This window comes from Paenibacillus sp. J22R56 (assembly GCF_056269375.1).
In genome coordinates, this window is record NZ_JBWDNV010000002.1 from 1 (window position 1) to 115343 (window position 115343).

Here is a 115343-nt window from a genome sequence, read left to right on the forward strand (position 1 = left end):
TCAGCTGTATGTCTTCACCTAATCTTCTGCCTCCCATATTGGATCATCTCCCTTGTCCTAAGTTTAATTTATTGGAAGGGAGTACTCCAGTTTAATTAGGGGGCCTAAGAGTTTCCTCCAATTTATTGAACCTGATAAGCCTACTCCGGGTTGTAAGGTGCCGATTATGCTGTATCATATCCAATGTAGCTGAGATAAAGTCGAACTAAAGTACGATCTTGCTGGATAAAATACAACCTGATTCATTAAGACAAAAAAAGTAGCCCACATCTGGGATGTGGGCCAAAAGACAAGCTATATCAAATAGGGAGTATGGTTAATTATGTTCTCCCAATATTAAACAAAGCTGAAAAGAACGTTAGTTTCACATAAAAAAATGCGGGCATATCGCGGCACAGCTAAGGTATAATGTTCACTATATTATGAGCGAGTCAATTATCGGCGATGAGGGAGACTTTTATATGGAAAATATTAATTTTTGTCTCGCATGCGGGGATAAATTAGAAGTTCGGAACATTGGCGGAGAGGACCGCAAGGCATGTCCAAGCTGCAGCTTTGTTCATTGGGGTAACTACAGCATTGGGGTAGGTGCTTGTGTTGTAAAAGATAATAAAGTACTGCTCGTTCGCCGCGCCCAAGAACCAGGTAAAGGTTATTGGACAACGCCAGGTGGTTATATTGAACAGCTGGAGCATATTAGAGGCTCGATTGCCCGTGAAGTTTGGGAAGAGACAGGCGTTCGTGCGATTGTTACCAAAATTATTGGCCTGCGTGACCGGCCTCATACCGTTCATGATGTCTATATCACCTTCGAGATGGAGTACATAGACGGCGAGCCACGTCCTGACGATGTGGAGGTAGACGGAGCAGGCTTCTTCAGCCTTGAGGAGATGGAGTCGATGAACGTCGCTGATCTGACAGCATGGCAGGTCGATATCGCCCTGAACGGCGGCGAAGGCGGCTTGCATGAAGATACCCATCCAATCCGCGAAAGCCTCAAGAAATACGGGTTGTACCGGACGAAGTAAACTCCAAATGACGCTTCAAACTGAGAACAGTTTGAAGCGTCATTTTTTATGTAAGTAGGAAAGGAAACAAAACGAGTATGTCGAATTAGGGAAATATGTAAATATTATCAAATTTTAATTTGAAGAGAGGCTTGCTATGAATAACTGGACTACAATTATCTTTCTCACTATAACGAGTCTTATTATCGTATCGAACACATTAGCTTCAAAAGAGAGTCGTGTAAATAAGGTTTCCTTCTTTATCTGGAAGATTAATCAAAGAACATTTCTCTACGTGTTGTTGGCCTTTCAGGCACTTGCATTAACCTCGCTTCTAGTTACGACACTTAGTTAGGAGATAGAGGGTAAACTGAATCAAAGCTAAGAGAGCCCCGGAACTATGTCCGGGGCTCTCTTATTTTTCCCTGTCCCTCCCCTGGATAAACAGGGGGAGGGACGAAGCATTTGTTAGGAAGAGGGTGCGGAAGGAAAGTATCGTTTGAAGGAGCGCAGCGTTTGCCTTTGGGAGTCTTGAAATCACATTTAAAATTCTAATCGAATTTCAAGATCCCAACGCAACCGAAGATGATACTTTCCTGCAGCACTTAACTAACTTCCTTACATCTGCTTCGTCTTAAACAACGTGTTTATCGACCCGCCGTTATTAATAATCTTCAAAGCCGTAGCAAGCAGCTCCGCCATAGGCAGCACAATAAACTTCTCCGAATGGTTCGGATCAATTGCAATCGTATCCGTAATAACGACCTCTTTAATGTAGGGATGCGACAGCTTCTCGAGTGCATTTTCCGAGAATAAGCCATGCGTAGCACAGATATAAGCGTCATTAGCGCCACGTTTGTGCAAAGCTTCAACAACATTGACAATTGTACCGCCTGTATCGATCAAATCCTCAATAATTATCGGCGTCATGCCTTCGACTTCACCGATAATATGCGTAATTTTTGTCTTGTTGTGAGCTGGACGATTCTTGATCATAATCGCAAACGGACAGTTCATATAGTTGGCAAGCTTCTCAGCAGTTGTTGCACGTCCGGCATCCGGGGAAACAACGACTGGATTCTTAATATTCTTTGCCTTCAAATAATCGGTAATAAGATCAAGAGCTGTAATATGATCAACCGGAATTTCGAAAAAGCCTTGGATCGCATCGGCATGAAGATCCACGGTAATAATGCGGTCGGCGCCTACCGTTGTAAGCACATCCGCAACCAGCTTCGCGGAAATAGGTTCACGCGGGGCTGCTTTACGTTCCTGTCGAGCATAGCCGTAATAGGGCATAACGATATTAATCGTCTTTGCGGAAGCCCGCTTTGCTGCATCTATCATGATCATGAGTTCGACTAAATTCTCATTTACCGGGTGAGACAAGGATTGAACGATATAGACATGGGCAGAACGAATCGATTCGATATATCTTAAGCTGATTTCTCCACTTTGCAGCCTGGAAATCTCAATGTCCCCAAGCGGAACGTTAAGCTGCCGGCATAGCTCTTCTGCTAGCGGGCGGTTCGATGAACCGGAAAAAATTTTTACATTTTGCATCCGCTTGAATCCTCCTGAAAAGAAAATGATAAATATTTTTGTGGTAACTCTTGCTTTGTAAAACCTTTATCTTGCGATATACAGTTAGTCCCATTATAGCCTTTCTGTTTGCAAATTCAAAATGACCTGTGTCCGAAAAAGAAGAGCGGTCTTGAAAAGTCCGCTTGAGACCTTTCAAAACCGCCCTAATCCTCTTATTTGCTTACGATATCTTGGATTGCTTTCTCGAGCTTGTCGAGGAGCTGATCTTTATCAATTGATCCGCCTTGGTATTCTTGCATTGCAGCACCCCAGCCTTGTGGTACGCCGTCTGGATAATGGCCCCACAACCAGCCGCCTGCAGTTGCCGCTTGCTCGGATACAGCTACACCCATTTGGCCGATTTCATCAGCTGTAGGTTTGATCGAAGTAAGGGCAGGGATGAATTTGAATTCTTTCGTCAAGTACGATTTGCCTGTGTCGGATGTAACCATCCAGTTCAGGAACGCTTTTGCTTCTTCTGCATTTTTGGATTTGCTGTTTACGATCCAGAAGTTTGCAGGTCCTGTGTAGATGTGTGCATTGCCGCTGTCGTCAATTGGAATAGGGAGAAGGCCAACATTCAGCTTAGCAACTTTATCAACGTCACCTTGGATCCAGTTACCTTGTTGAATCATCGCTGTTTTACCCGAAGCGAAGTTTGCAACTTGTGTAGCATAGTCAGTGGTCAGCTTGTCTTTTTGGCTGTATTTGAAAACAACGTCAACGTAGTTAATCCATTTTTTGAATACATCATTATCTTTGAAGTTTGCGCTGCCATCTTTTGTTCCATTGATGAAAGCAAGTGGATCTGGCTGCTCAGCAAGGGCAACGTTGATCGTGTGGTGACCGATCGACCACCATTCGTTGGTTGTCGAGAATGGCGTAATGCCTGCTGCTTGAAGTTGTTTTGCTGCTGCTTCAAGCTCTGTCAACGTTTTAGGAAGAGCTGTGATGCCAGCTTTTTCAAACAGGTCTTTGTTATAGAAGATACCGTAGCCTTCGATGTTCATCGGCATACCAAGCAATTTGCCATCTACTTGTGCAGGAGCAGCAGCTGCTGGGATAACATCCTTCGCCCATCCTTCGCCGGACAAGTCTGTTGCACGGTCATAGTAAGCTTCAAGAGCAGCATTGCCTTCGGAGTTAAAGATCTCTGGTTCAGAGCCGGAAGCGATTTCAGCTTTCAGCAGGGCATTGTAATCTTCGCCGCCGCCATGAGTTTCAACTTCTACTTTAACACCAGTTTCTTTCTCATATTGTTCAGCCATACGGTTGAGTGCATCGGCAATCTCAACTTTGAATTGGAATACCTTGATTGTTACGTTCTTTTTCGGAGTAGTAGTAGCTTCTGTTGTTGCATTGGCCGATTCAGCAGGCTTGTTCGTTGCTTCAGAACCTGTGTTATTGTTGTTGCTGTTGTTACCACAGCCGGCAGCCGTCAAAGTCAGGATTGCTGCAGCGAGAAGAATAGAAAGCTTTTTCATTTCGTTAACCTCCCCATGAATGTGAAGCAGTTGTCAATCTGTTCTCTTTACAAGTTTGATTATATGGAAGCTTAAAGCCAAGAAACACAGACGTTTTTGTCGTGAAAAGTGCAAAATATTGATTTTACCCTTTAAGCGATCCGGAAGAGATGCCTTCGATAATATGTTTTTGAAGCATGAGGAACATGATAATGATTGGTGTAATCCCCATGGTCAGACCGGCCAACGCGAGATCCCATTGCTTCGTATATTGCCCAAAGAAGCGGGTAATCGCAAGTGGAATGGTCGTCAAATCCTTGTTGGAGCCAATAATAAGAACAGGCAGCAGATAGTCATTCCAAATCCATAAGCCGTTCAAAATAATGACCGTAACGATAATAGGACGAAGCAGCGGGAATACGATCCGCCAAAATACGCCGTAAGGCGAGCATCCGTCAACAACAGCAGCCTCTTCAATCTCAAGAGGAACACTCTTGATAAAGCCATGGAACAGGAATACCGACAGAGACAATCCAAATCCGAGATAACAGACGACAATACCAAACAAGTTAGCGCGAAGCTCCAGGAAGCTTGTCACGCGTACCAGCTGAAGCATAACCGATTGGAACGGAATGATCATCGCCGAGATGAAGCAGGTAAATAGGATTTTATTAAAAACGGTAGGCTTCCGAACAATCCGATAGCCGGTCATCGCACTAATGATGACGATGCCTGTTACGCTGATGCCGGTAATCAGAATGGAATTCCACAGCGCTTTCGGAAATTTAATAATATCCCAAACCTTCGAGTAATTCGAGAAAAGATACTTGTCCGGGAGCGATGCGGCGTCCACCATAATTTCGCCTAAAGCTTTAAGCGAATTGACGAGTACAAAGTAAAAAGGTGCAATGAAAATAAGAGCAAGCAAGATGGCCGCAGCTGCAATAGCCCAGTGCCTGGAACGGGAAGCTGTCATTTAAGCTTCGACCTCCTTCCGTTTGGTCAGCCATACTTGTGTGACGGCAATAATCGATACTGCGAAGAAGAAGAGCATCGCTTTGGCAGTACCTAATCCGTAGCGGTTGTTAACCAGCGCCTCGGCATAAATGTTATAAGCAAGCGATTGGGTAGAAGTACCCGGACCACCTTTGGTCAAGGACAAGTTTAGATCGAACATTTTGAAAGCACCAGAAGTGGTTAGGAATAAACATACTGTAATGGCAGGCATGACGAGCGGCATAATCACTTTACGAACCGTCTGCAAGTAACTAGCGCCATCAATTGTTGCTGCTTCCATCAAGTCCTTTGGTACTCCAACAATTGCAGCGATGTAAATAACCATCATGTAGCCGGTAGTCTGCCAGACGAAGACGATCACGAGTCCCCAGAAGCCGGTCTCAGGAGTGCCAAGCCAAGGAAGCTCGAAGAAGTGCCAGCCTGTCATTTCGCCAATTGTTTTGAAGCCCTTGGTGAAAATGAACTGCCAGATGTAACCAAGCAGAATGCCGCCAATCATGTTTGGCAGGAAGAAAATCGTCCGGAGCGTATTCCGGCCACGCATTGGTCGGGTTAACAAAAGCCCGAGGAGAAGTGCCAATATATTCGTCACAACAACCGTAACGACCGTAAACTTCAGTGTGAATTTAAAAGCTGCCCAGAACTTATCGTCATTCGTAAAGATCCGGTGGATGTTATCCATACCGATCCATTTGGCCTTATCCAGATCGAGGCCGTTCCATTCTGTGAACGAGAAGTAGAAGCCAAGCAGGAACGGAATAAGTACGATAATCGTGAAGACGATCATACCAGGTCCGACAAATACAAGCTGCTGCATCCATTCGTTTGATTTTTTTCGTAAGTTCACTTTTGATCCCCCTTGAAAATGTGACTTCAATGTCGATGTGTATAGCTAGACTATAAACAGTTATTGAAATTTGAACCACCGATAGATATGATGGGTTTGGTGTAATATATTGACCTTGGGGGTAGGACGTCATGTTTGCATTCGCAACAAGTATTAACCGAAAATTGATGGCGCTCTTGCTTGCCGTTACGATTATTCCGATCACCGTATCCATGATTATCTCGAATTATTACATCAAGGATAAGGTTACGGAGCAGTCGATTCACGAGAATCAAAATCTGCTTGCATTAGGCAAAAACAATATATTAGGCTATATGGACAAGATCAACGAAAATTCGCTTGATGTGTATTTGAATATCAATAAGTCCAACTCGCTCTATGCCTTGATCGAGAGAGGCGAGTCGCCAAATGTGAATGTGCCGATGTTCGATGAGAAGAACAATTTGCAGATTTACACCCATATGCTGAACATCTATCAATCAACGAATGGGATTCTGCAAATCCAGCTGCAAATTGGGGATGGCAAACTTACGTATCTGATGGCGCGTGGATTTTTCCGGAGAGGCATCAATCAGCAGCTGGAATGGCCGGCAGGCCATGGGACAAGCCCTAAACCGTTTGTTGAAGCGACACATACGAGTGGTCATTATAATTTGGATTGGAGTCATGCTGTCAAAGAGGAAAGCGTTTTCACTCTGCGCAGGCCGATCATCAGGACACCTAGTGATGAAGTCATTGGTTACCTCTCGATGGATGTTAAGTCAGCTGACCTCAATCAGATTTGCAAGCAGCTTACGATGTCGTCTGAGGAACAGCTTTATCTTATCGACCGAAGCCGAAATTTTGTATGCTCAGTGAATGGTCAGGAGGACCAATCACAGCTGAAATGGACCGATCAAGTGCTGGCCTCTGACCAGGAAAACGGCGTCATTAAGTGGAAAGATCAGTTATTTTCCGGTATTGTGATCTATGATACACTGAGTACCAATTATATGGATTGGGTTGTTGTGAAGCAGCTGCCTTACTCGTATTTATACGAAAGTGCAACGACGATCCGGACGATTAATACATCCGTAATCGCGATCTTTATGGTGCTTGCGGTCATTGCCAGCTTCTTAGTTACCTATCAGTTTACGAAGCCAATCAAGCGGCTGATTGGCCATATCAATCAGGTTCAATCCGGTAATTTCAATGTTGTAGTTCCGGTGCAGCGGAAGGACGAAATTGGTATTTTGGCAAGGCGATTTAATACGATGATTCATACGATCCGGGACTTGATTAACAGCGAATATCGGCTTGAGATCGCGAACAAGACGAATCAGCTGAGGGCGATGCAGGCCCAGATTAACCCGCATTTTCTGTATAATGCCTTGCAATCCATTGGAACGCTTGCTCTTCATGCGGGAGCACCAAAGGTCTATACACTAATCACTGCTATTGCAAAAATGATGCGTTACAACATGAATACAAGTGAATCCGTTGTTCCATTTGCGATGGAGCTTAATCATGCGAAAGCTTATCTCGAGCTTCAGCAGCAGAGATTTAATGAGCAGCTGACCGTTCATTATGAGATTGATCCGGCGTCATTGCATGTGCAGGTACCTAAGATGCTGCTGCAGCCGTTGATTGAGAACTATTTCAAGCATGGTTATGAGACATCCGGCCGAAACGGCATCCTGCAGCTGTTCTCTGAGGTAACAGATGAAGGCAGATGGCTGACGGTGCGGATCGAGGATAATGGCAGCGGGATGGACCCGGATAAGCTGCGGGAGCTACAGCAGCTATTGTTCCGTTCAACAGGAGCGCTGCTGGAGGAACAGAAGAGTATCGGCATCAGCAATGTATGGATGCGTCTGAAGCTCTATTACAACGAAGAAGCGGAGATGAGTATTGAATCGGCGCCCTCGGGCGGGTTCATGGTCACGTTGAGATTACCTGTACAAGAGCTGGAGGAACGAGCATGAATATACTCATAGTGGATGATGAACAGCATGTACGCGAAGCCATTAAGCTGCTGATCGATTGGGAACAGCTAGGCATTCATCAAATTTTTGAAGCAGATAACGGTGATTCTGCCATTGAGCTGCTTGGAAAGATTCAACCTGAAATTGTGATAACAGATATGCGGATGCCAAACCGGGATGGCGTGGAGCTGCTAGCCTGGATGAAAGAGCATGGTCGTAAGAGTAAATCAATCGTCATCAGCGGTTATGATGATTTCCATCTGGTGCGAAGCTCTATGAAATATGGCGGTCAGGATTATCTGCTTAAGCCGATTGATCCCGAGCAGCTAACAGAAGCTCTTCAGAAAGCGAAGCTTAGCTGGGAACAGGAGGATCAAGCACGTAGACTTGATCAGCAGCGTAGTATCGAGATCAATCAGATTAAGCCGGTGTACCGGGATAAGCTGTTCTCGACCATGATTAGTGAAGCTGGATCAGGCGTTCAGGTGACTGTGCCGGCGGTACTGAAAGAAGAGTTTGGGCTTGAAAATGTGGAGCAGTGCCAGGTCATTATTCTTAGCACGGGAATGCTGGAACCACAAATTTCCCGCAAATTTAACGGTAATCGGGATTTGCTTACTTTTTGCCTGATTAATGTGTGTAACGAGATATTAAAGCAGAAAAATAGCGGCTTTGCTTTCCGGCATTGGAACAGCGATCATGAGATTATTATTTTGCTATGGCATCGGCTCACGGAATGGGAAGCTTTATTGGCTCTCATAACAGAAGGTATCCTAAATTCGATCCATGGAAAATTCCATTATGGAGTAGGACAGGCGCAGCCTTTTCCAAACGGATTGTTCTTATCGTATCAGGCTGCCCGCTCAGCATTGAAACAACGGAATTTGCTTGCGGAGAGCAGCTATATTCATCGAAGTGAACAAGGCTTTACAACAGGTGTCTATTCCTTAAGTATCGCATCTTATGAGGAACGTTTCCGGCTTGCGGTTTGGAGCGGCAAAGAGAAAGATATTGAGACGGCGGTGGAAAGTTTCCTGGATGCTGCCCGGGATCTGCCGGCTATTAGTCAGGAACAGGTTGAACTATGGCGCTTTGAATATGAGTCTATGCTGAGTCGCTGGCGGCAGGATCTTGCAGCGAAACAGGAGGTACAGACAAGTTCTGAGCCACCTCCAGGTCTGCCATTATTCTTATTACTGGATGAACAAGGAAGACTTTCATTGGAATTATGCAGACGTGAGCTTATTAACGGACTTACTGTTTTTGCGGCACTAACCGGTGCTGGTGGTAACAAAGAGCACAGCATCATGCGCGATATTGCGAAATATATGGAGCAGCATTATAACCGTGAGGTTACGCTCCAAGATATATCCGAGCGTTTTTATTTGAGCAGGGAATACATTTCACGCCGATTCAAGCAAGAGATGGGAGAGAACGTATTCGACTATCTGGGGCGTATTCGGGTGGAAAAAGCCAAGCTGCTGCTGCAAAATCCGAATCTGAAAATCGCTCAGATCGCCGAGATGGTCGGCTATGATGATGATAAATATTTCAGCAAGGTGTTTAAGAAGTTTGAGGGGCAGTCGCCTAACCAGTACCGGAAGTTATGATGCGCACAATTTAACTGAAGGTTCAAGCGATAAACTACGAATTCGAATGTTCTTCCGACCGCTGTTGCTCTGGGATTCCTTGATTAGAGTGGTTCATGTGGGAATCCCAGAGCAAAGGCGGGCGCTGCGCTTCTTCAGAATCATTCGAGCTTCTTCGTTTTCGTTTAACCTTCTTAAAAAGTGCTATCATAAGGGAAAAAGCAAAAGGAAAGGAGCTCGCCATATGGCAGCTCCTTTTTGGTTAGCATGAAGATCAGGTTACTCGATCATATTTTTAGTTGCCTCGTACATGTTTGCTGCGTATTTGTCGATATCATCACGAGACATACGGAGGCGGTCTACGGAGGTGCCGTAGCCGATTTCGCTTTTGCCTTCTTCGAGCCCTTGGAATATGCCGTCTGCGAAGGCGTCGAGAGGTTCGCCATGCACATGAAGACCTGCTCCGCCTAGGTTGGTGTTTACTGCCGGAGGTGCAACCTCAATGACTTCAACCGATGTATCCGAAAGCTGGAGTCTAAGCCCCATTGTGAAGGAATGGAGAGCCGCTTTTGTAGCGGAATAGATCGGTGCAATTGCAAATGGTGTGAAGGCTAGTCCGGATGTAACGTTGATAATCGCCGCATTTTCTTTAGCTGCAAAGAAGGGAGCAAACAGCATTGAAAGATGGAAAGGCGCTTCGATGTTAGTTGTAATCTCTTTGGCAAAATAACTCCAGTCATTCTTTACATCCGCATTGAGCACGCTGAAACGCTGCTGGATCCCTGCGTTATTAACCAGCACATTGACTTCTGGATAATTTGACGTAACCCAATCATACAAAGCAATACGTTCAGCTTCACTATCCAGATCACTGACACGAGTAATGAGGCCAGGTGTTTTTTCTTGTGCCTCTTGCAGGACATTCTCACGTCGTCCAGTAACAATGACGGTGTTGCCGGCTTTTAAGAAGCGTTCTGCAAAAGCTAATCCGATTCCTGAACTTCCGCCTGTAATGAGTATTGTATTTCCTGTAAGTTTCATAATAACGCCTCCTGAATGCGATTAGTGTAACGTGTGATTTTCTCTTCAATCCCTTTCAGGGATTCATTCATTAACGAAATTTCAGCAAGCACATCTTGCTTATGTTTGTTCATCATCTCTAGTCGCAGCTCGATCGTGCTGTCCCCTTCGATTATCCAATCGATATATTGCTTGATTTCACTTATTGACATATGGGTGTTTTTCAAACAGCCAACCGTTACAAGCAGTGAAATCTGATCCTCTGAAAATAACCGTCTGCCAGCTTCATCACGCTCAATTAACGGCAGTAATCCTTTCTTTTCATAAAAACGTAAGGTTGATTCCGGAATGTTTAATCGGGCAGCAGCTTCGCCAATGGAATAATACTTCATCTGGAGTCCTCCAATTTATTGTCGACGGGAATATCATACGACTTAAACCTTGGTTTAAGTCAAGAAGAAAGCATAAAGAAATATTTTTCTAAAAGGTATCCACAGATTAAGAAAGGTTGAGCAGGAGATCTTGAAAAATTTGTTGAACTATTTTGGGAATGAAAATAAAAAATAGTGAGGTAGAAGCATGGGAAGTGATTATCAAATCCCTATACTGCTTAAACGACTAATTAGCTGGGAACGAGGGTTTTCACACGAGGTCGAGTACTTAGAGACTCCAACAGGACTTTTCTTAGGAATCGATTTTAAAGAAAAGGAAGGATATTTCTGTACACCAGTGGATTCATTTCCATTCGCACGTACAGGAGTTGATGGTATACAGAGAAAAAGCAATTGTACAAAACTCAATTTCTGAAACGTTTAACATATCTCCAATATTGAACCCTATTATATATGCAGGAGAGTCGGCTTGAACGTAGTCTGCAAGTATCAACCTTAACAAAGGATCCTTTAGGTATAGTGTTATCAAAAGAATTATCAGGTGAGATTGAGGTTCTGATAGCTTCCGTTCGGGATTTTCAGTATTCAGCTTGTTTTGACAGAGCTATCATTGAGTCTCTCGCTAAGGTGCTTATTCAATTGGGATTCATCCATGAGGCACAGTCTTTACTTGCTCGAATGCTGCAATAACCCGATCAAAAAACCGCCACAGGAATGATCCTGTGGCGGTTTTTATAACTTTAGCTCGCTTTACACTCGTCCGAACAATGTCCTTCATGCTCTGCTTCACATTCCTCGCAGCAGATATGGCGCTGGTCGCATGTGACATTCTTGCAGTTGACGTAACGGTCTTCCGGCTTGCCGCAATGATGGCATTTGGCAATGATAACATCCTCATCCGTCCGGTTAATTGGCACGGAGATACGGTCATCAAAGACATAACATTTGCCGTCCCAGAGACGACCTTTTACTTCTTCGTCTTTGCCGTACGTCACGATGCCGCCTTCCAGTTGGGCAACATTGGAGAAGCCTTCTTCTAGAAGAACAGCTGTCAGCGTCTCGCAGCGAATACCACCCGTGCAATACGTTAAGATTGGCTTATTCTTCGCGTCTTCAGGCAGATTCTTGCGAATCCATTCCGGAAATTCACGGAACGACTCGACGGTAGGGCGAATCGCACCACGGAAGTGGCCGATATCATATTCGTAATCATTCCGTCCGTCAACGACAATCACATCTTCATGCTGCAGCTGATCGTAGAACTCCTTGGGTGACAAGCGTTTGCCAGTCTTCACATTCGGATCAAGCTTCTTGTCGTAACGCAGGGTTACTAACTCTTTCTTATGACGGACGAACAGCTTCTTGAATACGTGGCCGTCCGAATCATCAATCTTATAGGTAATGTCTTTAAAGAGCGGATGCTCATTCATATACGCCATATAAGCATCGGTTTGCTCAATTGTCCCGGAGCAAGTACCATTAATTCCTTGCTCAGAGATGAGAATGCGGCCCTTCACGCCAAGCTGCTTGCAGAAGCGAAGATGCTCAGCGGTCAATTGCTCAGGGTTTTCCACATGCACGTATTTATAATAGAGCAGAATACGGTAAGATTTATTTTCGATAGTATCGGTCATTGGCTTACTCTCCAAAAAACTGTTTGATTTCCTCTTGCACAGCTTCTTCTACCTGCTTGAGACATTCTTCCTTCGTATCTGCATAGATACGGTTCTCATTCACCATGGCATACGGTCTTGCCCGGCACAAATTACACATATTCAAGCAATCCGTGCGCATAACTGCAGCTTCCGGGAATTTATCTTCAATCTCCTCAAGAGGCAGCAGTGCCATCTCGTTACGGGTACATACCTCGACGACAACAAGCCCTAGTCCCATCGTTTATCACCGACCTGATAAAACTTTTAATTGACGTTTTGGTTCGTCATTCACTTTGCACTCTGGCGAGCAGTAGCTCTCATGCTCAGCTTCACACTCAGGGCAGCAAATATGCTTACGGTGGCAAAGATCGTCCGCACAGTTGATGTAGCGGTCTTCTGCTTTGCCGCAATGATAGCATTTGCCGACGATAATATCTTCGTCCGTCCGGTTGATCGGTACGGAAATACGCTCATCAAACACATAACATTTGCCGTCCCAAAGATGGCCTTTTACTTCTTCATCTTTACCATAAGTGACAATGCCGCCATCCAATTGAGCAACATCAGAGAAGCCTTCTTCAAGAAGTACGGCTGTCAAAGTCTCACAGCGGATACCGCCTGTACAATAGGTCAGGACGGTTTTGTCCTTTGCATCTTCAGGCAGGTTTTTGCGAAGCCATTCCGGAAACTCACGGAACGATTCAACCGTAGGACGGATAGCACCACGGAAATGGCCAATATCATATTCATAATCGTTGCGGCCGTCGATAATAATAACGTCATCACGTTGCAACTGGTCATGGAATTCCTTCGGCGATAGGTGTTTACCTGTACGTACGTTAGGATCAAGCTTCTTATCATAACGAAGGGTAACAAGCTCCTTCTTATGACGAACGAAGATTTTTTTAAACACATGGCCTTCGGATTCATCAATCTTGTAGACCATGTCTGCGAACAGCGGATTGCTGCGCATATGCGCGATGTAAGCATCTGTCTGTTCAATTGTACCGGAGCAAGTGCCGTTAATGCCCTGCTCGGAGATAAGAATGCGGCCTTTTACACCAAGATCTTTACAGAATTGAAGATGCTCGGCAGTAAGCTCTTCAGGGTTGTCTATATGCACGTACTTATAGTACAAAAGAATACGATAAGGTTTGTTTTCGCTCATGTCTAACGCTCCATTATTTAAGATTATCATTATATGTTAAAACTCTTAAATCACTTAGTCAACAACGAACAAGCGATACTTCTTGTCTAAATCAAGGTATTTATTGGGTCATTACCTCTTTCAGGAAAATAGAGGAACTGGCTGGCAATGTTGCATCTTTCCTTGTGACGACACCAATGGCACGTGTAGGCAGCGCCTCAAGCAATTGAACCTCAAATAACGTACCGTTATCCAGCTCCTGCTGTGCAAATCTACGGGTAATAAAAGCAGTCCCATAACCTCGCTGCGTGAACTCGATAATCATCTCCGTACTAGTCAGTTCAATGTCCGGCTCCTTATAAATGCCATGAGCAGCAAGCCAATGCTCGACAAACAAACGCGTACTGCTGCCTGCCGTGGGTAATAATAAAGGAAGCTTAAGCAGCTCCCGAACGGAAATTGGTTCAGAGGCAAGCTCGCGGTAGGCTTGACCAACTAAGAAACAATCTTGAATAGCCATTAGGGGCTGAATAGCAAGCTCTTGATCGTCAAATGGCAGATGCACGAAGCCAAGATCAATATTTTCTTCCTTTAACTGCTTGGATATTTCATTTGTCTTGCTTTGCTGTAGACGGATCCGAACCTGCGGATGCTCAGCATGAAATTTATCAATATAAGGCAGAAGAATATGTTTAATAATTGGACCACTTGCGCCTATACGAAGTTCACCGCCATGCAGATTTGCAAGCTCGAGCAGCTTACGTTCGCCACGCTCAATAAGCTGGAATGACTGCTCGATATAATCGAATAGTGCTTTGCCTTCAATAGTAAGCTTGACTCCTTTAGAGCCGCGGTCAAATAATTTGACGCCAAGTGAATCCTCAAGCTGCTTAATGGCATAGCTAACTGACGGCTGAGTAACGTGAAGAATTTGAGCCGCCTTTGTGAAGTTGCCTGTTCTTGCCGTATACAAAAAAATACGGTAGCTCTCCAAGTTATTTAATCCGTTTGGCATAAACCCTCTCTATCGCAAGGCTATTGTATTGTGATTTCATTTATTGCTCTTTTGAAATTATAATGAATTTAATCGAGATAGTCAAAAGAGAAAGGTTGGTTTTTAATATGTCAGGAAGCAGCTTTGGCACTCATTTCAAAATGACCACGTTTGGTGAATCGCATGGCGAGGCAGTAGGCGTTATTATTGACGGTGTTACTCCAGGAGTTGAACTTACAGAAGCGGATATTCAAGTACAAATGGACCGCCGTAAGCCAGGTCAATCCTCGGTTACTACACCACGTAAGGAATATGATATTATCCGTATTTTGTCTGGTGTATTCGAAGGCAAAACAACAGGTGCGCCGCTTGCTGTTATGCTGAACAACACCGATATGAAATCGAAGGATTATGAGTCGAATCGTCGTTTGTTCCGTCCCGGGCATGCGGATTTCACATATGTACAAAAATATGGCCACCGCGACCATCGTGGAAGTGGACGTGCATCGGGCCGGGAAACGGCTGGTCGTGTGGCAGCTGGTGCGATTGCACGCAAACTGCTGGAAAGACGCGGCGTATCCATCGTTGCTTACACGAAAGAAGCTGGTGGTATTAAATGTGAGACACTTGATGAATCCATCATTGAAAAAAATCCAATGCGTGCAGGTGATCTGAATGCGGCGGAGAGAATGGTCAAACGCGTGGAAGAGCTGGCGGCAGCAGGCAACAGCTGCGGCGGTGTTGTAGAATGTATTATTCGCGGTGTGAAACCGGGCATTGGCGAGCCGGCATTTGATAAGCTGGATGCAGAACTGGCGAAAGCGATGCTGTCCATTGGTGCGGTTAAGGGCATCGAATTTGGCGCAGGCTTTGCAGCTACAACGATGCTTGGCAGCGAACATAATGATGAAATGGACGCAAATGGCTTCTTGACTAACAATGCTGGCGGTATTGTTGGCGGGATCAGCACGGGTCAAGATATCGTTTTCCGTATCGCGGTTAAACCAACCTCTTCGATCTCGCTGCCGCAGCAAACGGTTGACGAAGAAGGTACGGAGCATACAATTGAAACGATTGGCCGTCATGATCCGTGTATCTGCCCTCGTGTTGTGCCAGTAGTGGAAGCGATGGCCTGCATGGTTGTTGAAGATTTGTACAAGCGGAACACCGCTCTTCATGATTAATTATCAATAATTATTACAACCCTTGTGAAAAATAAACTATAATGATTGTTATTATGGTTTATCTTGCAAGAAAGAAGGGGAATTGGACTTGACGCCGTTTGAATTTTTAACTACTTTGCTGTCCATTGTATTTATTGATCTTATTCTGGCTGGCGATAATGCGATTGTTATCGGTATGGCAGCGAAGAGGCTGCCGAAAGAGCAGCAAAAGAAAGCGATCCTGTATGGTACATTTGGGGCGATATTGCTTCGAATTGTTGCAACATTACTTGTTGTTTATTTACTCGATATTCCTTGGCTGCTTGCTGCAGGGGGAATCGTACTTCTATGGATCGCATACAAGCTGCTTGTACAGGAAGAGGACCATGGCAACATTAAAGCAGGCAACACGCTATGGGCTTCTGTGTGGACGATCGTCATTGCAGATGCCGCAATGGGACTTGATAACGTTATTGCAGTAGCGGGAGCCGCAGGTGGTCATAAGCTGCTTGTGATCATCGGTCTCTTGATCAGTATTCCTATCGTGGTATGGGGAAGCACCTTGTTTATTAAGCTTCTGAGCAAGTTCCCTTGGATCATCTATGCGGGCTCGGCTGTGCTGGCTTACACCGCTTCGAAGATGATCACCCATGAGCCAGCTTGGAAAGATTGGTTCGACGATAATCAGGTTATCAGATGGCTTATTATCGCCATTGCAGTTGTCGCTGTGCTTGGAGCCGGCTTATGGACGAACGAATGGAAGAAGAAGCATCCAACAACAGCACATGAATAAAAAATAAAGGGCTGTCCTAAGAGCAGATTTACTGCTTTTGGGACAGCTTTTTTTTTATGCTTGTTCGTGCAACTTTGCTTCAAATGAAGCGTCTGGGATATAGAAAAGGAAAAAAAAGGGAGGTAAACGCTTTTGAAATTAAAAATAGCAGCGCTTATCATCATTCTAATTATGATGAGTGGATGTACGGAGGATAAGAAGGAACAAGTTGTAATTGGTAATCAACTACATATTGCTTATCTGAAGGATTACGGGTGGAGTATTCATCGATTTGGCTCAGAAATCAAATACGCAGCGGGAACTTTACGTGATTATAAAGAGCATCTGGATACCATACGAACTCAGGGGCAAATAGATTTGACTCCATTTCTTAACCAGGAAGTTATAGAAACCGGCTATATATTGAATGAGAAAACAAATCAATATAATCAGATCGTAGGTTACATTTTAGAATCACACGGAGAGATTATAGGTGGTTATTTGGAATTTAATAACGAGGTCGAACAAGCGGATGGAACCATTCGAATTGAGCTGGGTAAAATAACGCCGATGCAAATGCACTGATTTTTAAAGGTTTAGTACTGAAATTTGAGTAGAGATTTCCAAGTAAATCCCCTATGATAGGGCTGGTCCAACAATCAACGAGAAGAAAGTGCATAGTTAAGTTCATGTAACAGGTATCAGACATCGGATAAGAAAGGAGGAGCTTGACTAGGATCCCCATCTTTACCTATGGCAGTTACAATGAATGGAGGCTGAATTTGATGCATTTTTCACGGAAAAGATCGGCTTATTCCAAGCTGTTAGTAGCTTTAATGGTCTTTACTTTATTAGTCCCTTTGAATATCGCTCCTGCTTATGCGGCAGATGCGGCTGTTGTGAATGAGGATTTCTCTACATATCCATTAGGTCCGCTCACAATTGGAAGCGGTAACAATTGGACGAGGGAAGGAACTGCACCTGTTGTTGAGGTCAAGAATGATCAGCCAACAGAACGCACCTATGCCGCTATCAGCCATGATCTGACGGGTTCCTCTTATTTCGGTCAGCGATTTGCTCCTCAGACCGGTGGTATGATTCTACAATTCGATATCAATATGCCAACAAACAAAGGCGGAACCTTCTGGGTAATGGAAGGGAAAGTAAATGCAACTAATGCAGCGGTTACTCGCTTCCAGATGGATGCGGGGATCTTCAAACGATATAATGGTCCAACCCTCGTCACCTACGACTCCACGCACTGGTATCGTTTTACGATGATCTACAATATACCCAAAAAGAAATACGCCTTGAACATCGTAGATTTGAATACGGGTGAAACCGTGAGCTCGAATGAAGATTTCTACAGTGCACGGGAAAGAATAAGCAGCTTTGGCTTCTTCACTAACGCTGGCGGCGGACGTTACAATCTGGCTAACGTAAAAGTGACTTCGCTTGATCTTGCTCTATCGGATCTGCAGCTTAGCGCTGACGACTTTGTTCCTTCCTTCTCTTTTGACCCAACGAATGAGAATTACAGCTTTGATGTGCCGTACTCCTCGAATGAACTGACGGTTACTCCAACAGCAAGCAACGCTGATGGTGTCAATCTGAAAGTAGGGGATTCAAGTGTAGCAAGTGGTGATCCCATTACCTTACCTTTAACGGAACCTTCAACAACGATAGACGTAACGGTGACCTCAAATGACTATACGGATTTATCCCGTACGTATACTCTGCAAGTTAATAAGCTGGACAGGGCCCCTGTTGTAACGGATGTTTCAGCCGAAGGGCATGATGGTAAAGTACAAATCGGCTGGAAAGCACCTCTTGATCCTGCCTATAAAGCTGCGAATATCTACGTTGTGAACTCGGATGGTTCAGAACAGCTTGCCGCTACTGTTCCTAAAGGCGAGTACATTGCTTCTATTAACGGACTGGAGAACGAATCGGTCTATACCTTTAAAGTAACAGGTGTGTATGCCTATGACGGTGAAGGCGATACGGAGTCTGCAGCGGTAAGTATAAGCGAGACGCCTAAGCAGGTTCCAGCTAGACAAATGGAGGATTTGGGAAGAGGACTCGTAGCGATTGAAGAAGATGGTCATGTCTTTGTTTCCTGGCGTCTGCTGGGTACTGAACCGGACAATCTCGGATTCAATCTGTATCGTAATGGCGCCCAAATCAACACTGCTCCCATTCAAACCAGCACCAACTATGTTGATGAGAATGGAACTTCGGATTCTTCTTACTACGTCCGTGCAGTGCTGAACGGTACGGAGCAGGAGCCTTCTGAGACAGTAACACCTTGGAATACCAACTACCTCACCGTACCTATTCAAAAGCCTGCCGATGGCGTAACAAGTGTTGGTGAGGCATATACTTACCGCGCGAATGATGCTTCCGTAGGTGATCTGGATGGAGACGGAACTTACGAAATCGTATTGAAATGGGATCCAAGCAACTCGAAAGATAACTCCCAATCGGGTATAACAGGCAATACGTATTTGGACGCTTACAAAATGGACGGCACACGTCTATGGCGAGTCGACATGGGTCCAAACATTCGCTCTGGTGCACATTATTTGCAGCCAATGGTTTATGACCTGGATGGAGACGGCAAAGCAGAGGTTGCAGCTCGGACAGCTGACGGAACGATTGATGGTACCGGGACCGTAATTGGCGATGCCGCTGCGGATTACCGGAATTCTGGCGGGTATGTGCTGGATGGTCCGGAATATTTCTCGATATTCGAAGGATCAACCGGCAAAGCACTTGCTACGGAAGATTATGATCCGCCAAGAGGCAATATCGGAGACTGGGGAGATACGTACGGTAACCGAATTGACCGGTTTGGCGCAGCGATTGCCTATTTGGATGGACAGCGTCCAAGCCTTATTTTGCAACGTGGTTACTATACTAGAATGGTGCTCGTCGCTTACAACTGGAGAGATGGTGAGCTGAGCAAAGTATGGAAATATGATTCTCCGAATCCTGGATACGGGCAGGGGAACCATCAGCTTAGTGTTGGTGATGTAGATGCTGACGGCAAGGATGAGATCATTACCGGCAATACAGCTGTAGATGATGACGGCACTTTACTTTGGAGTACTAAGCTCGGTCATGGCGATGCCATGCATCTAGGCGACTTGATTCCTTCGCATCTTGGCCTTGAGTTGTGGACGGTGCAGGAGGAGACAGGCAGTCCTTACTCGGCAACGATGATTGATGCACGGACAGGTACACCGTTATATGGACAGCCTCAGGTTGGCGCGGATACGGGCAGGGGCTTGTCGGCTGATGTAGACCCAAGATATGAAGGTGAAGAATCATGGGCCATTGATGCAATGAAGTCGGCAGCTACGGAAAGCAACCTGAACGGCTTCATGTACAATGCTGAAGGTACGAAGATTTCAACCGAAATTCCGACTTCTAACTTTGCTATCTGGTGGGACGGCGATTTGAGCCGTGAGCTTCTAGATCATGATTGGAATGCTGCTACAGGCAATGGTGTTCCGAGGATTGATAAATGGGATTATGAGAATAATCAGCTCGATCGTATTGAGACTTTTAGCGGTACATTTTCCAATAACGGGACAAAAGGCAACCCCTCTCTGCAAGCAGATCTTCTAGGCGACTGGAGAGAAGAGGTTGTTGTTAGAACGGAAGATAGCAGTGCGCTTCGAATCTATTCCACAACAGCTGTTACGGATCAGAAGATACGTACGTTGATGCACGATCCGATATACAGGCTGGGTATCGCGTGGCAGAACACAGGCTATAATCAGCCGCCGCATACAAGCTTCTATCTGGGCAACGGAATGGATATGCCAGCAGCACCTAATATTTATCTTGTAGATACAACGGCGCCATCAACATCCGATAATGCTCCTAATGGATGGGTCAACCATGATGTAACCGTTAACTTAACGTCTAGTGACAGTGTTTCCGGCGTTGCAGCTACTTACTATACACTGGATGGAGGTTCGAAACAGGAGGGGACGTCGCTTCAAGTTACCGAAGATGGCGAGCATACGCTTGTCTACTGGAGCGAGGATCACGAAGGCAATGTAGAGTCTTCGCATTCAGTTAGTATTCAAATCGATAAGACAGCACCTGCATTGAAGGTGACGCTCGATAAAACAGAACTGTGGCCGGCGAATCATAAGCTGTTTAATGTAAATGCTGTCGTAGAAGGAACAGATTCTACTTCGGGGATTGCTTCCGTTGTATTGACCTCCATCACCAGCAATGAGACGCTGGCAGCAGGGAAGGATGCGGATATTCAAAGCGCTGATTACGGCACATTGGATCAGTCGTTCAGCTTGCGTGCAGAACGTTCCGGCGGTGTGGATGGACGTACTTACACAATTACGTACACAGTAACCGACAAAGCCGGTAATGTAACGAATAAATCTGTTACCGTTATTGTCCCTCATGATCAATCGGTTAAGAAAGATTAGCAGGGTATAAAAAAAGGTGAGCCGCGAAGGCTCACCTTTTTCTTATTAAGAATGAATTAGTTCTGAATCATTTGGCGCAGTACAGTTTGCAGGATACCGCCGTTACGGTAGTAGTCAACGTCCACAAGGGAGTCGAGGCGTACGATAACTTTGAATTCCAGTTGCGAACCGTCTTCGCGAGTAGCGATTACGGAAACCAGGTCACCAGGTTGAACATCGTTCGTCAGACCAACGATATCGAATGTTTCAAAGCCTGTCAGACCAAGCGCCTGCCAGCCTTGGCCAGCTTGGAATTGAAGCGGAAGAACACCCATACCAACCAGGTTGGAACGGTGGATACGTTCGAAGCTTTCTGTAATAACGGCTTTAACACCCAGAAGGAACGTACCTTTTGCTGCCCAGTCACGGGAGCTGCCTGTACCGTACTCTTTACCGCCAAGTACAACCAGGTTTGTTTTGTCTGCTTGGTATTTCATCGATGCTTCGTATACGGAAGTTACTTCGCCAGTAGGCTGGTAAGTCGAGAAGCCGCCTTCAGTACCTGGAGCCATGTGGTTACGAATACGGATGTTCGCGAATGTACCACGAACCATCACTTCGTGATGACCACGACGGGAACCATAGGAGTTGAAGTCTTTCTTCTCAACGCCGTTAGCGATCAGATATTTACCGCCCGGAGCATCTGGACGGATGCTGCCTGCAGGCGAGATATGGTCAGTTGTAACCGAGTCGCCAAGAGCAAGCAACGTTTTTGCTGCTTTGATGTCTTCAACGTCACGGATGCCGTCAGCAAGGCTGTCGAAGAACGGCGGGTTAGCGATGTAAGTGGATTTTGGATCCCACTCGTACAGTTCGCCTTCTGGTACTGGAATAGCGTTCCAACGTTCGTTTTGCGTGTATACATTCTCGTATTTCGCACGGAACATTTCTGGGGACAACGAAGCGCTCATCGCGTCAGCGATTTCTTGGTTTGTTGGCCAGATGTCTTTCAGGAAGACAGGCTCGCCTTGCGGATCGAAGCCGATTGGCTCGCTTGCAAAGTCGATGTTAACTGTACCAGCAAGTGCGTATGCAACAACCAGTGGCGGCGATGCCAGGTAGTTAGCTTTGATTTGCGCGTGAATACGGCCTTCAAAGTTACGGTTACCGGACAATACTGCAGCAACTGTCATGTCGTTGTCAGCGATAGCTTGGCTAACGTCGTCTGGCAATGGACCGGAGTTACCGATACAAGTTGCACAGCCATAACCTGCAACGTGGAAGCCAAGAGCTTCAAGCGACTCAAGCAGGCCAGCTTTTACGAGATAATCAGTAACAACCAGGGAACCTGGAGTCAGCGAGCTCTTCACGTATTCTGGTTTAACAAGACCACGAGCGACAGCTTTCTTCGCAACAAGGCCAGCGCCAACCATAACGCTAGGGTTAGAAGTATTTGTACAGCTTGTGATTGCGGCCAGTACAACTGCGCCTGCTTTCATTTCGCTGACTTTGCCGTTAGCGTGGTTAATAGTAACAACTTCTTCTGTTTTCTCTTCTGTCAGGCCGTAACCGCCTTTGTCGACTGGCTTGCGAACGATTTCGTTCCAAGCTTCTTTCATCGAAGTCAGCTCGATACGGTCTTGCGGACGTTTAGGACCAGCAAGGGAAGGTACAACAGTCGCCAGGTCAAGCTCAACCACTTCAGTGAAGGTAGGGTCTGGCGTTGCATCTGTACGGAACATGCCTTGAGCTTTGTAATAAGCCTCAACCAGCTCGATTTGCTCTTCTGTACGGCCAGTAGCGCGCAAGAATTCAAGCGTAGTTGTATCAACAGGGAAGAAACCAACTGTTGCGCCATACTCAGGAGCCATGTTGGCAACTGTAGCACGGTCAGGCAGGCTGATGTTCGACAAGCCGGAACCGAAGAACTCGACGAATTTGCCTACAACGCCTTTTTTACGAAGCAATTGAGTGATTGTCAGGGCAAGGTCAGTCGCCGTAGCGCCTTCTGCCAAGCTGCCAGTCAGTTTGAAACCGATAACTTCAGGAGTTACGAAGTAGAGTGGTTGACCAAGCATACCAGCTTCTGCTTCGATACCACCTACGCCCCAGCCAACGATACCAAGACCGTTGATCATAGTCGTATGGGAGTCAGTACCTACAAGGGAATCAGGGAATACGAAAGTTTCGCCGTCAACTGTTTTTGTAGCAGCAACGGATGCCAGGTACTCCAAGTTAACTTGGTGAACGATACCTGTATCTGGTGGTACAGCACGGAAATTATCGAATGCCGTTTGTGCCCAACGGAAGAAGCGGTAGCGCTCTGCATTCCGTTCGAACTCGATGCGTTGGTTGATTTCCAGTGCGTCTGGGGAACCAAACGCGTCAACCATTACCGAGTGGTCGATTACGAGATCGACAGGTACAAGCGGGTTGATTTTTTTAGGGTCGCCGCCAGCTTTTTTAACTGTTTCACGCATTGCTGCAAGGTCAACAACAACTGGTACACCAGTCAAATCTTGCAGTACGATACGGGAAGGAATGAATGGAATTTCTTTGTCATCGCGGTTAACCGCCCAGTCAGCCAGTTGTTTCACATGCTCTTTCGTAATAGCACGGCCGTCGAATTGACGAACTGCGCCTTCGAGCAATACTTTAATGGAAAATGGAAGTTTAGAAATTTCGCCGAGTCCTTGGTCCTCAAGTCCTTGCAAACGATAGTAAGCATACGACTTGCCGCCGACTTCCAGGCTGGACCGTACAGAGTATTGATCTTGGTTTGCCATGTGCGGGAATTCCTCCTTGGAATAATGTTGACGATTTTGCTTGTTTCATTCTGTGAAACTCTATTTCAAAAATCGTTATGTCTTTATTATAGCTCGAATAATGGGGTTTCGTAAAGCGTAATCAAACAGTCATTGGCGGAAATTCGGGGGATTTTTGTACAGACTAAGGAGGAATTGCTTATTGCATTCCACGAGTCACTTACTAATGTATAGCAGAGTGAAAGGAACTTCGTTATAATGGACATGATGTCATGAGGAGAAGGAGTGTTAAAGATGTCTTCAATTAAAAAGCTTGGCAACGTCAAGCTATCCATATTAGATCTTGCACCAATTGTTGAAGGTTCTACCGCGTCTGACGCATTGCGCAACAGCCTTGATCTTGCTCAGCACGCAGAAAAATGGGGTTATACTCGTTACTGGGTTGCTGAACATCACAGTATGCCTGGTATTGCTAGCTCGGCTACTTCGCTAGTTATTGGTCATATTGCCGGCGGTACATCAACCATTCGAGTTGGCTCAGGCGGTATTATGCTGCCAAATCATGCCCCGCTTGTTATCGCGGAGCAGTTCGGAACGCTGGAATCACTTTATCCTGGGCGAATTGATCTTGGTCTTGGACGTGCTCCAGGCAGCGACCGGCAGACGATGATGGCGCTGCGGCGTGATTTGTATGGCGGTGGCGGCGAGAACTTCCCGGCCATGCTTGAGGAGCTTCGCGGGTATTTTAGAGGGCCGGAGTCCGAGAGAGCGGTTCGTGCTGTGCCTGGTGAAGGGCTGGATGTGCCGATCTGGCTGCTTGGATCGAGTGACTTCAGCGCAAGACTAGCTGGAGAGCTTGGCCTTCCGTTTGGCTTTGCGAGCCATTTCTCGCCGGACTTTACGCTGCCTGCGCTGGACATTTATCGCAGCAGCTTCAAGCCATCGGCTTATCTGGATAAACCGTATGCAATGGTGGGAGTGAATGCGATCGCAGCCGATACGGATGAACATGCCGTATGGCTTGGTACAACACTGGAGCAGCAGTTCCTCAACCTTATTCGAGGCGGAGTACCTAGAAAAATTCAGCCACCAGCTGAGCTGGAAGGACAAGCGAACCCTCATGAGCTTACGGCTGTTCGTAATCAGCTTCGGTCATCCATTAAGGGCAGTCCGCTAACTGTTGAAGAGAAGCTAAATGCGTTCATTGAGCAGACTCAGGCGGATGAAGTGATCATCAACTGTGCAATCTATGATCATCAGGAGCGGCTCAAGTCATATGAGTTGATTGCTCAGCTTGGACTGAAAGGGCAGTAAAGGTTACTGGCCTTATGTTTGGAGCACAAAAAGACGGAGCAGGTGAGTAAACTGCTCCGTCTTTTTGCATCTATTAATTAGCGAAGATTTGGAATGTCTACTTCTGGGCTTGTGTCTGCTTCATAATCAACGCCGTCGGTTTCAAAGCCGAACAGCTGGAAGAACTCGCGGCGGTAGCCTTCAAGATCAGACAGCTCATACACGTTCTCCGTTGTAATCTCGCTCCACAGCTTGTCTACTTCTGCTTGTACATCTGCACGCATTTCCCAATCATCCATACGGATGAGGCCTTTTTCGTCAACTGGTGTTGGGCCATCAGTATAGAGGCGTGTTGCGAACATACGGTACATTTGCTCGATACAGCCTTCGTGGATGCCTTTTTCCTTCATCACTTTGAAGAGGGTCGAGATGTACAGGGGAACGACAGGAATCGCTGAGCTTGATTGCGTAACCAATGCTTTAGCAACCGCTACATAAGCACGTCCTCCAGTGGATGACAGCTGCTCAGTCAGACGGCGCGCTGTAACTTCAAGATCGTTTTTTGCTTTACCGATTGTTCCGTCGCGGTATACAGCATGCGTAATTTCTGGACCAACATAGGAGTATGCAAGAGTTGTTGCGCCTTCAGCAAGAACGCCTGCCGCTTGCAGCTCGTCGATCCACATTTGCCAGTCTTCGCCGCCCATAACAGTAATCGTCTGGCTGATTTCTTCTTCAGTAGCCGGTTCGATTGTAGCATCTGTAACAACGCCATTATGGAAGTTAACGGTTTTGTTCGTGTACGTTTGGCCGATTGGTTTAATAACAGAATTGAACACTTCGCCAGTCTTCGGATGAATGCGGCGTGGTGCAGCAACGCTGTATACGACCAGATCAACCGAGCCAAGCTCAGTGCGGATCAGATCGATAGTTCTTGCTTTCGTTTCGTCGGAGAAAGCATCACCAGAGAGGCTGAACGATTTCAAGCCGGCTTCTGCAGCAGCTTTCTCAAAAGCTGCGGAGTTGTACCAGCCTGGCTTAGCTGTACGGGAGCCTTCAGCTCCTTTACTGGTGAAAACGCCAACCGTGCTGGCACCTGCGCCAAACGAAGCCACGATGCGTGATGCCAGGCCGTAGCCTGTAGATGCGCCAATAACAAGCACGTTACGGGGACCTTCAATTTTTGGCTGCGACTGCACATATTCTACTTGGCTCTCAACTTGCTTTGCGCAGCCTACTGGATGAGAGGTTGTACAAATAAAGCCGCGTGATTTTGGTTTGATAATCATATGGTTAAATTCCTTTCTTCATTAAATTCATATGTATGGGTTATTTACGATGGGGCTAATTCATTTTACCGATTTTCAGCTCCAAATGGAAGTTCATGCTTAAATGATTTCATAAAAAACAGAGCTAATCCCAATAGGCAGTAGATCTGCCGGGTTCAGCCCTTGTCGTATTTGTATAAAAAAGCTTAAAACACAGCTTACTAGAAACGGCCAGCGATTTGCTGCTCTGCAAGCTGGACGAGACGTTTCGTAATAGATCCACCAATAGACCCCATCTCACGAGTGGTCATATGGCCGTAATAGCCATCAGCGGGGAGTGTTATGCCAAGCTCTTGTGCGATCTCGTACTTTAATTGTTCGAGTGCAGCGCGAGCTCCCGGGACTAACAATGATTTGCGGTTCGACATCTGTTTCGGCCTCCTGAAATGAATTACTATTCGTGATGATTCTTGCATCGTAAGCGTAAGCTTCTTTGACGTTATTATGCGAAAAGCGAAAAAGGATTATTCGTTAATTCCTCCTGATTTTACCGATAATGGTTCACTTGCTCAGGTGGATGACTGTAATCGGGCCAAGTTGCATAAACTGGATATATTCCATAATGGCTGGTTAGGAGTGATTACAGTGAAAGATTTGTTCGGAAGGGCTGTATCGTTTGGACTTGGATTTGCGGTGACAAGTAAGGAGCAGCTAGAGAAGCTGGCAGATGAATGGGTGAAAAAAGGTGAGATCACTAAAGCCGAGTCCTCCGTTTATGTTGATGAGCTTCTGAAGAAAGGCGAGGAAACACGCAATAAGATTGAAGAAATGATCCGAGATCGGGTCCAAGCGATTGTTGGAGAAAGATATGTGACAAGGGAGCAATACGAACAGCTTGAGCAGCGAGTGGCGGCGCTGGAACATAAAGAAACACCTGTTGATTGAACTGAGGCGCATGTATGAGCATAAAATCGAAATTCCGGCATTTGCAGCGGTATAGGGAAATTGCCATCGCTTTTGTCCGCAACGGCTTTGGGTATCTTGTCAAAGATCTGGGGCTGCCGGATACCGGTTTGCTGCTGCATGGCGGTGAAAGACAGGACATTCGTAAACGCGGAGTCGGCGAGCGGCTTCGCATGTTTCTAGAGGAGCTTGGTCCAACATTCGTAAAGCTTGGTCAAATGGCAAGCATACGGCCTGATCTTATTCCTGCGGGAATCATTGCAGAGCTGGAACGACTGCAGGATCATGTTCAGCCTTTCTCTTACCTGGAAGCAGTACATATTATTGAAGATGAGCTTGGTTCACCAATTGAGCGTTTATTTGCCGAGTTCAGTGAAGTGCCGCTGGCGTCTGCTTCAATCGGGCAGGTCTATCGAGCGAAGCTGATGGATGGCACCCACGTCGCGGTAAAAGTGCAGCGTCCGTACATTCAAAAGGTCATTGAGACCGATCTGGATATCTTGTCCGAGCTTGCAAGGGTAGCTGAAAATCGCTTGGAATGGGCGCGTAACTATCGGCTTCGCGATATGATGGATGAGATTTCAAGAGCACTGAGGGCTGAGCTGGATTATGGGCTGGAAGCCCGCAATGCGGAACGGTTCGCCCAGCAAAGCAGCAAGCTTGATGGTGTGATCATCCCGGCGATCTATTGGGAATATTCCAGTAAGCTTGTTCTGACCATGGACTATGTGGAAGGAATTAAGCTGTCGGATCGTGAACGTCTCGATAAAGAGGGACATGATTGCAAAAAGCTTGCTGAGCGATATTCCAAAGCGATTTTTCATCAAGTACTTGTCGATGGGTTTTTCCACGGGGATCCGCATCCAGGCAATATGCTCGCTTTACCCGATGGGACCTTGGCTTTTCTTGATTTTGGGATGGTCGGACGATTATCTCCGGATATGAAGCAGCATTTTGCCACATTTGTTATTGGTCTGCGCAATCAAAGTACAAGTACAATCATTCGGGCGATTAATGGCATGGGGTTTATCCCGGAAGATACGAATAGGAAGGCGCTTCGAGCCGATGTTGACGAGATGAGGGACAAATATTATGAAGTGCCTCTCAGCCAGGTAAAGCTAGGCGAATCCGTTAACGAGCTGTTTGCGCTCGCTTTCCGTCATGGCATACGTATCCCGTCTGAACTGACTTTGCTTGGTAAAACCTTTTTGACGATGGAAGGGGTAGTAACGGCGCTGGATCCCGATTTCAGTGTGTTTGATGTTGCGGAGCCATTTGGCCGTAAGCTGGTGATCGAGAAGCTGGATCCGCGCCGGCTTGCCCGGAAGTGGATGGATGATCTTCCTGATTATTTGGAGCTGTTATCGGATCTTCCGCTCAGCTTGCGTAGTGTGCTCAATTCCATGCGAAAAGGCAGGCTAGGGCTGGATCTCGCGATTCCTGAGTTAAATGCTGTCCTGAAAAAAATGGACCAAATCAGCAATCGGCTGAGCTTAAGTATCGTGCTGTTGTCGTTCAGCATTATTATGGTGGGCCTCATTATCGGCTCATCGATGGGGCATCAGAGTACGGTGCTGTGGAATATCCCGGCGATTGAGATTGGGTTTGGGATTGCGACTGTATTGTTTGTTTGGTTGATTGTGGCGATAATCCGGAGCAGGTGAAAATGGAGGAACAGTAGAAAGGAGCAGGGAAACCCTGCTCCTTTTTTGTATTGAATTATAATCTTCTGCGGTTGAAGTACTTGATGAACAAGCAGGACAGGATCAACACGATTATAGCAATGCCAGCTGTTGCTGCTTCTTTGGTGTTGTCTTTCTCGGTCGTTTGACCGCCCATATTACCGAAGGCTGGCATACCACCGCCGCCGCCTTGGAACCCTCCCGGCGGTTGGCCTATATCACCGCCTTGGAACCCTCCCGGCGGTTGGCCCATATCGCCGCCTTGGAACCCTCCCTGTGGCTCGCCAGCACCGCCGTCTTGAGCTGCGCCTTGTTTGTTATCGCCGCCAAACATGGCACCAATGTCACCTCCAGGCATGCCCATACCGCCGCCGCTGCCGGAGCCGTCGCCGGAAGAGGGAATCGTGCCGTCGAGCTGATCCTTAATGTTGGTTACAGTGCTCGTATTTGTCGAGATCAGCGATGTGATGCCTTGTTCGTATTCCTCATACGTGTAGAATGAGGACGGATCTGCTTTCACATAGGAAGAGATCATATCGTTCAATTCATTCACGCGAGTCTGGAATTGCTCGTCAGACAAAAAACCATCGACTATTGTCTGCAGTATGTCATGATATTTCGCTTTGTACTCGTCTTCAGCGAGCAGCTTCGCGACCAGCGGTCGGTCGGCTACAGCGCTTTGTGTCGGCTCGTCGATCAAGAGGCTGCTAGTCCTTGCACCAGAACCGCCACCTTGAGCTTCACCTTGAGCATCGCCTTGAGCTTTGCCACCGCCACCGCGGCCTCCCATCATATTCCCCAACCCGCCAAACGCCATATTATAATCCCATGGCAGGATCGAGAACACTCCTTCATTTTCGTACAAATAATAGTTTTGCTTGGTGCTGCCAAGATAGCTGTCCATATTATTGGTTGCTGCATTCAGCGCGATATAACCTAAAGCATCGTTAACGTCGATATATTTTTCTAATTCCGTACCATTGTTCAGCTCATCCAACATGTCGATCAGAATATTGTTGTTGGACGACTTCGATTTCTGTGTAAGGCCCGGATAAGAATCCAGCTTATCATCAATCCACTTCAGGTCACTGCCGGTGCTCATAATCGCTTTGTACAGTGTTCCGTACGCATTGCCGAAGTTGCGCTCCAGATAGGAATCTCCAACCTGCTCAACGGCCAGATAGAATCCCCACAGCTCGTCATTTACATAAACGTTCACATAGGAGAACTTCGGAGTAGGCAATCCCATCTGCTCCGCTAACTCATAGGTTAGAAATTCCCGCATGTAAGTGGGATCGCTGTAGTTGTTGTTAAGGTTGATTTTGCTAATGCCGTCTAGCGTTTGATTGACATATTCATCGAATGAAATCTTAAAGCTGTAACGGTCGGAATCATCCATACTTACGACACTTGCCAAGCTCAGATTGCCTTTGGCGCGAATGCCGACATTATCGAAATGCCGCCCGTTGTAATCAATGGATGCCGTATGAAATTCCTCGGCGCTGGCGTTATCGATAATCCCCTGGAAATCATCTTTATCCATCGTAATTTTGACGTCTACCACTTTATCCTTTGGGAACACGCTTTCGTCTAAAAATTGCTCTTCCTCGGAGTTAGCCGCCCGGATAGCGGCATTCCCCTCGTCATTGTTATCCACTGTCGGCTTAGCGCCGCATCCGGTCAAACCGATGATCAGGACGATGGAGAAGAGCGTTAGAACAAGCTTCGCTTTCATCTGTAACACCATCCTATCTCTTACGATACGTAATCTCCGTTATAGCTGATCAGAACGGCATGTCTTACGCCGCTAATTTGCGTTAATTCATTAACGAAACTTCCTTCTTTATCGTTCAGGCGAACTTCCAGCGTAATTTCAATGTTGCTAGGAGTAACGTTTTTTTGCTTCACATTGTAACGTTTTACGAGTTTGCTTACTTGATTATGAACCGACTTCTCGGTCTCATCATTCTCGCATTGTACGACAAGCAGGTAAGGAGTCTCAACTTTGCCGCCTTTCACGAACAGGAAGAGGACGAGACCGATGATGATGGAACCAACAATAGCAAGCGTATAGAAGCCTGCGCCAGTTACGATACCAACAGCTGCTGCCCAGAACAGGAAGATCAGGTCAGTCGGGTCTTTAATTGGAGTCCGGAAACGAACGATCGACAGCGCACCGACCATACCGAGCGACAGGACGAGGTTCGAATTGACGGCGAGAATTACGACAGACGTAATAATCGTCATTCCGATTAGAGAGACATTAAAACTTTTCGAATAAAGTACGCCGCTGAAAATCCTCTTATATAGCGTGTAGATGAAAAGTCCGATCAGAAAAGAGATCGCCAGCGTAATGAGCATCTTCCAAATATCGATGCCGGTACTGAAGTTGTCCAGAACGGAGCTTTTGAATAAATCTGTAAACGTTTGTGTATCATTCGAGGTTGCAGTTGTTGTTGTATCCATAATTTTAATAATCCTCCCATGTGTTGTATTTCAGAAACTTGCGGCAGATGACATATTTGGAAGCGGATTGCCGGTTCAGTCCTTCGAGCTGGAGCGCTGATTGGATATAACCCGGGATGTACTCATCATATTTGACTTCCAGAATCATGAGATCTTCATCAATCGCTTTGACTGGGGCTAGCTTAGGATCGAAAATATCAACCGAATGCAGTCCCGTCCTCAAATCCTTGTCAAAAGTAATCCTGACGTTGCCACTCTTGCAGACGTATGGCTCACGGACATAGTCGACAATTACTTGCGGCCGCAGCAGACTGTTTTGGGTCTCGTTGTAAATTTCCATTAACAGAGGCTTGTCCGGCCTATTCAGAACCTCATAATCACCGGCCATAAGTCGGTTGTACATATCTCTTGTCAGCGGCTCTTTCATTTTCGCAATGTAATCTAAGCGCTTAAGCTTCTTTTCAAAATGGATCACATTATCTTCACCGTTATAAATCCGAATCCGATATTTCTTCCGATCGCGAATGCCGCCCAGCTTATCATGGAGTGCACTGTTGTAAATATCGTCAAAGTACAAGCTTCGGATATGGTACTCGCCGGTTGTTCCTACATGCTCATCCGAGCCCATTAAATTTTTTAATCGCTCACGGATTGTGAAATATTGCAAATGATTGACGAAAAATTTAAGCTCATTCCTGAACTTCAGCTTGCTCATTAATAACACCTCATTTCTTGCTCGTGTTTACATTCTCTTAACAATTCATATTGTATAAGCTGAATCTGATGCTAATCTTAAGACTGGCTGAAAGAACGCTGAATGCGTTTGGACCAAATAAAAAGAACTGCCTCGTCATATTGAGATGACGGGGCAGTTCCTTGCCTTTTCTTATTGGAGCGGCAGCTTAAGCTTGAATCTGCTGCCTAAGCCTACAACGCTCTCAACATGGACAGATCCTTGATTCATTTCCATGATGGATTTGGTAATAGCAAGGCCAAGACCGGCACCGCCGGTCTTGCGCGTTCGCGATGATTCACTCCGGTAAAACCGTTCGAACAGATGTGGGAGATACTCCTCGGCGATGCCTGGCCCATTGTCAGCCACTTCAATAACAGCTTGCTGATCTTCCGAGTACAGCGTAAGTGACAGCTCTCCGGTATTCGGATCGGTATGCTGTACCGCATTCAGGAATAGATTGAGTATCGCTTGCTTGATTTGATCGGGATGACAGTAGACCCGGATTTCCCGGCTGAACGATAGATGAGTTGCACGGCTGCCTGCCAACAGACGAAGCTGCGGCTCCATTTCTTGCAGCAGCTGGTCGAGCTGGGTCTCGATTCTTTCAGGCGCAGGAGCTTGGTCCAGCTTCGTTAGAAGCAGTAAATCCTCAACGAGCCTATTAATGCGTTTGGATTCCATTTGCATACTCTTTAAAGCAGATTGGAGCTGTTCAGGTTTCTCAGCGGCTCCTCTAAGCAGCACTTCGATAAACCCTTGTATAGAAGTGAGTGGTGTCCGCAGCTCATGCGACGCATCGGCGATGAATTGCCTCATACGGTCTGTAGTCTGACGTTCAGCCTCAAAAGAATGATCCAAACGCTCCAACATACCGTTATATGCAACGGCTAATTGGTCTACTTCCTGCTGGCCTTGATGCACAGGCAGCCGTTCATTCAGATTAGCTGCATGAGTTTCGCTAACGGTCTGCACGATATTCGACAGCGGCTTCAAGGTGCGGCGAAGCAGCGGGAGATAGAGGGATACACCTGCAGCAAGGGCAAGGACGGATAGACCGATGAAGATAGCCAGCTGTGTCATCAGAACTTGTGTAAGTATGGTAATATTCGAGCCTGCTTGAATGATGCCTTCCGGATTCCCCGGCGGGCCAATGACAAGGAGCACGACGAGCTGCTTCGTTCCATTCTTGTCCTCTACAATCTGATAGCCGCCGGGCTTGCCGCGATGGGGTTCTTGCTCAAGCAGCTCTTTGTATTGCCCGGCTGGCAGCTGCGGCGCTTTTAGCTCATCGTTGCCGGACAGATCTTTAACGATGCCTTCTGTATTAATGTAAGCAAGAGACAAGTCCGGCTGATAAAAAAAAGGTCCGGGCATAGGCTGCTGAAGATCAGTGCCGACAGGTTGCTCAATGCCGTAGATGAACCAGTCGCGAGGGAGCGAGATTAATTGGGCTTCCAGTGCTTCGGCTTTATTTTTATAGAGAAAATCTTTCATAAGAACATATTGCAAAGCTCCTATCATAAGGAGAAGCAGAGCGATGAGTAAGAGTGATCGTTGAAGCAGCTTAAATCGGAGGGAGCGGGGTGAGAACAAATGCCGGGTCATGGCAGATCCACCCGGTAGCCGATACCCCGAAGGGTACGAATCAGGCGGTGCTCCTTATCGCCGAGCTTATCCCTTAATGAACGGATATACACTTCCACAATATTTTCTTCTCCGCCGAAACGGTAACCCCAGACGCTGTCGAGTATTTGTGCTTTACTGAGGACAATACCATTATTGATAACGATATATTTCAGCAGTTCGTATTCGGTAGGGGACAGCTCTAGAATCCGGTCTTGGTAGCTGAGCTCTTTCTTTAAATCATTAATGCGGAAAGACCCGTAAATGGCTTCTCCCAATAAACTTGGGAATTGGTTACGCAGGCGGGCTTTTATACGGGCGAGCAGCTCCTCAAAGCTGAACGGCTTAACGACATAATCATCCGCGCCGAGGGTAAGACCCTTTACCCGATCCTCAATCTCATCCTTTGCAGTGAGCATGATGACGGCTAGGTTAGCTCCGGTATCCTTCACCGCTTGGCATACACCGAATCCGTCCAGTTGCGGCATCATAACGTCGAGGACGAGGACATGCGGCTGAAATTCCTTTGCGAGCTGTAAGGCAGCTGCTCCATCAGTAGCTGTGCGAATCTCGAACCCTTCATTAAGCAGTCCCAACTCCAGGAATTGCAGGATATGAGGCTCGTCATCCGCGAGCAAGATTTTTATTCCATTCATAGCAGTCACTTCTACTTCCGCCTCTCATTGACTTGTTCTATTATTATCGTCGTTTTCAGGCGAAATTTCCTTAACCGGACATAAAAAAATGAAAAAAGCTGTCTTCCTTAAGTCTGGAAGACAGCTTAATTATTAGATAGACAGCTTCTGGCCTGGTTCGAGCAGCTGGCCTTTTAAGCCTTTTGCCTCGAGTGCTTGCACGAAAGCTTCTGCGTCCTGGCGGATAATCGGGAACGAGTTGTAATGAACAGGGATGGTCAGCTTCGCGCCGAACCATTCTGCTGCTTGCAGTGCATCTTCAGGTCCCATGGTGTAGTGATCACCGATTGGAATGAGAGCTACGTCAATGTCATGACGGTCGCCGATCATCTTCATATCTCCGAATAAGCCCGTATCGCCGGTATGGAGAATGGTTTTCCCATCAATCGTAATGATATAGCCGCCTGGCATGCCGCCATAAATAATACGCTGCTCTTCTGCAATTGTAATGCCGGAGCTGTGGAAAGCCTGGATCATCTTCGCTTTGGCGAAGCCTAGATCAACGGTACCGCCAATGTTCATGCCAATGGTCTCGACGCCCTTCCAGGACATATAAGTAGCAAGCTCGACATTAGCAACTACTGGAGCATTATTCGCTTTGGAGATCGGCTCCGCATCTAGAATGTGATCCACATGAGCATGTGTCAGAAGAATGGAGTTTACTTTAATATCTTCCGGTTTAGTGACTGCAAGTTCATTGCCTCTTAAAAAAGGGTCGATCACAAGCGAGTTGTCCCCCGATGAAATCTGTACGCAAGAATGACCGTGGAAAATAATATCTGTCATTGTAACAGCTCCTTAAAAGAATTATCACACAAATAGTCCGGATAAGACTATTCGTGATGATTCTTGCATCGTAAGCATAAGCCTTAAAAGAATTATCACACAAATGGTCAGGATAAGAACATTTGTGATGATTCTTGCATCGTAAGCATAAGCCTTAAAAGAATTATCACACAAATAGTCCGGATAAGACTATTCGTGATGATTCTTGCATCGTAAGCATATGCTTAATCGTTTTGTTGGACAAGTTTGGTGGTAAGTTTAATTCGAATGCTTGAAGGATCGGTAACAAAGGCAGTGCCGTCATCTTGCTGTTCGACGGTTACGCCAGCAGCAAGCAGACGCTCGAGGGTGGAGGACAGTTCGCCATGGTCCGGGTACACGATAGTGTAATAATCAAGACCAGTTAATTGCGGCGAAGGAGCGGGTGCTCCAATTCCTGCCCATATATTAAGCCCAAGATGGTGATGGTAACCGCCAGCAGATACGAACAAGGCTCGCATCTGGGTATAATCGCCGACTATATCAAAGCCAAGCAAGCCATTGTAAAAGGCTCGTGATTCCGGAAGGCCTGCTGTATGAAGATGGACATGGCCCATAATCGCGGTACGTTCGGTTTGATTCAATACCTTGAGTCCAATTATCTCTGTATAGAAGCGAAGAGATTGTGCCAGGTCACTGATTTTAAGTTTTACTTCGCCAAGTTTTGTATCTGGATGAATGCTTATGGACATGATGAAGCCCTCCTTCACTCGGTTACTTTTTGTAAATAAATATAAATAATATATTTAGTGTTGTCAAGTTATGGACTGGTAAAGGGAGGCCTCAGAGACGGGGAGAGCAGGACTTAAAGGGCGCGCTGTCAACAGTCAATGGTTAGTTTGGAAAAAGAAGCCGATTACGATACATGATTACCCGGAAATAAATAAAAACCCGCGGGATCCGCGGGCTGTTCAAGCTCATTATTTAATTAGGCCGGCATGTACAAGTCCTTTGCGAATGCCGCTCTCACTCACATGCGAAGTAATATAGTTGGCGAAAGGCATCAGCTCTTTGTGGGAATTGCCCATAGCAATACCGAGACCAACAACCTCCAGCATTTCTTTATCATTCAGGCCGTCTCCAAAAGCTACAGCTTCCTCTGGAGCGATGTTAAGAAGCTTCAGCAGCGCCTTGATACCTTGAGCTTTGGAGCCGTCATTTGTAAGAACGTCCATAGCCGTCTCATGCCAGCGGATGAACCGCAAACCTGGATTAGCCTCTTCGTATAGATGCTCTTCCTCAGCGGTACAATGTAAGAAGATCTGATAGACATCTTCCTTCTGCCAGAAATCCGGATCGAATCCAGGCTGCGCAACCTGCAGGGATGCAACGGAATTAAAGACATGAGGATGTGACTCCGTATTCCGGTAAAAAGCATTATGCCCTTCATACACAAGGGTATGGTTGTGTGTATTGGCATGCTTCACTAAGATCTCCACGTCTTCGCGAGGAATCGGACGGTGATAAATCGCTTCGCCTTTGTACACAACATAGGCGCCGTTTAGACTAACATAAGAATCAATACCAAGCTTCTCAGCAATTGGAGCGAAGAAATAGGGCGCTCTGCCGGTAGCGATTACGGCAGGAACACCACTTGCTTGCAGTTCGCGGATCGCATCAATTGTATCCTGTGGAATTTGTTTTTCTTCATCAAGTAACGTACCGTCGATGTCAAAGAAAGCAATTTTATAAGACATAAGTAGGCTCTCCTATTCTCTTATTACGGATTTCTATATATTGAGGTACTATACCATCGAATTCTGTTATTAGGCAAGCTTCAAAGGCTGGAATAATCGAGCAAAAGAGCGGCAGGATATGATCTTCTCACGGTGTAAAATAGTAGGAATAAAACGCATAATGCGATATAATCAGTTTTGGGTTTCTATAAATGGGAAATAAGGAGAATGCACACAATGGAAAAAACATTGATCTTCGGACATAAAAATCCGGATACAGATACAATCTGTTCTGCGATTGCCTATGCGGAATTGAAAGCGAAACTTGGTTTTAACGTAGAAGCAGTACGCCTTGGCGACGTAAACGGCGAAACACAATATGCACTGGATACATTCAAAACAGAAGCTCCACGTTTTGTTGAGACAGTGGCAGGTGAAGTAAACAACGTTATTCTGGTTGACCATAACGAGCGCCAGCAAAGCGTTTCCGATATTGACAAAGTTCGCGTTGTTGAAGTTATCGATCACCACCGTATCGCAAACTTCGAGACTGCTGGTCCTTTGTACTTCCGTGCTGAGCCAGTTGGCTGCACAGCGACAATTCTTAACAAATTGTACAAAGAAAACGGCGTAGAGATCCGCAAAGAAATCGCTGGTCTGATGCTTTCCGCTATTATTTCGGACTCCCTTCTATTCAAATCGCCTACTTGCACAGATCAAGACGTAGCAGCAGCTCGTGAGCTGGCTGAAATCGCTGGTGTTGACGCTGACGTATATGGCCTTGAAATGCTGAAAGCTGGCGCTGATCTTCGCGACAAAACAATTGCACAGCTTCTGTCCCTTGATGCTAAAGAATTCTCGATGGGCAGCGCTAAAGTTGAAATCGCTCAAGTAAACGCGGTTGATACGAACGACGTACTTGTTCGCCAAGCTGATCTTGAAGCAGCAATCAACGAAATTATCGCACAAAAAGGTCTTGATCTGTTCGTACTTGTTGTAACTGACATCCTGAACAGCGATTCCATCGCACTTACTTTGGGTTCCAAAGCAGCTGCGGTTGAACAAGCTTACAACATAACGTTGGAAGGCAACAAAGCTCTTCTTAAAGGCGTAGTTTCGCGTAAATCGCAGATTGTTCCGGTACTGACCGAAACTTTGAGCAAATAAGCTTCTATATAATAGAAGAAAGACCGTTTTCTCGTTTGAGAAAACGGTCTTTTTTTACGTTAAGAACAGCACCATATTTTCCTCGTCCCAATATTGTCCTCCGGACTTCATGGCATTTCGTTCAATTCCAAATACCTTAAAACCGCAGCTAGCGTAAAGTTGTTTGGCTGCAGCATTATCGGATATGACGGTCAGGTTGATCTGCTCCAGACCATCCAGAAGGGAGGCTCTTCTCACCAGTTCCTTAATCAAGGCTTTACCTAATCCTTGACCTCGAGCACCTGGTGCAACATACATGGCGTAGATATTTCCTTTATGAATAATTTTTGGTCTGACTTCTCTAACGAAAGTAACCATGCCTACGAGCTGGTTGTCCTCAAAGGCGCCTAAAGTAAAGCGGCCATCTTCAGGTTTAATCTGCTGACGAATCTCTTCTATGGGCCGAGCGCTCTGAATCTTATAAGTGGTTAAGAAGGCCTCGGGGCTGTCCAGCAAAGATTGCAGCCGAAGCTCATGGCAACATTCAGCATCTTCTATATCCAAAACTCTAATCTCCATGTCGACCCCTCCATATGTATCTGCTCTCCCACCAACAATTCCATACGAATGATAAATTATCCTTTAAGCACATAAAAAAATGGCTGAGCTAGAAGCTCAACCATTTGTATGTGAAATAAATTAGTTTAATACGCGGCGTGCAGTTACATATTTGGTATTCCAGTAAGAGCTGGACATATCGGATACAGTTACACCTTGGCTAGTGGAGCTGTGCAGAATTTTTTTAGAACCGGCATAGATGGCTACATGGCTGATGCTGATTCCATTTGTTCTGAAGAATACAAGGTCACCCGTGCTTAGTTCCGTTTTTGGAACCTTTTTGCCAACCGCTGCTTGCTCATTTGCTGTACGTGGCAGGTTAACATCTAGGCCAGCGAACATAAACTTCGTGAAAGAGGAGCAGTCAAAAGCATATGTAATGCCGACTGGGGCACCGTATTTATAAGGTACTCCTAAGTAGTTTTTTCCTTCACTGATTAAAGCTAGGGTTTTTGCAGTTGCAGCCTCTGCATGGTTCGAAGTGGAGCTTAAAGTGAAAGCAGACAATGCGATTGTAGCAAGAATACTTAAAGTCATTAATTTTTTAAGGGATTTTAGTGTTTTCATGGTTGTATGGTTTCCTTTCGTTTGTAAATTCATTCGAATTCAGATTCCATCTTGGCTGGATTTACTATAACACAATCAAAACAACACAAATTCTTACAATTAGAGAAAAAGGCAGGTGGACCATAAGAGCAGGCACCTTTATGAGAAATAAATGAGAATCTCCTAAGAATCCCCTGCAATAAATCTCATTTTGATTGACGAGGGTAAAATGTTGAAATATAATTAGGTAGCCAATTAATATGAGTACTAAAATAATTGGCGACTTACATATTTAAAGTTGAGGTGATTAAATGGCCGGCGGTGGAGAAGAGACCGCAGCGCGGAAACTGATTGAAATGTTTATGCTGTTTAATAAAATGAACTGGAATCATCAGCCGCTGGATCTTAAACAGAAGCATAGTGAGATTCGGCTGTTAGTTGTAATCAAGCGTATGGGCAAAGGGGAAGAAGGAATTAAAGTATCGGATTTAAGCCGGTTTCTGCGCGTAACCTCTCCAACAGTCACACAGTTGCTCAACCGGTTGGAAGAGATGGGACTTATCGAACGTAAAGAGGACCCGAAAGACAGAAGAGCGGTCCTGGTATCCCTGACCGAAGAAGGAGATTTAACTGCTAAGAAGGCATTAAAAGGTTTTCTAGATCGGATGAACGGTCTTATTGAATATTTAGGCGTAGAGGATACTGAGCATTTAACCCGACTGCTTAAGAAGACTACGGCTTATTTCGAACAAATGAATCTGAACGATTCAGGTGGAGATGATTAATTAATGTTGAAATTGTTCCGCTATTTGAAGCCATTTCGGCTATTTGTTATTGGTGTGTTAGTATTCGTCTTCCTTCAGACGTTGTCTGATTTGTATCTGCCAACATTAATGGCTGATATCGTTGACAAGGGTGTCTCGACAGGAGACAAAGCTTATATTTGGAAGATTGGCGGCTTTATGCTGCTTGTAGCGGCTGGAGGCGGGATATGCTCCGTGCTGGCCAGTTATTTTTCGTCGAAATCTGCAATGGGGTTTGGACGGGATGTCCGCACGAAGGTGTTTGGACATGTCGAGAATTTCTCGCTGCAGGAATTTGATAAGATTGGTACGGCGTCCCTGATCACGCGGACTACGAATGATATTACACAGGTGCAGCAAGTGCTTATCATGATTCTTCGTATGATGATTACCGCACCAATGATGTGTATCGGCGGTATTATTATGGCGATTTCGAAGGATGCGAAGCTGTCCCTTGTATTTGTAGTCGTTATTCCGGTGCTTGCAGGCGCTATCTTCCTCGTTGTTCGCAAAGGGATTCCACTCTTTAAAGCCATGCAGGTGAAGATTGATAAGTTGAACCTTGTTCTTCGCGAAGGATTAACGGGTATTCGTGTTATCCGTTCGTTTGACCGTATTAGCTATGAGAACAAAAAGTTTGATGCAGCGAATGCAGATTTGACGGATACTGCGGTACGTGTAAACAAAATTATGGCGGTTCTTATGCCGCTTATGATGCTGATCATGAACATCTCGACGATTGTTATTATCGCAATCGGCGGTATTCGGATTGACAACGGAAACATGGAAATCGGTTCATTGATGGCCTTTATCCAATATGGCATGCAAATCATGTTCTCGCTGCTTATGATGTCGATGATGCTTATTATGATTCCTCGTGCACAGGCATCGGCCGTGCGTATCAATGAAGTACTCGATATGGTACCTACTTTGACAGACAAAGCGGTAACCAAGAAGAATAGCGGTAAAGAAGGGTATGTAGAGTTTAAAAACGTTACTTTCAGCTATCCTGGTGCAGAGCAGCCAGCGCTGTCAGATATTTCGTTCCAGGCAGGTCCAGGCGAGATTACAGCAATTATTGGCGGTACCGGAGCGGGTAAATCTACGCTGGTAAGCTTGATTCCACGCTTCTATGACGTAAATGACGGACAAGTCATCATTGATGGCATGGACATCAGAGATATGTCACAGGAGGATCTTCGTCACAGAATCGGGTTTGTGCCGCAAAAGGCAGTTCTCTTTACGGGCACGGTAGCGGAGAATATTCGTTACGGACATGAAGAAGCAACGGATGAAGAGATCAAACATGCTGCTGCTATTGCACAGGCTTCGGAATTTATCGGCAGGATGGAGAATGGCTATGATGCGCCAATTGCACAAGGCGGCAATAACGTATCAGGCGGCCAGAAACAACGCTTGTCCATTGCACGTGCATTGGTGAGAAGACCGGAGATTTATGTGTTCGATGACAGCTTCTCGGCACTGGATTTCAAGACAGATGCGAAGCTGCGTGCTGCTCTGAAGCCGGAGATTGGCAATGCGACAGTCATGCTTGTGGCACAGCGTGTAAGTACCGTTATGGATGCCGATCGTATTATTGTTCTAGACGAAGGGCGTATTGCGGGAATCGGCAATCATAAAGAGCTTATGCAAACATGCGGTGTCTACAAGGAGATTGTATCGTCGCAGCTGTCTGAGGAGGAGATCGCATGAGCCAACAAAAAGGTAATGGTCGTCCACCGGGCGGACCTGGTAAAGGCCCAGGCATGGGTGGCGGACCTGGTGGATTTGGAATGCCTGTACAAAAGGCGAAAAATTTTAAAGGAACGTTGTTCCGTTTAATGGCTTATTTGAAGCCGCATCAAACCAAGCTGTTGCTAGTATTGCTTACAGCTATACTCAGTACCGTATTTAGTATCGTGAGCCCTAAAATTATGGGTAAAGCGATGACAAAGCTGTATGAAGGTGTTTTTGGGAAACAAGCCGGCGGACCGGGTATTGATTTTGACGCGATTAATCAAATTCTGCTTATTCTTGTTGTCTTGTATATTATCAGTTCCGTGTTCAGCTATATCCAGCAATACTTGATGGCGGGTGTAGCGCAGAATACCGTCTATGATTTGCGTAAACAGGTGAATGCGAAGTTTAACCGGCTGCCGCTCAAATATTTTGACGCGAAGTCAAATGGTGATATTTTAAGCCGGGTCGTTAATGACGTGGATAATATCGCTAATACGCTGCAGCAGAGCTTAACTCAGCTTATTACTTCTGTTATTACGTTGGTTGGTATTATCGTGATGATGCTCACCATCAGTCCACTAATGACGTTGATCGTATTCTTAACGATTCCAGTCAGTTTGGCAGCAACAGCTGTAATTGCAAAACGCTCGCAAAAGCATTTTGTGAAGCAGCAAGCCGAGCTTGGTAAGCTGAACGGTCATGTCGAAGAGATGTATACCGGTCATAAAATCGTTAAAGCTTTTGGCCATGAGAATAAATCGATTGAGAAATTCAATAAAATGAATGATGAATTGTATAATGCAGGCTGGCGTGCTCAATTTATCTCCGGCATCATTATGCCGATCATGAGTTTCATCGGTAACATTGGCTACGTCTTTGTCAGCATCGTTGGCGGTATTCTCGTAACGAAGAGAGCAATCGAGGTCGGTGATATTCTGGCTTTCATTCAATACACGAGACAGTTTACTTGGCCAATTACGCAGCTGGCGAATATTTCGAACGTGATCCAATCGACGATTGCTTCTGCAGAACGTGTATTTGAGCTTCTGGATGAAGAAGAGGAAGTGCTGGAGGCAAATCCTGCAAAAACAGTCGCTCGTCCGAATGGTTCTGTCAAGTTCGATCTGGTGAAGTTTGGTTATACCGCTGACAAAACATTGATTGAGAACATGAACATTGATGTGCAGCCAGGTCAGACTGTAGCTATCGTAGGTCCAACGGGCGCTGGTAAAACAACGCTAGTTAACCTGCTCATGCGGTTCTACGAGCTGAGTGACGGACGGATTACCATTGATGGTGTCAATATTACCGATATGAGACGCAGTAATCTGCGTGGCATGTTCGGGATGGTGCTTCAGGATACATGGCTCTTTAACGGTACAATCCGTGATAATATCGCCTATGGTCGTGAAGGGGCAACGGAAGAGGATGTCGTAAACGCAGCCAAAGCTGCTCATGCCGATCACTTCATTCGGACGCTGCCGGACGGTTATGATACGATCCTGAATGAAGAGGCTTCGAATATTTCGCAAGGGCAAAAGCAATTATTGACCATTGCCCGCGCAATATTGGCTGACCCATCTATTCTTATTCTTGATGAAGCAACCTCTAGTGTTGATACTCGGACGGAAGTATTCATTCAGAAGGCAATGGGCCATCTGATGGAAGGCAGAACAAGCTTCGTTATTGCGCATCGTCTGTCGACAATTCGTGATGCCGACCTCATTCTTGTGATGAACCAAGGCTCGATCATTGAGCAAGGTACTCATGAGCAGCTTATTGAGCAAGGCGGCTTCTATGCGGATTTGTATAATAGTCAATTTACGGGGAAAGCGATTGAGGCTGTGTAATTGAGGGAAGAGCAGGGGATGGCGGGTTTGTATCTCCTTCCGGCCGCTGTTGCCATCGTGAAATTTCGAATCAACTCGTTTTCAACGAGATTTCACGAATGGCAAAGGCGAGCGCTACGCTCCTCCAGGAGATACAAACCCTCCATCCCCCTAGGCCTCAACCCTCAAACCCCCAAAAGGACTCCCCGCATTGACATTAGGGGAGGGGAACAGAGAAAAAGAGAAAGCGTGTTTTTATTGCGCTTTCTCTTTTTTGTTTATAGATCTTTTTTTAACTCGATTTCATCTTGAAGGGGGATATTATAATTTCCGATGAGAGGGATGGAGGGCTTTTGTTTTCTTGCCTCAACTACTGCATTAGGATATATGGCGGATATGCGATAGCCGTGTTTTTGATAAAATTTTAATGCATCTACGTTGTCATTTGTTGTGATGATCCATATACGATTAATTCCGGATTGCTTTGCCGCTTGCTCTACTGCAGAGATTAGTTTGCTTCCAATCCCTAAACCCTCCAAGGTCGAGTTAATACTCACCAACTCACATTCATCTTCATTGAATCGAAATGTAGCTGCGCCGACCCTTGCGCCATCTAACCAGGCTATAACGGCATTATGATCCTGAAAATGATGCTCTTTTCCTTTGGAGATGACGGTTTCGCTACCCCATGCAAGTACCCACAGTTCCTTCAGCCATTCCTGATCCCTTTGTGTTGAGGGTGGAAGGATTTCAACCTCGTTTATTTTTCCCATAGATCGTACCTAAACCTCCTTCTCATATTAAACATGGCATAGTATAATTATTAGTCCCAGGATATGGTATTTGTAGTTCGTTCGATGAGGAGTGAAGGACATGCTTGGTCTGCCGCAAGGAGAAGTGTTTCTTGTTCCTTGGACAGAGGAGTGGGAGCAAGAGTTTTTGAAAGAGAAGGAAAGAATCGAAAGCGTGATAGGCGGAACTATTGTGGCTGTCCATCATATCGGAAGTACCGCTGTGAAGCAGCTGAAGGCAAAGCCAATTATTGATGTCGCTATTGAGTTAGCAGACTATCAACAAGGCTACGATTGCATTGAAGGCTTGGAGAGGATCGGTTACTCGTATAAAGGGACCAATATATTGCCTGACCGGCACTATTTTAATAAAGGAGAGCCCAGAACGCATCAAATACATATGTACGAGACAGGCAGTCCTTATTTATTAAAACAGCTTGCTTTTCGCGATCACTTGAATCAGCATGCTGAGGTTCGAAGGAATTATGAGCAGCTTAAGGAAATGCTGGCTAGTGCGCATCATACAAATAAGCTAGCTTATGCCGATGCCAAAACAGAATTTATTAATGTTATTTTAGAACATTTGAACAATCGGAGGTTAACATGAGACCAATTCGTAACTCAGCTAAAGCTATTATTATTCGAGATGAGAGAATTTTATTGACGGTAAATAAAGACGATGACGGGTTATTTTATATTTTTCCAGGTGGAGGACAGGAATTAAGTGAGAACCTGCAGGATGCAGTGAGAAGAGAGTGTTTGGAAGAGCTGGGTGAAGAGGTGACTGTTGGTGACCTCATTTATGTTCGAGAGTATATCGGGAAAAACCACGAATTTGCAGAATCAGATTCCGAGGCGCATCAGGTGGAGTTTTATTTTCAATGCTCGCTCATTTCTGCTCATCCAACCTTTGAGAATGTGTTGATTCCGGATGAGAACCAAGTGGGGATCGAATGGATCGAGATCAACAAGCTTGATGAGATCAGGGTATATCCAAAAGCCATTGTCGAACCAATAAAAAACATGGATCGTGACACTCGTTATTTGGGTGATGTGAATTAATAAAAAGGGGCTGTACTGTTATTAGGAATATTATATTCATTCTACTAATTCTCTTTAGTATAAGCTTATCTTCGTGCTCTAGCTCTGAACAAACCGCTCCCCAAACTAAGATAGGCAGTGATATCCTGAAGACTTTTGGTCATGAGGACCTGGTGAGAATGCAGCGGTTTGTAGATAGATCTAATGAAGGGAAAGCTGATTATCTTATTGCTATCCCGCCTATAATTGACGGAGGTTATGTCATCTACGATCTGAAGTCAGAGGAAGGCTCCATTAAAGTTAGAATGGATAATACAAGAGATAATTATAGCAATGGCGTCGGATATGAATTATCGTGCAAGTCTATCAAATTCACACAAGAAGCTAACGAGAACAATGTGGTTGTTGAACAGTGCAAGGGACCTACTGGTGATGTTCCACAGCATACGCTGTTCACGTTTGATACAAAGCTATAATTCCTAAGAGGAGATGGCGAAATGAAGTTTATCCTAATCTTTGGTCCACAAGCTGTTGGGAAGATGACGATAGGTCACGAGCTTGAAAAAATCACTTCTTTAAAGCTGTTCCATAATCATCAGACGATTGAGCTTCTTCAGCCTTATTTTGGATTTAGTCCGGAGATGTGGCGGATATCGGATTTGATTCGCAGAGAAATATTTGAGCAGATGGCTCAGAATGACAAAGCAGGGTTGATATTCACCTACGTATGGGCATTCGATCAGCCAAATGACTGGGAGTTTATTGAGCAGACTTGTGCCATTTTTGAATCAAAAGGACATGAGGTTTGCTTTGTTGAGCTTGAGGCTGCTCTTGAGGAGAGATTAATTCGTAATCGAACTCCACATCGGCTGCAGCACAAACCAACAAAAAGGGATGTTGAGCAATCTGAAAAGAACTTAATGCTATCGATGGAGCAGCATCGTTTAAATTCTTTGCCTGGTGAGATTACGAGAAAGAACTATATCCGAATACAGACCAAGGATCTTGCTCCAGATGTAACAGCCCAATTAATTAAAGAACGATTCCGTTTGAAATAGAAGTATAAAGGAGACTCCTGAAATTGGAGATAAAAGCAGTACTCTTTGATCTGGATGGCACATTGCTCGATCGAGATACTTCACTTGAATTATTTGTTAATGACCAATATGACCGAATTCCTCAGTTTCATCTGGTTGAGAAGGACCTTTTCGTAAAACGATTTATTGAGCTCGACCAGCATGGTTACGTATGGAAGGACAAGGTCTATCAACAGCTGCTAAGTGAATTCCATATTCAAAATATGAGCTGGGAAGAGTTGCTGCAGGATTACCTTATCTATTTTCAAAAACATTGTGTTGGATTCCCTAATCTGATCAGTATGCTTTCCCGGCTAAAAAGTCATGGTGTAAAAATAGCCTTAATATCGAATGGCTACGGACAGTTTCAATATGATAATTTCAAAGCTCTCGGAATCAGTCATTTCTTTGACGAGGTTCTCATCTCGGAATGGGAAGGCTTACGGAAGCCGGACCCCGCTATCTTCCAGCGTGCATTAACCAAACTAGGTGTTCAGCCCGAAGATGCCGTGTTTGTAGGCGACCATCCAGATGCCGACATAAGAGCAAGCCGCGCGGTTGGGATGAGGGCTTTTTGGAAGAAAAATTCGTATTCTACTCTGGATGTGGTTGCAGATGGAGTGATTCAGGACTTAGATGAAGTACTCAGGTTTGTATTTCCTGAAGACATCGCAAACAAGAGGAGAACTAAAGATGCATAAATGGGTCGCTACAATTTCATTATTCGTATTTGCGATACTTCTCACTAGCTGTTCTGGAAACAAATCCTATACAACATCCTATATTCAAATTATTGACAAGGGTATTACTGGAGATAAGTACTGGGTAACGGCATTTGATCCGAACTCCAAGCAACATCAAGAGTTTAAAGTAGTCGTTCATAATGAGAATGTTTGGAATCTGATTGAAGAGGATGCAGAGTATTTTGCTAGTTTTGAGTATACATCACTAAGTGATGGAGCAGTTTTAGGGAGCATTAAGCATCCTGATTTGCCATAAAAAGATCTTGATTCGCGACTCTTATCTCCAATTTACGGGATGAGGGTCTTTTTTGCTTTCATTTCTACACCAATCGTAAGATCGTCTACCTGTGATCAGCTAAGAAGTGAGGAAATCTTATTTTTGTACTCTTAAGTTGAGCGTTTTATCGGTTTGGCTGAGGGAGTAAACACGGTAAAGTGTGTATTAAGAAAGCACTTACATATTCGTAAAAGCGCTTTCCCAACCATGGTTAAGATGAGAGGGGTAGTCGAAACATGTTAGCAAAAAAGAAAGCTGGAATCATGCTGACCGCAGGAATGGCGCTGACTTTGGCTCTGTCCGGATGTTCGTCGAACAATAATGGAGGCAACGGCGAAGCTGCGAATAACAAAGCAAATGAGCAGAATTCAGGCAGCAACAAAGCTGTAGAAATTACGTTCTGGAATATGTTTGGCGGCGGGGAAGGCGATTTCGTAGATCAGATCATTAAAGGTTTTAATGACTCCCAGCAAGAGGTTGTTGTGAAGCAGCTGCGGCTGGAATCAAACGAATATTACGCGAAGCTTGGCACTGCACTTTCCTCTTCGAAAGGTCCGGATGTAGCCGTAGCCCACGTTGACCGGATTTCTCCATTCGTGAAAGCGAAGCAGCTTGTTCCGATCGATGAGCTTGCGACTAAGGTTGGCTTCGATCTTGGCCAGATCAGTGCATCGAATATAGAAAGCGTTTCGTATGACGGCAAACCGTATGCAGTGCCGCTGGACACCCATTTCCACATGTTTTATTACAATAAGGACATTCTTAAAAAAGCTAATCTTCTAAATGCGGATGAGACTCCTAAATTTGACACGATGAGCCCGGAAGGATACTTGAATACACTGGCACAAATTAAAACAGCTGTCCCGGATGTGCAGGCAATGGCCGTTAACACACCATATTTCCAAGAGCCGTTCTTGAATATGTATTATGAGGCTGGCGGCGATATCCTGTCTGCGGATATGACGAAGGCAGCTATTAACAACGATAAAGCACTAAGTGTCTTGAAGTTCTATGATGAAATCTATACGAAACAATATGCCGACATCAATGATAAGAATCCTTGGGACACGTTCAGCAATGGCAAAGCCGCATTTTGGTTTGGCGGTGTATGGGAAGCAGGCGTGCTGCTAGGTGATGATTCGAAGCATATCGGTGCAATGCCGTTACCCGCAATCTTTGGCAGCCAGACACATTGGGGAAGCTCGCACACCCTTGTTATTCCTTCGTATGTCTCGGCTGAGAAGCAAGAAGCAGCCGCTAAGTTTATGAAGTACTTCTCTGAAGTAGGCGGTCAGACTTGGGGGAAAGCAGGGCATGTTCCTGCGAATAGTAACGTGACCAGCAGTGACGAGTATAACAAGCTGCCATACCGTTCGTTCTTTATTGAAGCACAGAAGACCGTGAAATTCGCACCACAAACCGATAATTATACAACGATTATTACGACGATTTCCGAAGTGCTGCAGAACGTTATTTTCCATAATGAATCGCCTGAAGATGGCCTGAAGGACATGGAGAAGCAAATCAACGAGATTTTAGCTAACTAACAGGCTCACTAAGGAGAGCAAGGGCAGTGGGGAATAAAATCTCTGCTGCCTCGGCTCCCTAATGAATGAACAGCAAGGAGATCGTAATATGGAGATGAAACCGATAGAGCTGCGTAAGAAAAAAATAGGAATTCAAGCGATAGCCGAACTGAAGGCCATTGTGTATATAGTGCCGTTTTTGATCCCGTTTATCATTTTCTACTTGTGGCCCGTTCTTCGAGGTGGCTGGATCAGTCTGCATGTGTGGAATATTCAAGGGATGCAGCGGTATGTGGCGTTAGACAATTATAAGCGGATCTTTGAAAACAGCGATTTTTACAAGTATTTATGGAACTCATTTTATTTTGTACTCATCTGTGCTCCAACGGTTATCGTATTAGGCTTGATTTTAGCGCTAATTATTAATCAACGGATTTGGATGAGGACGCTAATTCGTTCCGTCTATTTTCTGCCGTATGTCATGTCGGTATCGGTTATGAGCTTTATTTGGCTGAAACTGTTTGACCCGAAAAATGGACCGGTAAATGCTTTATTAGGACTGCTTGGATTGCCTCAGGATATTAATTGGCTGACCGATCACCGATTCGTATGGTGGGCCATTACCATTGCGACAGATTGGTGGACAGTAGGCTTCGTCATGGTCCTCTTTCTGGCGGGACTTCAGGAAATTCCTCAGGATCATTATGAAGCAGCTACGATTGACGGAGCGGGAGCTTGGAGCAAGTTCTGGTATATTACCTTGCCGGGATTGTCGCGAGTGATGAAAATCCAGGTTTTCTATCAGGTGATCAGCTGTTTGAAATTATTTGGTCAAGTTCAGATCATGACCGGCGGTGGTCCTGGTGATTCCACCAATACGATGATTCGTTATATTTATGTGACGGGATTTAAGAAGGATATGTTTGGTCTTGCTTCGGCTCAGTCCATCGTATTTTGCATCATCATGCTGCTTATCGCGGTCATTCAATTTAAACTAACGGATCGAAAGAATGGAGGGGAATAACATGAACAAGTGGGCTGTTAACATCATTGCAATCGTACTGGCGATTCTATTCATATTCCCTCTCATCTGGATGCTGTTAGTCTCCTTGAAGCCGGACGGAACGAATGTGTATACGATGTCAGACTGGGTTCATTTTACCGATTTGACGTTAAGCAATTATAAGAAGGTCATTACGGGTTCCGAGATCCTAAGATGGACCTGGAACAGTGCTGTTATTGGTGTCATTACAACTCTGCTATCGATATTTCTCAGCTCTCTGGCGGCTTATTCGTTCTCCAAGCTGCCGTTTAAGAGTAAAGGTATCTTATTTATTGTTATTACTTCAGGTCTCCTTATTCCAACGGAAGCTATCCTGATTCCGCTTTATGAAACAACGCTGCATCTGAATCTGATTGACAGCAAGTGGGCGATTATTCTGCCTGGTATTACCAATCCAATCGGCATCCTGCTGCTCAAGCAGTTTATGGACGGTGTTCCGAAGGATTATATTGAAGCTGCACAAATTGATGGAAGCGGAAATTTCCGGATTTGGTGGAATATTTGCTTACCGCTCACGAAATCAGCGATGGTCTCGGTGGGGATATTCTTTCTTATTTTATCGTGGAATAATTTCCTATGGCCATATCTCTCTATTACATCGGAAGAAAATATGATATTATCGGCAGGACTGCCTACCTTTTTATCGAATAATATTATGTCTTTAAATATGATCATGACAGCGAGCGGCATTGCAGCGATTCCAACGATTGTCGTTTTCGCACTTCTTCAGCGGCACATTGTTCAAGGTGTGGCGATGTCTGGAGTGAAAGGCTAATGACAATGAAGTCGCTGGCAAGAGTGAACCGCGTGTCCTGCAGGAGCAACGAGGAATAATGATAAAAAAGTTCGGCTGGGCTTTGCCCTCGATGAATATATGGAAGAGCAGCATACGTTACAAATGGATGCTGCTCTTATTTCTGTTTTCCCTTACACCATTAATCATAATGGGAACTATCTCCTACTCTCTCTCCAAATCTACCATTAATGAAAAGGTAACCGAGTATTCGGAGCAGCTGCTGAAGCAGACGGCAGATAATATCGATACCCGTCTTGGCATTTATAAAGATTTGATGATGCAGGTCGTCAATAACGGAGAGATAGTTAGGATGCTTCGGGACATGGATCGGGCGAGTTCCTCGAATTCCTATGATATCGACAGCTTGTCGCTCACGACAAAGCTTTCCACCATTATTGCAATTAATCAGGACATTCAATCCATATCGTTTATTTCGAAGGATCATTATATAAAAGGTATTTACCGCTGGAAGAACCGTACGCCAAAAGACGTAAGCGGTTTCTTGACGACGCTTGAGGATGGAAGTAATTTCAGATGGTTCCCAACTCGCTTTAATACGTATGTAGACAGCTTGAATACGCAGAGTGTTGATGTATTTTCGCTAGCCAAACAGATATATAAGACATCTGATGATAGTCCGGTAGGCATTATTGCTGTACTGGATATTCGTGGTGAAGTGCTGAGAGAATTGGGCTCGAGCTCTACGAACAACGATCGGGATATACAAAGCTTCGTCATAGACGGGCAGGGGCAAATCGTCTCTTATGGCGACAATAGCATGATTGGGAGAAATGTAAGTGAGGTGCTTGGTGAACAAGGCTATAGTCAGATTGTACACTCCGGCCAGGACGAGTTTCGTTTTCCTCTAGAAGAACACGGGAAAAAGCTGATTGTTAATTTCAAAAAGCTGCATACCAACGACTGGATCGTTGTAAATGTCATTTCCGAATCGGTCTTGTACAAGGATTCTGACCGGCTGCTTCGAATGTTCTGGATTATTGCGCTGCTGTGTATTGTCTTATCCATTGTGACGGCTATATTCTTAGCCAATTCCATTAGTAACCCAATCCTTAAGATGATCCGGCTGATGAGGCAGGTTATGTCGGGAGATTTGACCGTTCGCTTCCAGGTGAGGAAGCATAGCGACGAGTTTGATATATTAGGCAGCAACTTTAATTACATGGTCGCCAGGATCGATGAGCTGCTGAAGACTGTATACGAGGAGCAGAACCAAAAGAGAAATGCGGAGCTGAAGGCGCTGCAGGCGCAGATCAATCCTCATTTTCTATATAATACCCTTGATATCATTAAGTGGACGGCACTAATCCAGAAAGCGAATAATGCTGCAGAGATGGTTAGTCTCTTATCACGTCTGCTGCGGATTAGCCTGGACAAAGACAAAGAGACGGTAACGGTAGAAGAGGAGATCGAGCATGTACAGTGCTATCTCGGTATTCAGAGGTTCCGCTTTCATTATAATATCGAGACCAATGTTTACGTAGAGGACGCGGTCCGTCATTTGCAGACACCTAAGCTGATCCTCCAGCCAATCGTCGAAAATGCCATTTTGCATGCTTTTTCCGATTCCGAGCAGCAGGGGCAAATTGATATTACCTGTGTGAGAGGATCGGATGGAGGTATACGCTTCCAAATTTCCGATAATGGAAAAGGAATGGATCCTGCTTTTGCAAAGAGTCTTCTCAGGCATCATGAGACGGGCGAAAAGACGGGGGGAATCGGGCTTGCTAACGTTGATGAACGAATTAAGCTGATCAGCGGCAAGGCGTATGGCATCGATATTGTAAGCGAGCCGGAATCGGGCACCGTCATTACAATCCGGCTTCCTTACTTGGAATAGGAGAGATTCAGCTGATGTACAGGGTACTAATTGTGGAAGATGAATTTATTGTGCGTTATGGCATTCGTTCTATGATCGACTGGGAAAAGGCAGGAATAGAGGTGACGGGCGAAGCTGCCAATGGGAAAGAGGCATTGGAGCTCATTCATCTGAATCCGCCTGATATTCTCATCACGGATATAAAGATGCCAATCATGGACGGCATTCAGCTCATTAAAGAAGTGCGGAACAGCGGATACGCGATGAAAATTATCATTTTAAGCAATCTCGAAGAGTTTCAATATGCTCAGAAAGCGATTAGCCATGGTGTATCCGAATATTTGATTAAGTCGGATATGATGCCTCGGGACTTCGAGAAAGCACTGATGAATGTGAAGGTCTCACTCGATTCGATGGGAGCAAAAGCAATGATCGACGAGCCGGCGCGCAAGGAAAAGCTGCTGCTGGGGCTGATCGAAGGCAGTTCATATGAAGAGGGAAAGGCTATTCTCGAGGAAGCAGAGCTTGGTGAGCTGCACATGCCTGCGTATCTCCTGCATATTTTTATTCATTCGACAGACCGTGGATTTATTGAGAAGCAGTATGTCATTCATGAGACGATTGAGCACTTAGGGGGGGATCGGAAATTTGCCGTCTTTGCAGATAAGCAAGGGGAAATAAACGTTCTTCTGCCTATTCCGAGTAGTGCGAATGGTACGCAAGCAGATTTGGATGAAAATTGGGCTAAGCAGCTGGCGAGGAGCATTTTATCAAACTTGGCGGATGGCTATGGGCTGGATTGTACCATTGGATTGAGTGGCAAAGCTTGTCAATGGACGGAATTAAGTAAGGCCTATAGCCAGGCTACGGCTGCTGCCAGACAAAGGTTGTTTCAGGGGACTGGAAAAGTAATTGCCTATTCGGAGATAACCGCTGCAAAAGAGGATGGCAGCACACCAATCAAGGTGAGCCAGTCGCATCTTCATACTCTTCTTTATGGATTACAAACGAAAGAACTGAACGAATATGTGGGAAGTTTGTTTGATCAGCTGGGCAAACGGAAGGATCCGGATCTTGTACAGATCATATCGCTTGAGCTGCTAATGATATTAACTTCCATGTGGCCAGATGTATCCAATGACCAAGATCAAGTGCTCCACCTGAAAAAGCAATATTTTGATCAACTATCCAAGCTTGAGACGATAAAACAAAGCCGGGAGTGGTTTATCCAGGCATTCGCCGAGCTGCAGGATCATATGATTCGTATCTACAACAGTGATCGGAACAGTATTGTTAAAGCCACGCAGTATATTCAACAGCATTACCAGCAGGAAATTTCTCTGCAATCGATTAGTCAATTTGTTCATTTAAGCAAAAACTATTTTGCGAATTTATTTAAGAAAGAAGTGGGAGAAAGCTTCCTGGAATATGTAACAAGAGTACGTATTGAGAAAGCAAAGGTACTTCTTGCTGGAGAGATGAAAGCTGCCGAAGTTGGACAGCTGGTTGGAATTACGGATCCCAAATATTTCTCCAAAGTATTCAAGAAGATAACAGGAGCAACCCCATCCGAATATAGAAGCTTGGTAAAAGAGGATAAAGAAGTGTTTTGAAAAAATACAGACTGCTGAAGGTGAAAGTGTGGGGAAAAAGCTTTCAACAAGATTGGTAAACGTGATTAGCATTGCGATGTGTATAAGCCTAATATCAGGATGTACCGGTCCAAGTGAATCACGGAACACAAACCATAACGTTCCCAAAGCGCCAGTCGAGATTCTGTTCTGGAATCCATTTGGAGGCGGTGAGGGCGACTATGTTGGTCAGATCATCAAGGCATACAACGAGTCTCAACAGGGAGTTGTCGTCAGGCAGCTTCGATTGGAATCCAATGAATACTATGTTCGATTAGGTACGGCATTATCTTTTGGGAAAGGGCCTGATGTGGCCGTTGCTCATGCTGACCGGGTATCGCCGTTTGTAAAAGCGAAGCAAATTATGCCGCTCGACGAGCTGATGCAACTGTCCGGATTCGATGTCAGCGCAATTGCGGAAGAGAATAGAAAAAACGTCGTTTATGACGGTAAAACGTATGCCGTTCCGCTGGATACACATTTTCATATGCTCTATTACAACAAGGATTTGCTGACGGAAGCCGGTATGAACGAGAGTGACGTCACCTCTATGCTGCATCAAATCACTCCGCAGGCCTTTATGGATTTCCTTGCCTCGCTGCGGGATCGTCTTCCAGGTGTACAGCCGCTTGCGGTGAATACACCATTTTTCCAGGAGCCATTCCTCGATATGTATTACCAAGCCGGGGGTGAGCTGCTTGCTTCCGATTTGAAGCATGCAGCTGTCAACAATGATAAAGCACTGGAAGTGCTTCGATTTTTTCAGGAGCTGTATGCGAATGATCTAAGTGATCTGAATGATAAAACGCCATGGGATACCTTCCATAATGGCAAGGCTGTATTTTGGATCGGAGGAATATGGGAAGCTGGACATCATCTCGGAGATGCTTCCCTTCATAGCGGCATTATGGAGCTGCCATCTTTATTTGGCGGGAATGAGCAATGGGGAAGCTCGCATACGCTGGTTATACCGACCTATGTGACGAAGGAGAAGCAGCTAGCGGCGATGTCCTTCATCCAGTACTTCTCTGAGGTAGGAAGCTTGACCTGGGGGGAGGCGGGTCATGTTCCGGCTAATCCTATTGTGCAAAATGATGTCCAGTATCAAAACCTACCTTACCGCAAGCTGTTTCTAGAAGCTGCAAAGCATGTGAAGCTGGCACCAAATACAGATAAATATGCTGCTCTTTATACTGTGCTGTCCGAAGAACTACAGAATATCATAGCAAACCAGCTTGACCCTGCCAAAGGTCTAGAGGATCTGGAGCAAAAATTAAATGAGCTGTTAGCGAGTTGATGAGCTATTATGAAAAAATTAATTAATGGCAAATCAATAATTATTCTCGTTGCCATTCTTATTGCTTTATTTATAGTTGTTCATTTTAAAAATACAGGTGCACAATGGGCCAATCCGCATTTAGATGTCGCTGGCATTAAATTCGGGATGTCTCGAGCACAGGTTGAGAGTATACTGACTGACAAGCCGATAGAGTTAGCCGGTGAAACAAAACAATATTCTTACCGATTTGAAACAAGTGGGATCGAAGTTTCTTATGATAACAAGCAATCGGGTGGTGTCCGTTATCTATCCATCACAAAACCAGGATACTCTGCATTTGGAGTCCAAATAGGCGATGATCTGAAGCATTCGGCTGCAGTCCTCAAACAATCCGGATTTCGCATAAAAGTGAATGATGATTTTGCTTCTTACTTCAAGTTAGAAGGCCATGGTATTGTTATCATCCTTTTTTCTTCCTCATTACACCCAGGCAAGGTAGGTACGTTAGCTATTGAATTAAAAAAAGGCCGACTATCGGATAACTTAGATTATTAATGATACTAGGAGAGATGATTGACTGGAACATCTAGTGATGATCAATTTACCCATTAAATCGCATGAAGTTCCTCTATTAAGAGAGCTAGTGGGTTGGGATGGACGGCATTCTGATTATCCAGCTTTATTTGAACGGTGCAATTTTTGGGCTGGACTCAGGGATGACAAGAATGAGCTTATTGCATTTGGTTATGTCGCGGGAATGGGATTACAGCATGGCTATATGGAAGATATCATTATACATCCTCGGCATCAGAGAAAAGGAATAGGCCAAGCCCTGGTAAAGAAACTACTCCAAGAATCTGAACATGCTGGGCTTGAGATTGTAACATTAACATTCGATATTAAACACCAAACGTTCTATACAGATTGCGGGTTCGTTCCTTGTTCTGGAGGACTATGGAGGAAAAAGATTTAGATACACCATGATTTTTCAATAAAAATGGATAGAGGTAGCGGAAAAAATCCGAGCCTCTATCCATTTTTTCTTTTTTTACCCTTTACTTCGAGAAGGGAAGGAATAGAGGAAAATGTATCTCCTGGAGGAGCGAAGCGCCCGCCTTTGCTTGTACTTTGCCACCTCTGGAAAATTGTTCAAGAAAAGTACAAGCAACAGCGGCTGTAAGGAGATACATTTCCGCCATTCCGGTCATATTCTCGATAATCCCCATTGATTTGTAATAATCATCACTTCATCCCTTTTCCATCAATCAATCCAAATGGCGAAATCATCAATTCCCCCTTCTCAAATCCCCATTCAATTCTACGTTTTGCCCATATCGACGTAATCGCCTATTCGTTAATCTGTGGATGTAGCCATTCACTACACAAATAAACGGAGGTAGGGTCATGAACAAATGGGTAGCAGGTTCACTTAGCATTGCATTGCTGGGAACAATGCTTGCAGCGTGTTCTTCTAATAATGATAAGAACAGCTCGAGCAGCAACACAGGCAATAACGGCAACAATTCGGCTGAACAGCCGGCAGAAGCAACAACATATCCAATTAAGACAGATAAGACGCTTTCGTATTGGGGCGAGATTAACGGTCAATTGATCGGTGTGAAAGAATCACACAAAGATATTCCGTTCTTCCAAGACTGGCAGAAGGTAACCGGTGTACCGCTGGAATTCACCGAACCACCAACGGGACAAGTAAAAGAAGCTTTTAACGTAATGCTCGCTTCCGGCAAGCTGCCGGATATGGTGGAGTACAACTTCATTGGTGACTTCCCAGGTGGTCCAGAGAAAGCAATCCAAGATGGCTACATCGTGAAGCTGAATGATCTGATTGATAAATACGCACCTAACCTGAAGAAGTACCTGCAGGATAATCCGGATATCGACAAAATGGTAAAAACGGACAGCGGCAGCTACTACGCATTCCCGTTCATCCGTGGTGATGAATATCTTCGTGTCTTCCAAGGTCCAATTATTCGCAAAGACTGGCTCGATGAGCTTGGCCTGCCGGTTCCGGAAACGATTGACGATTGGACAGCAGCTCTTACTGCATTCAAAGAGAAGAAAGGTGCAGCAGCGCCGCTTACGTTCAACAGCAAACCACGCTTCTTTAATGATGGCGGCAATGGTGCCTTCATGGGCGCATTTGGCGTCACTCGCGGCTTCTACCAAGAAGACGGTAAAGTTGTGTTTGGTCCTGAGCAAGATGGTTACAAACAATATCTAGCCTTGTTCCGTGATTGGTATTCCAAAGGTCTGATCGACAAAAACATCGCAACAGCAGACACCAAATCGGTGGACAGCAACATCGCATCCGGCTCAACTGGGGCATCGATCGGCAATGCCGGCGGCGGGATTGGCAAATGGCAGCCGCTTGTAGAAGCAAAAGATCCGAAAGCCGTTCTGGTCGGCGCTCCATACCCTGTCTTGAAGAAAGGCGACACGCCAAAATTCGGCCAACATAACACGGCGTACGCATCCGAAGGTACAGTTGCGATTACTACACAGGCGAAAGATCCAGAGCTCGCTGTCAAAATGCTTGACTACGGCTACAGCAAAGAAGGCGGCTTGTTCTTCAACTTTGGTACAGCAGGCGTCAGCTACAACATGGTAAATGACTACCCGACCTACACAGATCTTCTGCTCAAAAACCCGGACAAGCTTGCTCCTGCACAAGCGATTTCGCTGTATGCACGCGGCAGCTATAATGGTCCATTCGTTCAAGACAAACGTTATGCGGAGCAATTCTTTGCTCTTGAGTCGCAGCGTGATGCAGTAACGACATGGCAAAAAACCGATGCAGCGAAATACCAGCTGCCGCCAATTACGCCATCACCAGAAGAATCCTCTGAGTATGCAGCGATCATGAATGACATCAACACTCTTGTAGACGAAATGTCGCTCAAGATCGTTTTGGGTACGGACCCAGTTGAGGCGTTCGACAAGTATGTGGAGAAAATGAAATCGCTCAACTTGGATCGTGCGATTGAGATTCAGCAAGCGGCTCTTGACCGTTATAACAGCCGTTAATAGATAGAAGTCCGAGGAGGAGAGGGCTATGCCTTCTCCCTCTCCCTCAATATGGAGCGAGGTGAACACCGACGTGGCAAATCCGCAAGTCAAGAAGAACCGAATCGTCAGCGATTTTAAGCTTAACAAACTATTGTATCTGATGATGCTTCCAGTCATCGCCTACTATATTATTTTTCACTACATTCCCATGTACGGGGCACTAATTGCATTTAAAGACTATTCGCCGATGAAAGGCATTCTAGGCAGCGATTGGGTAGGACTCAAGCATTTCCACGACTTTTTCAACAGCTATTACTTTACACGGATCCTGAAGAATACGCTTGTCATCAGTTTATATTCGCTAATCTTTGAGTTTCCCGCACCGATTCTGCTGGCGCTGCTCATTAACGAGGTTCGCAACAAGACATTTAAACGGGTAGCCCAGACGATCACCTATATGCCTTACTTTATTTCTCTTGTCGTTATTTGCGGGATTATTACGGACTTTACGAATGGTGACGGCATTATTAATAGATTGTTTATGCTGTTTGGGTATGATGGCCAAGCGATGCTGCAGAAGCCGGAGCTCTTCCGTCCGATTTATATTTTGTCAGAGATTTGGCAGCGGATCGGCTGGGAGTCGATTATCTATATTGCGGCTTTAATGAGTATTGATCAGGAGCAGTATGAAGCAGCAAGAATGGATGGCGCAAGCCGGTTGAAGCAGATTTTCTACATTACGATCCCTGGCATTCTGCCGACCATCACTATCATGTTCATTCTGCGGATGGGGAATATGCTTAACGTTGGTTTTGAGAAAATCATTCTGTTATACAATCCGGTTACATACGATACGGCGGATGTTATTTCCTCCTTCGTTTACCGGAAAGGGTTATTGGAATTTGGCTGGAGCTACAGCTCGGCGGTTGGCTTATTCAACTCGGTTGTGAACCTGCTCTTGCTCGTAACCGCTAATTATATCAGCCGCAAAGTGAACAAAAGCAGCTTATGGTGAGGTGAGAATAGATGCAAATAAAGGCGACCTTCTCGGAGAGAGTATTTGACGTAATCATTTACGCCGTTCTGACGATATTGATCGTATCGACGTTATACCCGCTGTTATATGTGCTGTTCGCCTCCTTCAGTAATGCAGGACAGCTTGTAGCGAACAAAGGCATTCTATGGCATCCGCTGGGATTCAGCTGGGAGGCCTATACAAGCGTATTTAAGAACCCGGGCATTACGACCGGTTATAAAAACACATTATTCATTCTCGTGTTCGGCACGGTGCTTAATCTGATTATGACCGCGCTTGGCGCGTATGTGCTATCCCGCAACAATGTGCTATGGAACAATCTGTTTATGGGACTCATTTTATTAACCATGTTTTTCGGAGGCGGCCTCATTCCTTTATACCTAGTAGTGAAGGGAGTAGGCTTGCTTAATACGTTATGGGCAACCATTATTCCGTTTGCGATTGGCACCTTTAACCTGATCATTATGCGGACAGCTTTTAAGGGAATTCCGGAGGCACTTGAAGAATCGGCCAAAATCGACGGAGCGAACCATTTCACGATTTTGTTCCGCATCATTATTCCACTTTCCATGCCTGTTATCGCGGTTATGATCCTGTACTACGCCGTGGACAAATGGAACGGCTGGTTCTATGCGTCCATCTTTATTAGAAGCCGGGAGCTGTTCCCTCTGCAGCTGGTGCTGCGCGAAATTCTTATTGCCAACTCTACAGACAGCATGGCTTCAGGGGCTTCGGCAGGAGATCGGTTTCAGATCGGCGAAACGATTAAATATGCAACGATTATGGTTGCGACAGTACCTATTCTATGTGTCTATCCATTCGTACAGCGTTTCTTTGTTAAAGGCGTTATGGTAGGTTCGGTTAAAGGTTAATTCAACATTTGGGAGGCAGGCTTATGCAGACTAGTTCAGCGCAACGGACACTTGATATTTCACAGATTTGGCAGCAGCTCGAAGAGAAGGTAGAGCGCATGATCGTCCAAATCGGAGATAAGTCTCCGCATGTTGCGAAAGCAGACGGCATATATGATGATCAGAAGATTGACTGGTGGACCTCGGGCTTTTGGCCGGGTATTCTCTGGCTGATGAACGAAGTAACCGGTAAAGAGGAATATAAGACGGCTGCTTGGAGTTGGGATGAGCGGCTGGAAGCGCAAATGCTTGTACCCAATTCCTTCGACCATGATGTAGGCTTTCACTTCCTGCCTACGGCGGTTGCAAAATACAGGATTACCGGTGATCAAGACGCTCGTCGCCGTGGTTTGTTTGCTGCCAACTTCATGACGGGCCGTTTCAACCTGAACGGCAGATTCATCCGTGCCTGGAATGGTGATATGCATGGCTGGTCGATTATTGATACTTGTATGAATCTATCTCTCTTATATTGGGCTTCGACGGAAAGCGGAGATCCGAGGTTCGCGCATATCGCCAGCGCACATGCCGATACCGTGCTCCGTCATTTCATCAGAGAAGACGGCTCTGTCAATCACATTGTCTGCTTTGATCCAGAAACCGGCGAATTTGATCAGGTGCGCGGCGGTCAAGGGGCAGCACCAAATTCCGGCTGGAGCCGCGGCGCTTCTTGGGCGCTGTACGGGATGGCGAATACGTACCGTTACACGGGCAATATCGAATACTTGCGGGCGGCTCAGCGTGTTGCCCATTACTTCATTGCGAATTTGCCAGAAGATCATGTTCCACAATGGGATTTCCGGGCATCTGAGCAAATGGAGGAAGAGCCGCGTGATACCTCTGCTGGTGCGATTGCGGCATCGGGTCTGATTGAGCTGGCAGCTCTTCTAACAGAGAAGGAAGGGCGAGTATACCGCGAAGCAGCGGAGCGGATTCTGGCATCCCTTTATACTAACTACGGTACTTGGGATGAACCATCGCATGAGGCAATCTTAAAGCATGGCACCGGACATAAACCGGCGGGGCAAAATGTCGATGTATCACTCATTTACGGAGACTATTTCTTCGTTGAGGCCATTGCCAAATTAAACGGCTGGAAACAGCATATGTTCTAATCAGTTTCATAGATACCCTAACTAATAGCTCGAATGGAGGAATCCAAACGGGCTATTTGTGCTGTTTTAGGGTGGAAATATCGCTCAGTTGAGCTATCGTCAATCGTTTTGAACATATTGTAACTTCCGAATGTGCCTTTTCTATGCTTATAATAGGGGTCTAAAGCTAAGGCGAGGAGATTTCGGCTTGAACATTCGATCCATATGGCAGAAACGGAAGAGCATCATTGTGACCTGGCTCATTTCCTATTGTGCGGTATTATTCGTACCTATTCTAATCAGCTTAATTGTATATTCACAGTCGAGTGCAGCCCTTCGGAGCGAGATTCATCGTGCGAATGATTCGCTGCTCAAACAGGTTGGCTATACGATCGACAATCAGGTTGATCAGATGAAACGGCTGACGATGGAGCTGACCTGGAATGCCAGGCTGCAAACCTTAATGTATTCGAACAGATCCGAAGCGGATGTACAGTTTGATGCCTATCAGCTCGTGAAGGAGTTTCAAACCTATCAATCCTCCTATGCATCCATAGATGAATTTTACGTGACGTGGGAGCGGGAGCATGCAGTTTTGCGCTCCGGTAACGTCCGGGATATGAAGACGGCGTTCGCAACGTTACATGAGACGGGACAAATGGATTATGACGGATGGGTGAAAGCCATTGAGGGCTCCGAGCATAATCAATTTACGGTACTGCCGCATACCGATGCACGCTTGAATCAGACCGCTATTGCTTATATCACTCACTTGCCGAAGGATTTGAACGGCAGGAAGGCTGGTACGGTTGTTGTGATGACGGATCTGGCGAGATTCCAAGATGCAATAGAAAGCATCTCGGGTTATAGCGGCGGCTATGTGCTTATCTTGAATCGCAATAATGAGGTGCTGCTGTCCAATCTGCCGAAGAAGCAGGGCGAAGAGGCTGTTCTGCAAAAGGTAATGAGCGGCGGCAAGGAGATGCCAACCTCATTGAAATCGGGTGGCTCGGAGATTTTCTACCTGCAATCGTCCGTATCGGATCTCAAGTATGCGCTTGTTATTCCAAGCAGTATTTATTGGCAGAAAGCCGAATATGTACGCAAGCTTACCTTGGTAAGTATTCTGATTAGCGTGATGGGTGCAGGGGTCCTCACATGGTTCTTCATGCGCCGCAACTATTCGCCTATTCAAAAGCTGGTGCAGTCGTTATCGGATAAAAATACAACCGATGAGCATACCGAATGGAATGAGCTCAGCTTTATTCAACGGGCTATCAGCAGGACGCGAAGCGAGAAGGACAATATTGTGATGCAGCTTCAAATGCACCATAATGTCCTGCGCTCGAATATGCTGAGCAGGCTGCTCAAAGGGCGGCTGGATTCCCCTATTCCATACGAAGAAGCATTTAAGACCTATCGGATGGAGCAAATCTCAGAGGATTACGCGGTTATTTTATTTGTGATCGAGAATGATGAAAGCCTTTACGAGAAGCTGCCAGGTATCGATGATAATGACCGCAGAAGATTCATCCAGTTCATCATCAGCAACGTTGTGGAGGAACTCGCAGGACGATATAAACATGCGGGTTATGTGGCGGAAGTGGATGATATGATGGTCTGTCTCGTTAACTTATCTGCTGAAGATGAAGGTGAAGATGAGGGCGATTATAAGAACGATCTGCATGAAATCGCGACGGAGGCACAGCGCTTCTTGAAGCGTTATGATATGGACCTTACGGTTGCGATCGGCGGCAAGCACAGCTCATTACCGGGTATTGCGGCAGCCTATAATGAAGCGGTAGATGCGATGGAATATAAAATGGTGCTTGGCAAAAAAGGCATCATCACTTATGACGAGATTCGTACGATGCCTTCAGAGGACGTCCAATTCGGCTATTATTACCCGTTGCAGGCCGAGCAGCAGCTGATTAATCTAATTAAGGTTGGTGACTTTGAACAAGCCTCCGCCTTCATGAATGAGATTACGGAACGTAACTTCCATCAACCGGTTATGTCGTTAACGCTGGCCAAATGTTTTATGTTTAATCTGGTTGGGACGATGGTGAAGGCTATTAATGAACTTGGTAATGGAGAGGGAAGTGTGCTGAACGATAATCCGAAATGGATGGAGAGCATTCTCGCCTGTGATACCGTTCAGGAGATGCAGCAGGAGCTTCATACTTTACTAAGGGATGTATGCGCTTTCGCTTGTGCAAGGCTGGAATCAAATGTTACTCATGAACGTGCGGAGTCACTGCGAGATCTGACGGCACGTGTTGCCGGATATATTGAAGAAAACTTTAGTGATTCGAATATGAACGTAAATACGATTGGAGAGTATTTTGACCTGAAGGGCAGTTATTTGTCCAAGCTGTTTAAGACGCAGACAGGGGAAGGAATGCTTGATTATCTTCATAAGTATCGGATTCAGCAGGCGAAGCGCCGGATGACTGAAAATCAAGAATCCGTTAATGAGGTGTCAAAGGCTGTTGGCTATAATGATGCGGCGACATTTATCCGGGTATTCAAAAAGTATGAAGGAATTACACCAGGCAAATACAAAGAAATGAATTAGCGCCTAGGAGGCTAATAAGATGATGAAACACCACAAAATGACGATCCTCCTGATCGCAGTCTTTACGATAACTAGTCTGATCGGCTGCAAGCAATCAAATAATGCGGAACTGCTCGAGCTATCTGATTCCAATCAAGATCAAACAACGGAGGAACCTACGCTGACGTATTGGGCCGAATTAAACGGCAATGCGGCCAGCGTCAAACCAAGCTTCCAAGAAGTTCCCTTCTTCCAGGAATGGCAGAAGCGGACAGGCGTTAAGCTAAAGTTTATTCAGCCTCCTTCGAATCAAGCGAAGCAGGCACTAAACATCATGCTGGCTTCGGGAGAGCTACCGGACATGATCGAATATGAATGGGCATCTTTTCCCGGCGGTCCCGAGAAGGCGATTAATGATGATTATATTCTGAAGCTGAATGATCTAATCGATCAGTATGCTCCTAATCTGAAACGGTATTTACAGGAGCATCCGGATATCGACAAGCAGATCAAGACCGCTGACGGCAGCTATTACGTTTTCCCATTTATACAGGGGGATGTAAGGCTTAGAACTTATCAAGGTCCGATTATCCGCAAGGATTGGCTGGATGAGCTTGGCTTGTCCGTTCCGGTTACGATTGATGATTGGCACAACGTGCTGAAGGCATTTAAGGAGAAAAAAGGGGTCAAGGCGCCATTAACCTTCCTTAGTACACCAAGCCCGTTGTTTGGTATTGAGAACGGTGCTTTTGTTGGAGCATTTGGTATCAAGAAAGGCTTCTATTTGAAAGATGGACAAGTCCAATTTGGTCCTATGCAGCCAAGCTACAAGCAGTTTCTATCCTTGTTCCGGGAATGGTATAAGGAAGGTCTGATCGACAGGAATATCGCAACAGTGGATACAAGAACGATCGACTCCAGTATGGTGACAGGAAGAAGCGGGGCAAGTATCTGGAATGCCGGCTCTGGTATCGGAACCTGGCTGCCTCTAATAAAGGAGAAAGACCCCAAGTCGGAGTTTGTTGCTGCGCCATATCCGGTGCTTCATGAAGGGGATCGGCCGATGTTTGGGCAGCGAGTGAATCCTTATATGAGCAGTGGAGGAGTTGCGATCTCCGCGAGGAGCAGCAATGCCGTGGAAGCTGTACGAATGCTGGATTATGGCTATGGTGAGGAAGGTCATTTGCTGTTCAACTTCGGCATCGAAGGCGTCAGCTATACGATGGAGGACGGTAAACCGACTTACACAAATCTTATTTTGCACAATCCGGATAAGCTTGCCCCTTCTCAAGCAATTGCCATGTACAGCAGAGCCAGCTATTTTGGCCCGTTTGTACAAGATGTTGCTTATATGGAGCAATATTATATGCTGCAGGAACAGAAAGACGCTGTGGATATTTGGGCAAATACTGACGCGGACAAATATATGCTGCCGCCGGTTCAGAAGACGGAGCGGGAAAGTGCTGAGCTCACAGCGATTATGCAGGATGTGACGACGCTTGTAGACGAGATGTCGCTTCGGATCATTATTGGTATTGATCCGCTGGATTCCTTCGATGACTATGTCACTCAGCTTAAAGCATTAAACATCGAACGTGCCATTGCGATTCAGAAGGCTGCATTGGACCGTTACAATGCACATTAGCCCTTTTCATAGAATAACAAACAAATGAACATACCACCTGTCCCTTGTCTGAATAAGATAGATAGATTAAATGGCAGAAAGGGGTGGCGAGAATTGCAGTTAGTCATGGTATGCTCGGTTAGCGGCATAGTCGGCTCTATGATTACTTTTGCATTCGGTGGTTGGATGGAATCTCTCACGTTGTTAGTAGTTGCAATGGGCATTGATTATGTATCTGGTATTACCGCATCGATTAAAGAAGGAAGAGGTCTAAACAGCTTCTTTGGAGCTTGGGGTCTAGCGCGCAAGGGAATGATGCTTCTCGTCATTCTTCTAGCACATCGGATTGATATTTTGCTTGAATTGGATAATGTTACAATGGGAGCAGCAATCTATTTCTATATTGCGAATGAAATGATTTCCATAATAGAGAACTATGGTCGAATCGGCCTGCCGCTCCCAGACCGGCTCCGCAAAATCATTGAAGTGCTGAAGGATAAAGGAAAGTAAGTTTTAGGGTTGCATCGTCCAAGCTGTGTTCGTTATAATGAGAACAAGTGTTCGATTTATAGGGGGCGGTTATCTTTGGCTATCCGGCATGCAGACTTGCAGGAACGGGTGAGCAATACTCAAACAGATGAAGATATGGCGCTTGTACAGCGTCATATCCTGCTTGGAATTGTGATGCTCATATTGGATCATGATATAAGGGTGATGGGGACAGGCTCCATTAAGCTTCCAAGATTGTATGAATCCCTGCTTCGAGGTGTACAGGACCGGGTATTGCTTGATCAGGCTGCGCTTCGCATCAAGTTTAGAGAAGCTGGTATTAAGCCTGTTGAGGAGCGGAGGCAGAAGGATGGCCTCGACACATTCTATATGTGTAGAGGGAGCAAACATCACTGTTACCTGCCTTGGAGTTTTTTGAAGGCAGAATCTGAGCAATTAATAAAGCAATACTTCAAAGCATAAGACACAAAAAGTTCATTGATTTGTCATATTCGGGAAAAAACTTTTCCTAATTCTGCAGTTTAAGGTTGAGAACTTCGGACGATCTTATGTAATATAAGAACTAAACACTAAGACATTAAGATCGCAAAGGGGAGCACGTAGCAATGCACAAATGGATCATGTTCGTACTATTATCAGCGGCCTCTCTTCTGGGGGTATACTTGCTGACATTCGGCCTCCCAGCTAAGCCGGTAGATGAATCCGCTTCACTTCCTGAAGGTACTGTACTAGTTAAGGTTGAGGCGAACAGCGACTTTACTTATGGCGAAGAGGAATACAAAGTTAAAGTTGGCGACAAAGTTATTCTTAAGCTGCAAAATAAAAGCGGTATCCACGGGTTGAAAATCGATGAACTGAACGTTGATCTCGAAGGTGACAACCTGGAGACTAACCTCGAATTCGACAAGCCAGGTGAATATGTGATGCATTGCTCAGTTCCATGTGGTACAGGTCATATGGAGATGAAAACAAAGCTTATCGTAGAAGCGGCATAATGTACGATGTAACGGAAAGAGGAGCCTCGCGGCTCCTCTTTCGATTTGTTAAGCTTTTCGGCGATCTTGGTTTCTGCCACGTTCGATCAGTTTGTCTGCAATGAATCCGAGCAGCGCCCAGGATGCAACCGTTAGAATATACATCAGCAGGACATTAACATCATGGATATCAACGAACAAGTCCACGACCCAAGCCGGTATGCTGAACATAAAGAACACGAAATTATGCGGGTCGTAGCCGGTTGAATTATAGACACATAGTGCAAGTCCTATGAGAGTGGCGACAAATGTAACGGGATAGCGCATAACGTACCGATCCTTTCTCAGGCTAATGTTGCCGTAATGCGACTGCTTGGGTTATTATGTGACAAAAGGATATTTGTCATTCGACAAGTTGAAGGGAGCATGACCATTAATGATTACACATATTGTATTGTTTAAACTGAAGGATAACAGTGAAGAAAGCGTCGAACGTTCGGCTCAAGTATTAAGAAATATGGAAGGCAAGATCGATGAACTGAAATCTATTGAGGTTGGACTTGATGTTATTCATTCGGCTCGCTCTTACGATATCGCTCTAATTACGAAATTTGAGTCACTCGAAGCGCTGGAAGCGTATCAAGTTCATCCGGTACATAAAGTAGTCATCGAGCATATGAACGAAGTGCGCGAATCTTCTGTCGCGGTTGACTTCGTAAGCGAATAGCGGCAAGGGGAGCGCGGACAAGTTCATGGGAGACGTATTCGAGATTATGACCTATTTAATCGTGATTCTCATCAGCAGTGTTGTGATGGTGGCATGGTTAAAGAGAAAAGGGAAAAAGAAGAAAGCAAGGCTGAAAGCGGGCGAATAAAGTATGTATTATGTAAATCGAGAGCAAATTGAAGTAAGACTTCAAGCCATTCCTGACATTGCATCAGCGCTGCAATCATTGGCGACCAATTGGCAGGGCACTTTACTTGAAGGGCTGGCTCAAGAACGGGCTTTGCATCTTGCGATTGAGACAATTACTGATGTAGGCAGTTATTTGATTGATGGGTTTATATTGAGGGACGCAAGCAGCTATGAGGATATTGTCGAGATTACCGGTGAAGCGGGTGCTTTCCCTGCAGCCATGCAGCCGCTGCTAATCGAGCTTGTTAAGCTTCGTAAGCCGATTGTACAAGACTATTACAGCTGGCCAAGAACGGAACTTCACGCGATGACTCGCGAGCTGCCGGATCAACTTCGTGAGTTTGGTCATTCTGTTGAACAGTATTTGGAACGCGAACTATAGCATTAATCCAATTTACGAAAAGAATGAAATACGTTACAATGGCCCTAACAAAGCCTGCGAAGGTGGTTATGGGTTGATGCTTAATTTAGAAACGGAATCCCGCAGCGTTGAAGGTACCACACGGGGCCGAATATTGTTATTGCTTAAGACAAATGGCAGATTAAGCGCAGGACAGCTGTCCAGCGAGCTTGGTTTGACTGAGATGGCTGTAAGAAGGCATATGTATGCACTGGAGCGGGAAGGAAGCATCAGTGTCATTTCTGTTAAACAGGCCATGGGCCGGCCTATTCATACTTACGAGTTGACGATGCAAGCGGATGATCGTTTTCCGAAAAACTATAATTTGCTTGCGCTTGATTTACTGGAAGAGCTGGCTGAAGATCCGGAGACGGCAGGACTAATTACCCGCATGTTCGAAGGTCGTCAAAAGAAGCTGCTCGATCGGTATGAGCCAAGGATGACCGGCAAAAGCCTGGAGCAGAAAGTAGCGGAGCTGGAATTGATTCAAAATGCCGGCGGCTACATGGCGAAAGCAGAAGATAAGGCGAATGGTCAATACATTCTACATGAATATAACTGCCCGATTGCACAAGTGGCAGGCAAATATGAGCAAGCGTGCAGCTGCGAGCTGTCTTTATTCGAATCCTTGCTTCAAACGAAGGTTGAACGGACGGAATGCCTCGCCAAGGGCGGGGGAAGATGCAGCTATATGATCGGAATAGAAAACGGAAGCTAATGGTTGATTGCTAACCATTAGCTTTTTTTGTTGTGCGCTCTTGTGTCAAGACAAGCCCATGCTGCTTATAATGGCAATACGAAATGGGCATTCGCCCGCTCGGGGCTAAAGGAGGGAATGGTCATGACGGTTATGGAATGGAGTGCGCTTATCGCTGCGATAGCTTTTGTAGCTCTTGCTGTTGGTTTGCTGCTAGGCGTGTACACGGCACTCGGCAGGCTGGCAAAGCTGCAGGTGTCGATGGAAGAGACGCAGGCAGATATACGACAAGTATCAAGCAAGGTGGCAGCATTTGCAGATACCGCCGGGCAAACAGTCCAGACCGCTCATAATCAGCTGCAGCAGGCAGGCAGGCTTTTCGAAGCAGTTGGTCAGATCGGGGATACGATTGGGCATACAACCAAGGCGATCAATCGTGTATCGGGCGTCCTTTCGCAATCAGCGGTAAAGCATGCTGAAAGTGCTGCCGCAGAGCGTCAAGCAAGCACCATGCTGGAATGGATGGAGCTTGGTATGAGCTTCTGGCAGCAATGGCAGACTAACCGTAAACGTTATGACCAGCCAGGCAACGGGCAGGGCGAATAGTTCACCATATTGAAGGGAGCAATTAACATGGCAACTGGTAAACAAACAAGAGGATTTCTTTTTGGAGCTTTGGCAGGAGGTATTATTGGTTCTGTAACAGCATTATTGTTAGCACCTAAAGCGGGCAAAGAATTGCGCCAGGATATTTCGGAAGGTGCAAGAAAAGTTCAGGAGCAGACCGTTAGAGCAGCAGGTCAAGTGTCAGAGACGACTGTACGATTTGCCAAACAAATTGGCAGCCAAGCAACTGAACTTGCTGATACAGCCAAAGCAGCAGCAGAAGCCGCAGTAGAAAGTGTGAAGCAGCGCCGGATTGAAGCAGCAGACGCTATTGAAGAAGTGAAAGATGAAGTAGAAGAAGCTTTCGAAAATGCAGCGGAAGTTGTGGAAGAAAAACAACTGCAAACCATTAATTAAAAAGCTTACAAACGTATCGACGCCTGTTGCTGCATAATTCTTTCACCACTTTCGATTTCCTTGAACCTTGTCCAATATTGATATAAGATGTAGGTACGTTTTTGTGCCAAATCTCATATAGTATTGAAGCTTCATGGTCATCCTTTACAACAAATGTTTAAGAAAGCGGTGTGTTTGTGCAGCAACCGATTGCGATACTAGACTCAGGCGTAGGCGGCTTAACCGTCGCCAGAGAGGTCATGCGCCAGCTGCCGCGTGAAAGAATCGTTTATTTTGGCGATACCGCCAGAGCTCCTTACGGTCCTCGGGATCCGGAGGAAGTAACTAAATTTACGCGTGAAATTGTAGATTATCTCACTCAATTCCGTCCAAAAATGATTGTTATAGCTTGTAATACCGCTACCGCTTTTGCTTTGGAAGATATCCGTGCAAGAGTAAATATTCCGGTTGTAGGCGTGATTAAACCGGGGGCTAGAGCAGCAATTGGCCGGACTCTTACCGGCTGTATTGGTGTGATAGGTACGGAAGGTACGATTAACAGCGGTGCTTATGAGAACGCCTTGCGGGAGATCTCTCCGCATATACATGTGATCAGCGAGGCATGCCCGTTATTCGTTCCACTCGTTGAGAGAGGGAACTTCCGATCCTTCGAAACGTATGAAACGATCCGACTTTCAATCGGTCATCTTCGCCAATATCCGATGGATAGCCTTATATTAGGCTGTACACATTACCCGTTCCTTGCCGATGTGATCCAGGAAGTCATTGGCCCTAATATTAATCTGATTAGTTCCGCAGATGAAACTGCCCGTGAGGTAAGTACTATCTTACACGATAAAGGGAAGCTTGCCCGCGTTGATGAGCTGCCGGTTCACCAGTTCTCCTGCAGTGGCGATCCCCTTATATTCAAGTCAATTACCCAGCAATGGCTTGGGGAACAAATTGAGATGACGCCAGTTGTGTGGCAGGTGCCGCAGATCGGTTAAGTCTTTTGTATAAAAGCTGTCCTAATTCGCCTAATTAAGGCGAAGGGCAGCTTTTATTATTTTACATGCCTTGTGAGGCTCTCGTTTGGAATGTGCTGCGGAACCCATGAATAGCATGATAAAGATTGCAGCATATGTCCGGTAACTTAAGGGGGAAATGGGGATGGTAGACTTATCGAGCGGGCAATATGGTTATTCGGAATTGGTCGGGGAATGTGACAGGCTGATGCGGGCTTTTCCTTTCCTTCGTGGCTATGTCATAGGACATAGTGTGCTTGGCAGACCAATTGTAGCCTTGAAATGTGGTGAAGGTTCAAGGCGTATTCATATGAACGCATCCTTCCATGCGAATGAATGGATTACGACTCCCTTACTCATGCGGTTTGTTGAAGAATGGGCGGAAGCATGCAGCCAGGATGGTCAGCTGTTCGGAGAACAGGCATGCCGGTTATATCGTGAGACGGAGGTATGGATTGTTCCGATGGTTAATCCGGATGGTGTCCAGCTTGCGCTTGAAGGGATTGAACCTGGTCATCCATATCGGCAGCAGCTATTACAATGGAATAAAGGCTCCGAGCAGTTTGATCAATGGAAAGCGAATATACGAGGGGTTGATCTGAATGATCAGTTCCCTGCCCATTGGGAGGAAGAGCGGCTGCGCAGAGGGATGGAAGGTCCCGGCCCCCGAGATTTTCCCGGTCCATTCCCATTAAGTGAACCTGAAGCACAGGCGCTTGCTCGTCTAACTCAGACTATTCCATTCGAGTCTGTTCTCGCTCTACATACTCAAGGTGAGGAGATATATTGGAACTACCGTGAATACGAACCCGAGCAAGCAGAGGTGCTTGCGGACAGACTTGGCGAGGCGAGCGGCTATAAGCCGGTTAAGCTGACAGGCAGTGATGCAGGTTATAAAGATTGGTTTATTCAACGTTTCCGGCGGCCAGGCTTTACCGTTGAAGCGGGATTTGGTGCGAATCCGCTGCCTGTCGAGAAGTTCGAGGAGATCTATGCGAAGGTTGGGCCTTTGTTAAAAGAGTTTCTGGTGCTTCACCGTTAAATAGAGAAAGATGCTTCTGGGGCACACCTATGCTATAATTGTCGGCAAAAGTAATGAAGGTGGTGTGCCTCATGCGCAAATGGTTATCGCTTCGGCATTGGAGAAATACTTTTGTCCGAATATACAAGCTGTTAATCGCAAGAGATGTCGCCATAATCGACAAACTGCTTTTTCTTGTGCCGGTTATCTTGTATTGGGTGCTTCCCGATGCGCTTCCTTTTCTCCCGATTGATGATATTGCAGTGACGATGCTGCTCGCAGAATGGTTTGCCCGCAGAATGGAGAAGAAGTATAATAGACTGTAGGTAATGTTACCCATCGGCCGACCATTAAAAAGGAGTGTAAATCATGAATATCAAAATCACGCGCAGTGCCGCTAAAGTATTAAAATTAGAGCTGGACAAGCCTGAACATGAAGGCAAAAAGCTTCGTGTATACGTAACACATTCACATGGTGACCATGCTCATTATGGACTAGCGATTGACGATCCTAATGAGAAGGACATTGTTGTTTCGACGGACAAAGAGATCGACGTTATCTTGGAAAAGGATAATGATTTCCTCGACGGCGTTCGCATCGACTACTTCTATACACCAGAAGAAGGCTTTGCTGTAACAAACCCTTCTAAAGGCAACAACGGTGAACACTAATAGCAGGAATAGATACGATTAGAATGGAAAGACTCAACAGAGATGTTGAGTCTTTTTTTGAATATTATTCCTTAGGAAGTTGGTGTACCCGATGCTTCGCCATGCTCGTTATTATTTTGCAGGGATTGCCTGTGTGATCTTGTATATTCTTGTTGCGGAGCTGATCTGGCTGCCTGCACCACTTCGATTATCTTCTGGCCGTCTGTGGATGGATATGATCGACGAGCTTCTGTATGGTCTGGCGATTATTCCGCTATTATGGGGGATTGGCGCAGCGCTTGGTGTACGTAGGCTGTGGAGCTCTCGCAGTGGAAGCAGAAGATGGATGCTGTTCACCGTTCGGTGTATCCTTGTTGTAGTAAGTATCTTAGGCTTTGTGTTTGTACTGGTAAAACCGGATGATTTGATTATCGAGCTTGTGGTACTCGGAATCGGACTGATCATAGTGTTCGTTGATCTAATATGGAGTGACGCCATATACAGAAGGGTTGCCAACAAGGGGAGCAGGCTCAGATGGCCATGGCGAAGCTTGGCTTGGTTGATTGGAACGGTACTTCTTTTCTTATTGTTTGCCTTTCCAACCTCATATAATGTCACGTATCCCGGTCTTACGATGGCGATGAATCGATATGCCCATGTAGATGGCGGGAAGCCTGAGGGGAGCATTAGCGGCGTTCTGGTGTTTGAACGTATTGCAGTGCCGGCCGATTGGATATATAGCAAGCTGCTGCCAATGTATACCTTCGAACGGCGGAGTAAGGATGAGCCACCTTTAACAGATTCGTATACCGAAGTCGTTCAGATGAAGCAAGGGGCAAACGATGTAGCAGGTGCCATTGCGATGGGGAAGGCTGGCCTTGGGAAAGGAATCGAGCTGACAGGAGCCAGAGTGCTTGGTGTTGCCGAAGATGCTCCAGCAAAGTCATTTATTAAGGCTGGAGATGTCATTGTGGCGCTTAATGGGCAGCAAGTTAACAGCATCGATGAGATGACGACTTATATGATTAATCATGTCACTCCTGGTGATGAAGTGAAAGTAACATTACGCCGGGGAACAGATACATTAACGGTTGAATCGCCAACCGGTGAAGCAGAGGCGGTAGAGGACCTTCCAAAGCGTGCAGTCTTTGGCATTGGGGTAGAGAATGATTGGCATGCGGATATTCCCCGCGAGATTGAGTACCGACACTATATCGCGCATATAGGCGGCCCATCTCATGGGGCTATGCTTACACTGGCACTCATTGATCAATTGACCCCAGGCGGGGTGACGAACGGCGTACGGGTGGCTGGCACCGGTACAATCGAGCCGGATGGCTCCATTGGCATGGTTGGCGGCATTCCACAGAAGGCATATGCGGTCAGCCGTACGGATGCCGATGTGTTCTTCGTACCGGCGGAGGGACTTGCTGAAGCACGATCTGGTGCACCAGATCTGAACATCGTGCCAGTAACGACAATCGACGAGGTGCTTGCTTGGCTGAAGGCACATCCGCGGAAATAGGGTGAAACCAAGCAAGACGAACGATATAATCAACCTGATTCCCCATAGAAGTACTTGGTTGGATTCCATTCAACCAACAGAGGTTAAGGAGAAGAGACTACTTCTACGTTGGATTTCGTCCAGCAAAATCCCCCAATCGTGGCTGTAAACGCCAAAACGAGCGGAATATGCGGGACGAAATCCAGTGTAGACCAAGAGGCTAGGCGGATATGTAAAATGATGTTGTATGTAATCCAGTCTGGCGATGGTGTGGAGAAGGTATATAAAAGGGCTGTCCTATCGGTTTGTATAACCGATAAGACAGCCCTTTTATGATTAGGTGCTGCGCTACTTGCCCGCGCCGTTGGTATTGGCGGCGGTTGCTTCGCCGCCGTCCGCGCTTGCCTCTACAGCGGCTGCGCGGAAGGATGCAATCAAATCGTGCTGCACGATTTGATCAGACATCGACAACTCGGTGCGTGCGTCTTCGACCGCACCGAGGCATTTCCCTACATCGCCCAGCGCATTCGCTGCGATGTTCCAGCACTTGCCGTTGCCTGCGACCGCATCGCCGGAAGGCATATAGTAGACGGTGCCGTCGGTGAATGCGCCGTTACGTTGAACGACCAGCTTGCTTTGCGGCTGGCTCGTAATAAGCGGCTGACCAAGTAAGGTCATGTCAGCCGTGGAGATGCCAAGCAAGTGCAGAATCGTTGGCGTTACATCCAGCTGGCCGCCTACATTTGTATGCGTGCCGGCATATTTGCCATCTGGCAGATGGACGATAAACGGTACTTGCTTCAAGATCATTTCTCGTTGCAGATCGCTAAGCGGCTGCCCAAGGAATTTCTCGAACAAGCTCCAGTCCCGGATGGAATTGTCGTGATCGCCGTACATAGCGACAATCGTATTGTCCCATAGTCCTTCTGCCTTCAAACGGTCAATGAAGGTTCCAAGCGAAGCATCGACATAATGGATAGCCTGCAAATAATCACCCATAAGGGTGCCATCCAGCTCACCAACATTAAGCTTCTTCTCAGAATCCGGCATCGTGAATGGGTAATGGCTCGACAGCGTAATAAGGAACGAGTAGAACGGCTGCTGCTGCTGAGCGATAATATCAGTAGATTGCCGGAAGAACGAAGTGTCTCCAAGCGACCAGCCGATAGGCTCGTCGATTTGGTAGTTCTTTTTACTATAGAACGTGTCGTAGCCTATATTCGCATACATCGTATTCCGGTTCCAGAAGCCGCCCTCATACGCATGGAATGCAGCAGTCGTGTAGCCGTTATTTTTAAGCGTGTCTGGCATACAGTTGTACTGATGGTTCGCGTATTGAATAAATACGGAACCACTCATCATCGGCTGCAAAGAGCAGTTGCTCAGGAAGTCCGCATCCGAGGTTCGGCCTTGAGCCGTCTGATGATAAAACTGGCTGAAATAAGCACTTTCCTTCACCAGCTTATTCAGATTTGGTGTGATTTCCTGACCACCAATCGATTTGCCGATCATGAAGTTTTGGAAAGCTTCCATTTGCACCATAATAACATTGCTGCCTTTGTATTCCCCAAATGTAGGGTCGGATTCAAGCGATTGACGGTTGTCGCCGCGAGCTTGTGTCCAGACAAGTGCTTCTGCTGTTTCCTCAGCTGAAGCCTGCTCGGAGTCAACCCAGTGCAGCTTCGCGTACCGGTAAACATCATAGCCGTGGAAGCCTACAATCCCAGTTACGTTATAGAGCGATACATTCCACCAGTTGCCATCAAAGAGGCCAAGTGCCCATGTCTTTTTGGCTTCATTAACGTTGCCGATGGACATCGTCATCCCGATTGCGAAGATCGCCGCACTTACCGTTACTCGAATGACGATTTTTCGCCAGATCGGAGGGCGCTTGGAGGAGTATCCGAATTCTTGCGTATCCCGGCGAAGATCAGACCGGCCTTTGAAAATCACATAGACTGCAAACGGAATAATAAGCAGCCAGTCAATGGCAAGCAGAAAATCTTTCGCATGGATCAGCGTACCAATGCTTTCACCAAGCGAATCCACCTGATTCGCCTGAAGAAGTACAGGTACCGAGATGAAGTCCTGGAAATACCGGTAGTAGATCAAATCCGCATACATGATGAACGATAGCAAGATATCCAGTACGATTAAGGCAATAATTCGGCCTCGAGCAGGCAGCCAGAACGTCCAGAACGTGACTAGAGCCAGCGTACCAATGGCTACGACAGTGTCGTAGCCATCCATATCCATATTCGGGACATGAACTAATCGGTTGAACCAGAGCTGCTTTAACAACATAACAACAAAAAAGAGTGAAACGTCGACGCCCTTCAAGCGATTCAACCATTCAAGCGTTGAACGCACAAGACGGCGTGCGGCGTTATGTTCGGTATAGCTTAACATATATAGTAAAAATCCTTTCCGTTATTTCCGTGGAGGCAATGGACCAAAGAACTGATAGTAGGTACATTCGATGCGTCCGTTGAACAACTTCCTTTTTTTATCCGCTGGCTTGCCAAAATAATGCTCCATGCTCTTCGATGGAGTAATCGAGAAGAATGACCACGTTGGCAAATACAGTGCAGATCGGCCGAATTGCATCATCGCCATTTCCGCATCCTTATCATCGCCAAGCCGTTCGCCGTATGGCGGGTTTGTGATGATGACGCCATAGTCGCCTTCTGGCTTCATCTTAGCAACAGGCTGTACTTTCAGTTTAATATCTTTGGCGAAGCCTGCTTTCTTCACGGCAGCTTCAGCGATCTCAATCGCGTGTGGATCAATATCGGAACCGGCAATTTGCAATGGAATATCGTCCTTCACTGCATCAAAGGCTTCCTCGCGTGCCTCATCCCACAGCTCATGAGGAACTAGCGGCCAGCCTTCTGCGTTAAACGAACGGCGAAGCCCTGGGGCAATGTTCCAAGCCATCATTGCAGCTTCTATTAGAATAGTGCCTGAGCCGACGAACGGATCATACAGTGGCCGCTCAGGAGTCCAGCGGCTGAGATCAACAAGCGCGGCAGCCATTGTCTCACGGATTGGTGCTTCTGTCGATACTTTACGGTATCCCCGCTGATGCAGGCCAATCCCTGTCGTATCCAGCGTGACCATGGCCATGTCATTCATTAGCGTAACTTCGATGACATAGACGCCGCCGTCTTCATGGAACCACTCAGTACCGTAGCGTTCCTTCATTTTCTCAACTACGGCTTTCTTCACGACACTTTGGCAGGCAGGAACACTTGTCAGCTGGGACTTCTGGGAGCGTCCGTTTACAGGGAACTCACCATCCTCCGGAATCCATTCCGGCCAATCAAGCGCTTTTGTTCCTTGGAAGAGTTCTTCAAAGGTAGTCGCTGGGAACTCGCCCATATTTACAAGGATGCGTCCTGCAGAGCGAAGCCACAGGTTCGTGCGGCAAATATCAATCGGCTGCCCGGTGAAACGGACGCGTCCGTTCTCCACCTGGAGGTCTGTATAGCCGAGATTTTTCAGCTCGCGAGCAACAACCGCCTCCAGCCCCATCGGCGCGGTTGCGATCAGATTAATTGTCGTCATTATTTCTATTCTCCCCTTACCTGTGAAAACTTGAGTTGTATCCACACGGTCAAAATCATACAATCAAGTATAGGACAAACAGGGTAGCTTTTACAAATTGTAAAAATAGAGAGGTTGCGAGAACATTGACAGATGAGCAATATGTAGACGGACTGTATGGCGAGGATAAGCAGCTGGTCCATACAAAAAAAGGAATTGCCGACCGCGGCATGCCTGATATCTCAATAGCAGACGGGTACGGCAGATTGCTTACAATGCTGGCAACAATGTCAGGGGCAAAGACCGCGCTGGAAATCGGTGCGCTTGGCGGCTACAGCGGGATTTGTATCGCACGAGGGCTGGCAAGCGGTGGTCTTCTTACTTCATTAGAATTGAAGCCTGAGTATGCGGAGGTTGCGAAGACGCATATGACAGAAGCGGGCTTTGGCGACTCCGTTGAATATATGGTTGGCGATGCACGTGAAAGCCTAGTGACGCTGAAAGAAGAAGGGAGAAAATTTGACTTCTTCTTTATAGATGCCGACAAAGAAGGTTATCCGGTTTATCTGGAGCATGCAATTGCACTCTCCAATCCAGGAGCGATTATTATCGGCGATAATATCCTGCTGCGTGGCCGTACGACTGACCCGGCGAAGGAAGGACCGTCGGTTAAAGCGGTTCGCAGCTTTAATGAGCAGATTGCGAGCGATGAGCGCCTGATGAGCACAGTGCTCCCGGGGTATGATGGTCTTGCGATTGCGATTGTGAAGTAAATGGAGTGGAAAAGCGGTGAGGGAGGTATTCCTTCACCGCTTTTTTTGTGTCAATTAGAGTAGTTCATAAGACTTATCAATATCTATTAAACTATGAAAATAGTATCATGTTTCGTGGAAAAAATAGCTAATTTATAGTAAGATGGAATTAGTTTTACTGTTATTTTAATAGAACGTAGGTGCTGATATGAAATGGATTCGAAATGGCACTAAGGAATCCGGTTTAACCTTGGTGGAGGTATTGGCTGCGCTTGTTATTTTATCCGTCGTCAGCTTGGCGTTAACCTCCTTTTTCACGAATGCACTTACTTATGCGAAAGGTAACCAAAGTAAGACGGTTATGGTTAATTTGGCGAGAAATGCGTTATTTTACATGGAAAAGCAGCCTTTTGCACCGATTGATGCCTATTTTTCAGATGCTGCAAATACGGAAATTACTTGTGGTGAAACCTGCAGTCCTTCGGTTAGTCAGCTGGTAGACCGGTCGAGCTTTAATGTGCTCCAGCAGGTGCTGAATCCTAGTATTAATGGCGTGCAGTATAAGGTTTCAATTATCTATCAGAGATCGATGCATGAAGCGATGTTGAATGACAGTGATGATCTCGTTAATCTGAATGAGCCCGAGAGAGACAAGATGGCCAAGGAACTGCTGCCTGTTGTAGTGAAGGTGGTGAGAGCGGATGGCAAATCCGGTGCCCGGAATACAGCTGAAGTGGAGGGATACATCGCCAGTGAAAGGGTCCGTTAATAAAAGACGCGGAGAACGGGGATTTACCTTAATTGAGCTTATATCGGCATTGTCTCTGTTATCGCTCGTTGGAGGATTGATATTTACGGTGATCCTCTACGGAATAAATACATATGGCAAGATTGAGACGGAGAACTCCTTGCGGGATGATGCCGATTTGCTTATGTCATCGGTAATCACTGAGCTCTATTCTTATGCGCCGGATTTCATTAGTGCAGATGGCAACGGCATCAAGTTAAAGACGGCAACGGAAGAGAAGCTTATTTATATGCGTGACCATAAACTTCACATTGGTACCCGGACTGTTGATACACAATCGGATGTCCTTATTGAAGGAGAAACAGGAGTGCAGTCGAACGCTGGATCCAGCATTAGTCTGAAGTGCAGCACAACGGCCGAGAAGTGCAGCAGCGGTCTGATCACGATAAAGCTTGTATTGGAGCAAGATCACAACAGGCAAAATCAGCAGCTTACTCTGGAAAGTAAATTCGGGTTTTAGGAGGAAGGTTGCATGGTGAAAGATGAACGCGGCTATGCGCTAATTATGGTGTTGTTTATGATTCTGCTGCTCACCATACTCGGAACGGCCGTAGTCAGCTCGACCATAGGTGGTGCTACCCGCGCTGAGACAAGGGAAGCGGATGTTCAAAGCCTGCATTTGGCAGAGAAGACTTTGAATGAAGCTGCCTCTTATCTCGTGACGAATTATGACGGGCGAGAGGATTTGACCATTACCGAGCTTGAGAGCTTGATGGATAATGTTGATTTTCTAAAAGAGGTTAACACCAATACAGAATATCCTGTGGAGCTACATGCTAGTGGCAAAATTATTTCCGTAACAGCCTTGAAGATCGGCAATGACGCTCAGAACGGGTATTCCGTTAATCTGATTGCTGAAGCTGAGGTTAATCATGTTATAAGAAGATTAGAGCAAGAGGTGCTGATTGAGGCTTATCCGGATTTTCTGAATTATGCTTTTGGATCTGAGAATAATGTTACGATAAACGGTGCTTTCTACGCACTTGGCAATATATATGCAGGCAAAGAATTAAAGATCGATAACTATGCGAAATATACGTATAACAATGATCCAACCAAAAGCAAAGAAACAAAATATCCTTCTATAGACGGAAGTGTGTATGTGCAGTCTATGGATGCAGTCCGGGTATATGATCGTAATCTTCGCCAATATCGTTCGTTTGCTGAAGCCGGGAAAACTTTAATGGATATACTGGGTGTCGAGAACAACCAAGTTCAACTAAAGGATGAGCAGAAATTCGTATCCATTAATGTTGCGGAAACCTTTATTGATAAGGCTACTGCGGCTTCAGGCAGAAACCGAGTTGATATAAAGAGTGCTATCGATTATGCCATGTCCAATCAAGGCCAGCCTAACCGGTTCGATAATTTTATTAATGTGCTGAAGTCAAGCGCTGCGCTAGAGGTTATAGGGGCGCCGCCTGAGGAACCAGCTCTTCCAACCGATTTGGATGATGAAGCTGCGAATCTGAAGTATGAGGAAGACATGGCGACTTATAACACCTATTTCACTCATTTCTATTCCTTGTCGAGTACTGCTCTTTATAATGGAAGTTTGACTTTGGACGGCATTGCGATAAAGCGGCTTGAGTACACTGACCTAGCAAAGAACGATGACAAGTGGTTTATTGTAAATGGAGATTTAAATATTAACAATGCTAACCCAGCAGAGGTATTGAAGGTCAAGGCAAATATGCTTGTAACCGGGAATGTTTATATTAGCGGAAAAGTACTTGTAGACTCCACAATCTTCAGCTTAGGCCAGACCACGGTAGAGGACGCCGAAATTAAAGGAATTGTGGAAGGAAGCAGCCATCAGCAGCTTATCTTGATCTCAAAGGGGAAGGTACTGCTTAACAAAGTAGATAAATTTAATAATAGTAATGGTGCTTACCAGCCGGGAGATAGTGAAGCTAACAATCCGAAAATGCTGGACGCCTTTTTCTATACAGATGCTGATGCAGAACTGTATGGAGTAGGCTCATTACTATGGATTAACGGAGGGTTTTTCTCCAAGGGTGATCTCACAATAAATGCAGTGCTGGGTAATGCTTATGAGGACACCGGGGCAACCGATATTCGATTTGACTCAGAGCCGCAAGCGAGTCTAAGCAAGGATAACTCCAGGTTTATTATTAATTACAATCAGAACCTGTTCAAGGACCAGTATGAAGGCTTGCCTCGTGTCAAACAATTAAGTGTAGAGGTTCATAAAAAACGGCTGGTAACGTCATCGCCATAAATTCATTAAGAAACAAAAGCCCCGGTAGAACGCTTAAGCGTTCTACCGGGGCTTTTGTTTCTTAATTTATTAGTATTTGGAGCCTGTCGTACTCGAAGTTGTTGGCTTCTCTACCGTAACGGTTGTTGTTGCTTTCACAGTGGAGTCGTAACGATAGGTCACTGTGATGGTCGCTGTTCCTGGCTTAACGGCTGTGATTTTACCGGTTGTTGCGTCGACCCTCACAATAGTGGAGTCACTGCTAGTCCAGGTCAAACTATCTTTAATATTTGTTTTGCCGGCTTTTGGACTAGAAGCAAGAAGGCTGAATAAATCCAATTGTTCACTTACTTTGATTCGATAGCTTGATTTCAGTTTTAACGTTACCTTATTAACCGTAACGTTCTTTGGATCTGAGGTATATGTTCGTCCACTATTTGTTTTGACTGTAACCGTTACTTTTGCCTCTCCGGCTTTGATTCCTGTAAGGCTGTAGGAAGAACCTGAGGATGTGCCTGTTACATTATCCTTCCCGGCTGCGTCCACTGTCCAAGTATACGAATCAGTGGGATCATTGCTTCCAGATGTCATTTCAGCTGTAAAAGTAATGCTCTTACCCAAATCAACTGAAGATGGGCCAGATAAGGTTGGCTTTGGTTCAATGACAGAGATGATTGTGCTTCCGGTAACGTCGCTGCCATCGGTTGCTCTAGCCGTGACTGTCGCATTGCCAACGCCAACAGCCTTGATCAATGCCGTATTATTCCCTAAGTCCGTAACGGTAAAATAATTGGGATTGCTGCTAGGAAGCCAGCTTACCGCTGTATTGGAGGCATCCGAAGGGTTCACAACTGCAGTGATTCGGTAAGTTTCACCAATAACTAGGGTTGTGCCGGTCAGATTAATGGATTCTACCTTTTTGTAGATCGTTAAGGTGACGTCCTTCGTATAGGTTCCTTTTTCGGTTGTAACGGTTAAAGTTACGGTTGCCGTTCCTTTGTTTTTACCGGTAATGATGGCAGTGCTGGTTGAAGCGGAACTGGAATCGATACTTACATTATTGGAGTTTGAAGTCCAGCTGTAGCTTTTTATCGTATCGTAATCAACTGTGAACAAACTGCCTGTTAAGCTAATCTCTTCACCAGCTGCGACTTTATCCGGCCCCAGAATGTTAAGGCCTGGTTTGATTACTGTAATTGTGGCTCTTGCTGTTAAGCCGCTGCCATCCGTTGCTGTAGCTGAGACGATAGCTGTACCTGCTTTAATACCAGTAATGATTCCTGAGCTGTCAACGGTAACAACACTCGTATTATCGGATGTCCAAGTGAAGGTTGATCTATAGGTTGCATCCGCAGGGGTAACCACTGGAAGCATCTTACGAGTGTCACCAACTAATAAAGACGTATTCGGCAGGCTAAGCGCTGTGATACGAGTTAGAGCTTCTAGTACACTCACCGGGAAGCTTAAGGTACGTGCAGCCTGATTACCCACATCACTATAGGTAAGTTTTGCATCTTGCAGCGAATATTGTCCGTCTTTTTTCGGCGTTACACTAAGTGTAAATGTTACTGGAGAAGCGATATAGTTATTGCCGCTTAAGCTGTATGTGATATTTGGAATCGTACCTGAAACGGTTATACCGCTCGAAGAAGTGCCAGAAGCCCTCAAATAGGACGGCAGACCGCTTACCTCGAGATTAGCAGGCAGTTTCTCGTTAAACGTGCTTGTAATCGTCATATTGGATACGCCGGAGCTTTTTGCAATAGGCTTCGGAGTGATCGTGTACGTGTAGGTGGCTGCTGTATTCGTTTGGATTCGTCCGTCAACCACATTGCTCGACACGGTACGATTTAGCTCGATATTGGATGTCACTTTTTGGATTTTTACAGGAATTGATTTTCGTGCTTCTGCCCCGCTTGCGTCCTTGGCAATAATCTCAACGGTCAGATCGCCACCGTTTGGAAGCGGATTAGTAACCAATTTATTTATCGTCCCGCCTGCAGCTATTTGTTCATCTGTCACTATGTTATGAGACTCTCCGCCATAAATAAAGTTAACCGATGTTTTAAGCTTACGATCTAATAAATCAAAGTCATCGACTTGATAGTTCACAAGAACATCTTGATAGGATGGAATAAAGTTGTTTGCAGCCGAATCGTAAGCAATTGGGGCGTTGACCGTCAACTGCGGCGCATGGTTTGAGCCGAGATAAGCGCGATACATCGTATTGACGAACAATTGCTGCTCCCAGTCAGGGAATTTACTGTTTGTATGGCCGGAACCGGAATACGTTACATTCCCTTTGGAATAGGTGTAGTACGAGTTCCAGCTATCACCGGATGTTCTGCTGCCACCGGACATGTTGTACCAAGGAATTACAGTCGAGTCTTCAAGATTCAATGTGTAGTATTGGTTGTGAGTTGTGGCAACTTGAGTTGTATCACTAAGCTTGAACGGGAACTGTGTCAGGAGTCCGTCATTAACCTTTTCTGTTGTTGTAGAGGATTGTGGTGCACCAAGACCAAGGTCTGTACGCGGTGAAATTTGACCTGTGATAGCTTGGAATTTATCTAACCAATTTCGACTGTTCGAGTTATTGCTGTTATAGATCGTATCATGGGTGAACATGACGCTCTGACCGGTATTAATGAATTGAATAACAGCCGTTGCTGCATTATCGTTAATCGGCGCATTATTGTTATAGATGTCGCCGAAGCCAAAGATAAGCATATCGTAAGTGCCATTTAAAGTTTTATAGCCAGTGCTGTTGAAATCATTCATATCCGTTACATCTATCGTAATTCTATAAGCATCTTTATTATTGCCGCTTGAAGGAACTAAGTAAGAGGCGTTCATATTTGTTGTTGTCTTCAAGCTGCTGGCTTTGCTGTCTGTTGGCATTACTTGCAGTACTTTGATGTTAATCGTCTGATCTTGGAAACGGTATACGCCGGATTTAATATCTTTCAGCTTGCTGTTGAAATCAACTACTTCGAGCCTCCAATACTGTACACCGGAATAACCTTTAGGCAGAGTGTAGGTAATGGATCCAGTAGTGGATGTGATTTTCTGATTGGAGGCAGCTAACTGTGCAGCTCCGAAAGGAAGCGAACTATCAGTGCCAATATACAAGTTGACGTCCAGGTTCTTTTTGCTAATATCACCAACATTGCCGATGGAATAACCAAAAGTCAGCGTTCTGCCAGTAATATATTGTTTGGTCTGATCAGCCGTATAATCATCTGGACTGCTTGTAATGGTTAGTTGTGGACGAAGATTACCGGTTTGCAGAAGATTTGTTTTGTTCAAGAAATTGTTTGCTGACGAGATATCTGTTGTACCAACGATGACAACATTAGTAGTATTCGAATTCGATGACAGATACTGGTCGAAATTCTTTTTAAGAAGACCATCAGCTTCTTGTTTATCAAAGCCGCTTGTACCATTGCTAAAGAGAATAACGGGTAATCCTTTTTTGATAAAATTGTTTGTAATTTCATCTGCTTTTAATTGAGTAATATCATTTTGGATGCTGGTGGTATTATGATTGTTGCTTTGTTCTGTTGAGCCCTGTGTCTGGGCACTTAAGAGGGTAGTACTATAAGGCTTCTTAGAACCTGTGGTCGTTCCTTTTCCGATGTAGATCGCATCGTATTTACCATCCAAATAATCGCGGGAAGCGACAAATTCCTTCATGCTGTATGTATCAATGGAAAGGAGGGGGCCGAAGATTGAACTTAGATCGGATTGTCCAGATTCGGTCACTTCCAGGACTTTAATAATATCTACCGTTGTTGTACCGAGGGTAAACCAAGTTGAGTCATCCGAGTTATTGCTGGTATTTACAAATAATTTATTGTCGGATACGGAGATATACCTTTTTTCGTCGTTTAGTGATTTTTTGGTTTGGAAAGAAACATAACCGCCGGTGTCTACTCTTGTGAATTTCTCGTTGTCTGTAAGAGAAGTTACGTATTTAACGGTCAAGGCGGTATTCCGGGCCGTGTAGCTTAAATAATAGCCGCTTAGTTTGTTCCTAATGGAATAATAACCATCGCTCCCCTTCACAACATCAAACATCTCCATATTACTGACTGCAGATGCAGAAACGGTAACGGTCGTATTATTTGCAGTTACAAACTTGCTATTGTCTGCGGATTTCAACGTGCTCGCATTTCCCGTTCCTGCTGCAACAGCTACTTTCACTGGCTGTCCTATTGCTCCTAAGATGAAAGTGAAGAGTACTACAACTAATAGCCCTAAAATGTTCACATTTTTTCCAATCCGTCCCATAGTTCTTTCCTCCTATTTATGATACTTTATGTCTAGTTCATTTTGCCTAGTGAAATGTGAGGGAAATCTTGTAATCTAGCGTTAAATCGCTATAATCAGTGTAAGTCAGCAGGTCTATAGTTGCAAGTTTTAAATATATAAATATTGCCAAAAATACCTTTCTACACTAGAATGAATAGGTATATAGACCCTTCTAGCATCGACCTGATAATATATCGATCTATTTGTCAAATGATATAGATGAGAATGGGGCTGTTGTATATGGTAGCGATTAAGAAAAGACTAGGAGACCTGCTTGTTGAGAGCGCCATAATTTCCGAGGAGCAGCTGCAGAAGGCGCTGCAGGAGCAAGGCAAATCTAAGCAGAAGCTTGGCGATTTACTGATCTCGCAAGGCTACATTACCGAACAGCAGCTTATTGAAGTATTGGAATTCCAGCTAGGTATCCCTCACGTCAGTCTTTATAAATATCAGATTGATCCAGCAATCACCCAGATTATCCCCGAAAGCATGGCTAGACGTTATCAGGCAATACCGCTGCAGAAGGATGGCAGCAAGCTAATGGTGGCGATGGCAGACCCCTTAGATTACTTCGCGATTGAAGAACTGCGAATGAGTACTGGCTTCCGCATTGAACCGGCAATTTCCAGCAAAGATGAACTTCAGCGTGCAATTGCAAGACATTATGGGCTGCAGGATTCCATGAGTCAGATGATGGTTGATCTCTCCGCTCAAGAAGAGATTCGCGAAACAGAGATTACCGACGATGATTCTCCTGTTGTACGTCTCGTGAATCAAATGATTCAACAAGCTGTTCAATTAAGAGCATCCGATATTCACGTTGATCCGGGCGAGACTAGTGTTGCAATTCGTTACAGGATTGATGGTGTATTAAGAACCGAGAAAACCGTTCCGAAGCAGATGCAAGGTTTCATCACCGCACGTCTTAAAATTATGGCGCGTCTCAATATCGCTGAACGGCGGCTGCCGCAGGATGGCAGGATGAAGATGCAGGCTGATTTCAAGACGGTCGACATTCGTGTATCTTCTCTTCCAACTATTCATGGGGAGAAAATCGTACTCCGGCTGTTAGACCTCAGTACGGGGGTTAAGGCTGTTGATCAATTGGGTTTTAATGGCCACAATGTGAGTGTTTTTAAGGAAATGATCGAGCGTCCGTACGGCATTCTGCTTATAACGGGTCCTACGGGAAGCGGGAAGACAACAACCTTGTACTCTGCCCTCAATCATTTGAACGGGGAAGATACCAACATCATCACGGTTGAAGATCCGGTGGAATATCAGCTCGAAGGGATTAACCAGGTACAGGTCAACCCGCAGATCGGACTGACATTTGCAGCAGGTCTTCGTTCCATTCTTCGTCAAGATCCAAACGTAGTCATGGTCGGCGAGATACGGGATACGGAAACGGCCGAAATTGCCATTCGGGCTTCCTTAACTGGTCACTTGGTATTGTCGACTCTTCATACGAATGATTCGGTAAGCTCTATCACTCGGTTCCGCGATATGGGGGTTGAATCTTATTTAATTGCTTCCTCACTCATTGGTGTTGTTGCTCAGCGTCTTGTGAGACGGGTTTGTAATGATTGCAAGAAAGCCCATGAGCCAACGGAACAGGAACGATTCTTCTTGAAAAGCAGGGGAATGGATGTTGATGTCCTATACCGGGGAAGCGGCTGCGGCAGCTGTGGTAGTACAGGCTATCGGGGCAGGGTAGCTATTCATGAGGTGCTCCTAATTAATAATGAGATTCGTGAACTGATTACGAACGCTGGGTCTTTAAGCGATCTTCGCGAAGCTGCTTCCAAGCAGGGGATGATTCAATTAATGGATGATGGCTTAGATAAAGTGCTTAAGGGCATTACCACGGTGCAGGAAGTTCTCCGCGAGACGGTTGCCAATTAGGCAGATGCTTACGAAGTAAGAATCGCCACAAAAAGCATGTGGCAATTCTTTTTAGGAGGACAGCTATGCAGCATAACGAACAGATTGTGAATTGGCTGAGACAAGCCCATGAGAGTAAAGCTTCGGATCTTCATATCTCAGTTGGTTCCAGGCCAACAATGCGTGTAAATGGAACTCTTCGGGGAATTGGATCGGAAAATGTTGCAGAAGCAGAAGCGGAAGCGATGGCCTATTCCTTGTTGAATGAGGAACAAGCGAGGAATCTGCGTTCATTCGGAGAAGTGGATTGCTCCTACAGTTTGCCGGGATTATCTCGCTATCGGCTGAATGTTTATAAACAGCGTGGGGTTTTAAGCATTGCAGCAAGAACGATCCCTACGAAGATTCCGTCATTCGAGCAGCTTCAGCTTCCGCCTTCGATAGTATCACTCACGAATAAGCAGCAAGGCTTGATCCTTGTCACGGGGCCGACCGGCAGTGGTAAGTCGTCAACCTTAGCAGCATTGATCGATTATATGAATCGCACTCAAGCTAGACATATTGTGACATTAGAAGATCCTATTGAGTTTTTACATACAAGTCAGACATCTATTATTGACCAACGTGAAGTTGGTCAAGATACACAAAGCTTTGCGAGCGGCCTGCGTGCTGCATTACGCCAAGACCCTGATGTCATTCTCGTTGGTGAAATGCGGGATCTAGAGACAATCTCCGCGGCTGTCACGGCAGCTGAGACAGGACATCTTGTATTGGCTACCTTACATACGACAGATGCCCCGCAAACAATTGATCGGATTATTGATGCTTTTCCCGGCCATCAACAGGGGCAAATCCGAACGCAGCTTGCATCCGTGCTTGTGTCGGTCATTTCTCAAAGATTAATCCCTAACAGTAATGGTGCAGGCAGGGCATGTGCGACAGAAATCCTGATGAATACACCGGCAGTGTCGAATCTGATCCGAACCGAAAAGGTTCATCAGATTCGCAATGTGCTGCAGACCAGCCGTGCATTAGGTATGCACACACTGGAGATGTCGGTAAAGGAGCTGCTGCATGCCGGAGTCATACATCCAGCAACGGCTAAGCCTTATTTGGCGGAAGGAGGTCTGTAATGCCTCAGTATAGTTATCATGTAAAAAGCATCGGAGGCAAACAGTTAAAGGGCAAGTTGTCTTCCATGGACAGGACTTCAGCTGTTGAGGAGCTCCGGAAGCGCGGTTTGACAGTATTATCGGTGGAAGAGATTCGCAAATCAGCTCTAACAACCGAGATCTATATCGGCAATCCGGTCAAAAGCATTGATTTTATTATTTACTGCAGGCAGTTCTCAACCTTGATTAATGCTGGAGTGACTATGGTTGAAGCGACCACCATTTTATCCCAGCAGACGGAGAGCAAGCCGCTTAAGAAGGCACTGGCGGAAGTGAGTTCCGCACTGCTTAGAGGAGTCTCATTCTCTCAGGCTGTTACGGAGCATAAAAAGATTTTCCCCCCGTTATTTGTTAGTATGATCCGCGCGGGCGAAGAGACAGGGGATATTGTCGGGACACTTGACCGGCTGGCGTTGTTCTTCGAGAAAGCACATACGACGAAGGAAAAGATTAAGTCCGCGATGACCTATCCGTCCGTCGTAGGGATCATGGCCATTGGAGCCGTCATTTATTTGCTGCAGGGCGTCGTGCCGCAATTCGTTACGATGTTTGCTTCGTTTGATACGGAGCTGCCAGCCATTACAAAGCTTGTTCTTTCACTCAGTAATAGCATGTCTAATCAATGGTACATCTGGATACTCAGCGTGATGCTCTTCATTATCGCGTTCCTGCTGTACCGTCGAACGGAAAAAGGCAGATATGCGATCGATTATGCAAAGCTCAAGATGCCTGTATTCGGTAAGCTGGCGCAAAAAGGGGCTATTGCACAAATGTCGAGGACGTTGTCTTCGCTCTTTGCAAGCTCCGTGCCTGTGCTGCAGTCGTTAACCATTGTTGAGGAGGTGGTAGGCAACAAGGTAATCGGCCAATACATCAGGAAATCCGGAGAGTCGCTTCGCCAAGGAAACTCCTTATCGGAGCCGTTCAAGAAGGCGTGGGTATTCCCGCCACTTGTGACGCAAATGATCGCGGTAGGCGAAGAGACTGGATCACTAGATCAGATGCTATCCAAAATCGCGGACTTCTATGAGATGGATGTAGATAACACGGTAGACCGACTCAAATCGTTAATTGAGCCACTGATGATTGTGTTCTTGGCCGGCATTGTCGGATTCATCGTTATGGCGATAATTCTCCCAATGTTCACCTTGTACTCCAATGTTGGATAGGTGAGGAATTAGGGGCGAGAAACAGGATAGAAAAAAGAGGATACATAATTGAGGAGGAAATTGAAATGAGAAAACTACTGAAACGTCTAAAAAAAGAAGAAAAAGGCTTTACCCTGATCGAGCTCTTGGCGGTTATCGTAATCTTGGCTGTGATTGCAGTTATTGCTATTCCTTTGATTGGTAAAATCATAGATAATACGAAATCGGATTCTAATGTGGCTACTGCTCGTCAAGTTTATGATGCTGCAAGATTGTACATTACAGGAGAAAAAGATGGTGCTATTCAGGATGTAACAATAGGGGAACTTTTCACAGCTGGATATTTATCAAGTGACACAGTATTACCGAGCACTAAAGCGAAGATAACTAGTGGTACTGTTGACTTTGATGCAAGTGGTAATTTAAGTAGTGTTACTCTTAAAACTGGAACAGGAACTGGAGAGAAAACTGTAACAATTGATGATTCAGAAGTTCTAGATGGCAAAGCAAGTCCGTCTCCAGCTACTTAATAAATAATTTAAAAAAAATTATCTAGAGCCGGATCATCCGGTTCTAGATAAACTTTAATTTGAAAGTGAACCCACCATATGATCCTATTTCTCTCCATCTATCTTTTCCTTTTAGGAATTATACTAGGCTCCTTCTATAACGTCGTTGCTCTTCGCGTTCCATTAAAGCAATCCATCGTATCGCCGCCTTCACGCTGCACAAGCTGCGGAAATCGGCTGATGCCGCGCGACTTAATACCCGTACTCAGTTATCTTTTATCACGAGGCAAATGCCGTCATTGCGGTACTCGAATATCGCCTCTTTACCCGCTAGGTGAGCTAGCGACAGGGCTGCTGTTTGTATGGATCTACTTAACCTTTGGCTACTCATGGGAAACGGTAATAGGGCTGCTGCTTGTCAGCTTGTCCGTCATTCTTACTGTTTCTGATTTGAAATATATGCTTCTGCCAAATCGCATTTTACTTGCTTTCGCTCCTGCTTTTATTTTGCTTTGCTGCTTGTTCCCTCTCGATTCTATCGGGAGTCACCTTTGGGGTGGGATTGCAGGAGGCGGCGTGCTGCTGCTTGTTGTTATTGTGACAAGGGGCGGGATGGGGCTTGGGGATGTGAAGCTGCTTATGCTGCTGGGATGGGTGCTTGGCTGGTCCAACCTCATTCCTGCGTTTATGATCGCTTGTCTGCTTGGAAGTCTTGTAGGGGGTATTCTTATTTTCTTCAAAATCGTAGAAAGGAAGCAGCCGATACCATTTGGTCCCTTTCTGCTTCTTGGGGCATTGCTCTCATTCGTTTATGGAAGCGATTTGATCGATTACTACCTTTCAATTATGAATTAATGGGATGTGATGATGGATGCTGGGGAGCAATAAACAATACGGTCTAACGATTGATCATGGCGGAGTCCGCTATGCACAGGTCAAGAAAAAGAAAAAAGGCTGGGAAATCGATAGAACCGGACTATTACCGTTTAACGATGACGTTATACTCGAGGATCAGTTTAAGGGTGTTGATGAGCTTCGCGGCAGGCTGAAGGAATGGGTGAAGAAGGAAAGACTTTATGGCAAATCCATTCACTTATCTATTCCGACTTCCCAGGTGATAATTAGGAAGCTGCAGATCGCAACGGTTAATCCCAAAGAATTGGATCAACTGATTGATCTTGAGGTGGAGACGGCGCTGCATCTGCCATTCCAAAGTCCGGTCTATGATTATATTGCAGCGGGATCGGAAGAGCAGTCGACTAACATTCTGTTATATGCATCCCCTCAAAATTGGATCAAGCAGTGTATCGAGCTGCTGCAAAGTGCAGGTTTAAAGGTAAGGCATGCTGAACTTCCCTCGACCGCATTCGCCAGAGCGATTCAAGCGCAATATAAAGATTCGCTGGAAGACACGATACTGGTGCATTTGGATGAAGCCAATGTAGAAGTGTATATGTTCCATGAAGGCAATCCTGTATTTATGCGTGTGATTAATGAATATGATTACAGCGGTTCGGAGGACGGTTCCTTTACCCCGGAGCTAATCACTAGCATTAATGCGGAGATCGCCCGCTTACTGAACTTTTATCAATACAGCATCCATGATGGACAAGCTCGTATTAATCAGGCGATCATCGCAGGTGCAAAGCAGGGGCGTAACCAGCTTGCTGCGGCTTTAAATCAGGCTCAACCCGATATGAAGGTAGAGACGATTGAACTGCAATCGTCCACACGTAAGAAATCCAGGCTGCGGGCTGATGAGTTTATTATCCCGTATGGTCTAGCTATTAAAGATAAGAAAAGCAAAGCCATCAATCTTATGCCGGTAAAAACCAATCATGCGAAGCGGATTCCCGTGAAGCTGATTGCTGCTTTTATGGTTTGGCTGCTCATTTTAGGGGCTATTCTAGCTTGGTATATGAATAATTCCGCCCAGATCTCCGATTTAAAACATGAAGCACAGGTGCTGCAGGATCAATCCACGCTGCTTGAGCAGCAGATGACCAAAATAAATAGCAGTGCCACTCATGCAAATGATCCGCAGGCCGTCATAGCAGCAATCACATCATCTCGACAAGATGCTGTAGCGGTGCTGAATGAGCTGAATAAGCGTCTGCCTGCTGGTGCAAGCATAGCTACAATTGCTTACAGCAAGCCAGGTTCCATTACGATGTCAGTTAAATTAAATGATCTGAAGTCCATATCCGATTACTTGGTGAGCTTACGAGCGATGCCTTTTGCCGGACAAGCATTACTTCAAACATTTGCTAATAATAACGGGCAATGGCTTGCCAGCTATGAAGTGAATTGGGTTCAAGCAGCTGTTGCGAAAGAGCAGGAAGGAGAGACGAACACCAATGGATAATGTCAATAACCGCTCAACTCCGCTAATTATTGTGATGGTGTTATTCTTAGTCCTTCTGTTACTTTATGTATACGTGCTGCTTCCATCCAATTCTAAATTAACAGACCAGCAGTCACTTGTAGATGAGACGGCCAAACAGGTGCAAGTCTTGCAAAAAAGTATCGAATCCAAAGGAGAAGCGGCTGACCTGCCGGAGAAAGATATTCAGGCGGCGCTCCCACTATGGGATAATTCGGAGCAGCTCGTTCTTTCTTTGAGAGACATTGGAGGCAGAACCGGAGCACAGCTGAACAGTGCAACCATGACGATCGTGGACGGTAATCAGATTCAGAGCCTTTCAAGTGAGGCAGAGTCTCCTTTTCCAACTGTAAAAGAGGTTAGTGTTCATGTTTCTCTCCAAGGCTCCTACAGCCAGATTAAAAACTGGATTGATCAGCTGCAGAAGCAGCAGCGTATCATTGTTGTCAATACATTTAACTTGGAGCAGGCCGAAGGTGGTTTTGATTCGGCTGAGCTCGCTTTCACTGCTTATTTTGACCCATCCTATCAACTCATGCTGAAAAATCCGATTTTACCGGAAACAGCAAAATAAAGTATAAACTTCAATCACTAAGATCGGTGTACACTATCCTTCTGGATAGAAGCAGCCGGTCTTTTTTATTTCCAATTTTCATCGGGTCTTCATGCAGGAAAAGTTCGATTGTCATACTATTGTCATAGGAAACAAAGGGAGAGCGGTTGTTAGGGGTAACGAAAACGGGCATAATGGAAATTAGTGAAAAAATACAGAAAAGAGGAACGGCATAATGAGCTATAACGACCGTTTCATTCGGGCATGCCGGAAGGAACTTGTAGACCGTGTACCCGTATGGTACATGCGTCAAGCAGGACGTTATGATCCTGAATATCGCAAAATTAAAGAGAAATATTCGCTCCTTGAAATTTGTAAGCAGCCTGAGCTTGCGGCAGAAGTAACGATGATGCCAGTACGCAAGCTTGGCGTAGATGCGGCTATTTTATATTCTGATATTATGAATCCAGTTGCTTCAATTGGTATCGATTTCGATATTGTTGCTAATATTGGACCTGTCATTGCGAATCCAATTCGGACAGCGGCTGATGTTGAGCGATTAAAGCCAATTGATGTGGAAGGTGATCTTGGCCATGTGCTGGAGACGATCCGGATCTTGGACAAAGAGCTTGAAGTTCCACTTATTACGTTCGCAGGTGCACCGTTTACGATTGCCAGTTACTTGATTGAAGGCAAGCCTTCGAAAAACTACCTGCGTACCAAAGCATTGATGTACAGCGAACCTAAAGTATGGTTCAGTCTTATGGACAAGCTTGGTGATATGGTTATCGCGTATTTGCGCGCCCATATGGCTAATGGAGGCAAAGCATTCCAGCTGTTCGACAGCTGGGTAGGAGCGCTTACTCCTGCTGACTTCCGCATATTTGTATTACCGACGATTGAGAGAATTTTCGCAGAGCTGTCGGATTTGCCGCAGCCGAAAATTTATTTCCCTGGCGTAAGCTCAGGAGAATTGCTTCCTGAACTTCACAATCTGCAGGCAGATGTAATTGGACTTGACTGGCGTGTATCGATTCCGGAAGGCCGTCGCCGTCTAGACGGTAAGTATGCAGTACAAGGCAACTTGGATCCGGTCATCCTGACCGCACCAATGAGTGTGATTGAATCGTACGCTGCTGAGATTATTGATCAAGGTATTGAACAGTCTGGATTCATATTTAATCTGGGTCATGGCTTGTTCCCGGAAGCATCACTAGAGAAATTAACAGAATTAACGGCATTCATTCACTCCTATTCGGAGAAAGCTATTGCAGCGCGAGAGGGGAAAGAAACGAGCCATGTCTGATATCCATAACAAGATTGGTGTCCTTGTCATGTCTTATGGCACACCACAAAGCCTTGATGATGTTGAAACTTACTATACTCATATCCGCCGCGGCCATGCTCCAACACCGGAGCAGTTGAAAGAGCTGACAGACCGCTATGAAGCGATTGTTGGCGGCGTGTTCCCGCTGCGTGAGAATACGAACGGACAAGTGGCAGGCTTGCAGGATAAGCTGGAACAGCTGGCACCTGGTCAATATGTTTGCTACCAGGGCCTCAAGCATGCGGTTCCTTATATCGAAGACGGTGTAGAGCAAATGGCCCGTGACGGTATTAAAGAAGCAGTAGGTATTGTACTTGCACCTCATTATTCCGTAATGAGCGTAGGTTCGTATATCAAACGTGCACAGGAAAAAGCAGATGAGCTTGGCATCAAGATGTCGTTCGTCAAAGAATATCATCTTCATCCTAAGCTGCTTCAAGCGCTTAGTGATCGTGTAACGGACGGCTTGAGCCGTCTCGCGCAATCTTCCGGTGATGCTAAGCCTGTAAAAGTATTATTCAGCGCACATAGCCTTCCGGAGAAAATCCGCGAAATGGGCGATCCATACGAAGAGCAGCTGCTGGAAACATCGGCAGCGGTAGCGAAGCTGTCCAATGTGGATGAGTCCACTTGGCAGTTTACTTGGCAAAGTGCTGGCCGTACAAGAGAGCCTTGGCTTGGTCCAGACATTTTGGATACGCTGAAGACACTTGCAGAGGAAGGCGCTAAGGCCGTTCTTGTTGCACCTGTTGGTTTTGTATCCGATCATCTCGAAGTGCTGTATGACCTGGATCTTGAAGCAAAGCAGGCGGCTAGCGAGATTGGGATTACGCTTGAACGGATTGCGATGTTGAATAAAGACCCACTCTATATGGAAACGTTAGCGGAATCGGTGATGAATGCCGGTTCTTTGGAATAGTGAAAGGATGAAGAACATGCGGAGAATCGGAATGATTGATCGAATTGTCGTAATCGGCGGGGGGATCAGCGGACTGAGCTCCGCTTTTTATTTGCAGCGGGAAGCGGAGCGGCAAGGGAAAAAGGTGCAGATTACGATCGTAGATGGAGCACCTGTCCTTGGTGGAATAATTAATACGCTGCAGCGTGACGGTTTCGTCATTGAGCGGGGGCCGGATTCATTTTTGTCTCGTAAGCTGCCTATCATTGAATTAGCAAAAGAATTGGGCATTGAGAATGAACTGACTGCGCAAAACGTAAACGGAAAAACCTCCTATATTATGCGTGATGGTAAACTTCATCCCATGCCAAAGGGTATGGTTCTTGGTATTCCGACGAATCTGGATACGTTTATGCAGACGACTTTATTATCGGATGAAGGTAAAGAGCGGTCTTTAAAAGATCTTGAGATGCCAAGTGAAGCACCGGAAGGTGATGAGTCATTAGGCGATTTCTTGTCACGCCGAATTGGCCCTGAGATCGTGAAGCATATTTCGGAACCACTTCTGGCAGGCATTTATGCGGGTGATCTTAGCAAGCTGAGTATTCAAGCGACATTCCCGCAATTTGCAGAAGCAGAACGGAACTACGGAAGTCTGATTCGCGGCACTCAGATGCAGCAGCAGAACAAAGCGCCGCAGGAGGTGCCTGATTATTTGCCGGAAGAGATTAAGAGCAGTGTCTTCTTAAGCTTCAAGGAAGGGTTATCGACGATGGTAGAAGCCCTTGACCAGGCGCTGCAAAGCGTTGAACGCCGGATGAGCGAAGAGGTTGTTGAGATCAAGCCGCTGGATGATGAGGACGCTTCTGCACGATACGAAGTTGTCTTGGCATCAAGAGAGGTTGTCCCTGCCGACCATGTTCTCGTAAGTGTACCGGCTTTTCGTGCAGCGGACCTGCTTGAGCCATTGGTAGAAGTGCCCGAGCTTCGAGCAATTAATTATGTATCGGTTGCGAATGTTGTGATGGCTTTCGAGAAATCGACCTTTAACGCTACTTTTGATGGATCAGGATTCCTTGTGCCACGCTCGGAGGGGCTTCGAATTACAGCCTGCACATGGACGTCGAACAAATGGCTTCACACGAGCCCGGACGATAAAGTACTGCTCAGATGTTATGTTGGCCGATCAGGCGAAGAGGAGTCTGCGAAACTTCCGGATGAGGAATTAAAGCAGGCTGTCCTTGAAGATATTCAGAAGGTGCTTGGTATTGATGCGAAGCCGATTTTTACGGTAATTACACGTCTGCCGCGCTCAATGCCGCAGTATCCTGTAGGGCATTTGGAAAATACGGTCACGTTCAGAGAACGGCTGTCCGAGCAGCTGCCTGGCGTCTTTGTAACAGGTGCAGCTTTCGGCGGAGTTGGTCTGCCGGATTGTATTAAATCGGGGAAGGAAACGGCGTCTGCAATTCTAGCAACTCTATGAAACTTTCGCAATATGCCATTAACCTTGCTATAATGGAAGCGACTACTTAAAAAGAATTGCGAAGCAATTCTTGCTTCGTAAGCATGAAAAGGAGCCGATCCATGTACGCATCCCGTACGGAAGCACATCAGCATGAAAAACGAAGACGCAAGAAGAAATTCCGCCTTCTGTTAACCGTGAATTTGATGATCATTGGCCTCATTATCGTAGCGGCTGCGGTTTGGGCCTCCATGCAGGACGGTGGCATCTTCAATAAGGATAACAAGCAGCCAACGCAGAATACAGCAGCTATTGATGATCCTGATGCTACCCAGCCTGCAGCGGAAGAAGATCCTGTAGTTAGCACGGATCCTGTGGAGTCTTCTGCTCCAGATGACAGCAGTGCCGGTGGAACAGCTAATGAAGATGAAGGTACCAAGAGCGAGGATAACAGCCAAGACGGCCAGTCTGATCAAGCGGCTACTCCTAACGGAGGCAGTACTTCGAGCGGCAGTGCAGTAGGCGATACCGTCAGTCTGGCGTTCGTAGGGGATATTTTGCTGGCGGAAAGTGTTGGCGACATGATGAAGCAGAATGGGGACGACTACCCGTATCAGAAAGCGCGATTCCACCTGAGTGAACCTGATCTGACCGCTGCTAATCTGGAATACCCGGTTACCGACCGAGGAGTTCCAGCTGAGAACAAGCAATTTGTATTTAAAGGTGATGCAGGAGCACTGCCCGCACTGAAAGACGCAGGCTTTGACGTTGTCACACTAGCTAATAACCATACACTGGACCAAGGTGTTGAGGGACTGCTTGATACGATGGATCATCTCGATAGTGCAGGGATTGATCATGTGGGAGCAGGCAAAAACGATACGGAAGCTTTTGCACCGGTTATTAAAGAGGCACAGGGCATTAAGGTTGCCTACATCGGAGTAAGCCGTGTCGTTCCAATTGGCTCATGGAAAGCAGAGAAGGATCGCGCAGGAGTAGCTGAATCCTATGATACAACAAGGGCGAAGGCAGCGATTAAGAAAGCGAAAGAAAAAGCTGACATAGTCGTTGTGATGGTCCATTGGGGGATCGAGAAGGCAGATCTACCGGAGGAGTATCAGCGGGATTTTGCACGGCAATATATTGATTCGGGCGCAGATCTTGTGATTGGCAGCCATCCCCATGTTCTACAAGGTTTTGAACAGTACAAAGGTAAGTGGATTGCATACAGCTTAGGCAATTTTATTTTTAGTGCTTATCCAAAAGGAAAACAAGCAGATACTGGTGTACTTAATGCCGTATGTACAAAAGCCGGCGATTGCGATCTGAAATTAGATGGAATGACAAATAATCTTGCACAGCCTAAGCCACTTGAAGCAGAGTCGGCTAAAGCGCTGTTTGACCGTTTAAGTACGATCTCCTTTGGAGTGAAGCTGCGAGCGGATGGTACGGTTGTACCGAAATAACGAAGGCGAAAGGATGGTGAGCACCTTATGAGAAACTCATGTGTCGCACATCGCGGCTGGTCCGGACGTGCACCAGAGAACACACTTGCTGCTATTCAAATGGCTATTAATGAGCCGGATGTAGAGTGGGTCGAACTCGATGTGCAGCTGTCAAAGGACAATGTGCCTGTCGTCATTCACGATTACAAGCTGAGACGGACAACAAATGGTCGAGGCGAAGTGAAAAATTTTACAGCAGCGGAGTTGACTGCGCTTGATGCAGGAAGCTGGTTCTCGCCTATGTTTAAGGACGAAGGCATTCCGCTCCTCAGCCAAGTGCTTGAGCTGGCATCCGGACGCATCAAGCTCAATATTGAGCTTAAGACAGATGGCATTCGATACCCGAAGCTTGAGGATCATGTCATTAAACTTGTTCAAGACTATGGTCTTGAAGACAGTGTGGTATTAACATCATTCCATGCTGGAACACTGTTTAATGCCAATAAGCTGACTGGCGGAAGTATTCGGACGGGTCTCATCCTGGACGGTTGGCGGAATACGCTGCCTCTGGAACTGAAGCAAATGGGAGCAGAGTTCCTGTCTATTGAACACGGCAGACTGAACTCTTCTCGTATGGAACTGTTGAAGCAATCGGGGATTCAGGTGATGGCTTGGACGCCAAACGATGAACGTACGATTCGCAAGCTCATTTCGATTGATCCCGACCTAATGATCTGTACCAATTATCCAGATCGCTGGCAGAAGGCGATGGTTCTGGCTGGAGTTCGGTAGTGAACGGGGAGATTTGCTGGTAGATCGAAAAGAGGCCTACATAGGGTTGATGGATGGTAGAAGACGTATGATAGAAGAGATTGCCGTTCAAAGAGTGCTGAGGAGCGTAGAACATGGTTGGATGGATAGATGAATGGTGGCTTAGACTGCTTGCTGGACTTATTGGAAGTGGACTAATTGCTGCCGCGGCTTATCGGACACGCTCGTTATCAGGCTCAGGGGCTTTGTCTGCGATGATTATGGGGACCGGGTTCGTAACATTTGGTGAGCCGGTATGGTTTGGCTGCCTCATAGCCTTCTTTATCTCTTCGACAGTTTGGTCGAAATGGAAGAAACGCCATAGAGCAAAGGCTGCCGCAGAGGCCAATTACGAGAAGACTGGCAGGCGTGATGCCGGTCAAGTATGGACTAATGGCGGCATTGGTCTCTTGCTTTGCATCGGGAATGCAATACAGCCCGATGCAGCATGGCTCTTTGCTTATATCGGCGTAATGGCCGCCGTAAATGCAGATACATGGGCCACCGAGATCGGGGCACTAAGCCGTACCGCGCCGCGATCGATTACGAGCGGCAAGCGGGTAGCCCCGGGCACGAGCGGCGCGATTACGCCGCTCGGCACGCTTGCAGCGCTGGCTGGAGCCGCCTTCATTGGCGGCGTCAGCGCAGCGCTGCTGGCGCTCCCGCAGCAGGCTGATGCCGCTGCGGGTAGCGCCTCTGGCGGCGCGGCGGCGGTAGTTATCGCCGCTGCTGCCGCCGGCCTGGCCGGCTGCTTCGCCGACTCGCTGCTCGGCGCCACCGGCCAGGCCATGTACCGCTGCCGGGTATGCGGCAGCGAGACCGAGCGCGCTGCCCATTGCGGGACGGCAGCGGAGCGTGTGCGCGGCTTAGCCGCGCTCAACAACGACAGGGTGAACCTCCTGTCGTCGGTCTTCGCTGGCCTGCTTGGCTGGGCCATCGGCGCCTTGTTTTAGAACAATACCCCTCCAAGAGTTAGCCTGCAAACACAGGGCTAGAGCCTGGCAGGGGTATTTTTTGAGTCCAAATTATTGGAAGAGGAGATGCACATATGAACAGCAAGGAGCGTTTCTCTGATCGAGTAGATCAATACGTCAAATATCGTCCAAGTTATTCGAAAGAGGTTATCGATTACCTTTACGAGGCAATAGGCTTCCGTGAGGACTCCGTTATTGCCGATCTAGGAGCGGGAACGGGTATATTCACTAAGCTGCTGCTCGAACGGGGGAGCGAAGTCATAGCGGTTGAGCCAAATGCCGATATGAGGCAGGCTGCCGTCGATCAACTTAGCACTTATCCAAGCTTTCATGCAGCTACAGGTTCTGCCGAGGAGACTGGTCTAGCAGCTAATTCGGTTGATTTTATCGTCTGCGCACAGTCCTTCCATTGGTTCGACCGTACGGCGGCGCAAGCCGAGTTCAGACGTATATTGAAGCCAGGCGGCAAAGCAGTTCTTATATGGAACTCGCGTTTAACAACCGGTTCACCATTCCTTGAGGGTTATGACCGGCTGCTCCGAACCTACGGTATCGATTACGAGAAAGTAGGACACAAAAATATTTCCCAGGATATATTAACTCCATTCTTTAAGGATGGAGGACTATACAAAGCAACTTTCCCTTTGGTTCAGCCGCTCAACTTCGAACAATTAAGCGGACGGATGTTATCCTCCTCCTATGTGCCATTGCCAGGACATCCAAACTTTGAGCCATTAATGGCAGAACTCCGCCAACTATACGACGCCACCCAAGAAAACGGCCTCATTTCCTTCGACTACGAGACCGAAATTTACTACGGCGAAGTCTAGTTTTATAAAAATCCTCCTTAAGGATACCGACATCCTCAAGGGGGATTTTTCGCTTAACGATATACCCTATCGTCAAGCTCGGCCGAAACCACGTAACCAACACCCTTTACCGGTACCGCACATCGTTAAGACTCCTTAATCAGCTTTATAACTCCAGAAATGACCCAAAAACCCGCATCTTAACGATACGCCATATCGTATAGTCTTAATAAAACCATCAAATGATCGTTCTTAACGATATCGTACATCGTATAGTTATCCTATGCGACTCAACTAACTCCATCCGCATACGCACTATTCCAGGGAGGATGATGTTATGCAACACAAATCCCATGAAAAATCCGATACAGCTTCATTTATTTTCGAAGTTTTCTTCGAGCTGTTGGTCTATGTCCCCCGATTATTATTCCGTCTAGTCAGATGGATCATTGATTAGGTATGAGCAAAGGGGAATACACCTTCGCCCCGCTGGTAAGAGAGTGGAGTGTGTTTACACCAATCAACGAAGCAGTGAAGAAAATCTCCAATAAAAAAAGCCAGACTCGAAATAAATCGAGTCTGGCTTAATTCTGTCCCTCCACACGAAGTGGAGGGCGTATTTTTTGAAAAGTGATGGGAGTGTGGAGAGAGCGGGAAAGTATCTCCTGTAGGAGTGGAGCGTCTGCCTTTGGAATCGAGAATGTACCGCTAGGTATAATTCAAATCATTCCCGATTCCAACAGCAGCCGTATAGTAGATACTTTTCCGTCCTCGGAACCATCCCATCAGAAACTTTTTCAATGGAGGAGTTTACTTCGTTAACTCCTCCATTTGAGCAATCAAGCTCTCAAACACGCTCATCGCTTGCTCAATTGGCTCTGGCGTAGACATATCAACGCCGGCTTTTTGAAGGATGTTGATCGAGAAGTCGCTGCCTCCGCTTTTCAGGAAGCCGAGGTAACGGTCTACAGCAGGTGCGCCTTCCTCGAGAATTTGCTTCGAGAAGCTTGTTGCTGCAGAGAAGCCCGTTGCATATTTGTACACATAGAAGCTGTTGTAGAAATGCGGGATACGAGCCCATTCCATCTCTATATCTTTGTCTACGACCATGTCTTTGCCGTAATACAGCACGTTCAGATCATAGTAGATTTTGCTCAAATCCTGCGGAGTAAGCGATTCGCCTTGCTCGGTTTTCTCATGAATGATTTTCTCGAACTCGGCAAACATCGTTTGACGGAATACCGTCGTGCGGAACTGATCTGCATAGTAAGTCAGCAGGTACATTTTTTCCTTGTTATCTGTGGACTTGCCAAGCAGGTAATCCATCAGAAGAGCTTCGTTCAGCGTCGATGCTACTTCCGCTAGGAAGATGGTGTATTGCGCGTCGCGGTAGTTCTGATTTGTATCCGAGTAATAGGAATGCAATGCATGACCCATCTCATGCGTCAACGTGAACATGCTGTTCAGGTTGTCTTTATGATTCAGCAACACATAAGGATGCGTGCCGAAAGCGCCCCAGCTGTATGCGCCATTCCGCTTGCCTTCATTCTCGTAAACGTCGATCCAACCATTATCAAAACCATCCTGCAGCACAGTCAGGTAATCCTCACCAAGCGGCTTCAAGCTTTCTTTTACAGTCTTTTTCGCTTCATCATACGAGATTTCCATATCGAATTCGTCAACAAGCGGCGCAAACAGATCATACATATGGAGCTCGTCAACGCCAAGCAGCTTTTTACGCAAATTCATGTAACGGTACATGAGCGGCAAATGCTTATGAATCGTATCGATCAGGTTCGTATAGACGCTTTCCGGAATGTTATCGCCATACAGCGACATACCAAGTGCGGAAGGGTATTTACGAGCCCGTGCGTAGAAAATGTTTTTCGTAACGTTTGCATTCAGCGTTGTTGCGATTGTATTTTTCAATTTGCCGTATGTATCGTACATCGTATGGAAGGCATTCGCGCGAACTTCGCGGTTTTTGCTCTCCAGGAATTGGATATAGCGGCCTTGTGTTAGTTCAACTTCTTCGCCAGCTTCGTTTTTCACTTTAGGGAATTTAAGATCTGCATTGTTTAAAATGCTATAGATCGAGCCAGGAGCTGAGCTCACATTACCAACCTGCGCCATAAGCGCTTCTTCGGATTTGGATAATACATGTGCTTTCTGACGGCGCATTTCCTCTAAAGTATGTTTGAATACAGCAAGATCTTTATTCTCGATCAAAGCATCCAATTCAGTATCAGATAAGGATAATACTTCTGGAGTAACGTAAGAAAGGGCTTCGCCTGTTTCTACACTAATTTTTTTCGATTTGTCAGACAAAGCCTGATAAGTAGGCTCAGCCGTATCTTCGTGGTGCTTCATGTTGGCATACACATAAAGACGTTCCACATGCAAAGAGAGTTCATCTTCGAGCTCGAAACAAGCCTTGAGCTGAGCAGGGTCTGCAAGCTTTCCTTCAAAAGCACCGACTTTCTTGATCAATGCTTTCGCCTCGGCGTATTCTTTATCCCAGGCAGCTTGATCGGCAAACAGGTCTTCCAGCTTCCAGCGGCTTTCTACTTCAGTTTCGGAACGCTTAGGTACGTGATTCATTGAACTCCTCCTCGATACGGTAATTGATGATTGGTTATGTGATGAATCTTGCTTACCGGCATCGGCAGCCGCCGAACCGGGAGCAAGGCATAACACTAATAGGACAGGCAGCCATTTCATTCGCGGAAGTTCACCTCTAGAACACATTTTGTCCTAGTATGTCCGGTGGAGCTTCCAATCATGTCTTAAGTTCCCAGTGTAAAGAAGCTCCACACAATAAGGAAAAAGGCGAATGCGATCAAAACGATGGAGAAAATGGCCATCCACTTGCGCAGTCTAGGTGCCATGGAATCGCGCTTGAGAATAACGAGGCCGCCCAGCACGAAGGCGGAAACAACAAAAATAACATTAGCTGAGCCCATTTGTACCTCCTAAAAGAATTGCGAAGCAATTCTACATCGTAAGCATTCGCTTAAGAATTGCGAAGCAATTCTTACATCGTAAGCATTCGCTTAAGAATTGCGAAGCAATTCTACATCGTAAGCATTAACTCAAAGCAAATCTTTGCTTCGTAATGGTCTATGCAGCACGATGTAACGATATGTTCGCCGCACAGGTTAATATTTCCTGCAACATCACACTTCTTTGAGTGCTTTAATAATATTTTCGCGTTCCTCTTCGCGGCCAACAAATTTCTCTGGCTTGAAGCGGTTTTCGGCCCAATGCATCATTTCTGGACGGCTGACGAAGGTATGGCATTCCTCGCCCCATTGATCGGAAATTTCACGGACGATCAAGGTTTTTCCTTGAACCTCCACGGTAAGCATATTGTATTTATCTGTTTTAAAGATTTCATGTTTTTTAAACATAAGTTGTTCCACCTTCCATGCAAATTGATATACTCTTCATCATAGCCAAATTCAAGGGTGGAAATCAATAATAACTAATGGTAGAATTAGTCTATTCTGCCGGTAGGCGGAATTTCAGGGGAGTAAGCTGCTCACCTGACAGAACTGAGAAGAGTTTAGATGAGACGAGATGAGGAGAGTGCAGGGATGAGTAATAACGTGTATGAGCAGGTTGGCGTGGCAATGACATGCCGGGGATTTGATGAGTATTTGAGGATGTTTGATTTAACAGAGCAGAATTTGGCTCAGGGTAAAATCCTGGATGTGGCCGGAGGCGGCTCTTCCTTTACAGCGGATGCGGTAAGCAGAGGATACAATATAACAGCTGTTGATCCAAGGTATATACAGGATACACGGCAATGGATCGAAGAAGCAGCAATCGAGATTGAATCTTCAACAGCCAAGCTTGAAAAGCTGAAGGAGCATTTCGACTGGAGTTATTATGGCAGTCTGGAGCAGCATCGTGCTGGACGTATAAAGTCACTTGAGCGGTTTAGAGAACATCTCATGTCGGCAGACGGGCGAGGCTATTATGTGGCAGGCTCATTACCTCAGCTGCCTTTCGAGGATGATTCTTTTTCACTTGTATTATGCAGTCATTTCCTGTTCCTATATGCAGAGCAATTTGGTTATGAGTTTCACAAGCAGTCCATTCTTGAGTTAATGCGAGTATGCAAGCCGGGGGGAGAAGTTAGGATCTATCCGCTTCATTCCTTAAAATGGGAACCATTCGAGCGAATGAATGAACTGCTTGCAGCCATAATAAAGCAGGGCGGTGAGCCGGAACTCTTACCGTCATATCTTCCTTTTATCCCGGGATCTAGTCAGTTGTTACGGATCACCATTTGTTGATTTTTCCAAATTAGGAAGATATAATGGGTTTACTCGTCGTTCAAGCGGCGGTTATTTTAGGAGGTTGTGTTCATTTGAAAGGTACAGTTAAATGGTTTAACGCTGAGAAAGGCTATGGCTTCCTCTCAGTAGAGAATGGCGAAGACGTGTTTGTGCATTATTCCGCTATTCAAGGCGACGGCTTCAAGGCACTTGAAGAAGGTCAGTCGGTAGAGTTCGATGTTACACAAGGCAATCGCGGTGCACAGGCGTCCAACGTCGTTAAATTATAAGATCAAAGACTTATAAGCACGCAAGAGAGCAAGAGAGATCCTTCTCATTATGAGAGGATCTCTTTTTATTTTCGCTATGAACGATTCCGTTCAAACAAATGCTTGCCTAAGAACAGGATCGCCGATAAGAGGGCTAATGCCGCACCAATCTGATAAAATGCGCTGCGTCCATAGTGTTCGAATATAAATCCGCCAACCGTACCGCTGATTAGCCCGGCTAGTCCCGACCATACGACCGCATAAACGGCCTGCCCCGAAGAGCGATACTCATCAGGAATCAGGTTCGATAGGTAACGAAGCGCTGTGGAGAAGTAGATGCCAAAGCTTACGCTGTGCATCAGCTGTGTACTCAGCACAGCTACTGGATTATCCAGCTCGGAGGCTAACCAGAAACGCAGCATATACATAAGGCAGGCAAAGATGAGCAGCGGCAGCTCCTTGAATTTATGTCCGTACTTGCCCATAAGGAACAATACCGGAATTTCACTTACCGCAGAGAACAGCCAGGCTAGTCCGACTTGTGAATCCGTAGCTCCCATTTGGCGCAGCGCAACAGCCAGGAAGCTTTCGTTCATCCGATGACTGATCGATACAAGTAATATAATGAAGAAGAAGAATAAGACCTCGGGTTTACGAAGCAATTTGAGGAAGCCGGAAAATTCGATTTTTCGCGTACTTCCGCGATAATCCTTTAACAAGAAGGACAATAGTATCGTAATGGTAATCGTACATAAGCCTATGGGCAGCGTCCATACTGATCCGATCTCCTTCAAGATCAGGCCAAACAGATATGCAGATACCGCAAAGCCCAGCGAACCAAAGATACGAATGAGTGCATACGGTGTTTTGATATGCTGGCTGGCAAGTAATATTAAACTGTCGCTGAGCGGGTTCATTGGTGTCTGGAAGAAGTAAAATGCCGTCATGACCAGGCAGATCAGTCCAAAATGATGAACCGGGAACAGCAATGAGAGCATCGCCAGCTGCCCGAATAACAGCAGAGTTAGCAGCTTCCTGATCGTTTGGAACTTGTCGCTCGCCATGCCCATCAGCAGATTAGCGAAGATTGAAATAAATGGACCTGTAGAGTAAATGATGCCGATCTGATGAGCAGAGAAGCCTTGATCCATAAAATATAAGGGGATATAGGAAATAAGAAGAGCCTGCGTCGAATACATCGAAAAGCTGAAGGCCCTTAGAGAGAGGGTATCCCGTTTAGCCGATGCAACGGAAGGCGCCGTGTTGTCTGAATGATCCATGAGATTTCCTCCTGAAAAGAATTAACGCGCGTTCTTTGCGATAATTCTTACTTCGTAAGCATGTACTTTACAAAAACAACATTGTTAACCAGTATAGCATGATGTGCTGGATTATTGCTTGTTGAAATGGTACATTATTGTCTGGAGGTTCACGAATGTTGATGTATCGGTTCGAGTGGAATGAGCGGCTGTTGATTGCGTTACCTGTCCTGGAAGTTGACTGGGAGCATTACGACTCCGCAGAGCAGATGGACATAGTAGAACAATGGGAGCTCATTAGGGGAACAATCCCGGATCGGGTTATGGAGTTTGAACGAATCATTAACCACAAGCAGAATGAATTGTATGAGGAAGATGATTTCGAAGAGTCTTGCCGAATTAATGCGGAGATTGCAGAATATGCGAGCCGGATTAACGATTTGCATATCTGGTACCGGACGAATCAGGAGTTAGATTCTCGCCGGCATTCTTAATGCTGTTTATGAAGGGGGTGCCTTGTGAATTCATCAACAGTGGCTGGCAATCGGGTACCCGAAAACCCTCTGATCCTTATGCATCGTGTCTATAAGTACATATTGCCTGAGGTGAATATCGAGCTGCGTAAGCTGCGTCGAATAGCTGAACAGATTCCGGATCCAGAGCTTCGGACCCAAGCGCTCCAAAGCATGGACAGCAAGAAATTTCATTGCCAGGGCGGTGCCATCTATGCCGCAATGAATCTGGATCAGCGGTATGTTCTTATACCGCTTATTGTAGCGCTACAAACGATAAGTGATTACTTGGATAATTTATGTGATCGCAGCACCTCGCTGGATCCGGATGATTTCAGGCTGCTGCATCAATCGATGCTGGATGCGATCAATCCAACCGCACCAATGCAGGACTATTATGCTTTACGTACAGAACGCAATGATGGTGGGTATTTGCATCATTTGGTAAATTTATGTCAACACTGTGTTTCAATGCTTCCTTCCTATTCTATCGCTGAGCCTTATGTTGCCGAGCTGGTTGGACTGTACAGCGATCTTCAGATATATAAGCACATCAGGCAGGATTTGCGGGAAGAGTGTCTGCTCACTTGGTGGGACAAGCATGCTAAGCGCTATTCTAATTTGTATTGGAATGAATTTGCGGCTGCGACCGGCTCGACGCTAGGCATGTTTATGCTGTTTACTGCGGCGAGTGAAGAGAATCTATCTCCAGAAGACGCGGAAGCAATTAAAAATATATATTTTCCACATGTGTGCAGCCTGCATATTATGCTCGATTACTTAATCGATCAGGAAGAGGATCTCGCCGGTGGGGATTTGAATTTCTGTCATTACTATGACAATCAGCATCAGCTAGTCGAACGCATTGTGACAATCGTAAATCGGGCCAGAGAAGATGTGAAGAGACTCCCGGCGTCCGGGTTCCATCGGCTTATTATTGAAGGGCTGTTAGCTCTTTATTTATCCGATCCTAAGGTGCGAACACAATCAGATGTGAAGGCAGCATCTCGCAAGCTGATGAAGAAAAGCCCGCTTACCCGCCTGTTTTTTTGGATTAACAGTGTTTGGATTCGAAGACTACAGGTTTAGATAATATTATTGGAGGAATGATTATGTCATCTGTAAAATCAATTGCTGTATTAACTAGTGGAGGCGACTCTCAGGGGATGAACGCGGCTGTTCGTGCCGTAGTCCGGAGCGCTCTGTATAATGGAATTGAAGTATATGGCGTACAACGTGGTTACCAAGGTCTGATTAATGACGATCTGTTCAAAATGGATCTTCGCAGCGTAGGCGATATTATCCAACGTGGCGGTACAATTCTTCAAACAGCCCGTTGCAAAGAGTTTATGACACCGGAAGGCCAACAGCGTGGTGCTGATGTGCTGCGTGCCCGCGGTATTGACGGTCTGGTTGTTATCGGCGGCGATGGTTCTTATCAAGGTGCAAACAAATTAAGCAAGCTTGGTATTAAGACAATGGGTCTGCCAGGTACAATCGATAATGATATTCCGTTTACGGACTTCACGATTGGCTTCGATACAGCAGTCAGCATTGTTGTTGATGCGATCAACAAAATCCGTGATACTATGTCGTCGCATGAACGTTCGTCGGTTGTTGAAGTTATGGGCCGTCATTGCGGCGATATCGCTCTGTATGCCGGTCTTGCAAGTGGTGCGGAGACGATTATTGTTCCTGAAGTGCCGATTGATATGGCGGAAGTGTCTGAGCGTATGAAGAGCAACTTTGCAAAAGGCAAACGTCATAGTATCGTAGTTGTTGCTGAAGGTTCTGGCAAAGGCGAGGATGTTGCTAGAGAAATTACGAAGGGCTGTGGACTTGAGCCTCGCGTAACGGTTCTTGGTCACATTCAGCGTGGCGGCACACCAACAGCGATGGACCGGATTTTGGCAAGCCGTCTTGGCGATTTTGCCGTTCATCAGCTGATGCTCGGCGAATCCGGCAAAGCTTGCGGTATTATCCGTGGCGAGCTCGTTACTACTGATATCGATACGGTTGTTAATACGAAAAAACCTTTTAATATGGAAATGTACAACCTGGCACTTCGTCTTTCCCAATAAGGATGGCGTGACTGTCCGGCTGAATACAATAAGTCTTACCACACCCGCCAGAGCAGCCTTTGCTCTGGCGTCTTTTCGTTTAAATTGGGTTTACAATGACGTTGTATTCTTAAGCAACATAAGAATGTCATGGGGAGTGGAATCAATACGATGAAGCAAGAAGAAAACAAGCGTAAGAGCGGAGGCACTTGGCGTCCGTTTGTGAAGATGATGATGGAGACCAAGCCGTCCAAATGGATGCTTGGAATAGCCATTTGCTTAAGCGTCATGTCTACAGTTGTAGGGCTGGCAGTACCGTTATTTACAAAAAATGTCGTCGACAGCTTTTCGATTACCAATATTAGTACCTCTCAAATTATATTGCTTGCCGGTGCGTTTCTAGGGCAGGCAGCTGCTGCCGGCATATCAATCTACATGCTGAACCGGATAGGTCAGACGGTTGTCGCACGTTTGCGTGATCGGTTATGGAAGAAGCTGCTCGTACTGACCATTCCTTATTTCGATAAACATCGTACAGGTGATACAGTAAGCCGGGTTATTAATGATACAGGCATCGTTAAAGGGCTGATCACCGAGCATTTAACAGGCTTTTTCAACGGACTTATCTCAATTGCAGGTGCGGTAACGATCCTCTTCTTCCTCGATTGGAAGATGACGCTGCTGATGCTTACGGCTGTGCCGGTTGCGATGCTTATCTTCATTCCAGTCGGCAGGAAGATGACGAAGCTTTCAAGAGAGATGCAGGATGAGACAGCCGTCTTCACAACGGTGCTCGATCAAGCGTTATCGGAGATCCGATTAGTAAAGGCATCAAATGCAGAAGACTATGAATACAACAACGGCAAACGTTCCATTAGCAAGCTGCTTCAATTAGGGATACGTGAAGGTAAGCTCCAGGCGGTTATTTTCCCGATCGTAGGGCTGGTTATGATGGGGATGTTAGTGCTAATCATTGCGTACGGCGGCATGCGCGTATCTGCGGGCGAGCTGTCGGCTGGCGATCTAGTTGCATTTATTCTTTATCTGATTCAAATTGTGTTTCCAATTAATCAGATCTCGCAATTTTTCACTCAAATGCAGAAAGCAATCGGTGCGACAGAAAGAATTGTTGCTACGCTGCATGCGGATGAGGAACCACTCCATAAAGGTCATGCTTTGGCAGATGCGAGACAACCAATTGTTGTCGACGATGTAACGTTTGCTTATGGGGATCATGAAGAGGTGCTGCAAAATATTGATTTTACCCTTCAACCGGGTACAGTTACTGCTATTGTTGGTCCTAGTGGAGGCGGGAAAACAACACTGTTCTCGCTTCTGGAGCGCTTCTACAAGCCTAAGCAGGGAAATGTACGGATCGGGCAGGAGGATATTTTCAGCCTGTCGCTGCATTCCTGGCGGAGCAAAATCGGTTATGTCTCACAGGAAAGTCCAATTATTGCAGGGACGATTCGGGATAATTTGATATATGGCACCGACAGAACAGTGACGGAGGAAGAAATAAAGCAGGCGTCTAAGATGGCCTATGCCGATGTATTTATAGAGGAACTTGCCGATCGATACGAGACGGAAGTTGGTGAGCGCGGAATTAAACTGTCCGGCGGGCAAAGGCAGCGGATTGCGATTGCAAGGGCTATTTTGCGTGATCCTCAAATTCTGATGCTCGATGAAGCGACCTCAAGTCTTGATAGTAAATCTGAGATTGTTGTCCAGCAGGCGCTTGATAACTTGATGGTTGGACGGACAACGTTAGTGATTGCCCATCGATTATCGACTGTCGTGGATGCGGATCAGATTCTGTTTGTAGAGAAAGGGACCATTACGGGGCGAGGAACACATGACGAGTTACTACACTCTCATGCGCTGTACCGTGAGTTTGCTAATCAACAGCTGCGTTTGGAGCAGGTTAATTAGATAAAGGGGGAGAGCAAGGATGGCAACAATTATGGTGGTAGATGATGATGCACACATCCGCGAGCTGGTTAGTCATTATTTGAAGGTGGAAGGCTTTGAGGTAATTGAGGCTTCGGATGGTGAAGAGGCGCTGGCACTTCTTGATTCTGCTAAAGCTGATCTCGTTGTGATGGATGTCATGATGCCGAACATGGACGGCTGGGAATTATGTGCCGAGATTCGTGATCACTATGATCTGCCGCGTCTTATGCTGACGGCTAAAGGAGAAACGACGCAGAAGCTGAAGGGATTCGAACTTGGAGCTGACGATTATCTGGTTAAGCCGTTCGAGCCGCTTGAATTAATCGCCAGGGTGAAGGCTCTGCTCAAGCGTTACCGTATTTCCTCCTCACAGTCCGTCCAGGTGGGGGAGTTAACCCTTGATAAGAAGACGTATGCGGTGACATCTAATGGCCAAAGCATGACGCTTCCACTGAAAGAATTCGAACTGCTGTTTAAGCTGGCCAGCTATCCGGGACAATCCTTTTCGCGCGGTCAATTAATTGAAGAGATATGGGGATATGATTTCGAAGGCAACGAACGGACACTGGATGTGCATATTAACCGTCTTCGGGAGCGATTCCCAGAAGCGATGCATACTTTCCGAATTACCACGATCCGTGGACTCGGTTATCGTCTGGAGGTACAAGGGTGATAAATTCACTGAAGCTTATCTGGAAGGTAATTGTTAAGGTCGGCCAAATCAGTCTCATAGTTCTGTTTATTACGAGCTGCTGGACGGCTGTTTATTATTTCAGCTATTGGCTGTATAACAAGATCGATTGGCATCCTCATCATTACGTGGGTCAACTATTGAATGTCTTGTTTGGCTTGTTCCTGATGGTCATTATTATTCAGATTATCGGGTGGCTGTTCTTTCACAAGAAGCAGAAGGAAGTTTCAAATTCCTTGAAAGATGCGCTCAGACGTATTTCTCAAGGGGATTTTAAGGTGCGACTCAGTTTCGTGAGAACAGACCCTAGATATCAGGAGATTCTCGATGAGGTTAATCTAATGGCTGACGGTCTTGAGAAGCTGGAGGAGCTTCGGCAAGAATTCATCTCCGACGTCTCCCATGAGATTCAAACGCCGCTGACTTCGATCAGCGGTTTTGCGCGTGCACTGCAGAATGAATCGATTGATTCTGACACCAGAAGCAAATATTTACGTATTATCGAAAGCGAAAGCTCAAGACTGTCTAAACTAAGTGAGAATTTACTCCGCCTTGCTTCATTGGATTCAGAGAAGCATCCCTTCGAACCAAAGCGTTATCGGCTTGACCGACAGCTAGGTACACTCATTCTCTCCTGCGAGCCCCAATGGGTGAGCAAATCAATTGATCTTGCAGCGGATTTGGCTGATGTTTATGTTGAAGCCGATGAAGACCTTATGAGCCAGGTTTGGATCAACTTAATAAGCAACAGCATTAAGTTTACACCTGAAGGCGGACAAATTGATATCACGCTCAGTCAGACAGCTGATCAAGTGGAATTCCGGATTAAGGATACGGGTATTGGCATAGCCGAAGACCAGCAAGAACAGATTTTTCAACGATTCTACAAGGCTGACAAGGCACGGAATAGGAAAGCAGGGGGCAACGGGCTAGGACTTTCATTGGTGAAGAAAATCGTAGAGATGCATCACGGTACAGTGAGAGTCGAAAGCGAGCTTGGGCATGGGACAATATTTATTGTGTCATTGCCTGTCACTTTGCCCCATTTGTAAGAACTTTGTAAGAAATGGTTACGAGTTCGTTTAGAATTCAGCGTTATGATAAACGATAGATTCAATAACAAGCTTTAGTCAGGGTGAATATCGTTTGTCCATTCGAGTAAAGTTGTACATGTCGTATTTGGCAATGGTTTTTCTTCCGATGGTGCTTATTGCAGGCTTTATCGTTTTCTTGCTTAATGCAGGGGGGATGCAGGATCTTCGGGATTATTTCCGGGTGGAGAAAGAGGAGAAAACGAACCAGTCCCTCATTTATGGTGAGATGAAATATGTCATCGAGAATGATGCAGATAAGCTTTCGTCTCCCGATTATATAGAGAACCTGCAGAGTAGGCTGGCTGAGCAATGGTCAGGACTCATCATAGCTAAAGATGGTGTCGTCTCTGATGTTCCGGTATTCCTGAAAGAACTGGCTCCGCATGAGGACTGGCAACGTTTATTTGACAGCACGCCTGAATCGGTATCATTCAAAGCTTTTAGATTTTTAACGAATGAGATTTCCTTCGTCTATTCTGATGGACATCAAGGGGAGATGATTCTCCTCAGACGTAATGATGTTGTACCTCCTCTATGGCGGCCGGTAGGCGCTTTGATATTTAGTGCGTTTGTCGGACTGACGAGTCTGCTCCTGACCTATTTTGTCTCCCGTAGTATCATTCGGCCGATTCACGCGCTGAAGGCTGCTGCGCTGCAGATTAAAGATGGTGATTTATCTCAGCAGGTTGTAGTCAAGGGCAAAGGAGAAGTTAGTCAGTTAGCTGCCGCGTTTGAGGCCATGAGGCTTCAGCTTAAGAAGTCCATTGATCAAAGCTTGCAGTACGAAGAGAATCGAAAGCAGCTCTTGTCCCATATCTCACATGATCTGAAAACACCAATCTCGGCCATTAAAGGGTATGTTGAGGGGATTAGAGACGGCATTGCAAATACCGACGAAAAGCGTGAGAGGTATATGCAGACGATTTATCATAAGGCGACTGACATGGATCAACTGATCGACGAACTGTTTCTATTTTCAAAGCTGGATTTGCATAAGGTTGCCTATGATTTCAAGACGATTGATATTGGCCGGTATTTGGAGCATTTTCTGGAAGAGCAGCGTTTTGACATGGAAAAGTCGGGAATATCACTCCATTATGCCGCTGAGCTTACAGAGCCAATACTTATTACTGCCGATCCGGACAAGCTTGGCCGTGTTGTAACGAATATTTTGAATAACAGTGAGAAATATATGGGACAACTGCCTGCTGCAGTGGATAAAAGTATCCATGTTTCAGTTGAAGAGCAAGGTAACCAGGTACTGATCACCGTTGAAGACACGGGGCCTGGGATTGATAAGGATGATCTGCCTTATATCTTTGATCGCTTTTACCGGGCGGAGCAATCCAGAAATTCCGAAACAGGAGGCAGCGGGTTAGGTCTTGCAATCGTCAAACAAATTATTGAAGGGCATGGCGGTACGGTGTGGGCGGAAAATAGTGAATTTGGCGGAGCGAGATTCTGC

107 protein-coding genes (1 of these 107 running past the window's edge) are annotated in these 115343 nt (G+C 45.9%); 75 read left to right on the forward strand and 32 right to left on the reverse strand.

The features are described from left to right. Positions 1-461 precede the first annotated feature (461 nt). On the forward strand, positions 462-1028 hold the full coding sequence (locus AC0YNT_RS03760) for an NUDIX domain-containing protein (RefSeq protein WP_475803418.1): 567 nt from the start codon (positions 462-464) through the stop codon (positions 1026-1028). A 597-nt stretch (positions 1029-1625) separates the two neighbouring features. Here the strand turns inward: AC0YNT_RS03760 and AC0YNT_RS03765 are convergent. From AC0YNT_RS03765 to AC0YNT_RS03780, 4 genes are all read right to left on the reverse strand, one after another. Further along, positions 1626-2570, reverse strand: a complete 945-nt coding sequence (locus AC0YNT_RS03765) for a ribose-phosphate diphosphokinase (RefSeq protein ID WP_441889704.1) — start codon at positions 2568-2570, stop codon at positions 1626-1628. 194 nt (positions 2571-2764) lie between these two features. Further along, complete coding sequence (locus AC0YNT_RS03770; protein WP_475803419.1) at positions 2765-4075, reverse strand: ABC transporter substrate-binding protein; 1311 nt, start codon at positions 4073-4075, stop codon at positions 2765-2767. 124 nt (positions 4076-4199) lie between these two features. Continuing rightward, a complete protein-coding gene (locus AC0YNT_RS03775) occupies positions 4200-5030 on the reverse strand; it encodes a carbohydrate ABC transporter permease (protein ID WP_475803420.1) in 831 nt (276 codons plus the stop codon). Next, on the reverse strand, positions 5031-5888 hold the full coding sequence (locus AC0YNT_RS03780) for a carbohydrate ABC transporter permease (protein ID WP_167280079.1): 858 nt from the start codon (positions 5886-5888) through the stop codon (positions 5031-5033). A gap of 161 nt (positions 5889-6049) precedes the next feature. Between AC0YNT_RS03780 and AC0YNT_RS03785 the strand changes: the two genes are divergently transcribed. Both AC0YNT_RS03785 and AC0YNT_RS03790 read left to right on the forward strand, forming a co-directional pair. Further along, the gene (locus AC0YNT_RS03785; RefSeq protein ID WP_475803421.1) at positions 6050-7882 is read left to right on the forward strand and encodes a cache domain-containing sensor histidine kinase; all 1833 of its coding nucleotides are present in this window, start codon (positions 6050-6052) and stop codon (positions 7880-7882) included. Next, a complete protein-coding gene (locus tag AC0YNT_RS03790; RefSeq protein ID WP_475803422.1) occupies positions 7879-9492 on the forward strand; it encodes a response regulator transcription factor in 1614 nt (537 codons plus the stop codon). The genes AC0YNT_RS03785 and AC0YNT_RS03790 overlap by 4 nt, the downstream gene beginning before the upstream one ends. Before the next feature lie 258 nt (positions 9493-9750). On the opposite strand, the gene AC0YNT_RS03795 is transcribed toward AC0YNT_RS03790, so the two are convergent. From AC0YNT_RS03795 to AC0YNT_RS03820, 6 genes are all read right to left on the reverse strand, one after another. Further along, a complete protein-coding gene (locus tag AC0YNT_RS03795; protein WP_475803423.1) occupies positions 9751-10512 on the reverse strand; it encodes an SDR family oxidoreductase in 762 nt (253 codons plus the stop codon). Further along, positions 10509-10883, reverse strand: coding sequence for a MerR family transcriptional regulator (locus AC0YNT_RS03800; RefSeq protein WP_475803424.1), 375 nt, complete (start codon positions 10881-10883; stop codon positions 10509-10511). Before AC0YNT_RS03800 ends, AC0YNT_RS03795 begins: the two co-directional genes overlap by 4 nt. A gap of 740 nt (positions 10884-11623) precedes the next feature. Continuing rightward, positions 11624-12517 carry an oxygen-dependent tRNA uridine(34) hydroxylase TrhO gene (trhO, locus tag AC0YNT_RS03805; RefSeq protein WP_475803425.1) on the reverse strand — a complete coding sequence of 298 codons (894 nt, stop codon included), beginning with the start codon at positions 12515-12517 and terminating at the stop codon, positions 11624-11626. 4 nt (positions 12518-12521) lie between these two features. Next, entirely contained in the window at positions 12522-12776 is a 255-nt protein-coding gene (locus AC0YNT_RS03810; protein ID WP_167279957.1) for a DUF1450 domain-containing protein, read from the reverse strand. 6 nt (positions 12777-12782) lie between these two features. Continuing rightward, complete coding sequence (trhO, locus tag AC0YNT_RS03815; protein WP_475803426.1) at positions 12783-13706, reverse strand: oxygen-dependent tRNA uridine(34) hydroxylase TrhO; 924 nt, start codon at positions 13704-13706, stop codon at positions 12783-12785. 100 nt (positions 13707-13806) lie between these two features. Then, on the reverse strand, positions 13807-14700 hold the full coding sequence (locus tag AC0YNT_RS03820; protein WP_475803427.1) for a LysR family transcriptional regulator: 894 nt from the start codon (positions 14698-14700) through the stop codon (positions 13807-13809). 107 nt (positions 14701-14807) lie between these two features. Here AC0YNT_RS03820 and aroC point away from each other — a divergent pair, with 107 nt between their 5' ends. The 4 genes from aroC (at position 14808) to AC0YNT_RS03840 (ending at position 21077) form a co-directional block, all read left to right on the forward strand. Further along, positions 14808-15863, forward strand: a complete 1056-nt coding sequence (aroC, locus tag AC0YNT_RS03825; RefSeq protein WP_475803428.1) for a chorismate synthase — start codon at positions 14808-14810, stop codon at positions 15861-15863. An 82-nt stretch (positions 15864-15945) separates the two neighbouring features. After that, the gene (locus tag AC0YNT_RS03830) at positions 15946-16635 is read left to right on the forward strand and encodes a TerC family protein (RefSeq protein WP_415639887.1); all 690 of its coding nucleotides are present in this window, start codon (positions 15946-15948) and stop codon (positions 16633-16635) included. Between the two features lie 132 nt (positions 16636-16767). Then, the gene (locus AC0YNT_RS03835; RefSeq protein ID WP_475803429.1) at positions 16768-17199 is read left to right on the forward strand and encodes a DUF4830 domain-containing protein; all 432 of its coding nucleotides are present in this window, start codon (positions 16768-16770) and stop codon (positions 17197-17199) included. A gap of 200 nt (positions 17200-17399) precedes the next feature. After that, positions 17400-21077: a rhamnogalacturonan lyase family protein gene (locus AC0YNT_RS03840; RefSeq protein ID WP_475803430.1), complete on the forward strand. Its 3678-nt coding sequence runs from the start codon at positions 17400-17402 to the stop codon at positions 21075-21077. 56 nt (positions 21078-21133) lie between these two features. Here AC0YNT_RS03840 and acnA read toward each other — a convergent pair whose 3' ends face one another. Continuing rightward, positions 21134-23842: an aconitate hydratase AcnA gene (gene acnA, locus AC0YNT_RS03845; RefSeq protein WP_475803431.1), complete on the reverse strand. Its 2709-nt coding sequence runs from the start codon at positions 23840-23842 to the stop codon at positions 21134-21136. 273 nt (positions 23843-24115) lie between these two features. Between acnA and AC0YNT_RS03850 the strand changes: the two genes are divergently transcribed. Then, entirely contained in the window at positions 24116-25135 is a 1020-nt protein-coding gene (locus tag AC0YNT_RS03850) for an LLM class flavin-dependent oxidoreductase (protein ID WP_475803432.1), read from the forward strand. A 77-nt stretch (positions 25136-25212) separates the two neighbouring features. On the opposite strand, the gene fabV is transcribed toward AC0YNT_RS03850, so the two are convergent. Both fabV and AC0YNT_RS03860 read right to left on the reverse strand, forming a co-directional pair. Next, positions 25213-26403 (reverse strand): enoyl-ACP reductase FabV, encoded by a 1191-nt coding sequence (fabV, locus tag AC0YNT_RS03855; RefSeq protein WP_475803433.1) that lies wholly within the window; start codon positions 26401-26403, stop codon positions 25213-25215. A gap of 200 nt (positions 26404-26603) precedes the next feature. Next, positions 26604-26810 carry a small, acid-soluble spore protein, alpha/beta type gene (locus AC0YNT_RS03860; protein WP_475803434.1) on the reverse strand — a complete coding sequence of 69 codons (207 nt, stop codon included), beginning with the start codon at positions 26808-26810 and terminating at the stop codon, positions 26604-26606. A gap of 217 nt (positions 26811-27027) precedes the next feature. On the opposite strand from AC0YNT_RS03860, the gene AC0YNT_RS03865 reads away from it, so the two are divergent. Both AC0YNT_RS03865 and AC0YNT_RS03870 read left to right on the forward strand, forming a co-directional pair. Next, complete coding sequence (locus tag AC0YNT_RS03865; protein WP_441889741.1) at positions 27028-27327, forward strand: phasin family protein; 300 nt, start codon at positions 27028-27030, stop codon at positions 27325-27327. 14 nt (positions 27328-27341) lie between these two features. After that, positions 27342-29009 carry an ABC1 kinase family protein gene (locus AC0YNT_RS03870; RefSeq protein ID WP_475803435.1) on the forward strand — a complete coding sequence of 556 codons (1668 nt, stop codon included), beginning with the start codon at positions 27342-27344 and terminating at the stop codon, positions 29007-29009. 55 nt (positions 29010-29064) lie between these two features. On the opposite strand, the gene AC0YNT_RS03875 is transcribed toward AC0YNT_RS03870, so the two are convergent. The 8 genes from AC0YNT_RS03875 to AC0YNT_RS03910 all read right to left on the reverse strand — a co-directional run bounded on the left by AC0YNT_RS03875 (position 29065) and on the right by AC0YNT_RS03910 (position 37069). After that, positions 29065-30762, reverse strand: coding sequence for a CotH kinase family protein (locus AC0YNT_RS03875; protein WP_475803436.1), 1698 nt, complete (start codon positions 30760-30762; stop codon positions 29065-29067). 20 nt (positions 30763-30782) lie between these two features. Further along, positions 30783-31493, reverse strand: a complete 711-nt coding sequence (locus tag AC0YNT_RS03880) for a DUF4956 domain-containing protein (RefSeq protein ID WP_475803437.1) — start codon at positions 31491-31493, stop codon at positions 30783-30785. Positions 31494-31497: 4 nt separating this feature from the next. Beyond that, positions 31498-32208: a polyphosphate polymerase domain-containing protein gene (locus AC0YNT_RS03885; RefSeq protein WP_475803438.1), complete on the reverse strand. Its 711-nt coding sequence runs from the start codon at positions 32206-32208 to the stop codon at positions 31498-31500. A gap of 171 nt (positions 32209-32379) precedes the next feature. Next, positions 32380-33834, reverse strand: a complete 1455-nt coding sequence (locus AC0YNT_RS03890; protein ID WP_475803439.1) for a sensor histidine kinase — start codon at positions 33832-33834, stop codon at positions 32380-32382. After that, positions 33831-34508 carry a response regulator transcription factor gene (locus AC0YNT_RS03895; protein ID WP_475803440.1) on the reverse strand — a complete coding sequence of 226 codons (678 nt, stop codon included), beginning with the start codon at positions 34506-34508 and terminating at the stop codon, positions 33831-33833. The genes AC0YNT_RS03890 and AC0YNT_RS03895 overlap by 4 nt, the downstream gene beginning before the upstream one ends. A gap of 132 nt (positions 34509-34640) precedes the next feature. Then, entirely contained in the window at positions 34641-35333 is a 693-nt protein-coding gene (locus tag AC0YNT_RS03900; protein ID WP_475803441.1) for a metal-dependent hydrolase, read from the reverse strand. A gap of 224 nt (positions 35334-35557) precedes the next feature. Further along, entirely contained in the window at positions 35558-36064 is a 507-nt protein-coding gene (locus AC0YNT_RS03905) for a VOC family protein (RefSeq protein ID WP_475803442.1), read from the reverse strand. Positions 36065-36292: 228 nt separating this feature from the next. Continuing rightward, positions 36293-37069 (reverse strand): Cof-type HAD-IIB family hydrolase, encoded by a 777-nt coding sequence (locus AC0YNT_RS03910; protein WP_475803443.1) that lies wholly within the window; start codon positions 37067-37069, stop codon positions 36293-36295. Positions 37070-37285: 216 nt separating this feature from the next. Here AC0YNT_RS03910 and AC0YNT_RS03915 point away from each other — a divergent pair, with 216 nt between their 5' ends. Beyond that, positions 37286-38215 carry a manganese-dependent inorganic pyrophosphatase gene (locus tag AC0YNT_RS03915; RefSeq protein ID WP_475803444.1) on the forward strand — a complete coding sequence of 310 codons (930 nt, stop codon included), beginning with the start codon at positions 37286-37288 and terminating at the stop codon, positions 38213-38215. A gap of 54 nt (positions 38216-38269) precedes the next feature. On the opposite strand, the gene AC0YNT_RS03920 is transcribed toward AC0YNT_RS03915, so the two are convergent. Both AC0YNT_RS03920 and AC0YNT_RS03925 read right to left on the reverse strand, forming a co-directional pair. Continuing rightward, positions 38270-38773, reverse strand: a complete 504-nt coding sequence (locus AC0YNT_RS03920; protein ID WP_475803445.1) for an N-acetyltransferase family protein — start codon at positions 38771-38773, stop codon at positions 38270-38272. Positions 38774-38893: 120 nt separating this feature from the next. After that, on the reverse strand, positions 38894-39379 hold the full coding sequence (locus AC0YNT_RS03925) for a C40 family peptidase (protein WP_475803446.1): 486 nt from the start codon (positions 39377-39379) through the stop codon (positions 38894-38896). Between the two features lie 290 nt (positions 39380-39669). On the opposite strand from AC0YNT_RS03925, the gene AC0YNT_RS03930 reads away from it, so the two are divergent. The 3 genes from AC0YNT_RS03930 to AC0YNT_RS03940 are packed head-to-tail and all read left to right on the forward strand — an operon-like array spanning position 39670 to position 43751. Continuing rightward, on the forward strand, positions 39670-40143 hold the full coding sequence (locus AC0YNT_RS03930; RefSeq protein WP_475803447.1) for a MarR family winged helix-turn-helix transcriptional regulator: 474 nt from the start codon (positions 39670-39672) through the stop codon (positions 40141-40143). A gap of 3 nt (positions 40144-40146) precedes the next feature. Next, on the forward strand, positions 40147-41874 hold the full coding sequence (locus AC0YNT_RS03935) for an ABC transporter ATP-binding protein (protein WP_475803448.1): 1728 nt from the start codon (positions 40147-40149) through the stop codon (positions 41872-41874). Next, the gene (locus tag AC0YNT_RS03940) at positions 41871-43751 is read left to right on the forward strand and encodes an ABC transporter ATP-binding protein (protein WP_475803449.1); all 1881 of its coding nucleotides are present in this window, start codon (positions 41871-41873) and stop codon (positions 43749-43751) included. Before AC0YNT_RS03935 ends, AC0YNT_RS03940 begins: the two co-directional genes overlap by 4 nt. Positions 43752-44008: 257 nt before the next feature. Here the strand turns inward: AC0YNT_RS03940 and AC0YNT_RS03945 are convergent, their stop codons facing one another. Further along, positions 44009-44503 carry a GNAT family N-acetyltransferase gene (locus AC0YNT_RS03945; protein ID WP_475803450.1) on the reverse strand — a complete coding sequence of 165 codons (495 nt, stop codon included), beginning with the start codon at positions 44501-44503 and terminating at the stop codon, positions 44009-44011. Positions 44504-44603: 100 nt separating this feature from the next. Here AC0YNT_RS03945 and AC0YNT_RS03950 point away from each other — a divergent pair, with 100 nt between their 5' ends. From AC0YNT_RS03950 to AC0YNT_RS04060, 23 genes are all read left to right on the forward strand, one after another. Continuing rightward, positions 44604-45128, forward strand: coding sequence for a GrpB family protein (locus tag AC0YNT_RS03950; protein ID WP_475803451.1), 525 nt, complete (start codon positions 44604-44606; stop codon positions 45126-45128). Next, a complete protein-coding gene (locus AC0YNT_RS03955; RefSeq protein WP_475803452.1) occupies positions 45125-45583 on the forward strand; it encodes an NUDIX domain-containing protein in 459 nt (152 codons plus the stop codon). Before AC0YNT_RS03950 ends, AC0YNT_RS03955 begins: the two co-directional genes overlap by 4 nt. Before the next feature lie 158 nt (positions 45584-45741). Then, positions 45742-46038, forward strand: coding sequence for a hypothetical protein (locus AC0YNT_RS03960; protein WP_475803453.1), 297 nt, complete (start codon positions 45742-45744; stop codon positions 46036-46038). 21 nt (positions 46039-46059) lie between these two features. Further along, positions 46060-46620, forward strand: coding sequence for an AAA family ATPase (locus AC0YNT_RS03965; protein ID WP_475803454.1), 561 nt, complete (start codon positions 46060-46062; stop codon positions 46618-46620). A 23-nt stretch (positions 46621-46643) separates the two neighbouring features. Next, the gene (locus tag AC0YNT_RS03970) at positions 46644-47339 is read left to right on the forward strand and encodes an HAD family hydrolase (protein ID WP_475803455.1); all 696 of its coding nucleotides are present in this window, start codon (positions 46644-46646) and stop codon (positions 47337-47339) included. Then, entirely contained in the window at positions 47332-47637 is a 306-nt protein-coding gene (locus AC0YNT_RS03975; RefSeq protein ID WP_475803456.1) for a hypothetical protein, read from the forward strand. Before AC0YNT_RS03970 ends, AC0YNT_RS03975 begins: the two co-directional genes overlap by 8 nt. Positions 47638-47894: 257 nt before the next feature. Further along, positions 47895-49205, forward strand: coding sequence for an ABC transporter substrate-binding protein (locus tag AC0YNT_RS03980; protein WP_475803457.1), 1311 nt, complete (start codon positions 47895-47897; stop codon positions 49203-49205). Between the two features lie 88 nt (positions 49206-49293). After that, positions 49294-50208: a carbohydrate ABC transporter permease gene (locus tag AC0YNT_RS03985; protein WP_475803458.1), complete on the forward strand. Its 915-nt coding sequence runs from the start codon at positions 49294-49296 to the stop codon at positions 50206-50208. 1 nt (position 50209) lies between these two features. After that, positions 50210-51022, forward strand: coding sequence for a carbohydrate ABC transporter permease (locus AC0YNT_RS03990; RefSeq protein ID WP_475803459.1), 813 nt, complete (start codon positions 50210-50212; stop codon positions 51020-51022). 58 nt (positions 51023-51080) lie between these two features. Beyond that, positions 51081-52901, forward strand: a complete 1821-nt coding sequence (locus AC0YNT_RS03995) for a cache domain-containing sensor histidine kinase (protein WP_475803460.1) — start codon at positions 51081-51083, stop codon at positions 52899-52901. 14 nt (positions 52902-52915) lie between these two features. Next, positions 52916-54493: a response regulator gene (locus AC0YNT_RS04000; protein WP_475803461.1), complete on the forward strand. Its 1578-nt coding sequence runs from the start codon at positions 52916-52918 to the stop codon at positions 54491-54493. A gap of 28 nt (positions 54494-54521) precedes the next feature. Beyond that, positions 54522-55808 carry an ABC transporter substrate-binding protein gene (locus AC0YNT_RS04005; protein WP_475803462.1) on the forward strand — a complete coding sequence of 429 codons (1287 nt, stop codon included), beginning with the start codon at positions 54522-54524 and terminating at the stop codon, positions 55806-55808. 9 nt (positions 55809-55817) lie between these two features. Further along, on the forward strand, positions 55818-56345 hold the full coding sequence (locus AC0YNT_RS04010; RefSeq protein WP_475803463.1) for a hypothetical protein: 528 nt from the start codon (positions 55818-55820) through the stop codon (positions 56343-56345). Positions 56346-56382: 37 nt separating this feature from the next. After that, positions 56383-56763 (forward strand): GNAT family N-acetyltransferase, encoded by a 381-nt coding sequence (locus tag AC0YNT_RS04015; protein ID WP_475803464.1) that lies wholly within the window; start codon positions 56383-56385, stop codon positions 56761-56763. 431 nt (positions 56764-57194) lie between these two features. After that, positions 57195-58835 (forward strand): type 2 periplasmic-binding domain-containing protein, encoded by a 1641-nt coding sequence (locus AC0YNT_RS04020; protein ID WP_475803465.1) that lies wholly within the window; start codon positions 57195-57197, stop codon positions 58833-58835. A gap of 142 nt (positions 58836-58977) precedes the next feature. Next, complete coding sequence (locus tag AC0YNT_RS04025) at positions 58978-59832, forward strand: ABC transporter permease (protein WP_441890510.1); 855 nt, start codon at positions 58978-58980, stop codon at positions 59830-59832. 11 nt (positions 59833-59843) lie between these two features. After that, positions 59844-60725: a carbohydrate ABC transporter permease gene (locus AC0YNT_RS04030; protein WP_475803466.1), complete on the forward strand. Its 882-nt coding sequence runs from the start codon at positions 59844-59846 to the stop codon at positions 60723-60725. Between the two features lie 23 nt (positions 60726-60748). Beyond that, positions 60749-61879 carry a glycoside hydrolase family 88 protein gene (locus AC0YNT_RS04035; RefSeq protein ID WP_475803467.1) on the forward strand — a complete coding sequence of 377 codons (1131 nt, stop codon included), beginning with the start codon at positions 60749-60751 and terminating at the stop codon, positions 61877-61879. Positions 61880-62066: 187 nt separating this feature from the next. Continuing rightward, positions 62067-64436: a helix-turn-helix domain-containing protein gene (locus AC0YNT_RS04040; protein ID WP_475803468.1), complete on the forward strand. Its 2370-nt coding sequence runs from the start codon at positions 62067-62069 to the stop codon at positions 64434-64436. A gap of 19 nt (positions 64437-64455) precedes the next feature. Beyond that, complete coding sequence (locus AC0YNT_RS04045; protein ID WP_475803469.1) at positions 64456-66060, forward strand: extracellular solute-binding protein; 1605 nt, start codon at positions 64456-64458, stop codon at positions 66058-66060. A 93-nt stretch (positions 66061-66153) separates the two neighbouring features. Continuing rightward, the gene (locus AC0YNT_RS04050) at positions 66154-66549 is read left to right on the forward strand and encodes a phage holin family protein (RefSeq protein WP_475803470.1); all 396 of its coding nucleotides are present in this window, start codon (positions 66154-66156) and stop codon (positions 66547-66549) included. 75 nt (positions 66550-66624) lie between these two features. After that, positions 66625-67011, forward strand: coding sequence for a YhjD family protein (locus tag AC0YNT_RS04055; protein ID WP_475803471.1), 387 nt, complete (start codon positions 66625-66627; stop codon positions 67009-67011). 143 nt (positions 67012-67154) lie between these two features. Next, the gene (locus AC0YNT_RS04060; RefSeq protein WP_167279997.1) at positions 67155-67544 is read left to right on the forward strand and encodes a cytochrome C oxidase subunit II; all 390 of its coding nucleotides are present in this window, start codon (positions 67155-67157) and stop codon (positions 67542-67544) included. Positions 67545-67592: 48 nt separating this feature from the next. On the opposite strand, the gene AC0YNT_RS04065 is transcribed toward AC0YNT_RS04060, so the two are convergent. Then, the gene (locus tag AC0YNT_RS04065) at positions 67593-67850 is read right to left on the reverse strand and encodes a hypothetical protein (protein WP_475803472.1); all 258 of its coding nucleotides are present in this window, start codon (positions 67848-67850) and stop codon (positions 67593-67595) included. A gap of 109 nt (positions 67851-67959) precedes the next feature. Here AC0YNT_RS04065 and AC0YNT_RS04070 point away from each other — a divergent pair, with 109 nt between their 5' ends. The 11 genes from AC0YNT_RS04070 to AC0YNT_RS04120 all read left to right on the forward strand — a co-directional run bounded on the left by AC0YNT_RS04070 (position 67960) and on the right by AC0YNT_RS04120 (position 74760). Next, positions 67960-68250, forward strand: a complete 291-nt coding sequence (locus tag AC0YNT_RS04070) for a Dabb family protein (RefSeq protein ID WP_475803473.1) — start codon at positions 67960-67962, stop codon at positions 68248-68250. A gap of 25 nt (positions 68251-68275) precedes the next feature. Continuing rightward, on the forward strand, positions 68276-68398 hold the full coding sequence (locus AC0YNT_RS04075; RefSeq protein ID WP_279590370.1) for a hypothetical protein: 123 nt from the start codon (positions 68276-68278) through the stop codon (positions 68396-68398). Positions 68399-68401: 3 nt separating this feature from the next. Beyond that, on the forward strand, positions 68402-68821 hold the full coding sequence (locus AC0YNT_RS04080) for a DUF86 domain-containing protein (RefSeq protein ID WP_475803474.1): 420 nt from the start codon (positions 68402-68404) through the stop codon (positions 68819-68821). A 76-nt stretch (positions 68822-68897) separates the two neighbouring features. Further along, positions 68898-69557: a helix-turn-helix transcriptional regulator gene (locus tag AC0YNT_RS04085; RefSeq protein ID WP_475803475.1), complete on the forward strand. Its 660-nt coding sequence runs from the start codon at positions 68898-68900 to the stop codon at positions 69555-69557. A 123-nt stretch (positions 69558-69680) separates the two neighbouring features. Then, complete coding sequence (locus tag AC0YNT_RS04090; protein WP_475803476.1) at positions 69681-70142, forward strand: hypothetical protein; 462 nt, start codon at positions 69681-69683, stop codon at positions 70140-70142. Between the two features lie 27 nt (positions 70143-70169). Beyond that, complete coding sequence (locus tag AC0YNT_RS04095) at positions 70170-70559, forward strand: YtxH domain-containing protein (protein WP_475803477.1); 390 nt, start codon at positions 70170-70172, stop codon at positions 70557-70559. Positions 70560-70735: 176 nt separating this feature from the next. Next, a complete protein-coding gene (racE, locus tag AC0YNT_RS04100; RefSeq protein WP_475803478.1) occupies positions 70736-71545 on the forward strand; it encodes a glutamate racemase in 810 nt (269 codons plus the stop codon). 163 nt (positions 71546-71708) lie between these two features. Beyond that, positions 71709-72605 carry a M14 family metallopeptidase gene (locus tag AC0YNT_RS04105; protein ID WP_475803479.1) on the forward strand — a complete coding sequence of 299 codons (897 nt, stop codon included), beginning with the start codon at positions 71709-71711 and terminating at the stop codon, positions 72603-72605. Between the two features lie 71 nt (positions 72606-72676). Continuing rightward, positions 72677-72910 carry a hypothetical protein gene (locus tag AC0YNT_RS04110; protein WP_167280006.1) on the forward strand — a complete coding sequence of 78 codons (234 nt, stop codon included), beginning with the start codon at positions 72677-72679 and terminating at the stop codon, positions 72908-72910. Between the two features lie 43 nt (positions 72911-72953). Next, on the forward strand, positions 72954-73256 hold the full coding sequence (locus tag AC0YNT_RS04115; protein WP_167280007.1) for an iron-sulfur cluster assembly accessory protein: 303 nt from the start codon (positions 72954-72956) through the stop codon (positions 73254-73256). Between the two features lie 91 nt (positions 73257-73347). Next, positions 73348-74760: a PDZ domain-containing protein gene (locus AC0YNT_RS04120; RefSeq protein WP_475803480.1), complete on the forward strand. Its 1413-nt coding sequence runs from the start codon at positions 73348-73350 to the stop codon at positions 74758-74760. A 327-nt stretch (positions 74761-75087) separates the two neighbouring features. On the opposite strand, the gene AC0YNT_RS04125 is transcribed toward AC0YNT_RS04120, so the two are convergent. Both AC0YNT_RS04125 and AC0YNT_RS04130 read right to left on the reverse strand, forming a co-directional pair. After that, positions 75088-77148: an LTA synthase family protein gene (locus tag AC0YNT_RS04125; protein WP_475803481.1), complete on the reverse strand. Its 2061-nt coding sequence runs from the start codon at positions 77146-77148 to the stop codon at positions 75088-75090. Between the two features lie 21 nt (positions 77149-77169). Beyond that, on the reverse strand, positions 77170-78306 hold the full coding sequence (locus AC0YNT_RS04130) for a THUMP domain-containing class I SAM-dependent RNA methyltransferase (protein ID WP_475803482.1): 1137 nt from the start codon (positions 78304-78306) through the stop codon (positions 77170-77172). Between the two features lie 125 nt (positions 78307-78431). Here AC0YNT_RS04130 and AC0YNT_RS04135 point away from each other — a divergent pair, with 125 nt between their 5' ends. From AC0YNT_RS04135 to AC0YNT_RS04150, 4 genes are all read left to right on the forward strand, one after another. After that, positions 78432-79058, forward strand: a complete 627-nt coding sequence (locus AC0YNT_RS04135; RefSeq protein WP_475803483.1) for an O-methyltransferase — start codon at positions 78432-78434, stop codon at positions 79056-79058. A gap of 187 nt (positions 79059-79245) precedes the next feature. Continuing rightward, on the forward strand, positions 79246-79806 hold the full coding sequence (locus tag AC0YNT_RS04140) for a type IV pilus modification PilV family protein (RefSeq protein ID WP_475803484.1): 561 nt from the start codon (positions 79246-79248) through the stop codon (positions 79804-79806). After that, complete coding sequence (locus AC0YNT_RS04145; protein WP_475803485.1) at positions 79739-80305, forward strand: prepilin-type N-terminal cleavage/methylation domain-containing protein; 567 nt, start codon at positions 79739-79741, stop codon at positions 80303-80305. The genes AC0YNT_RS04140 and AC0YNT_RS04145 overlap by 68 nt, the downstream gene beginning before the upstream one ends. Before the next feature lie 12 nt (positions 80306-80317). After that, a complete protein-coding gene (locus AC0YNT_RS04150) occupies positions 80318-82087 on the forward strand; it encodes a hypothetical protein (RefSeq protein ID WP_475803486.1) in 1770 nt (589 codons plus the stop codon). A gap of 69 nt (positions 82088-82156) precedes the next feature. On the opposite strand, the gene AC0YNT_RS04155 is transcribed toward AC0YNT_RS04150, so the two are convergent. After that, on the reverse strand, positions 82157-86359 hold the full coding sequence (locus AC0YNT_RS04155; RefSeq protein WP_475803487.1) for an Ig-like domain-containing protein: 4203 nt from the start codon (positions 86357-86359) through the stop codon (positions 82157-82159). A gap of 261 nt (positions 86360-86620) precedes the next feature. Here AC0YNT_RS04155 and AC0YNT_RS04160 point away from each other — a divergent pair, with 261 nt between their 5' ends. The 14 genes from AC0YNT_RS04160 to AC0YNT_RS04225 all read left to right on the forward strand — a co-directional run bounded on the left by AC0YNT_RS04160 (position 86621) and on the right by AC0YNT_RS04225 (position 101778). Then, positions 86621-88285 (forward strand): GspE/PulE family protein, encoded by a 1665-nt coding sequence (locus AC0YNT_RS04160; protein WP_475803488.1) that lies wholly within the window; start codon positions 86621-86623, stop codon positions 88283-88285. A gap of 65 nt (positions 88286-88350) precedes the next feature. Further along, a complete protein-coding gene (locus tag AC0YNT_RS04165; RefSeq protein WP_475803489.1) occupies positions 88351-89397 on the forward strand; it encodes a type IV pilus twitching motility protein PilT in 1047 nt (348 codons plus the stop codon). Further along, positions 89397-90605, forward strand: coding sequence for a type II secretion system F family protein (locus AC0YNT_RS04170; RefSeq protein WP_475803490.1), 1209 nt, complete (start codon positions 89397-89399; stop codon positions 90603-90605). The genes AC0YNT_RS04165 and AC0YNT_RS04170 overlap by 1 nt, the downstream gene beginning before the upstream one ends. 65 nt (positions 90606-90670) lie before the next feature. Next, positions 90671-91114 carry a competence type IV pilus major pilin ComGC gene (locus AC0YNT_RS04175; RefSeq protein ID WP_475803491.1) on the forward strand — a complete coding sequence of 148 codons (444 nt, stop codon included), beginning with the start codon at positions 90671-90673 and terminating at the stop codon, positions 91112-91114. A 78-nt stretch (positions 91115-91192) separates the two neighbouring features. Next, positions 91193-91948 (forward strand): prepilin peptidase, encoded by a 756-nt coding sequence (locus tag AC0YNT_RS04180; protein WP_475803492.1) that lies wholly within the window; start codon positions 91193-91195, stop codon positions 91946-91948. Between the two features lie 16 nt (positions 91949-91964). Next, the gene (gene pilM, locus AC0YNT_RS04185; RefSeq protein ID WP_475803493.1) at positions 91965-93458 is read left to right on the forward strand and encodes a pilus assembly protein PilM; all 1494 of its coding nucleotides are present in this window, start codon (positions 91965-91967) and stop codon (positions 93456-93458) included. Further along, positions 93451-94050, forward strand: a complete 600-nt coding sequence (pilO, locus tag AC0YNT_RS04190; protein WP_475803494.1) for a type 4a pilus biogenesis protein PilO — start codon at positions 93451-93453, stop codon at positions 94048-94050. The genes pilM and pilO overlap by 8 nt, the downstream gene beginning before the upstream one ends. A 214-nt stretch (positions 94051-94264) precedes the next feature. After that, entirely contained in the window at positions 94265-95335 is a 1071-nt protein-coding gene (gene hemE / locus AC0YNT_RS04195) for a uroporphyrinogen decarboxylase (protein WP_475803495.1), read from the forward strand. Beyond that, the gene (hemH, locus tag AC0YNT_RS04200; protein ID WP_475803496.1) at positions 95328-96275 is read left to right on the forward strand and encodes a ferrochelatase; all 948 of its coding nucleotides are present in this window, start codon (positions 95328-95330) and stop codon (positions 96273-96275) included. The genes hemE and hemH overlap by 8 nt, the downstream gene beginning before the upstream one ends. A 16-nt stretch (positions 96276-96291) precedes the next feature. Beyond that, positions 96292-97740 (forward strand): protoporphyrinogen oxidase, encoded by a 1449-nt coding sequence (gene hemG, locus AC0YNT_RS04205; RefSeq protein ID WP_475803497.1) that lies wholly within the window; start codon positions 96292-96294, stop codon positions 97738-97740. Between the two features lie 101 nt (positions 97741-97841). Then, positions 97842-99185 (forward strand): CapA family protein, encoded by a 1344-nt coding sequence (locus AC0YNT_RS04210; protein ID WP_475803498.1) that lies wholly within the window; start codon positions 97842-97844, stop codon positions 99183-99185. Positions 99186-99212: 27 nt separating this feature from the next. Continuing rightward, positions 99213-99956 carry a glycerophosphodiester phosphodiesterase gene (locus AC0YNT_RS04215; protein ID WP_475803499.1) on the forward strand — a complete coding sequence of 248 codons (744 nt, stop codon included), beginning with the start codon at positions 99213-99215 and terminating at the stop codon, positions 99954-99956. Positions 99957-100069: 113 nt separating this feature from the next. Beyond that, positions 100070-100927 carry a DUF92 domain-containing protein gene (locus AC0YNT_RS04220; RefSeq protein ID WP_475803500.1) on the forward strand — a complete coding sequence of 286 codons (858 nt, stop codon included), beginning with the start codon at positions 100070-100072 and terminating at the stop codon, positions 100925-100927. Positions 100928-101022: 95 nt separating this feature from the next. Beyond that, entirely contained in the window at positions 101023-101778 is a 756-nt protein-coding gene (locus AC0YNT_RS04225; protein ID WP_475803501.1) for a class I SAM-dependent methyltransferase, read from the forward strand. Positions 101779-102567: 789 nt separating this feature from the next. Here the strand turns inward: AC0YNT_RS04225 and pepF are convergent. From pepF to AC0YNT_RS04240, 3 genes are all read right to left on the reverse strand, one after another. Beyond that, positions 102568-104358, reverse strand: a complete 1791-nt coding sequence (pepF, locus tag AC0YNT_RS04230; protein ID WP_475803502.1) for an oligoendopeptidase F — start codon at positions 104356-104358, stop codon at positions 102568-102570. Positions 104359-104543: 185 nt separating this feature from the next. Further along, positions 104544-104720 (reverse strand): hypothetical protein, encoded by a 177-nt coding sequence (locus tag AC0YNT_RS04235; RefSeq protein WP_475803503.1) that lies wholly within the window; start codon positions 104718-104720, stop codon positions 104544-104546. Between the two features lie 213 nt (positions 104721-104933). Continuing rightward, a complete protein-coding gene (locus tag AC0YNT_RS04240; RefSeq protein ID WP_167280030.1) occupies positions 104934-105167 on the reverse strand; it encodes a hypothetical protein in 234 nt (77 codons plus the stop codon). A gap of 186 nt (positions 105168-105353) precedes the next feature. On the opposite strand from AC0YNT_RS04240, the gene AC0YNT_RS04245 reads away from it, so the two are divergent. Continuing rightward, entirely contained in the window at positions 105354-106058 is a 705-nt protein-coding gene (locus AC0YNT_RS04245; protein WP_475803504.1) for a class I SAM-dependent methyltransferase, read from the forward strand. Between the two features lie 74 nt (positions 106059-106132). Further along, positions 106133-106330 carry a cold-shock protein gene (locus tag AC0YNT_RS04250; protein WP_167280032.1) on the forward strand — a complete coding sequence of 66 codons (198 nt, stop codon included), beginning with the start codon at positions 106133-106135 and terminating at the stop codon, positions 106328-106330. Between the two features lie 74 nt (positions 106331-106404). On the opposite strand, the gene AC0YNT_RS04255 is transcribed toward AC0YNT_RS04250, so the two are convergent. Then, entirely contained in the window at positions 106405-107589 is a 1185-nt protein-coding gene (locus AC0YNT_RS04255) for an MFS transporter (RefSeq protein WP_475803505.1), read from the reverse strand. Between the two features lie 155 nt (positions 107590-107744). Between AC0YNT_RS04255 and AC0YNT_RS04260 the strand changes: the two genes are divergently transcribed. From AC0YNT_RS04260 to AC0YNT_RS04290, 7 genes are all read left to right on the forward strand, one after another. Continuing rightward, positions 107745-108062 carry a hypothetical protein gene (locus AC0YNT_RS04260; protein WP_475803506.1) on the forward strand — a complete coding sequence of 106 codons (318 nt, stop codon included), beginning with the start codon at positions 107745-107747 and terminating at the stop codon, positions 108060-108062. Positions 108063-108140: 78 nt separating this feature from the next. Further along, positions 108141-109169 carry a tetraprenyl-beta-curcumene synthase family protein gene (locus AC0YNT_RS04265; protein ID WP_475804072.1) on the forward strand — a complete coding sequence of 343 codons (1029 nt, stop codon included), beginning with the start codon at positions 108141-108143 and terminating at the stop codon, positions 109167-109169. 23 nt (positions 109170-109192) lie between these two features. Then, complete coding sequence (pfkA, locus tag AC0YNT_RS04270) at positions 109193-110161, forward strand: 6-phosphofructokinase (protein WP_441889863.1); 969 nt, start codon at positions 109193-109195, stop codon at positions 110159-110161. A 150-nt stretch (positions 110162-110311) separates the two neighbouring features. Next, entirely contained in the window at positions 110312-112072 is a 1761-nt protein-coding gene (locus AC0YNT_RS04275) for an ABC transporter ATP-binding protein (protein ID WP_475803507.1), read from the forward strand. Between the two features lie 19 nt (positions 112073-112091). After that, entirely contained in the window at positions 112092-112766 is a 675-nt protein-coding gene (locus AC0YNT_RS04280) for a response regulator transcription factor (protein WP_475803508.1), read from the forward strand. Next, on the forward strand, positions 112763-113836 hold the full coding sequence (locus AC0YNT_RS04285; protein ID WP_475803509.1) for a sensor histidine kinase: 1074 nt from the start codon (positions 112763-112765) through the stop codon (positions 113834-113836). The genes AC0YNT_RS04280 and AC0YNT_RS04285 overlap by 4 nt, the downstream gene beginning before the upstream one ends. A 94-nt stretch (positions 113837-113930) precedes the next feature. After that, positions 113931-115343, forward strand: the 5' portion of a protein-coding gene (locus AC0YNT_RS04290; protein ID WP_475803510.1) for a sensor histidine kinase. The gene runs 66 nt beyond the window's last position; the window shows 1413 of its 1479 coding nt (coding positions 1-1413); the start codon lies at positions 113931-113933; its stop codon lies beyond the right edge, outside the window.

Coding starts and splice junctions, on each gene's coding strand:
- AC0YNT_RS04160 (WP_475803488.1), top strand. CDS start 86,621: ATGGTAGCGATTAAGAAAAGACTAGGAGACCTGCTTGTTGAGAGCGCC.
- AC0YNT_RS03860 (WP_475803434.1), bottom strand. CDS start 26,810: ATGTCGAACCGCAAATCATTGTTAGTCCCGGGAGCTCGCGCTGCACTC.
- AC0YNT_RS03965 (WP_475803454.1), top strand. CDS start 46,060: ATGAAGTTTATCCTAATCTTTGGTCCACAAGCTGTTGGGAAGATGACG.
- AC0YNT_RS04130 (WP_475803482.1), bottom strand. CDS start 78,306: ATGACGACAATTAATCTGATCGCAACCGCGCCGATGGGGCTGGAGGCG.
- AC0YNT_RS03785 (WP_475803421.1), top strand. CDS start 6,050: ATGTTTGCATTCGCAACAAGTATTAACCGAAAATTGATGGCGCTCTTG.
- acnA (WP_475803431.1), bottom strand. CDS start 23,842: ATGGCAAACCAAGATCAATACTCTGTACGGTCCAGCCTGGAAGTCGGC.
- AC0YNT_RS03770 (WP_475803419.1), bottom strand. CDS start 4,075: ATGAAAAAGCTTTCTATTCTTCTCGCTGCAGCAATCCTGACTTTGACG.
- AC0YNT_RS04180 (WP_475803492.1), top strand. CDS start 91,193: ATGATCCTATTTCTCTCCATCTATCTTTTCCTTTTAGGAATTATACTA.
- AC0YNT_RS03930 (WP_475803447.1), top strand. CDS start 39,670: ATGGCCGGCGGTGGAGAAGAGACCGCAGCGCGGAAACTGATTGAAATG.
- fabV (WP_475803433.1), bottom strand. CDS start 26,403: ATGATTATCAAACCAAAATCACGCGGCTTTATTTGTACAACCTCTCAT.
- pilM (WP_475803493.1), top strand. CDS start 91,965: ATGCTGGGGAGCAATAAACAATACGGTCTAACGATTGATCATGGCGGA.
- AC0YNT_RS04070 (WP_475803473.1), top strand. CDS start 67,960: ATGATTACACATATTGTATTGTTTAAACTGAAGGATAACAGTGAAGAA.
- AC0YNT_RS03910 (WP_475803443.1), bottom strand. CDS start 37,069: ATGTCTTATAAAATTGCTTTCTTTGACATCGACGGTACGTTACTTGAT.
- AC0YNT_RS03975 (WP_475803456.1), top strand. CDS start 47,332: ATGCATAAATGGGTCGCTACAATTTCATTATTCGTATTTGCGATACTT.
- AC0YNT_RS04260 (WP_475803506.1), top strand. CDS start 107,745: ATGTTGATGTATCGGTTCGAGTGGAATGAGCGGCTGTTGATTGCGTTA.
- AC0YNT_RS04275 (WP_475803507.1), top strand. CDS start 110,312: ATGAAGCAAGAAGAAAACAAGCGTAAGAGCGGAGGCACTTGGCGTCCG.
- AC0YNT_RS04060 (WP_167279997.1), top strand. CDS start 67,155: ATGCACAAATGGATCATGTTCGTACTATTATCAGCGGCCTCTCTTCTG.
- AC0YNT_RS04075 (WP_279590370.1), top strand. CDS start 68,276: ATGGGAGACGTATTCGAGATTATGACCTATTTAATCGTGATTCTCATC.
- AC0YNT_RS04090 (WP_475803476.1), top strand. CDS start 69,681: ATGACGGTTATGGAATGGAGTGCGCTTATCGCTGCGATAGCTTTTGTA.
- aroC (WP_475803428.1), top strand. CDS start 14,808: ATGTCAGGAAGCAGCTTTGGCACTCATTTCAAAATGACCACGTTTGGT.
- pilO (WP_475803494.1), top strand. CDS start 93,451: ATGGATAATGTCAATAACCGCTCAACTCCGCTAATTATTGTGATGGTG.
- AC0YNT_RS04210 (WP_475803498.1), top strand. CDS start 97,842: ATGTACGCATCCCGTACGGAAGCACATCAGCATGAAAAACGAAGACGC.
- AC0YNT_RS03995 (WP_475803460.1), top strand. CDS start 51,081: ATGATAAAAAAGTTCGGCTGGGCTTTGCCCTCGATGAATATATGGAAG.
- AC0YNT_RS04280 (WP_475803508.1), top strand. CDS start 112,092: ATGGCAACAATTATGGTGGTAGATGATGATGCACACATCCGCGAGCTG.
- AC0YNT_RS03820 (WP_475803427.1), bottom strand. CDS start 14,700: ATGCCAAACGGATTAAATAACTTGGAGAGCTACCGTATTTTTTTGTAT.
- AC0YNT_RS04120 (WP_475803480.1), top strand. CDS start 73,348: ATGCTTCGCCATGCTCGTTATTATTTTGCAGGGATTGCCTGTGTGATC.
- AC0YNT_RS04030 (WP_475803466.1), top strand. CDS start 59,844: ATGCAAATAAAGGCGACCTTCTCGGAGAGAGTATTTGACGTAATCATT.
- AC0YNT_RS04155 (WP_475803487.1), bottom strand. CDS start 86,359: ATGGGACGGATTGGAAAAAATGTGAACATTTTAGGGCTATTAGTTGTA.
- AC0YNT_RS04045 (WP_475803469.1), top strand. CDS start 64,456: ATGATGAAACACCACAAAATGACGATCCTCCTGATCGCAGTCTTTACG.
- AC0YNT_RS03985 (WP_475803458.1), top strand. CDS start 49,294: ATGGAGATGAAACCGATAGAGCTGCGTAAGAAAAAAATAGGAATTCAA.
- AC0YNT_RS04010 (WP_475803463.1), top strand. CDS start 55,818: ATGAAAAAATTAATTAATGGCAAATCAATAATTATTCTCGTTGCCATT.
- AC0YNT_RS04235 (WP_475803503.1), bottom strand. CDS start 104,720: ATGGGCTCAGCTAATGTTATTTTTGTTGTTTCCGCCTTCGTGCTGGGC.
- AC0YNT_RS04175 (WP_475803491.1), top strand. CDS start 90,671: ATGAGAAAACTACTGAAACGTCTAAAAAAAGAAGAAAAAGGCTTTACC.
- AC0YNT_RS03765 (WP_441889704.1), bottom strand. CDS start 2,570: ATGCAAAATGTAAAAATTTTTTCCGGTTCATCGAACCGCCCGCTAGCA.
- AC0YNT_RS04240 (WP_167280030.1), bottom strand. CDS start 105,167: ATGTTTAAAAAACATGAAATCTTTAAAACAGATAAATACAATATGCTT.
- AC0YNT_RS04025 (WP_441890510.1), top strand. CDS start 58,978: ATGATGCTTCCAGTCATCGCCTACTATATTATTTTTCACTACATTCCC.
- AC0YNT_RS03880 (WP_475803437.1), bottom strand. CDS start 31,493: ATGGATACAACAACAACTGCAACCTCGAATGATACACAAACGTTTACA.
- AC0YNT_RS04150 (WP_475803486.1), top strand. CDS start 80,318: ATGGTGAAAGATGAACGCGGCTATGCGCTAATTATGGTGTTGTTTATG.
- AC0YNT_RS04095 (WP_475803477.1), top strand. CDS start 70,170: ATGGCAACTGGTAAACAAACAAGAGGATTTCTTTTTGGAGCTTTGGCA.
- AC0YNT_RS03895 (WP_475803440.1), bottom strand. CDS start 34,508: ATGAATGGAATAAAAATCTTGCTCGCGGATGACGAGCCTCATATCCTG.
- AC0YNT_RS04080 (WP_475803474.1), top strand. CDS start 68,402: ATGTATTATGTAAATCGAGAGCAAATTGAAGTAAGACTTCAAGCCATT.
- AC0YNT_RS04265 (WP_475804072.1), top strand. CDS start 108,141: ATGCATCGTGTCTATAAGTACATATTGCCTGAGGTGAATATCGAGCTG.
- AC0YNT_RS04115 (WP_167280007.1), top strand. CDS start 72,954: ATGAATATCAAAATCACGCGCAGTGCCGCTAAAGTATTAAAATTAGAG.
- AC0YNT_RS04255 (WP_475803505.1), bottom strand. CDS start 107,589: ATGGATCATTCAGACAACACGGCGCCTTCCGTTGCATCGGCTAAACGG.
- AC0YNT_RS04225 (WP_475803501.1), top strand. CDS start 101,023: ATGAACAGCAAGGAGCGTTTCTCTGATCGAGTAGATCAATACGTCAAA.
- AC0YNT_RS04145 (WP_475803485.1), top strand. CDS start 79,739: ATGGCAAATCCGGTGCCCGGAATACAGCTGAAGTGGAGGGATACATCG.
- AC0YNT_RS03935 (WP_475803448.1), top strand. CDS start 40,147: ATGTTGAAATTGTTCCGCTATTTGAAGCCATTTCGGCTATTTGTTATT.
- AC0YNT_RS03790 (WP_475803422.1), top strand. CDS start 7,879: ATGAATATACTCATAGTGGATGATGAACAGCATGTACGCGAAGCCATT.
- AC0YNT_RS04015 (WP_475803464.1), top strand. CDS start 56,383: ATGATCAATTTACCCATTAAATCGCATGAAGTTCCTCTATTAAGAGAG.
- AC0YNT_RS03840 (WP_475803430.1), top strand. CDS start 17,400: ATGCATTTTTCACGGAAAAGATCGGCTTATTCCAAGCTGTTAGTAGCT.
- pepF (WP_475803502.1), bottom strand. CDS start 104,358: ATGAATCACGTACCTAAGCGTTCCGAAACTGAAGTAGAAAGCCGCTGG.
- AC0YNT_RS03950 (WP_475803451.1), top strand. CDS start 44,604: ATGCTTGGTCTGCCGCAAGGAGAAGTGTTTCTTGTTCCTTGGACAGAG.
- AC0YNT_RS03780 (WP_167280079.1), bottom strand. CDS start 5,888: ATGCAGCAGCTTGTATTTGTCGGACCTGGTATGATCGTCTTCACGATT.
- AC0YNT_RS03925 (WP_475803446.1), bottom strand. CDS start 39,379: ATGAAAACACTAAAATCCCTTAAAAAATTAATGACTTTAAGTATTCTT.
- AC0YNT_RS04000 (WP_475803461.1), top strand. CDS start 52,916: ATGTACAGGGTACTAATTGTGGAAGATGAATTTATTGTGCGTTATGGC.
- trhO (WP_475803426.1), bottom strand. CDS start 13,706: ATGAGCGAAAACAAACCTTATCGTATTCTTTTGTACTATAAGTACGTG.
- AC0YNT_RS04085 (WP_475803475.1), top strand. CDS start 68,898: ATGCTTAATTTAGAAACGGAATCCCGCAGCGTTGAAGGTACCACACGG.
- AC0YNT_RS04035 (WP_475803467.1), top strand. CDS start 60,749: ATGCAGACTAGTTCAGCGCAACGGACACTTGATATTTCACAGATTTGG.
- AC0YNT_RS04220 (WP_475803500.1), top strand. CDS start 100,070: ATGGTTGGATGGATAGATGAATGGTGGCTTAGACTGCTTGCTGGACTT.
- hemG (WP_475803497.1), top strand. CDS start 96,292: ATGCGGAGAATCGGAATGATTGATCGAATTGTCGTAATCGGCGGGGGG.
- AC0YNT_RS03775 (WP_475803420.1), bottom strand. CDS start 5,030: ATGACAGCTTCCCGTTCCAGGCACTGGGCTATTGCAGCTGCGGCCATC.
- AC0YNT_RS04105 (WP_475803479.1), top strand. CDS start 71,709: ATGGTAGACTTATCGAGCGGGCAATATGGTTATTCGGAATTGGTCGGG.
- AC0YNT_RS04170 (WP_475803490.1), top strand. CDS start 89,397: ATGCCTCAGTATAGTTATCATGTAAAAAGCATCGGAGGCAAACAGTTA.
- AC0YNT_RS03900 (WP_475803441.1), bottom strand. CDS start 35,333: ATGACAGATATTATTTTCCACGGTCATTCTTGCGTACAGATTTCATCG.
- hemE (WP_475803495.1), top strand. CDS start 94,265: ATGAGCTATAACGACCGTTTCATTCGGGCATGCCGGAAGGAACTTGTA.
- AC0YNT_RS03945 (WP_475803450.1), bottom strand. CDS start 44,503: ATGGGAAAAATAAACGAGGTTGAAATCCTTCCACCCTCAACACAAAGG.
- AC0YNT_RS04165 (WP_475803489.1), top strand. CDS start 88,351: ATGCAGCATAACGAACAGATTGTGAATTGGCTGAGACAAGCCCATGAG.
- AC0YNT_RS03905 (WP_475803442.1), bottom strand. CDS start 36,064: ATGTCCATAAGCATTCATCCAGATACAAAACTTGGCGAAGTAAAACTT.
- AC0YNT_RS03980 (WP_475803457.1), top strand. CDS start 47,895: ATGTTAGCAAAAAAGAAAGCTGGAATCATGCTGACCGCAGGAATGGCG.
- AC0YNT_RS04245 (WP_475803504.1), top strand. CDS start 105,354: ATGAGTAATAACGTGTATGAGCAGGTTGGCGTGGCAATGACATGCCGG.
- AC0YNT_RS03760 (WP_475803418.1), top strand. CDS start 462: ATGGAAAATATTAATTTTTGTCTCGCATGCGGGGATAAATTAGAAGTT.
- AC0YNT_RS03870 (WP_475803435.1), top strand. CDS start 27,342: ATGAGCATAAAATCGAAATTCCGGCATTTGCAGCGGTATAGGGAAATT.
- AC0YNT_RS04125 (WP_475803481.1), bottom strand. CDS start 77,148: ATGTTAAGCTATACCGAACATAACGCCGCACGCCGTCTTGTGCGTTCA.
- AC0YNT_RS04215 (WP_475803499.1), top strand. CDS start 99,213: ATGAGAAACTCATGTGTCGCACATCGCGGCTGGTCCGGACGTGCACCA.
- pfkA (WP_441889863.1), top strand. CDS start 109,193: ATGTCATCTGTAAAATCAATTGCTGTATTAACTAGTGGAGGCGACTCT.
- AC0YNT_RS04110 (WP_167280006.1), top strand. CDS start 72,677: ATGCGCAAATGGTTATCGCTTCGGCATTGGAGAAATACTTTTGTCCGA.
- AC0YNT_RS03795 (WP_475803423.1), bottom strand. CDS start 10,512: ATGAAACTTACAGGAAATACAATACTCATTACAGGCGGAAGTTCAGGA.
- trhO (WP_475803425.1), bottom strand. CDS start 12,517: ATGACCGATACTATCGAAAATAAATCTTACCGTATTCTGCTCTATTAT.
- AC0YNT_RS04065 (WP_475803472.1), bottom strand. CDS start 67,850: ATGCGCTATCCCGTTACATTTGTCGCCACTCTCATAGGACTTGCACTA.
- AC0YNT_RS03890 (WP_475803439.1), bottom strand. CDS start 33,834: ATGACCCGGCATTTGTTCTCACCCCGCTCCCTCCGATTTAAGCTGCTT.
- AC0YNT_RS03810 (WP_167279957.1), bottom strand. CDS start 12,776: ATGGGACTAGGGCTTGTTGTCGTCGAGGTATGTACCCGTAACGAGATG.
- AC0YNT_RS03800 (WP_475803424.1), bottom strand. CDS start 10,883: ATGAAGTATTATTCCATTGGCGAAGCTGCTGCCCGATTAAACATTCCG.
- AC0YNT_RS03875 (WP_475803436.1), bottom strand. CDS start 30,762: ATGAAAGCGAAGCTTGTTCTAACGCTCTTCTCCATCGTCCTGATCATC.
- AC0YNT_RS03955 (WP_475803452.1), top strand. CDS start 45,125: ATGAGACCAATTCGTAACTCAGCTAAAGCTATTATTATTCGAGATGAG.
- AC0YNT_RS03850 (WP_475803432.1), top strand. CDS start 24,116: ATGTCTTCAATTAAAAAGCTTGGCAACGTCAAGCTATCCATATTAGAT.
- AC0YNT_RS03885 (WP_475803438.1), bottom strand. CDS start 32,208: ATGAGCAAGCTGAAGTTCAGGAATGAGCTTAAATTTTTCGTCAATCAT.
- AC0YNT_RS04140 (WP_475803484.1), top strand. CDS start 79,246: ATGAAATGGATTCGAAATGGCACTAAGGAATCCGGTTTAACCTTGGTG.
- AC0YNT_RS03990 (WP_475803459.1), top strand. CDS start 50,210: ATGAACAAGTGGGCTGTTAACATCATTGCAATCGTACTGGCGATTCTA.
- AC0YNT_RS03940 (WP_475803449.1), top strand. CDS start 41,871: ATGAGCCAACAAAAAGGTAATGGTCGTCCACCGGGCGGACCTGGTAAA.
- AC0YNT_RS03960 (WP_475803453.1), top strand. CDS start 45,742: ATGCAGCGGTTTGTAGATAGATCTAATGAAGGGAAAGCTGATTATCTT.
- AC0YNT_RS03915 (WP_475803444.1), top strand. CDS start 37,286: ATGGAAAAAACATTGATCTTCGGACATAAAAATCCGGATACAGATACA.
- AC0YNT_RS03920 (WP_475803445.1), bottom strand. CDS start 38,773: ATGGAGATTAGAGTTTTGGATATAGAAGATGCTGAATGTTGCCATGAG.
- hemH (WP_475803496.1), top strand. CDS start 95,328: ATGTCTGATATCCATAACAAGATTGGTGTCCTTGTCATGTCTTATGGC.
- AC0YNT_RS04020 (WP_475803465.1), top strand. CDS start 57,195: ATGAACAAATGGGTAGCAGGTTCACTTAGCATTGCATTGCTGGGAACA.